This is a genomic window from Pseudomonas sp. R3.Fl, from assembly GCF_023516765.1.
GTDB lineage: Bacteria > Pseudomonadota > Gammaproteobacteria > Pseudomonadales > Pseudomonadaceae > Pseudomonas > Pseudomonas citronellolis.
This window is the reverse complement of record NZ_JAMGSO010000001.1, coordinates 1,751,185-1,862,709: the sequence shown is the minus strand read 5'-3', so window position 1 is coordinate 1,862,709 and position 111,525 is coordinate 1,751,185. Positions and strand designations below refer to the sequence as shown.

Annotated in this window: 101 protein-coding genes, 2 tRNA genes and 1 pseudogene (2 of these 104 cut by a window edge); 63 read left to right on the top strand and 41 right to left on the bottom strand. The window is 67.0% G+C overall.

Annotation, left to right across the window (positions count from 1 at the left end; all coding sequences use genetic code 11):
• The 11 genes from lpxB to M8R19_RS07840 form a co-directional block, all read left to right on the top strand.
• A protein-coding gene (lpxB, locus tag M8R19_RS07890) for a lipid-A-disaccharide synthase (protein ID WP_058490929.1) crosses the window boundary here: on the top strand, positions 1–1,057 show its 3' portion. 86 nt of this gene lie to the left of the window's left edge; the window shows 1,057 of its 1,143 coding nt (coding positions 87–1,143); its start codon lies beyond the left edge, outside the window; the stop codon is at positions 1,055–1,057.
• Positions 1,057–1,668, top strand: a complete 612-nt coding sequence (gene rnhB / locus M8R19_RS07885; RefSeq protein ID WP_074985537.1) for a ribonuclease HII — start codon at positions 1,057–1,059, stop codon at positions 1,666–1,668. The genes lpxB and rnhB overlap by 1 nt, the downstream gene beginning before the upstream one ends.
• A 97-nt stretch (positions 1,669–1,765) precedes the next feature.
• Entirely contained in the window at positions 1,766–5,293 is a 3,528-nt protein-coding gene (gene dnaE / locus M8R19_RS07880) for a DNA polymerase III subunit alpha (protein WP_249917485.1), read from the top strand.
• 116 nt (positions 5,294–5,409) lie between these two features.
• The gene (gene accA, locus M8R19_RS07875; RefSeq protein ID WP_074985531.1) at positions 5,410–6,360 is read left to right on the top strand and encodes an acetyl-CoA carboxylase carboxyl transferase subunit alpha; all 951 of its coding nucleotides are present in this window, start codon (positions 5,410–5,412) and stop codon (positions 6,358–6,360) included.
• Between the two features lie 439 nt (positions 6,361–6,799).
• On the top strand, positions 6,800–8,113 hold the full coding sequence (tilS, locus tag M8R19_RS07870; RefSeq protein WP_249917484.1) for a tRNA lysidine(34) synthetase TilS: 1,314 nt from the start codon (positions 6,800–6,802) through the stop codon (positions 8,111–8,113).
• Between the two features lie 170 nt (positions 8,114–8,283).
• Entirely contained in the window at positions 8,284–9,912 is a 1,629-nt protein-coding gene (pyrG, locus tag M8R19_RS07865; RefSeq protein ID WP_009616672.1) for a CTP synthase, read from the top strand.
• A 2-nt stretch (positions 9,913–9,914) separates the two neighbouring features.
• The gene (gene kdsA, locus M8R19_RS07860; RefSeq protein WP_043317823.1) at positions 9,915–10,760 is read left to right on the top strand and encodes a 3-deoxy-8-phosphooctulonate synthase; all 846 of its coding nucleotides are present in this window, start codon (positions 9,915–9,917) and stop codon (positions 10,758–10,760) included.
• Between the two features lie 46 nt (positions 10,761–10,806).
• Entirely contained in the window at positions 10,807–12,096 is a 1,290-nt protein-coding gene (eno, locus tag M8R19_RS07855) for a phosphopyruvate hydratase (RefSeq protein ID WP_009616677.1), read from the top strand.
• A gap of 75 nt (positions 12,097–12,171) precedes the next feature.
• Positions 12,172–12,450, top strand: coding sequence for a cell division protein FtsB (gene ftsB / locus M8R19_RS07850; protein ID WP_024128518.1), 279 nt, complete (start codon positions 12,172–12,174; stop codon positions 12,448–12,450).
• Positions 12,447–13,160 (top strand): 2-C-methyl-D-erythritol 4-phosphate cytidylyltransferase, encoded by a 714-nt coding sequence (gene ispD, locus M8R19_RS07845; RefSeq protein WP_116423034.1) that lies wholly within the window; start codon positions 12,447–12,449, stop codon positions 13,158–13,160. The genes ftsB and ispD overlap by 4 nt, the downstream gene beginning before the upstream one ends.
• A 4-nt stretch (positions 13,161–13,164) precedes the next feature.
• Positions 13,165–13,737 carry a hypothetical protein gene (locus M8R19_RS07840; RefSeq protein WP_147310714.1) on the top strand — a complete coding sequence of 191 codons (573 nt, stop codon included), beginning with the start codon at positions 13,165–13,167 and terminating at the stop codon, positions 13,735–13,737.
• Between the two features lie 234 nt (positions 13,738–13,971).
• Here the strand turns inward: M8R19_RS07840 and yedF are convergent, their stop codons facing one another.
• From yedF to M8R19_RS07825, 3 genes are all read right to left on the bottom strand, one after another.
• Positions 13,972–14,220 (bottom strand): sulfurtransferase-like selenium metabolism protein YedF, encoded by a 249-nt coding sequence (gene yedF, locus M8R19_RS07835; protein ID WP_009616683.1) that lies wholly within the window; start codon positions 14,218–14,220, stop codon positions 13,972–13,974.
• Complete coding sequence (yedE, locus tag M8R19_RS07830; RefSeq protein WP_249917483.1) at positions 14,186–15,412, bottom strand: selenium metabolism membrane protein YedE/FdhT; 1,227 nt, start codon at positions 15,410–15,412, stop codon at positions 14,186–14,188. Before yedE ends, yedF begins: the two co-directional genes overlap by 35 nt.
• Before the next feature lie 69 nt (positions 15,413–15,481).
• Positions 15,482–16,372 carry a LysR substrate-binding domain-containing protein gene (locus M8R19_RS07825; protein WP_116423036.1) on the bottom strand — a complete coding sequence of 297 codons (891 nt, stop codon included), beginning with the start codon at positions 16,370–16,372 and terminating at the stop codon, positions 15,482–15,484.
• 189 nt (positions 16,373–16,561) lie between these two features.
• Between M8R19_RS07825 and M8R19_RS07820 the strand changes: the two genes are divergently transcribed.
• From M8R19_RS07820 to rpoS, 8 genes are all read left to right on the top strand, one after another.
• The gene (locus M8R19_RS07820) at positions 16,562–17,674 is read left to right on the top strand and encodes an S-(hydroxymethyl)glutathione dehydrogenase/class III alcohol dehydrogenase (RefSeq protein ID WP_116423037.1); all 1,113 of its coding nucleotides are present in this window, start codon (positions 16,562–16,564) and stop codon (positions 17,672–17,674) included.
• A 92-nt stretch (positions 17,675–17,766) separates the two neighbouring features.
• The gene (fghA, locus tag M8R19_RS07815; RefSeq protein ID WP_074985516.1) at positions 17,767–18,603 is read left to right on the top strand and encodes an S-formylglutathione hydrolase; all 837 of its coding nucleotides are present in this window, start codon (positions 17,767–17,769) and stop codon (positions 18,601–18,603) included.
• Between the two features lie 56 nt (positions 18,604–18,659).
• Positions 18,660–19,133, top strand: a complete 474-nt coding sequence (gene ispF / locus M8R19_RS07810) for a 2-C-methyl-D-erythritol 2,4-cyclodiphosphate synthase (RefSeq protein ID WP_064584064.1) — start codon at positions 18,660–18,662, stop codon at positions 19,131–19,133.
• Positions 19,130–20,188 (top strand): tRNA pseudouridine(13) synthase TruD, encoded by a 1,059-nt coding sequence (truD, locus tag M8R19_RS07805; protein ID WP_249917482.1) that lies wholly within the window; start codon positions 19,130–19,132, stop codon positions 20,186–20,188. Before ispF ends, truD begins: the two co-directional genes overlap by 4 nt.
• A complete protein-coding gene (gene surE / locus M8R19_RS07800; RefSeq protein WP_043317806.1) occupies positions 20,176–20,934 on the top strand; it encodes a 5'/3'-nucleotidase SurE in 759 nt (252 codons plus the stop codon). The genes truD and surE overlap by 13 nt, the downstream gene beginning before the upstream one ends.
• 22 nt (positions 20,935–20,956) lie before the next feature.
• Entirely contained in the window at positions 20,957–21,592 is a 636-nt protein-coding gene (locus M8R19_RS07795; RefSeq protein WP_099049128.1) for a protein-L-isoaspartate(D-aspartate) O-methyltransferase, read from the top strand.
• Positions 21,593–21,658: 66 nt separating this feature from the next.
• Complete coding sequence (locus tag M8R19_RS07790) at positions 21,659–22,537, top strand: peptidoglycan DD-metalloendopeptidase family protein (protein WP_074985514.1); 879 nt, start codon at positions 21,659–21,661, stop codon at positions 22,535–22,537.
• Positions 22,538–22,632: 95 nt separating this feature from the next.
• Positions 22,633–23,634 (top strand): RNA polymerase sigma factor RpoS, encoded by a 1,002-nt coding sequence (gene rpoS / locus M8R19_RS07785; RefSeq protein WP_009616703.1) that lies wholly within the window; start codon positions 22,633–22,635, stop codon positions 23,632–23,634.
• 1,330 nt (positions 23,635–24,964) lie between these two features.
• On the opposite strand, the gene fdxA is transcribed toward rpoS, so the two are convergent.
• Positions 24,965–25,288: a ferredoxin FdxA gene (gene fdxA, locus M8R19_RS07780; protein WP_074985513.1), complete on the bottom strand. Its 324-nt coding sequence runs from the start codon at positions 25,286–25,288 to the stop codon at positions 24,965–24,967.
• A gap of 66 nt (positions 25,289–25,354) precedes the next feature.
• Complete coding sequence (gene mutS / locus M8R19_RS07775) at positions 25,355–27,928, bottom strand: DNA mismatch repair protein MutS (protein WP_249917481.1); 2,574 nt, start codon at positions 27,926–27,928, stop codon at positions 25,355–25,357.
• Between the two features lie 82 nt (positions 27,929–28,010).
• On the opposite strand from mutS, the gene M8R19_RS07770 reads away from it, so the two are divergent.
• From M8R19_RS07770 to recX, 3 genes are all read left to right on the top strand, one after another.
• Positions 28,011–28,523, top strand: a complete 513-nt coding sequence (locus M8R19_RS07770) for a CinA family protein (RefSeq protein ID WP_249917480.1) — start codon at positions 28,011–28,013, stop codon at positions 28,521–28,523.
• A gap of 87 nt (positions 28,524–28,610) precedes the next feature.
• Positions 28,611–29,672: a recombinase RecA gene (gene recA, locus M8R19_RS07765; protein ID WP_009616839.1), complete on the top strand. Its 1,062-nt coding sequence runs from the start codon at positions 28,611–28,613 to the stop codon at positions 29,670–29,672.
• A gap of 8 nt (positions 29,673–29,680) precedes the next feature.
• Entirely contained in the window at positions 29,681–30,145 is a 465-nt protein-coding gene (recX, locus tag M8R19_RS07760) for a recombination regulator RecX (protein ID WP_116423042.1), read from the top strand.
• 484 nt (positions 30,146–30,629) lie between these two features.
• Here the strand turns inward: recX and M8R19_RS07755 are convergent, their stop codons facing one another.
• Positions 30,630–31,721, bottom strand: a complete 1,092-nt coding sequence (locus M8R19_RS07755; RefSeq protein WP_249917479.1) for an LOG family protein — start codon at positions 31,719–31,721, stop codon at positions 30,630–30,632.
• 85 nt (positions 31,722–31,806) lie between these two features.
• The gene (locus M8R19_RS07750) at positions 31,807–33,228 is read right to left on the bottom strand and encodes an MBL fold metallo-hydrolase RNA specificity domain-containing protein (protein ID WP_074985510.1); all 1,422 of its coding nucleotides are present in this window, start codon (positions 33,226–33,228) and stop codon (positions 31,807–31,809) included.
• A gap of 128 nt (positions 33,229–33,356) precedes the next feature.
• On the opposite strand from M8R19_RS07750, the gene M8R19_RS07745 reads away from it, so the two are divergent.
• Complete coding sequence (locus tag M8R19_RS07745) at positions 33,357–35,762, top strand: phosphoketolase family protein (RefSeq protein ID WP_249917478.1); 2,406 nt, start codon at positions 33,357–33,359, stop codon at positions 35,760–35,762.
• 14 nt (positions 35,763–35,776) lie between these two features.
• On the opposite strand, the gene M8R19_RS07740 is transcribed toward M8R19_RS07745, so the two are convergent.
• On the bottom strand, positions 35,777–35,998 hold the full coding sequence (locus M8R19_RS07740; protein ID WP_009616847.1) for a DUF3820 family protein: 222 nt from the start codon (positions 35,996–35,998) through the stop codon (positions 35,777–35,779).
• Between the two features lie 10 nt (positions 35,999–36,008).
• Positions 36,009–36,416 (bottom strand): quorum-sensing-regulated virulence factor family protein, encoded by a 408-nt coding sequence (locus tag M8R19_RS07735; protein ID WP_043271144.1) that lies wholly within the window; start codon positions 36,414–36,416, stop codon positions 36,009–36,011.
• Between the two features lie 167 nt (positions 36,417–36,583).
• On the opposite strand from M8R19_RS07735, the gene M8R19_RS07730 reads away from it, so the two are divergent.
• Entirely contained in the window at positions 36,584–37,324 is a 741-nt protein-coding gene (locus M8R19_RS07730) for a tRNA-uridine aminocarboxypropyltransferase (RefSeq protein WP_249917477.1), read from the top strand.
• Positions 37,325–37,327: 3 nt separating this feature from the next.
• Here the strand turns inward: M8R19_RS07730 and M8R19_RS07725 are convergent, their stop codons facing one another.
• Positions 37,328–38,209, bottom strand: a complete 882-nt coding sequence (locus M8R19_RS07725) for a DMT family transporter (protein WP_249917476.1) — start codon at positions 38,207–38,209, stop codon at positions 37,328–37,330.
• Between the two features lie 226 nt (positions 38,210–38,435).
• On the opposite strand from M8R19_RS07725, the gene erdR reads away from it, so the two are divergent.
• The 3 genes from erdR to M8R19_RS07710 all read left to right on the top strand — a co-directional run bounded on the left by erdR (position 38,436) and on the right by M8R19_RS07710 (position 41,044).
• Positions 38,436–39,086, top strand: coding sequence for a response regulator transcription factor ErdR (gene erdR / locus M8R19_RS07720; RefSeq protein ID WP_249917475.1), 651 nt, complete (start codon positions 38,436–38,438; stop codon positions 39,084–39,086).
• An 82-nt stretch (positions 39,087–39,168) separates the two neighbouring features.
• Positions 39,169–39,540, top strand: a complete 372-nt coding sequence (locus tag M8R19_RS07715) for a diacylglycerol kinase (RefSeq protein WP_058070966.1) — start codon at positions 39,169–39,171, stop codon at positions 39,538–39,540.
• 331 nt (positions 39,541–39,871) lie between these two features.
• Positions 39,872–41,044 carry an IS4 family transposase gene (locus M8R19_RS07710; protein WP_249917089.1) on the top strand — a complete coding sequence of 391 codons (1,173 nt, stop codon included), beginning with the start codon at positions 39,872–39,874 and terminating at the stop codon, positions 41,042–41,044.
• 75 nt (positions 41,045–41,119) lie between these two features.
• On the opposite strand, the gene M8R19_RS07705 is transcribed toward M8R19_RS07710, so the two are convergent.
• Positions 41,120–42,046, bottom strand: coding sequence for a LysR family transcriptional regulator (locus tag M8R19_RS07705; RefSeq protein ID WP_009616855.1), 927 nt, complete (start codon positions 42,044–42,046; stop codon positions 41,120–41,122).
• Positions 42,047–42,279: 233 nt separating this feature from the next.
• On the opposite strand from M8R19_RS07705, the gene fpr reads away from it, so the two are divergent.
• The gene (gene fpr / locus M8R19_RS07700) at positions 42,280–43,056 is read left to right on the top strand and encodes a ferredoxin-NADP reductase (RefSeq protein ID WP_009616858.1); all 777 of its coding nucleotides are present in this window, start codon (positions 42,280–42,282) and stop codon (positions 43,054–43,056) included.
• 207 nt (positions 43,057–43,263) lie between these two features.
• Here fpr and tsaA read toward each other — a convergent pair whose 3' ends face one another.
• From tsaA to rimO, 4 genes are all read right to left on the bottom strand, one after another.
• A complete protein-coding gene (gene tsaA / locus M8R19_RS07695) occupies positions 43,264–43,974 on the bottom strand; it encodes a tRNA (N6-threonylcarbamoyladenosine(37)-N6)-methyltransferase TrmO (RefSeq protein WP_249917474.1) in 711 nt (236 codons plus the stop codon).
• A gap of 68 nt (positions 43,975–44,042) precedes the next feature.
• Complete coding sequence (locus tag M8R19_RS07690; RefSeq protein WP_074985497.1) at positions 44,043–44,408, bottom strand: DUF2784 domain-containing protein; 366 nt, start codon at positions 44,406–44,408, stop codon at positions 44,043–44,045.
• A gap of 879 nt (positions 44,409–45,287) precedes the next feature.
• Positions 45,288–45,749 carry a YehS family protein gene (locus M8R19_RS07685; RefSeq protein WP_116423051.1) on the bottom strand — a complete coding sequence of 154 codons (462 nt, stop codon included), beginning with the start codon at positions 45,747–45,749 and terminating at the stop codon, positions 45,288–45,290.
• 53 nt (positions 45,750–45,802) lie between these two features.
• Positions 45,803–47,125, bottom strand: a complete 1,323-nt coding sequence (gene rimO / locus M8R19_RS07680) for a 30S ribosomal protein S12 methylthiotransferase RimO (protein ID WP_064583991.1) — start codon at positions 47,123–47,125, stop codon at positions 45,803–45,805.
• A 250-nt stretch (positions 47,126–47,375) separates the two neighbouring features.
• Here rimO and M8R19_RS07675 point away from each other — a divergent pair, with 250 nt between their 5' ends.
• The gene (locus tag M8R19_RS07675) at positions 47,376–49,280 is read left to right on the top strand and encodes a potassium transporter Kup (RefSeq protein ID WP_249917473.1); all 1,905 of its coding nucleotides are present in this window, start codon (positions 47,376–47,378) and stop codon (positions 49,278–49,280) included.
• Between the two features lie 314 nt (positions 49,281–49,594).
• Here the strand turns inward: M8R19_RS07675 and M8R19_RS07670 are convergent, their stop codons facing one another.
• From M8R19_RS07670 to M8R19_RS07650, 5 genes are all read right to left on the bottom strand, one after another.
• Positions 49,595–50,158: a cytochrome b gene (locus M8R19_RS07670; protein ID WP_058073370.1), complete on the bottom strand. Its 564-nt coding sequence runs from the start codon at positions 50,156–50,158 to the stop codon at positions 49,595–49,597.
• Between the two features lie 119 nt (positions 50,159–50,277).
• On the bottom strand, positions 50,278–51,558 hold the full coding sequence (locus tag M8R19_RS07665; protein WP_249917472.1) for a virulence factor family protein: 1,281 nt from the start codon (positions 51,556–51,558) through the stop codon (positions 50,278–50,280).
• A 1-nt stretch (position 51,559) separates the two neighbouring features.
• Positions 51,560–54,193 carry a bifunctional lysylphosphatidylglycerol flippase/synthetase MprF gene (gene mprF, locus M8R19_RS07660; RefSeq protein ID WP_249917471.1) on the bottom strand — a complete coding sequence of 878 codons (2,634 nt, stop codon included), beginning with the start codon at positions 54,191–54,193 and terminating at the stop codon, positions 51,560–51,562.
• A gap of 165 nt (positions 54,194–54,358) precedes the next feature.
• Positions 54,359–54,435 (bottom strand) — tRNA-Met (locus M8R19_RS07655).
• Between the two features lie 115 nt (positions 54,436–54,550).
• Positions 54,551–54,627 (bottom strand) — tRNA-Met (locus tag M8R19_RS07650).
• Positions 54,628–54,774: 147 nt separating this feature from the next.
• Here M8R19_RS07650 and dinB point away from each other — a divergent pair.
• From dinB to gcvT, 5 genes are all read left to right on the top strand, one after another.
• Complete coding sequence (gene dinB, locus M8R19_RS07645; RefSeq protein ID WP_281688564.1) at positions 54,775–55,902, top strand: DNA polymerase IV; 1,128 nt, start codon at positions 54,775–54,777, stop codon at positions 55,900–55,902.
• 201 nt (positions 55,903–56,103) lie between these two features.
• Positions 56,104–57,630, top strand: coding sequence for a transcriptional regulator GcsR (gcsR, locus tag M8R19_RS07640; protein WP_043317776.1), 1,527 nt, complete (start codon positions 56,104–56,106; stop codon positions 57,628–57,630).
• A 265-nt stretch (positions 57,631–57,895) separates the two neighbouring features.
• Positions 57,896–58,273, top strand: a complete 378-nt coding sequence (gene gcvH, locus M8R19_RS07635) for a glycine cleavage system protein GcvH (RefSeq protein ID WP_043271120.1) — start codon at positions 57,896–57,898, stop codon at positions 58,271–58,273.
• A gap of 14 nt (positions 58,274–58,287) precedes the next feature.
• A complete protein-coding gene (gcvP, locus tag M8R19_RS07630; RefSeq protein WP_249917470.1) occupies positions 58,288–61,149 on the top strand; it encodes an aminomethyl-transferring glycine dehydrogenase in 2,862 nt (953 codons plus the stop codon).
• A 93-nt stretch (positions 61,150–61,242) separates the two neighbouring features.
• Positions 61,243–62,355 carry a glycine cleavage system aminomethyltransferase GcvT gene (gcvT, locus tag M8R19_RS07625; RefSeq protein WP_249917469.1) on the top strand — a complete coding sequence of 371 codons (1,113 nt, stop codon included), beginning with the start codon at positions 61,243–61,245 and terminating at the stop codon, positions 62,353–62,355.
• A gap of 512 nt (positions 62,356–62,867) precedes the next feature.
• Here gcvT and M8R19_RS07620 read toward each other — a convergent pair.
• The 4 genes from M8R19_RS07620 to M8R19_RS07605 form a co-directional block, all read right to left on the bottom strand.
• Positions 62,868–63,269 (bottom strand): META domain-containing protein, encoded by a 402-nt coding sequence (locus M8R19_RS07620; protein WP_074981424.1) that lies wholly within the window; start codon positions 63,267–63,269, stop codon positions 62,868–62,870.
• Complete coding sequence (locus M8R19_RS07615; protein WP_249917468.1) at positions 63,266–63,706, bottom strand: hypothetical protein; 441 nt, start codon at positions 63,704–63,706, stop codon at positions 63,266–63,268. The genes M8R19_RS07620 and M8R19_RS07615 overlap by 4 nt, the downstream gene beginning before the upstream one ends.
• Positions 63,707–63,785: 79 nt before the next feature.
• Positions 63,786–64,775: a 2-hydroxyacid dehydrogenase gene (locus tag M8R19_RS07610; RefSeq protein ID WP_249917467.1), complete on the bottom strand. Its 990-nt coding sequence runs from the start codon at positions 64,773–64,775 to the stop codon at positions 63,786–63,788.
• Positions 64,776–64,783: 8 nt separating this feature from the next.
• On the bottom strand, positions 64,784–67,558 hold the full coding sequence (locus M8R19_RS07605; RefSeq protein WP_249917466.1) for a response regulator: 2,775 nt from the start codon (positions 67,556–67,558) through the stop codon (positions 64,784–64,786).
• A 140-nt stretch (positions 67,559–67,698) separates the two neighbouring features.
• Here M8R19_RS07605 and M8R19_RS07600 point away from each other — a divergent pair, with 140 nt between their 5' ends.
• Together M8R19_RS07600 and M8R19_RS07595 are read left to right on the top strand one after the other, a co-directional pair.
• A complete protein-coding gene (locus M8R19_RS07600; protein ID WP_074981606.1) occupies positions 67,699–68,409 on the top strand; it encodes a response regulator transcription factor in 711 nt (236 codons plus the stop codon).
• The gene (locus M8R19_RS07595; RefSeq protein ID WP_283939447.1) at positions 68,387–69,766 is read left to right on the top strand and encodes a HAMP domain-containing sensor histidine kinase; all 1,380 of its coding nucleotides are present in this window, start codon (positions 68,387–68,389) and stop codon (positions 69,764–69,766) included. Before M8R19_RS07600 ends, M8R19_RS07595 begins: the two co-directional genes overlap by 23 nt.
• A gap of 37 nt (positions 69,767–69,803) precedes the next feature.
• On the opposite strand, the gene M8R19_RS07590 is transcribed toward M8R19_RS07595, so the two are convergent.
• Positions 69,804–72,032 carry a TonB-dependent receptor domain-containing protein gene (locus tag M8R19_RS07590; protein ID WP_249917465.1) on the bottom strand — a complete coding sequence of 743 codons (2,229 nt, stop codon included), beginning with the start codon at positions 72,030–72,032 and terminating at the stop codon, positions 69,804–69,806.
• A gap of 332 nt (positions 72,033–72,364) precedes the next feature.
• Between M8R19_RS07590 and cysM the strand changes: the two genes are divergently transcribed.
• From cysM to mazG, 4 genes are all read left to right on the top strand, one after another.
• A complete protein-coding gene (gene cysM / locus M8R19_RS07585) occupies positions 72,365–73,264 on the top strand; it encodes a cysteine synthase CysM (protein WP_058487256.1) in 900 nt (299 codons plus the stop codon).
• 1 nt (position 73,265) lies between these two features.
• Positions 73,266–74,630 (top strand): 23S rRNA (uracil(1939)-C(5))-methyltransferase RlmD, encoded by a 1,365-nt coding sequence (gene rlmD / locus M8R19_RS07580; protein WP_249917464.1) that lies wholly within the window; start codon positions 73,266–73,268, stop codon positions 74,628–74,630.
• 90 nt (positions 74,631–74,720) lie between these two features.
• Complete coding sequence (gene relA / locus M8R19_RS07575; protein ID WP_249917463.1) at positions 74,721–76,979, top strand: GTP diphosphokinase; 2,259 nt, start codon at positions 74,721–74,723, stop codon at positions 76,977–76,979.
• Positions 76,972–77,805, top strand: coding sequence for a nucleoside triphosphate pyrophosphohydrolase (mazG, locus tag M8R19_RS07570; RefSeq protein WP_249917462.1), 834 nt, complete (start codon positions 76,972–76,974; stop codon positions 77,803–77,805). The genes relA and mazG overlap by 8 nt, the downstream gene beginning before the upstream one ends.
• 752 nt (positions 77,806–78,557) lie before the next feature.
• On the opposite strand, the gene M8R19_RS07565 is transcribed toward mazG, so the two are convergent.
• Positions 78,558–79,700, bottom strand: coding sequence for an IS481 family transposase (locus tag M8R19_RS07565; protein ID WP_116425595.1), 1,143 nt, complete (start codon positions 79,698–79,700; stop codon positions 78,558–78,560).
• 183 nt (positions 79,701–79,883) lie between these two features.
• Positions 79,884–80,816 carry an aspartyl/asparaginyl beta-hydroxylase domain-containing protein gene (locus M8R19_RS07560; protein ID WP_074981443.1) on the bottom strand — a complete coding sequence of 311 codons (933 nt, stop codon included), beginning with the start codon at positions 80,814–80,816 and terminating at the stop codon, positions 79,884–79,886.
• A 163-nt stretch (positions 80,817–80,979) separates the two neighbouring features.
• On the opposite strand from M8R19_RS07560, the gene M8R19_RS07555 reads away from it, so the two are divergent.
• Positions 80,980–81,519: a DUF2058 domain-containing protein gene (locus M8R19_RS07555; RefSeq protein ID WP_074981445.1), complete on the top strand. Its 540-nt coding sequence runs from the start codon at positions 80,980–80,982 to the stop codon at positions 81,517–81,519.
• 57 nt (positions 81,520–81,576) lie between these two features.
• On the opposite strand, the gene M8R19_RS07550 is transcribed toward M8R19_RS07555, so the two are convergent.
• The 3 genes from M8R19_RS07550 to purM are packed head-to-tail and all read right to left on the bottom strand — an operon-like array spanning position 81,577 to position 84,015.
• Complete coding sequence (locus M8R19_RS07550; RefSeq protein WP_074981447.1) at positions 81,577–82,293, bottom strand: DUF3108 domain-containing protein; 717 nt, start codon at positions 82,291–82,293, stop codon at positions 81,577–81,579.
• 10 nt (positions 82,294–82,303) lie between these two features.
• Positions 82,304–82,954, bottom strand: a complete 651-nt coding sequence (gene purN, locus M8R19_RS07545) for a phosphoribosylglycinamide formyltransferase (RefSeq protein WP_249917461.1) — start codon at positions 82,952–82,954, stop codon at positions 82,304–82,306.
• A complete protein-coding gene (gene purM, locus M8R19_RS07540) occupies positions 82,954–84,015 on the bottom strand; it encodes a phosphoribosylformylglycinamidine cyclo-ligase (RefSeq protein WP_074981451.1) in 1,062 nt (353 codons plus the stop codon). The genes purN and purM overlap by 1 nt, the downstream gene beginning before the upstream one ends.
• Before the next feature lie 215 nt (positions 84,016–84,230).
• On the opposite strand from purM, the gene M8R19_RS07535 reads away from it, so the two are divergent.
• Together M8R19_RS07535 and hda are read left to right on the top strand one after the other, a co-directional pair.
• The gene (locus M8R19_RS07535) at positions 84,231–85,271 is read left to right on the top strand and encodes a DUF2066 domain-containing protein (RefSeq protein ID WP_249917460.1); all 1,041 of its coding nucleotides are present in this window, start codon (positions 84,231–84,233) and stop codon (positions 85,269–85,271) included.
• Positions 85,272–85,415: 144 nt separating this feature from the next.
• The gene (gene hda / locus M8R19_RS07530) at positions 85,416–86,123 is read left to right on the top strand and encodes a DnaA regulatory inactivator Hda (RefSeq protein ID WP_009616904.1); all 708 of its coding nucleotides are present in this window, start codon (positions 85,416–85,418) and stop codon (positions 86,121–86,123) included.
• Positions 86,124–86,363: 240 nt separating this feature from the next.
• Here hda and M8R19_RS07525 read toward each other — a convergent pair whose 3' ends face one another.
• The 3 genes from M8R19_RS07525 to arsC are packed head-to-tail and all read right to left on the bottom strand — an operon-like array spanning position 86,364 to position 87,730.
• Positions 86,364–86,783, bottom strand: coding sequence for a DUF2069 domain-containing protein (locus tag M8R19_RS07525; protein WP_043267557.1), 420 nt, complete (start codon positions 86,781–86,783; stop codon positions 86,364–86,366).
• A complete protein-coding gene (gene wrbA / locus M8R19_RS07520) occupies positions 86,784–87,380 on the bottom strand; it encodes an NAD(P)H:quinone oxidoreductase (protein ID WP_249917459.1) in 597 nt (198 codons plus the stop codon).
• Positions 87,377–87,730 carry an arsenate reductase (glutaredoxin) gene (arsC, locus tag M8R19_RS07515; RefSeq protein ID WP_249917458.1) on the bottom strand — a complete coding sequence of 118 codons (354 nt, stop codon included), beginning with the start codon at positions 87,728–87,730 and terminating at the stop codon, positions 87,377–87,379. The genes wrbA and arsC overlap by 4 nt, the downstream gene beginning before the upstream one ends.
• Positions 87,731–87,843: 113 nt before the next feature.
• Here arsC and M8R19_RS07510 point away from each other — a divergent pair, with 113 nt between their 5' ends.
• Together M8R19_RS07510 and M8R19_RS07505 are read left to right on the top strand one after the other, a co-directional pair.
• Positions 87,844–89,073 carry a YihY family inner membrane protein gene (locus tag M8R19_RS07510; protein ID WP_249917457.1) on the top strand — a complete coding sequence of 410 codons (1,230 nt, stop codon included), beginning with the start codon at positions 87,844–87,846 and terminating at the stop codon, positions 89,071–89,073.
• Between the two features lie 158 nt (positions 89,074–89,231).
• Positions 89,232–89,429 (top strand): hypothetical protein, encoded by a 198-nt coding sequence (locus tag M8R19_RS07505; protein ID WP_074981608.1) that lies wholly within the window; start codon positions 89,232–89,234, stop codon positions 89,427–89,429.
• A 3-nt stretch (positions 89,430–89,432) separates the two neighbouring features.
• Here the strand turns inward: M8R19_RS07505 and M8R19_RS07500 are convergent, their stop codons facing one another.
• Positions 89,433–89,831, bottom strand: coding sequence for a hypothetical protein (locus M8R19_RS07500; RefSeq protein WP_116423069.1), 399 nt, complete (start codon positions 89,829–89,831; stop codon positions 89,433–89,435).
• 174 nt (positions 89,832–90,005) lie between these two features.
• Positions 90,006–91,418 carry a PilZ domain-containing protein gene (locus M8R19_RS07495; protein WP_249917456.1) on the bottom strand — a complete coding sequence of 471 codons (1,413 nt, stop codon included), beginning with the start codon at positions 91,416–91,418 and terminating at the stop codon, positions 90,006–90,008.
• 30 nt (positions 91,419–91,448) lie between these two features.
• Between M8R19_RS07495 and M8R19_RS07490 the strand changes: the two genes are divergently transcribed.
• Entirely contained in the window at positions 91,449–91,919 is a 471-nt protein-coding gene (locus tag M8R19_RS07490; RefSeq protein WP_249917455.1) for a TlpA disulfide reductase family protein, read from the top strand.
• On the top strand, positions 91,919–92,194 hold the full coding sequence (locus M8R19_RS07485) for an acylphosphatase (RefSeq protein ID WP_074981463.1): 276 nt from the start codon (positions 91,919–91,921) through the stop codon (positions 92,192–92,194). The genes M8R19_RS07490 and M8R19_RS07485 overlap by 1 nt, the downstream gene beginning before the upstream one ends.
• A 19-nt stretch (positions 92,195–92,213) precedes the next feature.
• Here M8R19_RS07485 and M8R19_RS07480 read toward each other — a convergent pair whose 3' ends face one another.
• From M8R19_RS07480 to M8R19_RS07470, 3 genes are all read right to left on the bottom strand, one after another.
• Positions 92,214–93,167, bottom strand: a complete 954-nt coding sequence (locus M8R19_RS07480) for a hypothetical protein (protein WP_074981465.1) — start codon at positions 93,165–93,167, stop codon at positions 92,214–92,216.
• 8 nt (positions 93,168–93,175) lie between these two features.
• Positions 93,176–94,891: a proline--tRNA ligase gene (locus tag M8R19_RS07475; RefSeq protein WP_249917454.1), complete on the bottom strand. Its 1,716-nt coding sequence runs from the start codon at positions 94,889–94,891 to the stop codon at positions 93,176–93,178.
• Between the two features lie 160 nt (positions 94,892–95,051).
• Positions 95,052–96,374 (bottom strand): OprD family porin, encoded by a 1,323-nt coding sequence (locus M8R19_RS07470; RefSeq protein WP_249917453.1) that lies wholly within the window; start codon positions 96,372–96,374, stop codon positions 95,052–95,054.
• Positions 96,375–97,085: 711 nt separating this feature from the next.
• Between M8R19_RS07470 and M8R19_RS07465 the strand changes: the two genes are divergently transcribed.
• Together M8R19_RS07465 and M8R19_RS07460 are read left to right on the top strand one after the other, a co-directional pair.
• Positions 97,086–97,508 carry an HIT family protein gene (locus M8R19_RS07465; protein ID WP_009616918.1) on the top strand — a complete coding sequence of 141 codons (423 nt, stop codon included), beginning with the start codon at positions 97,086–97,088 and terminating at the stop codon, positions 97,506–97,508.
• Positions 97,509–97,513: 5 nt separating this feature from the next.
• Positions 97,514–97,720 (top strand): SlyX family protein, encoded by a 207-nt coding sequence (locus M8R19_RS07460; protein WP_009616920.1) that lies wholly within the window; start codon positions 97,514–97,516, stop codon positions 97,718–97,720.
• Between the two features lie 845 nt (positions 97,721–98,565).
• On the opposite strand, the gene M8R19_RS07455 is transcribed toward M8R19_RS07460, so the two are convergent.
• The 3 genes and pseudogenes from M8R19_RS07455 to M8R19_RS07450 all read right to left on the bottom strand — a co-directional run bounded on the left by M8R19_RS07455 (position 98,566) and on the right by M8R19_RS07450 (position 99,849).
• Positions 98,566–98,796: a cold-shock protein gene (locus M8R19_RS07455; protein WP_134163507.1), complete on the bottom strand. Its 231-nt coding sequence runs from the start codon at positions 98,794–98,796 to the stop codon at positions 98,566–98,568.
• 60 nt (positions 98,797–98,856) lie between these two features.
• Positions 98,857–99,162, bottom strand: a pseudogene (locus M8R19_RS33150) (cold shock domain-containing protein membrane protein); the annotation flags it as partial.
• A 216-nt stretch (positions 99,163–99,378) separates the two neighbouring features.
• Complete coding sequence (locus tag M8R19_RS07450; protein WP_009616923.1) at positions 99,379–99,849, bottom strand: Dps family protein; 471 nt, start codon at positions 99,847–99,849, stop codon at positions 99,379–99,381.
• Between the two features lie 216 nt (positions 99,850–100,065).
• Here M8R19_RS07450 and M8R19_RS07445 point away from each other — a divergent pair, with 216 nt between their 5' ends.
• The 14 genes from M8R19_RS07445 to queE all read left to right on the top strand — a co-directional run.
• Positions 100,066–100,329: an FmdB family zinc ribbon protein gene (locus tag M8R19_RS07445; RefSeq protein ID WP_009616925.1), complete on the top strand. Its 264-nt coding sequence runs from the start codon at positions 100,066–100,068 to the stop codon at positions 100,327–100,329.
• A gap of 43 nt (positions 100,330–100,372) precedes the next feature.
• Entirely contained in the window at positions 100,373–102,151 is a 1,779-nt protein-coding gene (gene aspS, locus M8R19_RS07440; protein ID WP_249917452.1) for an aspartate--tRNA ligase, read from the top strand.
• Between the two features lie 65 nt (positions 102,152–102,216).
• Positions 102,217–102,963 carry a YebC/PmpR family DNA-binding transcriptional regulator gene (locus tag M8R19_RS07435; protein ID WP_009616929.1) on the top strand — a complete coding sequence of 249 codons (747 nt, stop codon included), beginning with the start codon at positions 102,217–102,219 and terminating at the stop codon, positions 102,961–102,963.
• An 84-nt stretch (positions 102,964–103,047) separates the two neighbouring features.
• Entirely contained in the window at positions 103,048–103,572 is a 525-nt protein-coding gene (gene ruvC / locus M8R19_RS07430; protein WP_249917451.1) for a crossover junction endodeoxyribonuclease RuvC, read from the top strand.
• Between the two features lie 26 nt (positions 103,573–103,598).
• Positions 103,599–104,204, top strand: coding sequence for a Holliday junction branch migration protein RuvA (gene ruvA / locus M8R19_RS07425; RefSeq protein WP_043267535.1), 606 nt, complete (start codon positions 103,599–103,601; stop codon positions 104,202–104,204).
• Positions 104,205–104,214: 10 nt separating this feature from the next.
• On the top strand, positions 104,215–105,279 hold the full coding sequence (gene ruvB / locus M8R19_RS07420; RefSeq protein WP_058072037.1) for a Holliday junction branch migration DNA helicase RuvB: 1,065 nt from the start codon (positions 104,215–104,217) through the stop codon (positions 105,277–105,279).
• A gap of 52 nt (positions 105,280–105,331) precedes the next feature.
• Positions 105,332–105,778 carry a tol-pal system-associated acyl-CoA thioesterase gene (ybgC, locus tag M8R19_RS07415; RefSeq protein WP_074981475.1) on the top strand — a complete coding sequence of 149 codons (447 nt, stop codon included), beginning with the start codon at positions 105,332–105,334 and terminating at the stop codon, positions 105,776–105,778.
• 1 nt (position 105,779) lies between these two features.
• Complete coding sequence (tolQ, locus tag M8R19_RS07410; protein ID WP_009616939.1) at positions 105,780–106,475, top strand: protein TolQ; 696 nt, start codon at positions 105,780–105,782, stop codon at positions 106,473–106,475.
• 18 nt (positions 106,476–106,493) lie between these two features.
• Positions 106,494–106,958, top strand: a complete 465-nt coding sequence (gene tolR, locus M8R19_RS07405) for a protein TolR (RefSeq protein ID WP_074981477.1) — start codon at positions 106,494–106,496, stop codon at positions 106,956–106,958.
• A 1-nt stretch (position 106,959) separates the two neighbouring features.
• Positions 106,960–108,012: a cell envelope integrity protein TolA gene (gene tolA, locus M8R19_RS07400; RefSeq protein ID WP_249917450.1), complete on the top strand. Its 1,053-nt coding sequence runs from the start codon at positions 106,960–106,962 to the stop codon at positions 108,010–108,012.
• A 53-nt stretch (positions 108,013–108,065) separates the two neighbouring features.
• Entirely contained in the window at positions 108,066–109,310 is a 1,245-nt protein-coding gene (gene tolB / locus M8R19_RS07395) for a Tol-Pal system beta propeller repeat protein TolB (protein ID WP_218585322.1), read from the top strand.
• A 52-nt stretch (positions 109,311–109,362) separates the two neighbouring features.
• On the top strand, positions 109,363–109,869 hold the full coding sequence (gene pal, locus M8R19_RS07390; protein ID WP_009616943.1) for a peptidoglycan-associated lipoprotein Pal: 507 nt from the start codon (positions 109,363–109,365) through the stop codon (positions 109,867–109,869).
• A 6-nt stretch (positions 109,870–109,875) separates the two neighbouring features.
• On the top strand, positions 109,876–110,700 hold the full coding sequence (ybgF, locus tag M8R19_RS07385) for a tol-pal system protein YbgF (protein WP_249917449.1): 825 nt from the start codon (positions 109,876–109,878) through the stop codon (positions 110,698–110,700).
• Between the two features lie 699 nt (positions 110,701–111,399).
• Positions 111,400–111,525: the 5' end (the start) of a 7-carboxy-7-deazaguanine synthase QueE gene (queE, locus tag M8R19_RS07380; RefSeq protein WP_024128550.1), read on the top strand. Its footprint extends 522 nt past the window's final position; the window shows 126 of its 648 coding nt (coding positions 1–126); its start codon is at positions 111,400–111,402; its stop codon lies beyond the right edge, outside the window.

Here is a 111,525-nt window from a genome sequence, read left to right as displayed (position 1 = left end):
CCTGCGCGAACGCCACCCCGAGGTCGAGTTCATCGGCGTGGGCGGTGCGCGCATGCAGGCCCAGGGCCTGGTTTCCGAATTCCCCATGGAGCGCCTGGCGGTCATGGGCCTGGTCGAGGTCCTCGGCCGCCTGCGCGAGCTGCTGCGCCGGCGCAAGGACCTGGTCCGCAACCTGATACTCGCGCGCCCCGACGTCTTCATCGGCATCGACGCACCGGACTTCAACCTCGGGCTGGAGCTGCAACTGCGCCGCGCCGGCATTCGCACCGTGCACTACGTCAGCCCCTCGGTCTGGGCCTGGCGGCAGAAGCGCGTGCTGAAGATCAAGCAGGCCTGCGACCTGATGCTGGCGCTGTTCCCCTTCGAGGCGAAGTTCTACGAAGAGCACGGCGTGCCGGTGCGCTTCGTCGGCCATCCGCTGGCCAACACCATCCCCCTGGAAGCCGACCGCGCCGCCGCGCGCGAGCAGCTCGGCCTGCCGGCCGACGCCCAGGTGGTGGCGCTGCTGCCGGGCAGCCGCGGTGGCGAGGTGGGCAAGCTCGGCGCACTGTTCCTGGATACCGCCGAACGCCTGCTGCAGCAGCGCCCGGGCCTGCGCTTCGTGCTGCCCTGCGCCAGCCCCGAGCGGCGCGCACAACTGGAGCAGATGCTGCAGGGCCGCCAACTGCCGCTGCAACTGCTCGACGGACAGTCCCACGAGGCCCTGGCTGCCTGTGACGCGGTGCTGATCGCCTCCGGCACAGCGACCCTCGAAGCGCTGCTGTACAAGCGGCCGATGGTCGTGGCCTACAAGGTCGCGCCGCTGACCTATGCCATCCTCAAGCGCCTGGTGAAGAGCCCCTACATCTCGCTGCCCAACCTGCTCGCCGGGCGCCTGCTGGCCCCCGAGCTGATCCAGGACGCGGCGACCCCCGAGGCCCTGGCGCAACACCTGTTGCCGCTGCTGGACGACGGCAGCGCGCAGACCGAATCCTTCGACGCCATCCACCGCGCCCTGCGCCAGGATGCGTCCGCGCAGGCCGCCGAAGCGGTGCTCGCCCTGGTGGAGAAACGCTGATGCAGATGGGCCTGGATTTCGACCTGGTCGAGGAACTGGTGGCCGGTGTCGACGAAGTGGGCCGCGGCCCGCTCTGCGGCCCGGTAGTCACCGCCGCGGTGATCCTCGACCCGGCGCGGCCGATCATCGGCCTGAACGACTCGAAGAAACTCAGCGAGGCGCGCCGCGAGGTGCTGTTCGACGAAATCCGCGAGAAGGCCCTGGCCTGGTTCATCGCCCGCGCCGAGGTCGAGGAGATCGACCGGCTGAACATCCTCCACGCCACCATGCTGGCCATGCAGCGCGCGGTGGAGGGCCTGAGCGTCACCCCGAAACTGGCGCTGATCGACGGCAACCGCTGCCCGAAACTCAGGGTGCCGGCGGCCCCGGTGGTGCAGGGCGATGCCAAGGTGCCGGCCATCGCCGCCGCTTCCATCCTGGCCAAGGTCTCCCGCGACCGCGAGATGCAGGAAATGGAAGCCCTCTACCCGGGCTACGGCATCGGCGGGCACAAGGGCTACCCGACCCCGGTGCACCTGGAAGCCCTCAAGCGCCTGGGCCCGACGCCCATCCACCGACGCTCCTTCGCCCCGGTGCGCGCGCTGCTGGAAAGCCCGTCCGGCATCCTCTGAGCGCCGCAGGGTGGCAGTGGCGATCTGAAGCCTGTAGCTTTGCGGAGCGGGCCGGTACAATCGGCCGCTTATCGTTTCTGCGTTGCATAGGACCACCATGACCGCCTCCTTCGTCCACCTGCGTCTGCACTCCGAGTACTCCCTGGTCGACGGCCTGGTCAGGGTCAAACCGTTGTGCAAGGCAGTGGCCGGCGCCGGCATGCCGGCGGTGGCGATCACCGACCAGAGCAACATGTGCTCGCTGGTGAAGTTCTACAAGACCGCCATGGGCGCCGGCATCAAGCCGATCTGCGGCGCCGACATCTGGCTGGCCAGCCGCGACGACGACGGCCCGCTCAGCCGCCTGAGCCTGCTGGTGATGAACGCCAAGGGCTACCGCAACCTCACCGAGCTGATCTCCCGCGGCTGGCAGGAAGGCCAGCGCAACGGCGAGATCATCATCGAGCGCGACTGGGTGAAAGAGGCCGCCGAAGGCCTGATCGCGCTGTCCGCGGCCAAGGAAGGGGAGATCGGCCACGCCCTGCTCGACGGCGAGGACGCGCTGGCCGACTCGCTGCTGGCCGAGTGGATGGAAGTCTTCCCCGACCGCTTCTACCTGGAAGTGCAGCGCACCGCGCGGGTCAACGACGAGGAACACCTGCACGCCGCCGTGGCGCTGGCCGAGCGCAGCGGCGCGCCGCTGGTGGCCACCAATGACGTGCGCTTCATCAGGCAGGAAGACTTCGAGGCCCACGAGACCCGCGTGTGCATCGGCGAAGGCCGCGCCCTGGACGACCCGCGCCGCTCGCGCAACTACTCCGACCAGCAGTACCTGAAATCGCCGGCGGAAATGGCCGAGCTGTTCAGCGACCTGCCCGAGGCCCTGGAAAACACCGTCGAGATCGCCAAGCGCTGCAACATCGAAGTGCAGCTGGGCAAGTACTTCCTGCCCAACTTCCCGATTCCCATCGAAGGCATGGACATCAACGACTACCTGCGCCATGTCTCCTACGAGGGGCTGGAGGAGCGCCTGGAGGTGCTGCTGCCCAAGGACACGCCGAACTACGAGGAAAAGCGCCAGGTCTACGTCGACCGCCTGGAGTTCGAGTTGGGCACCATCATCCAGATGGGCTTCCCCGGCTACTTCCTGATCGTGATGGACTTCATCAAGTGGGCCAAGAACAACGGCGTGCCGGTGGGGCCAGGCCGGGGTTCGGGTGCCGGCTCGCTGGTTGCCTACGTGCTGAAGATCACCGACCTCGACCCGCTGGCCTACGACCTGCTGTTCGAGCGCTTCCTCAACCCCGAACGTATCTCCATGCCCGACTTCGACGTGGACTTCTGCATGGAAGGCCGTGACCGGGTGATCGACTACGTGGCCGACGCCTACGGGCGCAACGCGGTGAGCCAGATCATCACCTTCGGCTCCATGGCCGCCAAGGCGGTGGTGCGCGACGTGGCGCGGGTGCAGGGCAAGTCCTACGGCCTGGCCGACAAGCTGTCGAAGATGATCCCCTTCGAAGTCGGCATGACCCTGGACAAGGCCTTCGAGCAGGAGGAAATGCTCCGCGACTTCCTCAAGTCCGACGAGGAAGCCCAGGAAATCTGGGACATGGCCCTGAAGCTGGAAGGCGTCACCCGCGGCACCGGCAAGCACGCCGGCGGCGTGGTGATCGCGCCGACCAAGCTCACCGACTTCTCGCCCATCGCCTGCGACGAAGAGGGCGGCGGCCTGGTGACCCAGTTCGACAAGGACGACGTGGAGGCCGCCGGCCTGGTGAAGTTCGACTTCCTCGGCCTGCGCACCCTGACCATCATCAAGTGGGCGATGGAGATCATCCATCGCAAACAGCAGAAAGCCGGCGACGAGAACCTGGTCGACATCGACCGCATCCCGCTGGACGACAAGAAGACCTACGACCTGCTGCAGAAGGCCGAGACCACCGCGGTGTTCCAGCTGGAATCGCGCGGCATGAAGGAGCTGATCAAGAAGCTCAAGCCGGACTGCCTGGAAGACCTCATCGCCCTGGTGGCGCTGTTCCGCCCCGGCCCGCTGCAGTCGGGCATGGTGGACGACTTCATCAACCGTAAGCACGGCCGCGAGGAAATCTCCTACCCGCACCCGGATTACCAGTACCCGGGCCTGGAGCCGGTGCTCAAGCCCACCTACGGCATCATCCTGTACCAGGAACAGGTGATGCAGATCGCCCAGGTGATGGCCGGCTACACCCTCGGCGGCGCGGACATGCTGCGCCGCGCCATGGGCAAGAAGAAGCCCGAGGAGATGGCCAAGCAGCGCGGCGGCTTCATCGAAGGCTGCGCCAACAACGGCATCGACAAGGACCTGGCGGGTAACATCTTCGACCTGGTGGAAAAGTTCGCCGGCTATGGCTTCAACAAGTCGCACTCGGCCGCCTACGGCCTGGTCTCCTACCAGACCGCCTGGCTGAAGACGCACTGGGCCGCGCCCTTCATGGCCGCGGTACTCACCGCGGATATGCAGAACACCGACAAGGTGGTGACGCTGATCGAAGAATGCCGGCACATGAAGCTGCGCATCGTCGCCCCGGACGTGAACAACTCCGAATTCCGCTTCACCGTCGACGACGACAACCAGATCGTCTACGGCCTGGGCGCGATCAAGGGCGTCGGCGAAGGCCCGGTGGAAGCCATCACCGAATGCCGCGCCGAGGGCGGGCCGTTCAAGGACCTGTTCGACTTCTGCGACCGCATCGACCTCAAGCGCATCAACAAGCGCACCCTCGATGCGCTGATCCGCGCCGGCGCGCTGGACCGCCTGGGCCCGTATTTCCACGAAGAGCCCAAGGCCTACCTGGCCGACATCGACCGCAACCGCGCGGTGCTGCTGGCGTCCATGGAGGAAGCCATCAAGGCCGCCGAGCAGACCTCGCGCAGCCACGACAGCGGCCACATGGACCTGTTCGGCGGGCTGTTCGCCGAGCCCGAGGCCGACGTCTACGCCAACCACCGCAAGGCCAAGGAACTGACCCTCAAGGAACGCCTGAAAGGCGAGAAGGATACCCTTGGCCTGTACCTCACCGGCCACCCGATCGACGAGTACGAAGGCGAGGTGCGCCGCTTTGCCCGCCAGCGCATCGTCGAACTGAAGCCGGCGCGCGACACCCAGACCGTCGCCGGGCTGATCGTCAACCTGCGGGTGATGAAGAACAAGCGCGGCGACAAGATGGGCTTCGTCACCCTCGACGACCGCTCCGGGCGCATCGAGGCCTCGCTGTTCGCCGAGGCCTTCGCCGCCAACCAGGGCCTGCTGCAGACCGACGCCATGGTGGTGATCGAGGGCGAGGTCAGCCAGGACGACTTCTCCGGCGGCCTGCGCCTGCGCGCCAAGCGCGTGATGGGCCTGGAGGAGGCGCGCACCGCGCTGGCCGAGAGCCTGCGGCTGAAGGTCGCGGCGGACGCGCTCAAGGGCGACCGCCTGCGCTGGCTGGCCGAGCTGTGCGGCCGCCATCGCGGCAACTGCCCGGTCACCGTCGACTACAGTTCCAGCGACGCCCGCGCCCTGCTGCAGTTCGGCGAAGACTGGCGCATCGACCCGGCCGATGCGCTGATTCAGGCATTGCGTGACCAGTTCGGACGCGACAACGTCTTCCTCAACTACCGCTAGCGTGGCCGGTGGCCGAACGCCGCCCGCCCGCCAGTCTCGACCCTGGGCGCCCGATACCGTAAGGTAGGGCGCCATACGGACCAGGCCCTGCCGCCATTCAGCACGACGGATAGCCCATGAACCCGAACTTCCTCGATTTCGAACAGCCGATCGCCGACATGCAAGCCAAGATCGAAGAGCTGCGTCTGGTCGGCAACGACAACTCCATCAACATCAGCGATGAAATCGCCCGCCTGGAAGACAAGAGCCGCGCGCTGACCGAGAACATCTTCGGCAACCTGAGCAGCTGGCAGATCGCCCAACTCGCGCGCCACCCGCGCCGGCCCTACACCCTGGACTACATCGAGCACATCTTCAGCGAATTCGAAGAACTGCACGGCGACCGCCACTTCGCCGACGACGCCGCCATCGTCGGCGGCGTCGCCCGCCTGGACGATCAGCCGGTGATGATCATCGGCCACCAGAAGGGCCGCGAAGTGCGCGAGAAGGTGCGCCGCAACTTCGGCATGCCGCGTCCGGAGGGCTACCGCAAGGCCTGCCGCCTGATGGAAATGGCCGAACGCTTCAAGATGCCGATCCTGACCTTCATCGACACCCCCGGCGCCTACCCGGGCATCGACGCCGAAGAGCGCGGCCAGAGCGAGGCCATCGCCTGGAACCTGCGCGTGATGGCGCGCCTGAAGACGCCGATCATCGCCACCGTCATCGGCGAGGGCGGCTCCGGCGGCGCCCTGGCCATCGGCGTCTGCGACAACCTGAACATGCTGCAGTACTCCACCTACGCGGTGATCTCCCCGGAAGGCTGCGCCTCGATCCTCTGGCGCACCGCCGAAAAGGCCCCGGAAGCCGCCGAAGCCATGGGCATCACCGCGGCGCGCCTGAAGGACCTGGGCATCGTCGACACCGTGATCCCCGAACCGCTGGGCAGCGCCCACCGCGACCCGGCCGCTGCAGCGGAAAGCATCCGCAACGCGCTGAAGTCGCAGCTGGGCATGCTCAAGGGCCTGAGCACCCAGGAGCTGCTGGCGCGTCGCTATGAGCGGCTGATGAGCTACGGGATCGCCTGAGGGCGGCGGCAGGCTATAGGCGGCAGGCTGCAGGCAAGAGCGAAAAGCCCAGGCCGGTACTGTGGGAGCGAGGGATGCCTGGTGTTTGTTCGCCAACGGTGCTTACCGACAGCCACTGTGTTTCGGATTGACTCCGCTCCCTCTCCCCAGCCCTCTCCCTGAAGGGAGAGGGAGCTATTCCGTGCTAGCGTCGACAACTGCGTTAGCCGGCAGCTCAGGAGCTGCCGGCTAACGCTGAAACACCAGTGCACTCCGAACGGTTCCCTCTCCCTTCAGGGAGAGGGTTAGGGAGAGGGTGCTCTCAAGCCTGGCACCGAAGCCCTGGAAGAACCTCGTTCGCGAGCAAGCTCGCTCCCACGAAGAGCATGCCGTACGCTCTTCGCCTGTAGCCTGTAGCCTGTAGCCTGTAGCCTGTAGCCTGTAGCCTGTAGCCACCCTCATGCCCCTAGCATCCCGCCTGCTCTCCGCCCTGGCCCCCTGGCGCCAGGCCCCGGCATGGCGGGTAGGCTTCTCCGGCGGGCTGGACTCCACTGTGCTGCTGCACCTGCTGGCGCAACTGGCCAGGACCGAATCCCTGCCGCCTCTGTCCGCCATCCACGTCCACCATGGCCTGCAGGCCGCGGCCGACGCTTGGCCGGCGCACTGCGAGGTGTTCTGCCGCGAGCTGGGTGTCCCTCTGTTGGTCGAACGGGTGACGGTGCCGGCGGGAGCGAGCGTGGAGCAGGCCGCGCGTCGCGCGCGCTACGAGGCTTTTGCGAAACACCTGAAAACGGGCGACTGCCTGCTGGCCGCCCAGCACCGCGACGACCAGGCCGAGACCCTGCTGTTCCGCCTGCTGCGTGGCGCCGGCGTGCGTGGCCTGGCCGGCATTCCCGCAGCCCGACCGCTGGGGCGAGGCATGCTGCTGAGGCCCTTGCTGGACGTCTCCCGCGCTGAACTCGAAGCCTACGCCCGCGAGCATGGCCTGCGCTGGATCGAAGACCCGTCCAACACCGACACCGCTTTCGCCCGCAACTACCTGCGCCAGCGCGTGCTGCCGCTGCTCGCCGAGCGCTGGCCGCGGGCTGTGGATAACATCGCCCGTAGTGCCGCGCACCTGGCCGAGGCCGAGGCGCTGCTGGCCGAACTGGCGCAGCAGGACCTGGCGGCGGCACGGCCCGGCAACGACTTCGACTGGCTGACCGTCCCCTCGCTGGCCCTGGCGCCGCTGCTGGCGCTTGGCGAAAGCCGCCAACGCAACGCCCTGCGCCACTGGCTGGCGCCCTTAACGCCGATGCCGGACAGCGCCCACTGGGCCGGCTGGCAGGCCCTGCGCGATGCCGCCGGGGATGCCGCGCCGGTCTGGCGCCTGGGCGGCGGCGAGCTGCAGCGCAGCGGTGGGCGGCTCTGGTGGCTGTCGGGCGCCTGGCTGCAGGCGCCGGCTTGCGAGCTGCCCTGGGACGACCCGTCACAACCCCTGGCGCTGCCCGGCAATGGCCTTCTGCACCTGGAAGGTGCACCGCCCGTCGGGCCGCTGCGGGTGACCTGCCGGCGTGGCGGCGAGCAACTGAAGCTGGCCCAACGCGGCCGTCGCGACCTCAAGCGGCTGCTCAACGAAAGCGCCGTGCCGGCCTTCGTCCGGCCGCGGCTGCCGCTGCTCTGGCGCGGCGGGCAACTGCTCGGCGTGGCCAACCTGCCGGCGCTGCGCCAGGCCGGCGAGACGGGCTGGCGCCTGTGCTGGACAGCCCCGACGAATGACCCGGGTTTGAGCTGAAAGGGCCTTTCCGGTAGACTACGCTCCCGTCTTGTACCGCTCCCGTCGATTCCCACGGAATCGGCGGGAGTTCGCTATTGAGCGCGGCATGCGCCGCGGTTTGGGCCGCGGCCCATTCATTCGCTTCCCCGGCGGCCCAGCCGCCTAAACGCTGACATTCAGGGCTTTTCATGACGCGCTACATCTTCGTCACGGGTGGTGTTGTTTCTTCATTGGGGAAAGGCATCGCCTCGGCTTCCTTGGCTGCCATTCTGGAAGCGCGTGGCTTGAAGATCACGATGCTCAAGCTGGACCCCTACATCAACGTCGATCCGGGCACCATGAGCCCGTTCCAGCACGGTGAGGTGTTCGTCACCCACGATGGCGCCGAGACCGACCTCGACCTGGGCCATTACGAGCGCTTCGTGCGCACCACCATGACCCAGAACAACAACTTCACCACCGGCCGCGTCTACATGGACGTGCTGCGCAAGGAGCGCCGCGGCGACTACCTGGGCGCCACCGTGCAGGTGATCCCGCACATCACCGACGAGATCAAGCGGCGCATCATCAAGGGCGCCGGCGATGCCGACGTGGCCCTGGTGGAAGTCGGCGGCACCGTCGGCGACATCGAGTCGCAGCCGTTCCTCGAAGCGATCCGCCAACTGCGCGTGGAAATCGGTTCGCGCCGCGCCATGCTGATGCACCTGACCCTGGTCCCGTACATCGCCACCGCCGGCGAGACCAAGACCAAGCCGACCCAGCATTCCGTCAAGGAGCTGCGCTCCATTGGCCTGCAGCCGGACGTGCTGGTCTGCCGCTCCGACCATCCGGTGGACGTCTCCTCGCGCCGCAAGATCGCCCTGTTCACCAACGTCGAAGAGCGCGCGGTCATCTCCCTGGAAGACGTCGACACCATCTACCGCATCCCGTCGGTGCTGCACGCCCAGGGCCTGGACGACATCGTCGTCGAGCGCTTCGGCCTGGAGTGCGGCCCGGCCGACCTGTCCGAGTGGGACCGGGTGGTCGACGCCAAGCTCAACCCCGAGCGTGAAGTCACCATCGCCATGGTCGGCAAGTACATGGAACTGCTCGACGCCTACAAGTCGCTGATCGAGGCCATGACCCACGCCGGCATCCAGAGCCGCACCAAGGTCAACCTGCGCTACATCGACTCCGAGGACATCGAGCAGCAGGGCACCGGCCTGCTCGACGGCGCCGACGCCATCCTGGTCCCGGGCGGCTTCGGCCTGCGCGGCGTGGAAGGCAAGATCACCGCCGTGCAGTACGCCCGCGAGAACAAGGTCCCCTACCTGGGCATCTGCCTGGGCATGCAGGTGGCGGTCATCGAATACGCCCGCAACGTGCTGGGCTGGAAGGATGCCAACTCCACCGAGTTCGACAAGTCCAGCGGCCACCCGGTGGTCGGCCTGATCACCGAATGGCAGGACTCCACCGGCGCCACCGAAGTGCGCACCGAGGCCTCCGACCTGGGCGGCACCATGCGCCTGGGCGCCCAGGAATGCCAGCTCGAAGCCGGCACCCTGGTGCACGACTGCTACGGCAAGGACGTGATCGTCGAGCGCCACCGCCACCGCTACGAAGTGAACAACAACCTGCTGCCGCAACTGCAGGAAGCCGGCCTGAAGATTTCCGGCCGCTCCGGCGACGGCGCGCTGGTGGAAGTGGTCGAGTCCCCGGACCATCCGTGGTTCGTCGCCTGCCAGTTCCACCCGGAGTTCACCTCCACCCCGCGTGATGGCCACCCGCTGTTCAGCGGCTTCGTCAACGCCGCCCTGAAGCAAGCCGGGAAGGCCTGAGCATGAGCCAGAAGATCATCCGCGTCGGCGACATCCAGATCGGCAACGATCTGCCCTTCGTGCTGTTCGGCGGCATGAACGTGCTGGAGTCGCGCGACCTGGCCATGCAGGTCTGCGAGGAATACGTGCGGGTCACCGAGAAGCTCGGCATCCCCTACGTGTTCAAGGCCAGCTTCGACAAGGCCAACCGTTCGTCCATCAACTCGTACCGCGGTCCGGGGATGGAAGAGGGGCTGAAGATCTTCGAAGAGATCAAGAAGACCTTCAAGGTGCCGGTCATCACCGATGTCCACGAGCCCTTCCAGGCCGCCCCGGTGGCCGAGGTCTGCGACATCATCCAGCTGCCGGCGTTCCTCTCCCGGCAGACCGATCTGGTCGTGGCCATGGCCAGGACCGGCGCGGTGATCAACATCAAGAAGGCCCAGTTCCTTGCGCCCCAGGAGATGAAGCACATCCTGACCAAGTGCGAGGAAGCCGGTAACGACCAGCTGATCCTCTGCGAGCGTGGCTCCTCCTTCGGTTACAACAACCTGGTGGTGGACATGCTCGGCTTCGGCATCATGAAGCAGTTCCAGTACCCGGTATTCTTCGACGTGACCCACGCCCTGCAGATGCCGGGCGGCCGCGCCGACTCCGCCGGCGGCCGCCGCGCCCAGGTCACCGACCTGGCCAAGGCCGGCATGAGCCAGGGCCTGGCCGGCCTGTTCCTCGAGGCCCACCCGGACCCCGAGCACGCCAAGTGCGACGGCCCGTGCGCCCTGCGCTTGAACAAGCTCGAGCCTTTCCTGTCCCAGCTCAAGCAGCTGGACGACCTGGTGAAGAGTTTCCCCACCATCGAGACCGCCTAAGTCTCACCAGCCGCCCCGTTTATCTATCTTCGGAGTGTTATCAAGAATGGCAAAGATCGTCGACATCAAGGGCCGTGAGGTCCTGGACTCCCGCGGCAACCCGACCGTTGAAGCGGACGTGATCCTGGACAACGGCATCGTCGGCAGCGCCTGCGCCCCGTCCGGTGCTTCCACCGGTTCCCGCGAGGCACTCGAACTGCGCGATGGCGACAAGAGCCGTTACCTGGGCAAGGGCGTGCTGAAGGCCGTGGCCAACATCAACGGCCCGATCCGCGACCTGCTGCTGGGCAAGGACCCGGTCGAGCAGAGGGCGCTGGACCAGGCGATGATCGAACTCGACGGCACCGACAACAAGGCCAAGCTGGGCGCCAACGCCATCCTGGCCGTGTCCCTGGCCGCCGCCAAGGCCGCCGCGCAGGCCAAGGGCGTGCCGCTGTACGCGCACATCGCCGACCTGAACGGCACCCCGGGCGTGTACTCCATGCCGGTGCCGATGATGAACATCATCAACGGCGGCGAGCATGCCGACAACAACGTCGATATCCAGGAGTTCATGGTCCAGCCGGTAGGCGCCAAGACCTTCGCCGACGCGCTGCGCATGGGCGCCGAGATCTTCCACCACCTCAAGGCCGTGCTGAAGGCCCGTGGCCTGAGCACCTCGGTGGGCGACGAAGGCGGTTTCGCGCCGAACCTGGCTTCCAACGAAGACGCCCTGGCCGCCATCGCCGAAGCCGTGGCCAACGCCGGCTACAAGCTGGGTGACGACGTGACCCTGGCCCTGGACTGCGCTTCCAGCGAATTCTTCAAGGACGGCAAGTACGACCTCGAAGGCGAAGGCAAGGTGTTCGACGCCGCCGGCTTCGCCGATTACCTGGCCGGCCTGGCCGAGCGCTTCCCGATCATCTCCATCGAAGACGGCATGGACGAGTCCGACTGGGCCGGCTGGAAAGTCCTCACCGACAAGATCGGCGGCAAGGTGCAACTGGTCGGCGACGACCTGTTCGTGACCAACACCAAGATCCTCAAGGAAGGCATCGAGAAGGGCATCGGCAACTCCATCCTGATCAAGTTCAACCAGATCGGCTCGCTGACCGAGACCCTCGAAGCCATCCAGATGGCCAAGGCCGCCGGCTACACCGCGGTGATCTCGCACCGCAGCGGTGAAACCGAGGACAGCACCATCGCCGACCTGGCCGTGGGCACCGCCGCCGGCCAGATCAAGACCGGTTCGCTGTGCCGCTCCGACCGCGTGTCCAAGTACAACCAGCTGCTGCGCATCGAAGAGCAGCTGGGCGCCAAGGCGCCGTACCGTGGCCGCGCGGAATTCCGCGGCTGAGGCTAGTCTGGTACGGTGAAGGGGTGGCGCGAGCCACCCCTTCGCACATGGAGTCCACAATTGCGTCTGAGTAAGCTGCGCAGCCCCTACTGGCTGTTCCTCGTCCTGCTCCTGGGCCTCGCCGGCCTGCAGTATCGCCTGTGGGTAGGGGACGGCAGCCTGGCGCAAGTGCGCGAGCTGGAGAAGCAGATCGCCGACCAGCAGGGCGAGAACCAGCGTCTGCTCGAGCGCAACCGCATCCTCGAGGCCGAGGTGGCGGAACTGAAGAAAGGCACCGAGACGGTCGAGGAGCGTGCCCGCCACGAACTCGGCATGGTCAAGGACAAGGAAACCCTCTACCAGCTGGCGCAATGAAATTCCGCGACGTCTCCCTGCCGGCCTTCTGGGCCGTGATCCCCGCCGCGGGCATCGGTTCGCGGATGCGTGCAGACCGCCCCAAGCAATACCTCGACCTCGCCGGCCGCAGCATTCTCGAACACACCCTCGACTGCTTCCTCGGCCACCCCATGCTCAAGGGCCTGGTGGTCTGCCTGGCGCCTGACGATCCCTGGTGGCCGAACCTGCCCTGTGCCGGCGACCCGCGCATCCTGCGTGCCGACGGCGGCCGCGAGCGCGCGGATTCCGTACTCAACGGCCTGCTGCTGCTCAACGAACAGGGCGCCGCCAGCGACGACTGGGTGCTGGTGCACGACGCGGCGCGGCCGAACCTGAGCCGCGGCGACCTCGACCGGCTGCTCGGCGAACTGGACAACGACCCGGTGGGTGGCCTGCTCGGCGTGCCGGCGCGGGACACGCTCAAGCGCGTCGGCGCCGATGGCCGGGTGCTGGAAACCGTCGACCGCAGCGTGGTCTGGCAGGCCTACACGCCGCAGATGTTCCACTTGGGCGCCCTGCACCGAGCCCTGGCCGATGCCCTGGTGGCGGGTGCGGCGATCACCGACGAGGCCTCTGCGATGGAGTGGGCCGGCAACGCGCCGAAGATGGTCGAAGGCCGCGCCGACAACATCAAGGTCACCACCCCGGAAGACCTGCAGCGGCTGCAACGGGCTTTCGGAAAACGCTGAAACCATGAAGCGCCTTGCGAGGTTCCTGCCCAGGCTCGAAGGCGACTTGCACCGCATCCTGCGCTGGGCCGGCGACGGCTGGCGCATGCCCTGGCTGTGCCTGGGCCTGGCGCTGCTGGGTACCTGCACCGCCGCCTACCCGATCACCTCCGTGGTGGTGCCGGCGGTCCTGGTGGCGCCACGGCGCTGGGGCGGCATAGCACTGAGCGCCGCCCTGGGCAGCGCGCTGGGGGCGCTGCTGCTGGTGATCGTCCTGCACCACATGGGCTGGGCCAGCCTGTACGCCCACTTCCCGCAATTGCTGCAGGACCCGAGCTGGGCGCAGGTGATGGACTGGACCCGCCGTTACGGCCTGCTGGCGCTGTTCCTGGTGTCCATCTCGCCGCTGCCGCAGACGCCGGCGTTGGTGGTGCTGTCCAACGTGCCGCTGCACTATCCCGGCGTGCTGCTGGCGATCTTCACCGGCAAACTGCTCAAGTACCTGGTGTTCGCCTGGGTCGGTTCGCGCTTCCCCGGGCACATCCACGATTTCCTGCACCGCCACGGCCGCAATACCGGCCGTGGCGATTCGGCCTAGGCGGGCCTTGTCCGCGATTTCGCGCGCAGGGCGCGCTCCTACAAGGTGGGGTTGTGCGTAGGAGCAATTGTTTATTGGGTTCCCGCGAACGCGGGAACCCAATAAACAATGTAGGAGCGGTGTGGGTGCTTTTCGTAGGAGCGAGCTTGCTCGCGAATGAGCCCCGCAGCGGAGTCCGTTCGCGAGCAAGCTCGCTCCTACGAGAAACCACGCCCGCATGGGGATCGCCAAGGCTCACCCCAACAACGGCACCTCGATGAGAAAGCGGAACAGCGCCCCATGCTGCTCCACCGCCAGGCAGTTATAACCGTGGCGCTTGGTGTCCTCGGGGATGCCGTGCACCGACTGCGAGCAGTCGGTGACCACTTCCAGCAGGTCGCCCGGCTTCAGTGTCTCCAGGGTTTCCAGGGTGGCGATGGCGTTGTACGGGCAGTGCTCGCCACGCAGGTCAAGCGACAGCGTCGGCGTCTTGTTCGCGCTCATTGGCGGTTTTCCTCGAACGGGTGAAGCGGTTGGCGTTCAGTTGTACCAGCAGCATGCACAGCGCAAGGCCGGCGAAGGTCAGCAGCAGGCCGCCGCCGGGGCCGAACATCTGCAGCAGGTTGAGCTTGGGATAGGGCAGGGCCAGGGCGCTGCCCAGCGCGTCCCAGTACACCGCCACCAGGGTGCCGCCGATGACGTTGCCGACGCCGACCACCCAGAAATGCACCTGGCCTTCCATCGAGCGGTACATCCAGCCGGTCTCGCAGCCGCCGGCGAGGACGATGCCGATGCCGAACAGCACGCCGCCGATCACCGCGTTGGCGCCCATCCAGAAGGTCTTCGGCGCCACGCCCAGGTGGATCGCCGCGAAGGTGCCGACGCAGGCCGCGGCCATGCCCAGCAGGATGCCGAAGGCGGCCTTGGTCCGGCCGGTGGTCCAGAGGTCGCGGGCGGCGCTGGTGAAGCAGATCTGCGCGCGCTCGATCAGGCCGCCGAACAGCAGGCCGAACAGGGTGGCCAGGCCCAGTACCAGCGACACCTCGAAGCGCCAGGCGGCGAACAGCGCGGCCACGGCCAGCACCGTCAGGCCCAGGCGCCACTGCACCTTCGCGCGGCGGGCTAGGCTCGCCGCGTCGGGCAGGCTGGCGGCCTTGCCGGTGACCTTCAGCGGCGTGCGCAGGAACGGCAGCAGGCTCAGCTTCACGCCGAACCAGGCGCCGATCACGGTGGAGAGCATGAAGGCCCAGGCGTGCACCGAGAACATCGGGATGCCGGTGAAGAACGCCGCCAGGTTGCAGCCCATGGCCAGGCGCGCGCCGAAGCCGGCGATGATACCGCCCACCAGGCCCTGCAGCAGGCGCCGCCGGCTGGTCGGCCAGCGCAGGCTGACGTTGCCGGCCCAGAGCGCGCAGCACAGCGCGCCGAGGAACATGCCGATGATCATCACCCCATCGATGCGGTCCAGCGGGGTGCCCTGCAGGCCGATGATCTTGAAGTAGCTCCAGTCCTGCACCGGCACGCCGAACCAGGACAGCACGTGGCCGCCCCAGCGGGTGAATTCCCCGGTGACGGCCCAGAAGGTGCCGGTCAGGGCGAAGTAGTAGGCGGAGGCGACACCGAGCGCGACCAGGGTCGGCAAGGGTGACCAGAAGCGCAGCAGGTAGCGCTCGCGGAAGGCGGAGAGGGCGGACATGACGGCATCCTTGGCAGGGTAGCGTGGTAAACCGGTAATTCTAACCGAATCGCCGGAAACCACCCTGCTTCAGGACAGCCCCGGATGCGTCCGCTGCAGGCCTTCCTTGAGGAAATCCACCAGTTGCCGCACCTTCGGCGACAGGTGCCGCTGCTGCGGGTACAGCGCCCAGACTGCGGTGTTTGGTGGCTGGTGTTCTTCCAGCAGGGAAACCAGCCGCCCGCTGCGCAGGTGCTCCAGCACGTAGTAGTCCGGCAACTGGCACAGGCCGAAGCCGCGCAGCGCGGCGTCGAGCACTGCCTGGCCGCTGTTGCAGCGCCAGTTGCCCTGCACGCGGTGTTGCGTCTCGCGGCTGTCTTCCAGGAAGGTCCAGATGTCGCTGCTGCCCACCAGGCAGTTGTGCTGCGCCAGTTCCGCCGGCGAGCGCGGCGCGCCGTGGCGCTCCAGGTAGCCGGGCGTGGCGCACAGGTACATCACTCGCGGCGCCAGGCGCGTGGCCACCAGGCGCGAGTCGCTCAGGCGGCCGAGGCGGATGGCCAGGTCGAAACCTTCGTGGAGCAGGTCGAGCTGGCGGTTGGACAGCTCCATATCCACCCGCAACTGCGGGTAGTCGGCCATGAAGGCGTTCACCAGCGGCACCACGAAGCGCTCGCCGTAGGCCACCGCGCAGGTCATGCGCAGCAGGCCCTTGGGCTCGGCGGAGAGGTCGCTGACCGCGCGCAGCGCCTCGTCGCGGGCGTCCTGCAGGCGCTGGCAGTGCTGCAGGAAGGTCTGCCCGGCTTCGCTCAGCGACACGCGGCGGGTGCTGCGGTAGAGCAGACGGGTCTGCAGGCGTTCCTCCAGGCGGGCGATCTGCCGGCTGACGTGGGAGGAGGACACGCCCAGGCGTTCGGCGGCGGCGGTGAACTGCCCGGTTTCCGCCACCGCGACGAATTCGTCGAGGCCTTCCCAGCGATTCATCTGGATTGTCCCTGTATGGCAATAAAGTTTTGATTATTGCCTGATTATTTCTTTCCAGGCACTTTTCTACACTTCCAAGGCTGTGCCCCGCGTTTTTCGCCGGGCCACCCGGTTTCCGCCGGCATCCATCGCCGGCCGCTTCCGCCCCGAAGGCGGAGGCCCATGCATCAACCCGCCAGGAGTTCCGAGATGATCAAGTCCCGTGCCGCCGTCGCCTTCGCCCCCAACCAGCCGCTGCAGGTGGTCGAGGTGGACGTGGCGCCGCCGAAGAAGGGCGAGGTGCTGGTACGCATCGTCGCCACCGGGGTCTGCCACACCGATGCCTACACTCTGTCCGGCCAGGATTCCGAAGGCGTCTTCCCGTGCATCCTCGGCCACGAGGGTGGCGGCATCGTCGAAGCGGTGGGCGAGGGCGTGACCTCGCTGCAGGTCGGCGACCACGTGATCCCGCTGTACACCGCCGAATGCCGCGAGTGCAAGTTCTGCAAATCCGGCAAGACCAATCTCTGCCAGGCCGTGCGCGCCACCCAGGGCAAGGGCCTGATGCCCGACGGCACCAGCCGCTTCTCCTACAACGGCCAGCCGATCTACCACTACATGGGCTGCTCGACCTTCTCCGAATACACCGTGCTGCCGGAAATCTCCCTGGCCAAGATTCCCAAGGACGCCCCGCTGGAGAAGGTCTGCCTGCTCGGCTGCGGCGTCACCACCGGCATCGGCGCCGTGCTCAACACCGCCAAGGTGGAAGAGGGCGCCACCGTGGCCATCTTCGGCCTGGGCGGCATCGGCCTTGCGGCCATCATCGGCGCCAAGATGGCCAAGGCCTCGCGGATCATCGCCGTCGACATCAACCCGGCCAAGTTCGACATCGCCAAGGAACTGGGCGCCACCGACTTCGTCAACCCGAAGGACCACCAGAAGCCGATCCAGGACGTCATCGTCGAGATGACCGACGGCGGCGTGGACTACTCCTTCGAGTGCGTCGGCAACGTGCAACTGATGCGCGCGGCGCTGGAGTGCTGCCACAAGGGCTGGGGCGAGTCGACCATCATCGGCGTCGCCGGGGCCGGCCAGGAAATCAGCACCCGGCCGTTCCAGCTGGTCACCGGTCGCGTCTGGCGCGGTTCGGCGTTCGGCGGCGTGCGCGGCCGCACCGAGCTGCCCAGCTACGTGGAGAAGGCGCAGAAGGGCGAAATCCCGCTGGACACCTTCATCACCCACACCATGGGCCTGGACAAGATCAACGAGGCCTTCGACCTGATGCACGAAGGCAAGAGCATCCGCTCGGTCATCCATTACTGAAAAGCCGACGAGAGCGCTGGAGGCTGAAGGCTATACGTAGCGCTTTTTCGTCCAGCCTCCAGCGCTTTCCTCGTCTTTACACGGAGCTTTTTATGGAAATCGTCTCCAGCACCAAGAGCTTCGAGGGCTGGCACCAGCGCTACCGCCACCGCTCCCAGGCGCTCGGCTGCGACATGGTGTTCGCCATCTACCTGCCGCCCCAGGCCGAGCCCGAGGCCGGCCTGCCGGTGCTCTACTGGCTGTCGGGGCTGACCTGCACCGACGAGAACTTCATGCAGAAGGCCGGCGCCCAGCGTCTGGCCGCCGAACTGGGCCTGGTGATAGTGGCGCCGGACACCAGCCCGCGCGGCCCGGACGTGCCGGGCGACCCGCAAGGCGCCTGGGACTTCGGCCTGGGCGCCGGCTTCTACCTCAACGCCACCCAGGAACCCTGGGCGCGCAACTACCGTATGCACGACTACGTGGTGCACGAGTTGCCGGCGCTGATCGAGGACAACTTCCCGGTCTCCACCCGCCGCGGCATCGCCGGGCACTCCATGGGCGGCCACGGCGCGCTGGTCTGCGCGCTGCGCAACCCGGGGCGCTACCAGTCGCTGTCGGCCTTCGCGCCCATCGCTCATCCCAGCGACTGCCCCTGGGGGCAGAAGGCCTTCGGCCGCTACCTGGGCGAAGAGCGCAGCGCCTGGGCCGAGTGGGATGCCTGCGAACTGCTGGCCGGCGCGAGCGAGCGCCTACCGATCCTGGTCGACCAGGGCGAGCGCGACGACTTCCTCGCCACCCAGCTCAAGCCCGAGGCCCTGCGCCAGGCGGCGGAAGCGGCGGGGCACCCGCTGGAGCTGCGCCTGCACCCGGGCTACGACCACAGCTACTACTTCATCGCCAGCTTCATCGACGACCACCTGCGCCACCATGCGCGGGCGCTGTCCTGAAGGCGTCGCGGCTTTCCGGTAGAATCGACGCCCTGACTGACTCAGGGCGTTTTTCTATGCGTATCGGCCATGGCTACGACGTACACCGCTTCGGCGAGGGCGACTTCATCACCCTCGGCGGCGTGCGCATCCCCCACAAGTTCGGGCTCATCGCCCACTCCGACGGCGACGTGCTGCTGCACGCGCTGAGCGACGCGCTGCTCGGCGCCTGCGCCCTGGGGGACATCGGCAAGCACTTCCCCGACACCGACCCGCGCTTCAAGGGCGCCGACAGCCGCGCGCTGCTGCGCCACGTGGTGGCCCTGGTGCACGAGAAGGGCTACGTGATCGGCAACGTCGACGCCACCATCATCGCCCAGGCGCCGAAGATGGCGCCGCACATCGAGGCCATGCGCGGCAGCATTGCCGAGGACCTGCAGGTCGACCTCGAACAGGTCAACGTCAAGGCCACCACCACCGAGAAGCTCGGCTTCACCGGGCGCGAGGAAGGCATCGCGGTGCACGCCGTCGCCCTGCTGGTCCGTCCATGACCGAGCTGGAACTGCTGGGCCCGCGCGCCCATGGCGAACCCTGCGGGCAAGCGGTGCTCAAGGCGGTGGCCGAGGACTTCCAGGTCGACGAGGTGCTGGACATCCCGCTGTCCGGCGAAGGCGAACACCTCTGGCTGTGGGTGGAGAAGCGCGGGCTGAACACCGAGGAGGCCGCGCGCCGCCTGGCCCGTGCGGCTGGAGTGTCGCAGCGGCTGATCAGCTATGCCGGGCTCAAGGATCGCCAGGCGCTGACGCGCCAGTGGTTCAGCCTGCACCTGCCGGGCAAGGCCGACCCCGACCTGGCCGCGGCCGAGGACGACAGCCTGCGCATCCTCAAGCGCACCCGCCACCAGCGCAAGCTGCAGCGTGGCGCCCATGCGGCCAACGGCTTCACCCTGCGCCTGACTCAACTGCAAGGCGAGCACCAGGCGCTCGACGAGCGGCTGCGACGTATCGCCGCCGAGGGCGTGCCCAACTATTTCGGCAGCCAGCGCTTCGGCTTCGACGGCGGCAACGTCGTGGACGCCCGCAGCTGTGCCGAGCGCGGCATTCTGCCAGAGCAGCGCAACCTGCGTTCGCGCCTGCTCTCCGCCGGGCGCAGCTACCTGTTCAACCAGGTGCTGGCGCGGCGGGTGACGGACGGTAGCTGGAACCGCGCCCAGGTCGGCGCCCTGCTGGCCTTCACCGACAGCCGCAGTTTCTTCCCGGCGGGCGAGGCGGAATGCGCCGATCCGCGCCTGGCCGAACTCGACCTGCACCCCACCGGGCCGCTCTGGGGCAAGGGCGCCTCGCCGGCCGGCGGCGCCAGCGGCGAGCTGGAAAATGCCGTGGGCGCCGCGGAAGTGGCGCTTTGCCAGTGGCTGGGCAATGCTGACCTGGCGCACGAACGGCGCATCCTGCGCCTCCCCATCCAGGCCCTGGCATGGCATTATCCGGCCCCTGACATTCTGCAACTGGAATTCGTCCTGCCGGCAGGCTGCTTCGCCACCGTCGTCGTGCGCGAGCTGGTCGAGCTGGTACCGGCAGGGCAGACGGAAAACCCATGCGCATACTGATTGCCAACGACGACGGGGTGAACGCGCCCGGTATCGCCGCGCTTTACGACGCGCTGAGCGAACATGCCGAATGCGTGGTGATCGCTCCCGAACAGGACCGCAGCGGCGCCAGCAGCTCGCTGACCCTGGACCGGCCGCTGCACGCGCAGCGCCTGAGCAATGGATTCATCGGCGTCGACGGTACGCCGACCGACTGCGTGCACCTGGGCCTCAACGGCCTGCTGGACACCTTGCCGGACATGGTCGTCTCGGGTATCAACCTGGGCGCCAACCTGGGCGATGACGTGCTCTATTCCGGCACCGTGGCCGCCGCCATCGAGGGCCGCTTCCTGGAGCGGCCGGCGTTCGCCTTCTCGCTGCTCTCGCGCCAGCCGGACAACCTCTACAGCGCCATGCACTTCGCCCGCCTGCTGGTGCAGAACCACGAGCGGCTCGAACTGCCGCCGCGCACCGTGCTCAACGTCAACATCCCGAATCTGCCGCTGGAACGCATCCGCGGCGTCCAGCTGACCCGCCTGGGCCACCGCAAGCGCGCCGCGGCGCCGGTCAAGGTGGTCAACCCGCGCGGGCGCGAAGGCTACTGGATCGCGGCGGCGGGCGATGTCGAGGATGGCGGCGAGGGCACTGACTTCCATGCGGTGATGCAGGGCTATGTCTCGGTCACGCCACTGCAACTGGACCGAACCTTCCGCGAGGCGTTCAATGGACTGCAGGACTGGATCGGAGGGCTGGACCATGGCCGATGAACTGAGTCGCCGCGGCATCGGCATGACCTCCCAGCGCACCCGCGAACGGCTGATCCAGCGCCTGTACGAGGAAGGCCTGTCCAACGCCCGGGTGCTCGAGGTGATCCGCCGCACGCCGCGCCACCTGTTCGTCGACGAGGCGCTGTCGCACCGCGCCTACGAGGACACCGCGCTGCCCATCGGCCACAATCAGACCATCTCGCAACCCTTCATGGTGGCGCGGATGACCGAGCTGCTGCTGGCCGCCGGCCCCCTGGACAAGGTGCTGGAGATCGGCACCGGCTCCGGCTACCAGACCGCGGTGCTGGCGCAACTGGTCGAGCGGGTGTTCTCCGTCGAGCGGATTCAGGCCCTGCAGGACCGCGCCAAGGAGCGTCTTGCGGAGCTAAACCTGAGAAATGTTGTCTTTCGCTGGGGGGATGGCTGGGAAGGCTGGTCGGCGCTGGCACCGTACAACGGTATCATCGTCACCGCGGCAGCCGCCGAGGTCCCGCAGGCGCTGCTCGACCAACTGGCGCCGGGCGGGCGCCTGGTGATCCCGGTGGGCAGCGGCGAAGTGCAGCAACTGATGCTGATCGAGCGCACCGGCGACGGATTCGACCGGCGCGTGCTGGATTCGGTGCGCTTCGTTCCCCTGCTCAACGGCCCCCTGGGCTGAGCGGCGGCGGGAGCGCCGTCGCGCGGCCAGGGGGAGCATAACGGCGAGATGCCGGGCACATATTCGATGGATAAGGGGGAAGGGGTGAGCCCTATCGCGGCCCAGAAGCAATGGATCTGGATTCGGAGCGGCGTGCGCATGCTGCTGGCGGCAGCATTCTGTTCCCTGCTCGCGGCCTGCGCATCCTCCTCCGGGGGCAAGGTCAAGGTGGTCGACCGCAACCAGGCCGACCGCACGCCGACGACCACCAGCGGGCAGTACGTGGTGCGCCGCGGCGACACCCTGTACTCGATCGCCTTCCGCTACGGCTGGGACTGGAAGGCCCTGGCCGCGCACAACAACATCCCGCCGCCCTACACCATCCGCCCGGGGCAGGCCATTCGTTTCGGCGGTGCCGGCTCCAGCACGTCGGCACAGCCCGTCGTCGCCAAAACCACACCGTCCGTCGCGCCGGTGGTGGTCGGCAAGCCCGCCGCCGGTTCTCCGGCACCGACCAAGCCCGCGCCCGCGGCTACCGTCAGCAATTCGACACCCCCCGCCAGCACCGCCCCTTCGCAGGCTTCCGGCAAGGGCGTGGAGGGCTGGATGTGGCCGACCAGTGGCACTTTGATAGGCCGCTTTGCATCAAACGGGAGTTTGAATAAAGGGATTGATATAGCCGGGCAATTGGGCCAGCCTGTCCTGGCTGCGTCGAATGGCACGGTTGTGTACGCCGGTAGTGGTTTGCGGGGCTACGGCGAACTCGTGATCATCAAGCACAGCGATACCTACGTGAGTGCCTACGGCCACAACCGCAGGCTGCTCGTTCGGGAAGGGCAACAGGTCAAAGTCGGGCAGAGCATTGCCGAGATGGGCTCCACGGGCACGGACCGGGTGAAGCTGCACTTCGAGATTCGCCGTCAGGGCAAACCCGTGGACCCCTTGCAATACCTGCCTCCTCGTTGATCGACCGCCGCATCCTGCGTGGGTGAGCGGGCTTGGACGTCCCAAGGATATGGATTCGTCCGGGCTTGTTGTCGAACTCAGCAAGGGATAACGACATGGCACTCAAAAAAGAAGGGCCGGAGTTTGACGTGGATGACGAGCTGCTGTTGCTGGAGCCCGCCATCACATTCGACGAGTCACTTGCCGAAGAGCAGGTCTCACTTCAGGTCACCGGCAAGGCCAGTTCGCTGTCATCGAAGCAGCACAAGCACATCGATTACAGCCGGGCGCTGGATGCCACCCAGCTCTACCTCAACGAAATCGGTTTTTCCCCACTGCTGACTCCCGAGGAGGAGGTCCACTTCGCGCGGCTCGCGCAAAGGGGCGATCCCGCTGGGCGTCGGCGCATGATCGAAAGCAACCTGCGCCTGGTGGTGAAGATCGCCCGGCGCTACGTCAACCGCGGCCTGTCCCTGCTCGACCTGATCGAGGAAGGCAACCTGGGGTTGATCCGGGCGGTGGAGAAGTTCGATCCGGAACGGGGTTTCCGCTTCTCTACCTACGCGACGTGGTGGATTCGCCAGACCATCGAACGGGCCATCATGAACCAGACCCGCACCATCCGCCTGCCGATCCACGTGGTCAAGGAACTCAACGTCTACCTGCGCGCGGCCCGCGAGCTGACGCACAAGCTGGACCACGAGCCGTCCCCCGAGGAAATCGCCAACCTGTTGGAGAAGCCGGTCGACGAGGTCAAGCGCATGCTCGGCCTCAACGAGCGGGTGACTTCGGTGGATGTGTCCCTCGGCCCGGATTCGGACAAGACGCTGCTCGACACCCTGACCGACGATCGTCCCACCGACCCCTGTGAACTGCTGCAGGATGACGATCTGAGTCAGAGCATCGACCAGTGGCTGTCCGAGCTGACCGACAAGCAGCGCGAGGTGGTGATTCGCCGTTTCGGCCTGCGCGGCCACGAAAGCAGCACCCTGGAAGAGGTCGGCCAGGAAATCGGCCTGACCCGCGAGCGGGTGCGGCAGATCCAGGTCGAGGCGCTCAAGCGTCTGCGGGAGATCCTGGAGAAGAACGGCCTGTCGAGTGACGCGCTGTTCCAGTAGGCGCCGCCTGCAGTGAAAAAGCCCGGAGTGCTCCGGGCTTTTTTTCGCCTGCGCCATTTTGTAGGAGCGGGCCCTGCCCGCGATTCGCGCGCAGGGCGCGCTCCTACGGGTGAGGTCTCCCTTTGGAGAGAGTCTTTGGTCCCTTGCACCCAAGCTAACCCCGTCATTCCCGCGAACGCGGGAACCCAGAGACTTGGGGCTCGGTGTAGCGCGCCGCTCCGAGTGCGTTGATATCTCTCGTTTCGCCCCCTCGGGCGAGTCCCTTTTGTCAAACGGTGGAAGGCCACCCCCGCAAAAAGGAACCAAAAAGGCTTGCCCGCATACGGGCCCGACAGAGTCGGGCTACCCTCACGAACTCCCCCGCCACGGAGGCCCGCCCCGAGGGTACATCCCTGTAGCCCGCGGGGCTCTCGCGACATCCATGTCGCATGACCTCCTGAGCGCCGGTTTCGCTCGGCCTTCTGAAGGGGTGTTTCGGTGCGTTCGGCTATTTCTCTGGAAGTCCAAGAGCAAACGCGCTTTTGCTTTTCGTAGGAGCGAGCTTGCTCGCGAACCCTGGCCGTCACTGGGTTCCCGCGTTCGCGGGAATGACGAGGTGGGGTTAGGCGTTTCAGGATGACTCCAAACTCCCCACCCACTCCGAACAGCCCCCTCTCCCGCTTGCGGGAGAGGGCTGGGGAGAGGGCGCTCTTGAACCCAGCACCTACACCGCCGGGAAGCTCCGTTCGCGAGCAAGCTCGCTCCTACGAGAATCCATGCCCACCGGCATGCTAGGACTCCGTCCGCGACTCCACCGGCAAGACCGGCCCCGGACCAGCGATGGGTATCGCAAGCTCAACCCATCCTACGAAAAACACCTTGTCCCGGACTTCACGGGTGCCCCAAACGGGTACGTGTCCCGAACAACTTCATCCGCTCGAGCCAGGCGAGACAGCAGTTTTTGAGTTTGGTTTTGTAAGCCATCGCTTACATGTGCTGTGAGCCTTTGACGATTCGGCTTGCCGGCAAGGGGCCCTTTTCTTCAGTCTTTATAAATAACCAATTGAATTTAAAAGGCTTTATTTTCGACTGCGCTAATCCTGGCCCTACCGGGGTGCGACCCGCAGCCGCTTGCCGCTTTTGTACGGAAAGCTAATATCACTCCTGCGTACAGGGAATGACGCAGGCCGACAAGGATGCCGGTCAGGACGTCGCGGGATGCGACTCATCAGGATGATGGGGTAGGGAAAAAAGGGCGGGCCATCCCGCCCCTTTTTTTGCCCGCGAAAAAGTGCCGTCACAGATGGCACAAGGCCCGCGCGAGGCGGGCCTTGGAGCTTGGAGGAAGCGATCAGCGCTCCAGGTGCTTGAGCTTGTCGGCGACGCCGTCCCACTCTTCCGCGTCCGGCAACGAGTCCTTCTTCTCGGTGATGTTCGGCCAGACCTCGGCCAGATCCTTGTTCAGCTCGATGAACTCCTGCATGTTCTCCGGGACCTCGTCCTCGGAGAAGATCGCCTGTGCCGGGCATTCCGGTTCGCACAGGGCGCAGTCGATGCACTCATCCGGGTGAATCACCAGGAAGTTCGGGCCTTCGTAGAAGCAGTCCACCGGGCAGACTTCCACGCAGTCGGTGTATTTGCACTTGATGCAGTTGTCGGTGACGACGAAGGTCATTTTCTAATTCTCTCCTCAGGCGGGCGGCTAAGCGCGCGCGATTCTAGCAGCTTGTTCCGCTGTCCGTCAGATTCGCGTCTTCCATGCATATAACAAATCGAGCGCCTGGCGCGGTGTCAGGTCATCGGGTTTGATGCGTGCAAGCTCGTCGATCAGCGGGTGCGGCAGGCTGGCGAACAGGTCGCTCTGCATCGGCGCAGCGGGCCGGCCCGCCTCCTGGCGCGGCGCCTCGTGGGGCAGGCTGGTGGTTTCCAGGCGCGCCAGGTGCTCGCGGGCGCGCAGGATCACCGGGCCGGGCACGCCGGCCAGTTGCGCCACCGCCAGACCGTAGCTCTGGCTCGCCGGGCCGGGCAGCACGTGGTGCAGGAAGACGATGCGCTCGTTGTGCTCGGTGGCGTTCAGGTGCACGTTGGCCACCACCGGTTCGCTCTCCGGCAGCACGGTCAGCTCGAAGTAGTGGGTGGCGAACAGGGTGAAGGCGCGCAGGTGCGCCAGGTGCTCGGCGGCGGACCAGGCCAGCGACAGGCCGTCGAAGGTGCTGGTGCCGCGGCCCACTTCGTCCATCAGCACCAGGCTGCGGTCGGTGGCGTTGTGCAGGATGTTGGCGGTTTCGCTCATCTCCACCATGAAGGTGGAACGGCCGCCGGCGAGGTCGTCGGACGAGCCGATACGGGTGAAGATGCGGTCCACCAGCGACAACTCGCAGCGCGCCGCCGGGACGAAACTGCCGATGTGCGCTAGCAGCACGATCAGCGCCGTTTGCCGCATATAGGTAGATTTACCGCCCATATTCGGGCCAGTAATCACCAGCATGCGGGTGTCTTCGTCGAGCTTCAGGTCGTTGGCCACGAAGGGCGTATCCAGCACCTGCTCCACCACCGGGTGGCGGCCCTGCTCGATGAGGATGCCCGACTCCTCGACGAAGCGCGGGCGGTTCAGGTCGAGGTTCAGCGCGCGCTCGGCCAGGTTCGCCAGCACGTCCAGCTCGGCCAGGGCGGCGGCGGTGTCCTGCAGCGGCGCCAACTGGGCGATCAGCAGTTCCACCAGTTCCTCGTAGAGCTGCTTCTCGCGGGCCAGGGCGCGGCTCTGGGCGGACAGCGCCTTGTCCTCGAAGGCCTTCAGCTCCGGGGTGATGAAGCGTTCGGCGCCCTTCAGCGTCTGGCGCCGCTGGTAATCGGCCGGCGCCTGCTCGGCCTGCATGCGCGGCAGCTCGATGTAGTAGCCATGGATGCGGTTGTAGCCGACCTTCAGACCCGACAGCCCGGTGCGTTCCTTCTCGCGGATCTCTAGGTCCATCAGGTACTGGCCGGCGTTCTCGCTGAGCGTCTGCAGTTCGTCCAGCTCGGCGTCGTAGCCGCGCTTGATGACGCCGCCGTCGCGGATCACCGCCGGCGGGTTGTCGATGATCGCGCGCGCCAGCAGGTCGGCCAGTTCCGGGTAGGTGCGGATGCTGGCGGCCAGTTCGCCCAGGTGCGGAGCTTCCAGCTCGGTCATGCCGCGTTGCAGCTCCGGCAGGGCGGCCAGGGCGTCGCGCAGGCGCGCCAGGTCGCGCGGGCGGGCGTTGCGCAGACCGATACGGGCGAGGATGCGCTCGACATCGCCGATTTCCTTCAGCTGTGGCTGAAGGTTCTCGAAACGGTAGCGCTCCAGCAGGCAGGCGATGGATTCCTGGCGGGCTTCCAGCACGGCGCGGTCGCGTAGCGGGCGGTTCAGCCAGCGCGTCAGCAGGCGGCTGCCCATGGCGGTCTGGCAGCGGTCCACCACCGACTGCAGGGTGTTGTCGCGGCCGCCGGAGAGGTTGGTGTCCAGCTCCAGGTTGCGGCGGCTGGCGCCGTCGAGGATGACGGTGTCGTCCAGGCGCTCGTGGCGCAGGCTGCGCAGGTGCGGCAGGGCGGTGCGCTGGGTTTCCTTGGCGTAGGCCAGCAGGCAGCCGGCGGCGCCGATGGCCAGGGTCAGGTCCTGGCAGCCGAAGCCCTTCAGGTCCTGGGTGGCGAACTGTTGGCAGAGGCTCTTGAACGCCGAGTCGCGGTCGAAGTCCCAGGGCGCGCGACGCCGCACGCCACGGCGCTTCTCCGCCGGCAGGCCGGCGGGCCAGTCGTCGGGGATCAGCAGTTCCGCGGGGTTCAGGCGCTCCAGCTCGGCCAGCAGGGTTTCCCAGCCGCGGATTTCCTGGACGCTGAAGCGGCCGCTGGTGATGTCCAGCACCGCCAGGCCGAACAACCGCTCGTCGCCGAGCAAGGCGGCCAGCAGGTTGTCGCGGCGCTCGTCGAGCAGCGCCTCGTCGCTGACCGTGCCGGGGGTGATGATACGCACCACCTGGCGTTCCACCGGGCCCTTGCTGGTGGCCGGGTCGCCGATCTGTTCGCAGATGGCCACCGACTCGCCCAGCTTGACCAGCTTGGCCAGGTAGCCCTCCACGGCGTGGAAGGGGATGCCGGCCATGGGAATCGGCGTGCCGGCGGACTGGCCGCGGGTGGTGAGGGTGATGTCGAGCAGCTTGGCGGCCTTCTTGGCGTCCTCGTAGAACAGCTCGTAGAAGTCGCCCATGCGGTAGAACAGCAGTTGTTCCGGATGCTGTCTCTTCAGCTTCCAGTATTGCTGCATCATTGGAGTATGCGCGGAAAGGTCGCTTTGGCTCATGACTTTGGGCGGTCCGTCTTCTATATGCAAAAGCGCCTAGTGTACGGTATCCGGCCTGGCGGCTTAAGCATCGGAGTACGCAATGAGCATCAGCGACGAAGGCATCACCGACCTGGCCGCGCGCCTGGGCGCGCAGTTGCAGCGCTTGGGCGCGCGGGTCAGCACCGCCGAGTCCTGCACCGGCGGCGGCATCGCCGAGGCGATCACGCGGATCGCCGGCAGCTCGGCCTGGTTCGATGCCGGCTACGTCACCTATTCCAATGCGCAGAAGACCACGCAGCTGGGCGTGCCTGACGAACTTTTCCCACAGGTCGGCGCGGTCAGCCGGGAGGTGGTCGAGGCCATGGCCCGCGGCGCACAGGCGCGCAGTGGCGCGCGTTTCACTGTTGCGGTCAGCGGCATCGCCGGTCCGGACGGTGGTTCGCCAGAGAAGCCTGTAGGAACCGTCTGGTTGTGCTGGGCCGATGGCGAACAATGCTCCGCGCAGCGCTTTCTTTTTTCCGGCGACCGCCTCGCGGTGCGCCGGCAGGCGGTGGCGGCCGCTCTGGACGGGGTGTTGCGACTGGCCGTCGGGGAAAATCCCGTTCGGGGGTAGGCGCGCGCCTTGCCCTGTGAAATAATACTGTCTACTTATACAGTTGTTCGTGGCCCATCCCGGCCGCCTGACTTCGCGAGGACTTCAATGGACGACAACAAGAAGCGCGCCCTGGCCGCGGCCCTGGGACAGATCGAACGCCAATTCGGCAAGGGCGCGGTAATGCGCATGGGCGACCACGAGCGCCAGGCCATCCCGGCCATCTCCACCGGCTCCCTCGGCCTGGACATCGCCCTGGGCATCGGCGGTCTGCCCAAGGGCCGTATCGTCGAGATCTACGGCCCTGAATCCTCGGGCAAGACCACCCTGACCCTCTCGGTCATCGCCGAGGCCCAGCGCCAGGGCGCCACCTGCGCCTTCGTCGACGCCGAGCACGCGCTGGACCCGGACTACGCCGGCAAGCTGGGCGTCAACGTCGACGACCTGCTGGTCTCGCAGCCGGACACCGGCGAGCAGGCCCTGGAAATCACCGACATGCTGGTGCGCTCCAACGCGGTGGACGTGATCATCGTCGACTCCGTGGCGGCGCTGGTGCCCAAGGCCGAGATCGAAGGCGAGATGGGCGATGCCCACGTCGGCCTGCAGGCCCGCCTGATGTCCCAGGCGCTGCGCAAGATCACCGGCAACATCAAGAACGCCAACTGCCTGGTCATCTTCATCAACCAGATCCGCATGAAGATCGGCGTGATGTTCGGCAACCCGGAAACCACCACCGGTGGTAACGCCCTGAAGTTCTACGCCTCCGTGCGCCTGGACATCCGCCGTACCGGCGCGGTGAAGGAAGGCGACGAGGTGGTCGGCAGCGAAACCCGCGTCAAGGTGGTGAAGAACAAGGTCGCCCCGCCGTTCCGCCAGGCCGAGTTCCAGATCCTCTACGGCAAGGGCATCTACCGCACCGGCGAGATCATCGACCTGGGCGTGCAACTGGGCCTGGTGGAGAAATCCGGCGCCTGGTACAGCTACCAGGGCAGCAAGATCGGCCAGGGCAAGGCCAACGCCGCCAAGTACCTGGAAGAGAACGCGGAAATCTGCGCGGTGCTGGACAAGGCCATCCGCGAGCAACTGCTGAACAACCAGCCGGCGCCGACCAAGGCCGAGCTGGCTGCAGCCGAAGCTGCCGAGGCCGCTGAAGCCGACCTCGACTACTGATCCCGCCGATGCCGACCGTGCTCGACACGCCCGTCGCCGTGCGGCGGGCCGCCATGGACCTCCTGGCGCGACGCGAGCACGGTCGCGCCGAACTCGTCCGCAAGCTGCGCCAGCGCGGCGCGCCTGCGGAGCTCATCGAGCCCGTCCTCGACCGCCTGGCCGAGGAAGGGCTGCTCAACGAATCCCGTTACCTGGAAGCCTTCATCGCCAGCAAGGCGCGCAGTGGCTATGGCCCCCTGCGAATTCGCGAGGAGCTGAGCCAGCGCGGCCTGCCCCGCGGCGAGATCGAAAAGGCCCTGGGCGAGGCGGATGTCGACTGGCAGGCGCAAATGCGGGATGTCTGGCGCCGCAAGTTCCCCCGCCTGCCCCAGGACGCCCGCGAGCGTGCCCAGCAGGGGCGTTTCCTCGCCTACCGGGGCTTTTCCATGGAAGCCATCAATCGCCTGTTCAGTGGGCGGGGCGGGGACGACTGAGCCCGGGGCTGGCGCTGGTTGACCGGCCTGTCGGCTGGATCGCGGATGGAGTCCGCTCCTACGCCATTCACATACCACGTTCGCTTGTCCGCGATAGCTGGCGGTATCGGCGTGGTTTGCGGATAAGATCCGTTTGTACAGACGCGGGCACGGCTTCTCGTAGGAGCGAGCTTGCTCGCGAATAAATCCCGCTGCGGAGTCTGTTCGCGAGCAAGCTCGCTCCTACAGAGAACACCTCGGCGTGGTTGGCAAGACAGTTGCCCCTACGCCATTCCGCACACCGTTTTCCCCCGGAATCACGCGCCAGTGCGGTGTCACGTCGGACCAACGGCGTATAACCGCGAACGGTTATACGCCCTACGGTTGGGCGTGGGTGTAGGAACGGACTCCGTCCGCGATAGCCGGAATCACCTACGCCATTCCATGTAGGAGCGCGCCCTGCGCGCGAATCGCGGGCAGGGCCCGCTCCTACAGGTGCAGTGGCCTATGCAGGAACGGGACAAGCCTCGGTCCAGTTCTGCTTGTCGTTGATGAAGTTCACCAGCTCGCGCAGGCGGCCGTGGTCGCGGCCGTTGAAGGCGAAGGCCAGGCGCGTCAGCTGGGTGAATTCCGGCTCGTCCTTTTCCAGTTCGCCGCAGGCCTGCTGGTGGAAGCCGTCGTGCAGGCAGAGGTTGCCGAATTCCTCGTGCAGGCGCTGCATGGCGCTGTCGCTGAGGCGGTGGTTGAGGCGGATGACGAAGTTGTCCTTGAGCCAGCGGCTGGAGTGGAAGTTGCTGTAGAAGTGGGCGATCTCCCCGACCGCGTCCTCCACCGAGCGGGCCAGTTTCATCAGGTGCATGTCGCTGGGCAGGATGTAGCGGTTGTCCAGCAGTTGCTCCTGCATGAACTGCAGCGCCTGCTCCCAGTAATGCCCGCCGGGTTGGTCGAGCAGCACCACCGGCACCAGCGGGCTCTTGCCGGTCTGGATCAGCGTCAGCACTTCCAGCGCCTCGTCCAGGGTGCCGAAGCCGCCGGGGCAGAGCACCAGGGCGTCGGCTTCCTTGACGAAGAACAGCTTGCGCAGGAAGAAGAAGTGGAACGACAGCAGGTTGTTGGTACCGGCCACCGTGTGGTTGGCCTGCTGCTCGAAGGGCAGGGTGATGTTGAAGCCCAGGCTGTTCTCCAGCCCCGCGCCTTCGTGGGCGGCGGCCATGATGCCGCCGCCGGCGCCGGTGACGACCATCAGGTCGTAGCGCGCCAGGGTGCGGCCCAGGTCCCGGGCCAGGGCGTACAGCGGGTGGTTCGGGGGCGTGCGCGCCGAGCCGAATACCGTGACCTTGCGCCGGCGCTTGAACTGCTCGAGGGTGGCGAAGGCGTGCTCCATCTCGCGCAGCGTCTGCAGCATGATCTTGGCATCCCAGCGGTTGCGGTCGGCCTGGGCCATGCGCGCCACGGTGAAGAGCATCTCGCGGTACAGCGGCAGGTTCGGGCTGTCGCCCGGCGCGGCGAGGGCCGCCAGCTCCTCGACCTTCTGCGTCAGGTCGGTGCCGCTGGTCTGGAAGTGCCGGGAGAGGTAGTCCTCGGGTTCATAGGGCATGGGGATACTCCTTGTTCTTCAACCCCTTGTCGTAGGCGTGCGCCAGTCTGACATGCCGCTGATGACAGTCGGCGATGACCCTGTTTCAGATTGCGATGCGGTCCCCCTGTTCGGGAATGTTGGCTTTCCAGTCGAGGCGTTCGAGCAGTGCGGCCTGCAGGGCATCCATCTTTTCCCGCTCGCCATGTATCAGGTATAGCTCGGGTTTGTTCTCGAAGTGGCCAACCCACTGAATCAATTGCGATTGTCCGGCATGGGCGGAGAAGCCGCCGAGGGTGTGGACCTTCGCCCGCACGGCGATGCGCTGGCGCAATACACGCACGCTTTCGGCGCCGTCGACGATGGTGCGGCCCAGGGTGCCCTTGGCCTGGAAGCCGGGGAAGACGATGTGGCACTCCTGGCGCCAGAGGTTGTGCTTGAAGTGGTGGACGATGCGCCCGCCGGTGCACATGCCGCTGCCGGCGATGATGATGGCGCCGCTCTTGATGCGGTTGATCGCCATGGAGTCTTCCGGCGTCTGCGTGGTGCGCAGCAGCGGCAGCCATTCGGACAGTTTCACGGTGCCGGTGCCGCGGATGTATTCGCGGTCGCTATCGGAGAATTCGCCGGAGTGGCGCAGGTAGATGTCGTTGGCCCGCGCGGCCATGGGGCTGTCGAGGAAGACCATCTGCTGCGGCAGGCGGCCTTCCTGGTAGAAGCGCCCGAGGTAGAACAGCAGGTCCTGGGTGCGGCCGACGGCGAAGGCGGGGATCAGCACGTTGCCGCCGTCCTTTTGCGCCTGTTCGAGGATGTCCGCCAGTTCCAGCAGCGTCTCGTTGTTGTCGCGGTGGTCGCGGTCGCCGTAGGTAGATTCCAGCAGCACCACGTCGGCGCGGCTCAGCGGCGTCGGCGTGCGCATCAGCGGCGAGCAGGTGTTGCCCAGGTCGCCGGAGAACACCAGGCGGCGCGTCAGGCCCTGTTCGTGGATCTCGATCTCGACGATGGCCGAGCCGAGGATGTGCCCGGCGTTGTGGAAGGTCACGCGGATGCCGGGCGCCACTTCCACGGTGCTGCCGTAGCTGACGCTGCGGCGCAGCTTCAGGGCCTTCTCGGTGTCTTCCACGGTGTAGATCGGGGTGACCGCCGGCTTGTTCAGGCGGGCGCGCCACTTGCTCTCCCACTCGGCGTCCTTTTCCTGGATGTTGGCCGAATCCATCAGCATCAGTTCCAGCAGTTCGCAGCAGGACTCGGTGGCGTAGATCGGCCCCTTGTAGCCCTCCTTCGCCAGGCGCGGCAGCAGGCCGCTGTGGTCGATGTGGGCGTGGGAGATGACCACCGCGTTCAGGCTCTTCGGGTCGAAGGGGAAGGGCGTGCGGTTGCTGGCCTCGTTGTCGCGGGTGCTCTTGCCGTTGCTGCGGCCCTGGCGCATGCCGCACTCGAGCAGCACGCGCACGCCGTCCCGGGTTTCCAGCAGGTAGCAGGAACCGGTGACTTCCTGGGCCGCGCCGATGAAAGTGAGTAGGGCCATGGGGCCTCCTTAGCAGGATTCGGTATTTCAGACTCGCGTAGCTGGAACGAAATGGCGTTGATACAGGTCAGCGCCGCTCCCATCCGGCGACCTAGACTTCCCCCATAGCCCCAGGGAGAACGTCGAGCATGTCGCAGATACTGCCCAGTCCGGACGAACTGGCCGCGCACGCGGCGGAGCAGCCGGCATTCGCCGAATGGTTGAGCGGATACGGTCCGCTTGAGCATAGCGCGCTGACCCAGGCTGCGGTCTTCCGCGTGGCTCATCAATTGGTCCAAGCCGGCCTGCAGCCGGACCTGCCCAGCGTCTACCGGCTGTTCCGCGCGCTGGACCGGTTGACCTGCGCCGGGCTCTGGCTGGTGGTGCACATGACCTACGCGCGCCGTGTGCACCTGGACGGCACGCCGCTGCAGGCCGAGGACTTCAAGGCCAGCCCCGAGGGCCACACCGGCGGCGCCCTGAACATGGTGCCAGCCTATGCCGGCTACCTGGCGCTCAATGGCCTGACCGGCACCACCCGCGGCTGGCTGATGGGGCAGGGGCACTGCGTGGCGGCCATCGAGGCGCTCAACGTGCTGACCGCCAACCTGCAGCCCGAGCAGGCGCGGCGCTACAGTATCGACGCCGCCGGCCTGGAGCGCCTGGTGCAGGACTTCTACAGCTACGCCCAGGCGCCGGACGGCAGCGTCGCCGCGCCCCTGGGCAGCCACGTCAACCCGCATACCGCCGGCGGCATCGCCGAAGGCGGCTACCTGGGCTTCGCCGAACTGCAGTACGCGCACCTGCCGCTACCCGGCGAGACCCTGGTGGCCTTCCTCTCCGACGGCGCCGCCGAGGAGCAGCGCGGCAGCGACTGGATGCCCCGCTGGTGGCGCGCCGAGGACTGCGGCGTGGCCCTGCCGGTGATGATCGCCAATGGCCGGCGCATCGAGCAGCGCACCCAACTGGGCACCCGCGAGGGTCTGGAGGGCTTCAAGCACCACCTGAGCGGTTGCGGCTTCGACCCGCTGAGTTTCGACGGCCGCGACCCGGCCGCCTTCGTCTGCGCGCTCTGGGAGATGGAGCAGCGCCTGGCCCATCGCGTTCACGAGAAGAACAGCGGCATCCTGCAGTACCCGCTGCCGATTCCCTACGGCATCGCCGAGACGGTCAAGGGCTTCGGCTTCTACGGCGCCGGCAGCAACGCCGCGCACAACCTGCCGCTGCCGGGCAATCCTCACGACGATGCGAACGCCCGTGAGCTGTTCAACCAGCACGCGGCGCGGCTGTGGGTGCCGGAAGCGGAGCTGGACGCCGCCTGCGCACTGTTCACCGCGAGCCGCCAGGGGCGCCTGCTGGAGCGCGACAATCCGCTGGCGGTGCGCCGGCCCATCGAGCCCAGCCTGCCGGAGCTGCACTACCGCAACGACCAGTGCTCGCCGATGCTGGCGCTGGACCGCTTCTTCAGCGAACTGTGCGCGGCGAACCCGGACCTGCGGGCCCGCGTCGGCAACCCCGACGAGCTGGCCAGCAACCGCCTGGGCGGCGTGCTCAAGGCGCTGAAGCACCGCGTCTGCCAGCCGGAGAGCGCGCTGGAGGCCGTCGACGGGCGGGTCATTACCGCACTCAACGAGGAGGCCGTGGTTTCCGCCTGCCTGGCCAACCAGGGCGGGCTCAACCTGGTGGCCAGCTACGAGGCGTTCTGCGTGAAGATGCTCGGCGCGGTGCGCCAGGCGTTGATCTTCGCCCGCCTGCAGAAGGAGGCGGGGCGCCCGGCGGGTTGGCTCGGCTGGCCGCTGGTGGCCACATCGCACACCTGGGAGAACGGCAAGAACCAGCAGTCGCACCAGGACACCACCTTCTGCGAGAGCCTGCTCGGCGAGATGAGCGACATGGTGCGGGTGCTGTTCCCCGCCGACCACAACAGCCTGCTGGCGCTGCTGCCGCAGATTTACCGCAGCCGTGGGCAGCTCGCCTGCGTAGTAGCGCCCAAGCGCGAGCGGCCGAACCTGTTCGACCGGGCCCAGGCGGAACAACTGGCGCGCGATGGCGCCATCGTGGTGGAAGAACATCCCGGCAGCGATCCGCTGCTGCTGATCGCCAACGGCAGCTACCAGCTCGGTGAGATGCGTCGCGCCGTGGAGCGTCTGGCCGAGGCCGGCTACCCGTACCGCCTGGTCTACCTGCAGGAGCCGGGGCGCTTCCGCGCGCCGAGGGACAACTGGGAACTGGCGGCGGTGGCCGACGAGGCGCTGATCGAGCAACTGTTCCCGGACGCCTACGGGCGCCGCGTGCTGCTCACCCACATGCGCCCGGAAGTGGCGCGCGGGCACCTGTGGCCGATCCTGCCGGATGCACTGCGCAGCTCGGTGCTGGGCTACCGCAACCGCGGCGGGACCCTCGACGAGCCCGGCATGCTGTTCGCCAACCGGGCCTGCTGGGGCGATGTGCTGGCAGCCTGCGCGCGCCTGCTGGAAGTACCGCGCAGCGCGCTGCTGACCGCCGAGGAGGTCGCGGCGCTGGCCGGCAAGGGGGACCCGCGGGCCCTGCGCTGAAACGCTGAGGCGTCTTAGCGCTTCAGCGGTTTCACCAGAGAATCAAGGCCCTCGACCTTCAGCTCCAGCACTATCTGCATCAGGCGGCCCAGCTCGCCCTTGGGAAAGCTGTCATTGCGCTGGAACCACAGCAGGTACTCCTCCGGCAGGTCCACCAGCATGCGTCCCTGGTACTTGCCGAAGGGCATCGGCGTGCGGGCGATCTTCAGCAGGTTGAGCTTTTCCGATTCCAGCATGGCTCCGGCTTCACTTCTGCAGCTTGATGCGGCAGCTGCCGGCATCGAAGCGCTCGACGGCCACCGGGGCGTTGCTGTGGTACTCGGTGAAGTCGTAGGTGAGCACCGCGCCCTGGGCCAGCAACTGGCGGTAGCCGGTGTTGCTGCACACGCTGTCGCCCAGCTGGCTGCGCACGCTCTCGGGGTTGGCGCGCATCTTCGCGGCGTGGCTGGCGCGCACGCTGAGGTGGTTGATCAACTGGTTGCCTTCGACGGTGTAGCCCTGGTCGAGGATGTCCTCGTTGATCGCGCGCGGAGTGCCTTCGCTGCTTTCCTTGGCGACTTTCTCCAGTGTCTTGGCCAGTTCGAAGTCCTTGAGCGACGCGGCGTGGGCCGCGGGCAGGACGAGGCAGAGGGCGAGGGCGGTTAGGCGCAGCATGGGCTTCTCCTGAAACGGGTGCGTATTCGACCGCGCGACGCCGGCACGGTTCGCCGACGCCGCAAATCCCCCATTGTCCCTGAAAACCGCCTGGCTGCCGAGCGGCCTTGGCGCGCAGGGGCTCTGTTACAATCGCCGCCCGCCGTGATCGCCCTCCCGAGTCGCCGATGTCGCCCGTCCATCCCGCTACCAAGAACCATGCCGTCGCCCGCCTGCGCGCCGAGCGCCTGGCCCGTTGCGTGAAGCCCTTCGTGGCCCGCGGCTCGCGTTCGCCGCGCTGCGCCGGCTGCCGCCTGCGCCCGGACTACTGCATGTGCGCCTGGCTGCCGCAGGTGCAGGCCAACGCCGGCATGTGCCTGGTGATGTTCGACACCGAGCCGCTGAAGCCGAGCAACACCGGCTGGCTGATCGCCGAGACGGTGCCGGACACCTGGGCCTTCGGCTGGTCGCGGATCGAGGTCGACCCGGCCCTGCTGGCGCTGCTGGACGATACGCAGTGGCAGCCCTACGTGGTGTTCCCGGGGGAGTTCGTCGCCGCCGAGCGGGTGGTGGAGAAGGTCGCGCCGCAGCCCGGCAAGCGCCCGCTGTTCATCCTGCTGGACGCTACCTGGAACGAGGCGCGCAAGATGTTCCGCAAGAGCCCCTACCTGGACCGCTTCCCGGTGCTGAGCATCACCCCGGACGCGCTGTCGCGCTATCGCCTGCGCCGCTCCAAGTTCGACGAGCACCTGTGCACCGCGGAAGTGGCGGCACTGTGCCTGGGCCTGGCTGGCGACCAGCGCGCGGGGGACGCGCTGGATGCCTACCTGGACGTGTTCAGCGAGCGCTACCTGGGCGCCAAGCACCAGCGCGGCCTGGACGAGCAGAGCCCGGCGCACCAGACCCTGCGGCCCTACACCGCGCTCTAGGATTCAGGCCGTCGCGGCCTTCTTCTGCGGCCACAGCTGGGCCACCAGCATGCCGGCTAGCATCAGCGCGCAGCCGAAGTAACCGCGCGCGTGCAGGCTCTCGTCGAGGAAGATCGCCCCGGCGATGGCGGCGAATACCGCTTCCAGCGAGAGGATGATCGCAGCATGGGAGGCGATGGCGTGCTTCTGCGCGATCACCTGCAGGGTGAAGCCGGTGCCGACGCCGAGCAGGCCGCCGTAGAGCAGCGCCGGGCCGGCCTGGACGATGGCGTCCCAGTGGATTTCCTCGAACACCAGCGCCAGCGCCATGCTCACCACCGAGCAGGTGACGAACTGCAGGAAGGCCAGGCGGATGGGGTCGTAGCGGCTGGCGAACAGGCCCACCAGCAACACGTGGCAGCCCCAGACCAGCGCGCCGGTCAGCTGCAGCCAGTCGCCGGAGGCCACTTTGAAGCCCGGGCCGATGCTCAGCATGGCCATGCCGATCACCGCCAGCGCCGCGCCGAGCCAGGTGCCCGTGCCGGTGCGGTGGCCGAGCAGCAGGCCGAGCAGCGGCACGATGATCACGTACAGGCCGGTGATGAAGCCGGAGTTGGTCACGCTGGTGAACAGCAGGCCGACCTGCTGCAGGTTGATGCCGAGGGTCAGCGCGGTGCCGATGGCAAGGCCCGCCAGCAGCAGGCCGCGGTTGAACGGCTGGGCGCCGCGCTTGGCCGACCAGGCCAGCAGCGGCAGCAGCATCAGCGCGCCGAGGGCGAAGCGCAGGCCGGTATAGAGGAAGGGCCCGATGGCGTCCATCCCCAGGCGCTGCGCGACGAAGGACACACCCCAGATCATGGCGGTGACCAGCATCAGGATATCGGCGCGCAGGGCGTGGCTCTTCATGGTGTTCTCGGCAGGCAAAAAAAGAGCGCAACTCTGCCGCAAGCCGGGGACTTTGAAAAGCTGTCCATTCCGTCAGCGGGTGCGCTGGCAGTCGCCCGCATCTGCATTCTCGGCAGGCATCGGCCGATGCATTTGCGTACAATGCGCCAATCAGGTCACGACCTTTCCCAAGCTGGCCCCGCCGTTATCCGCGGCCGGGATCGAGCCTGGCCATCAAGGAACTTACATGGCTTCCTATGAAATCCTGATCGCTGACGATCATCCGCTGTTCCGCAGTGCCCTGCACCAGGCCCTCACCTTGGGCCTGGGCCCCGAAGCGAAACTGGTGGAGGCGGCGAGCATCGCCGAGCTGGAAGCCAGGCTCAACGAGAAGGCCGACTGGGACCTGGTCCTGCTGGACCTGAACATGCCCGGCGCCTACGGCTTCTCCGGCCTGGTGCTGCTGCGTGGGCAGTACCCGCAGATCCCAGTGGTGATGATCTCGGCCCAGGAGGGCGCCGCCGTGGTGCAGCGCTCCCGCGAGTTCGGCGCCAGCGGCTTCATCCCCAAGTCCAGCGAGATGGCCACCCTGCAGCAAGCGGTGCGCACGGTGCTCGACGGTGACGTCTGGTGGCCGCCGCAGGCCGACGCGGTGACCGAGCTGAGCGAGGAAGTGCGCGCCGCCAGCGCCGGCCTGGCGAGCCTGACGCCGCAGCAGTTCCGCGTGCTGACCATGGTCTGCGAGGGCCTGCTGAACAAGCAGATCGCCTTCGAGCTGAACGTCTCCGAGGCCACCGTCAAAGCCCACGTCACGGCGATCTTCCGCAAGCTCAACGTGCGCACCCGCACCCAGGCGGCGCTGTTGCTGCAACAGATGGAAACGGTTCCGGGCGCCTGATCGGCCGCCCGTGACCTTTGTTTCACATTTTCCTACGGCACCTGGTTTAGAGTGCCGCGTCTTTTTTCGCAGAGAGCCCTTCGTGACTTCTTCCCCCTTCAAGGGCCAGACCGGCCTGAAGCGCATCCTCAACGCCGCCGGCTACTCCATGGCCGGTTTCGTCGCTGCCTTCCGTGGCGAGGCGGCCTTTCGCCAACTGGTGCTGATCAACGTCATCCTCGTCCCGCTGGCGTTCTTCTGCGACGTCACTCGCGGCGAGCGCGCGCTGATGATCGCCGTGTGCCTGCTGGCGCTGATCGTCGAACTGCTCAACTCGGCGGTGGAGGCGGTAGTCGACCGCGTCTCCCTGGAGCGCCACCCGCTGTCGAAGAACGCCAAGGACATGGGCAGCGCCGCGCAGTTCGTCGCGCTGAGCATCATCACCGTGACCTGGGCGGTGATCCTGCTCGGCTGAGCCTGCGCCGTTACCTGTAGGAGCGGGCCCTGCCCGCGATTCGCGCGCAGGGCGCGCTCCTACATGGAGTGGTGTGGGTGGGGTAGCGTAGGAGCGGATCTTATCCGCAAATCGTGCCGCAATCTCCGGCTATCGCGGACGAGGTTCTACGCTGTTTTCTGGGTTCCCGCGTTCGCGGGAATGACGGGATGAAAGTCATGTTTTCCAACGTCATTCCCGCGAACGCGCACTACTGTCCGGAATATTTATCGGGGAAAGTCTGGAGGGCTTGCGGGGGCTGAAGGCACGGGTTAAACCGTTGAGCGCCAACTCAACCTCACAGCCCCGCAAGATGTTCAGGATAAGCCGTTTTCACGATGTTCTAAAAGCGCTGCCTCGCGGCGTCTTCGATCGACTGGTCGCCGAACAAAACGCCGACAAGCACAGCAAGCGCTTTGGCAGTTGGGATCACCTGGTGGCCATGGTGTACGCCCACCTGGCAGGCGCGAGCAGCCTGCGTGCGCTTGAAACCAGCTTCAACAGCCACCCCCATCAGCACTATCACCTGGGTACGGGCCCGATCCGACGTTCCACCCTGGCCGACGCCAACGAACGCCGTAATACCGAGGTCTTCGCCCAGGCAGCGCACTACCTGATGGCGGGCGTCTGCCGGCAGTTACGCCGTGACGGGAAAGAGCTGCTGTACCTGCTGGATTCCACCACGATCCCCCTCAAGGGCCCTGGCTTCGACGAATGGACGTTGTCCAATCGAACCCGCTCCCAGGGGCTGAAAGTCCATGTGCTGTATGCCGAGCAGGCGGCTGCGCCGGTGCACTGCAGCTTCAGCGCAGCCAACGTCAACGACGTTGATGAAGGCAGGAGGCTGAACATCGAACCGCAGGCCACCTACGTGTTTGACAAGGGTTATTACGACTTCAACTGGTGGGCGAGCCTGGATGCCCAGAAGGCCCGCTTCGTCACACGATTCAAGTCCAATGTGCAGCTCAAGGTCCTGGCTCAGCGCGAGATCCCCCAGCAAGACCGGGAAACGATCCTGCGAGACGAAGAGGTGAGTTTCTCCAACCGCAACCCAGGTGGCCGGCGGCGTAATCACTACACCCAGCCCCTGCGGCGGATCCTGGTGAACCGCCCAGGCGATGAGCCGCCTCTGAGCCTGGCGACCAACGACCTGAGTAGCCCGGCGGCAGAAATCGCCGAGCGCTACCGGGATCGCTGGCGGATCGAGCTGTTTTTCAAATGGATCAAGCAACACCTGAAGGTCAGGCGTTTCCTGGGCCGTAGCGAGAATGCCGTGCGCATCCAGATTCTCTGTGCGCTGATCAGCTACTTGTTGCTGAGCCTTTACCAACGCAGGACGGGAACGCAGCAGAGCCTGTGGATGCTGATGGTGGAGGTACAGGCGACGCTGTTTCAGCGTCCTGGCCTGGAGGCTGAACGTTACCGACGACGGCAAGAGCGAATACGCGAGATCAACCTGCGTCAGGGGCAACTGTTAATAGCATGAGGCGTGCCGGACAGCAGTGCGCGAACGCGGGAACCCAATAGACAATTGCTCCTACGGTCGTTCGGCAGGCCCGCCTCAGGGAATCATCGGCAGCACGATCTCGTCGCTGCGGCTGATGCCCGCCGTCTCGCTGCGGCACAGGTCGAGGAATTCGCGCATGGTCGCGGTCTGGTACTTCTGCCGGTGCCAGATGAAATAGAACTGCCGGCGCAGGTCCAGCTGCGGGGTATCCACCGGCACCAGGCTGCCGCGGCGGAAGGCGTCGCGCAGGGCCAGGCGCGAGATGCAGCCGATGCCCAGGCCCGACTCCACGGCGCGCTTGATCGCCTCGGTGTGCTCCAGCTCCAGGCGGATGTTCAGCGGCTCGATGTGGTGGCGCATGGCCTGGTCGAAGGTCAGGCGGGTGCCCGAGCCCTGCTCGCGGAGGATCCAGGCCTCGCTGCTGAGCCGGTGCAGGTCCACGGGGCCTGCGTTGGCCAGCGGGTGCTGCGGCGCGCAGAACACCACCAGCTCGTCCTCCATCCACGGTTGCACCTCGATGTCCGGGTGCTGGCAGTCGCCCTCGATCAGGCCCAGGTCCAGCTCGTAGTGGGCGATGCGCTGCACCACGTGGGCGGTGTTGTGCACGTGCAGGCGCACCCGGCAGTCCGGCTGGCGCTGCATGAAGGTGCCGATCAGCAGGGTGGCCAGGTAGTTGCCGATGGTCAGGGTGGCGCCCAGGTCCAGGGAGCCGAAGGCGCTCTTGCCGTTGAGCAGCGTCTCGATCTCGCTGCCGCGGTCCAGCAGCGCCACCGCCTGGGGCAGCAACTGGCGGCCTAGGGCGTTCAAGGTCAGGCGCTTGCCGGCGCGGTCGAACAGCTTGCAGTCGAACTGCCGCTCCAGCTCGCCCAGGGCCGTGCTGGTGGCCGACTGCGACAGCGAGAGTGCCTCGGCGGCGCGCGACACGCTTTCCTGCTGGGCCACGGCGACGAAGACTTCCATCTGGCGCAGGGTGAATTTCATCGGTTCGGCTGGCTCCGTGGCGGGCGAGGGGCGCGACATTCGGTCGCCCCTGGCGGGGCGGCAGGGGGCGTAAGCTGGCGCGCGCCGGCCGCCAGTCGTCCCTTATCTGCGTTTTGGATTAGCAATATCCAGATAATTTATTTTGCGGATATTCTCGCCCCCTATAAAATGTCGCGCAATCGCGCTACGTCCGGGATCTGCTGGGGTGCGCCACGAATCTCTAGGAGTCCTTGATGAGCAACCTGTACACCGAGCGCGTTCTCAGCGTGCACCACTGGAACGACACCCTCTTCAGCTTCAAGACCACCCGTAACCCGGGCCTGCGCTTCAAGACCGGCCAGTTCGTGATGATCGGCCTGGAGGTCAACGGTCGCCCGCTGATGCGCGCCTACTCCATCGCCAGCCCGAACTACGAGGAGCACCTGGAGTTCTTCAGCATCAAGGTCCCGGACGGCCCGCTGACCTCGCGCCTGCAGCACCTGAAGGAAGGCGACGAGCTGATGGTCAGCCGCAAGCCCACCGGCACCCTGGTGCTGGACGACCTCAAGCCTGGCAAGCACCTGTACCTGCTGAGCACCGGCACCGGCATGGCGCCGTTCCTGAGCGTGATCCAGGACCCGGAAGTCTACGAGAAGTTCGACAAGGTCATCCTGGTCCACGGTGTGCGCTGGGTCAGCGAGCTGGCCTACGCCGACTTCATCACCAAGGTCCTGCCGGAGCACGAGTACTTCGGCGACATGGTGAAAGAAAAGCTGATCTACTACCCCCTGGTCACCCGTGAAGAGTTCCGCAACATGGGCCGCCAGACCGACCTGATGCGCAGCGGCAAGCTGTTCGCCGACATCGGCCTGCCGCCGATGAACCCGCAGGACGACCGCGCCATGATCTGCGGCAGCCCGAGCATGCTGGACGAGACCAGCGAAGTGCTGAATGGCTTCGGCCTGCAGATCTCCCCGCGCATGGGCGAGCCGGGCGACTACCTGATCGAGCGCGCCTTCGTCGAGAAGTAAGCGCAGCCCGCTGAAAAAGCCCGCCGCCCGGCGGGCTTTTTGGTTCATGGCGGATACGGGGAAATGCCGTGCGTAGGAGTGCGTAGGGTCCGGCGTGGCCGGTAAATCCAATCGCGGATGAATCCGCTCCTACGACCGTGCTTCCTGGAACCGTAGGAGCGGACTCCGTCCGCGATTCGGCGGATAACGCCGTAGGCGTTATGCGCCCTACGGGGTGAGGCGGCGAAGCGCGGGTTGCACATCCAGTACCCGGATCACCCCCGCCTCGGGGTAATGCCAATGCACGTCCAGGTCCCACAACCGTGCGCCGTAGCGGCGTTCCGGAGTGGGTTGCTGGTAGGCCGGGCGTGGGTCCTGGGCCAGGCACTGTTCGACCAGCTCGACTACCGGTTCGCCCAGGCGCAGGGCCTGCTCCCGGGCCTGGGCCAGGGCGGCGTCGCTCCACTGCACCGGGATCGGCGCCGGCGGCGCCTCGGCGATGCCGTTGCGCGCGTCGGCCACGGCGTCGGCGTAGGGCACGTAGGGCTTGATGTCGAGCACCGGGGTGCCGTCCAGCAGGTCGATGCCGGACAACCACAGGCGCCCGGGCTCGACCTTCTCCAGGCGCACCACCGACTGGCCGATGCCGTTGGGCCGGTGCGTGGCGCGGGTGGCGAACACCCCCAGGGAGCGGTTGCCGCCCAGGCGCGGCGGGCGCACCTTGAGCCGCGGCTTGTCTTCCAGGGCCTGGTGGAAGAGGAACAGCAGCCAGACGTGGCTGACCTGCTCCAGGCCTTCCACCGCCTCGCCGCCGTCGAATGGTGGCAGCAGCTCCAGCACGCCCCGCGCCGCCGGGGCCAGCTGCGGTTGGCGCGGGATGGCGAACTTCTCCTTGAAGCAGGAGCGGATATGGCCGATGGGGGAGACGGAGTAGGACATGGCGGCACGCGCGTGGAGCAGGGGCCGCCATGTTACCCGATCGGCACGGCAAACCCCCGCCGCTTGCGTCATCGCCGGCGCCTGCGCAGCAACAGCCAGCCGTAGCAGGCCAGGGTGAGCGCCGCGACCAGCGTGCCCAGCAGCAGTTGCACGGCGGGTGTCAGGCCGGGCGGGTAGATCAGCGGGATCAGGTAGTGCTCGACGAAGCCGCCAGCGTAGCCCTGTTCGCCGGCGGCGCGGCGCAGGTGGTTTTCCAGTGGCGTCAATGGGCAGACCAGCTGCAGCCACTCCACGGTAACGCCCCAGGCCGCGGCCGGCAGGTGCAGCCAGGCCAGGCGCGGCCAGCGCAGCACCAGTGGGCCGCCGAGGACGACGAAGAGGATGAAGGCCAGGTGCAGCAGCACCACGGCGTCGGCGGCCAGGCGCAGGAGCATGGTGGTGTTTCCGGCGTGGTGGAGTGGTCGAGGGAAGGATAGATGGGTCAATGGAAAGGCCGGCAGGGTGGTGATGCTGTTCATTTGGGTGGTGCTTCGGTTTGGCGGGGGGCTAATCCTGGCTCCGCTCCGTGCCGTCGGGGTATTCGGTGTGGCCGGGGAATCCAATCGCGGACGGAGTCCGCTCCTACGTCCGTGTCTCCCTGGAGCCGTTCTCCTGCTATTCGCGCCCTATGATTTGCGTACTGTGATTCAGGGAGGCTGGTGATTGCGCTTCACGCCGAACGGTTCCCTCTCCCGCTTGCGGGGGAGGGTTAGGGAGGGGGCGGGGTACAGGATTGGCAGAGGTGTGGGGGCGAAGTCCGTAACCCTCTCCCCAGCCCTCTCCCTGAAGGGAGAGGGGGCTGTCCTGAGTGGCTTGCCAGTCCGGCACCATCCTCCACCCCCGTCATTCCCGCGAACGCGGGAACCCAGTGACTGCGGGGTTCGCGAGCAAGCTCGCTCCTACGAAGAGCAAAAGCAGCCCTGCTCTGGCTTTTGCTTTGGGACTTCCAGAGAAATAGCCGAGCGCACCGGAACGCCCCTTCAGAAGGCCGAGCGAAACCGGCGCTCAGGAGGTCATGCGACATGGATGTCGCGAGAGCCCCGCGGGATACAGGGACGTACCCTCGGGGCGGGCCTCCGTGGCGGGGGAGTTCGTGAGGGTAGCCCGGCTTTATCGGGCCCGTATGTTGGGGCAAGCCTTCTTGGTTACTTCTTTGGCGTTTGAAAGAAGTGACTCGCCCGAGGGGGCGAAACAAAAAATCTCCGCAAACTCGGAGCGGCGCGTCACACCCAAACAAGAAGCCACTGGGTTCCCGCGTTCGCGGGAATGACAGGTTAGAGATCGGAGCGCCGGGCCAGGCCCTTGAGGAAATTGCGCAGCAACTGGTCGCCACAGGGACGGTAGTTGCCGTGACCGGGAGCACGGAACAGCGCGTTGAGTTCCCCCTTGGTCATCACCAGCCCGGCCTCGTCGAGAATCGCCAGCAGATCGTGGTCGCGCAGTTCGAAAGCCACCCGCAGCTTCTTCAACACCAGGTTGTTGGTCAACGGCAGCTCCAGCGGCGGCAGCGGCCGGCTGTCGTCGCGGCCGCGGCGGTGGATGATCAGGCCGTCGAGAAAGCGCGCCAGCACCTCGTCCGGACACTCGCGGTAGCCGGGTTCGTCCTCGCGGGCCAGCAGCGCGGCGACTTCTGCCTCGTCCAGCGTCAATCCGGCCAGGCCGGCGATGGCGGCGACCTCGCGGTCGGCGATGTCGAGGCTGTAGCGCAGGCTGCGCAGGATGTCGTTGTTGAGCATCGGTAGTGTCCCGGTTGAAAGAAAAAGCCCCGCAAGGCGGGGCTTTCGGCGACTCAGGCCAGTTCGGCCCAGAGATCGTACTCGTCGGCATCGGTGATGCGCACGCGCACCTTGTCGCCCGGCTTCACGTCGAAGGTGTCGATGTAGACGGCGCCGTCGATCTCCGGAGCGTCGGCCCAGGAACGGCCCACCGCGCCTTCGGCGTCCACCTCGTCGATCAGCACGTCGATTTCCTTGCCCACCTTCAGTTGCAGGCGCGCGGCGGAAATCGCCTGCTGGTGCGCCATGAAGCGCTCCCAGCGTTCCTGCTTGACGTCATCGGGCACCGGCTCCAGGCCCAGGTCGTTGGCCGGGGCGCCTTCCACCGGGGAGTACTGGAAGCAGCCGACGCGGTCGAGCTGGGCTTCGGTCAGCCAGTCGAGCAGGTACTGGAAGTCTTCCTCGGTCTCGCCGGGGAAGCCGACGATGAAGGTCGAGCGGATGGTCAACTCGGGGCAGAGCTCGCGCCATTTCTTGATGCGCGCCAGGGTCTTGTCCTCGAAGGCCGGGCGCTTCATGGACTTGAGCACTTTCGGGCTGGCGTGCTGGAAGGGGATGTCCAGGTAGGGCAGCAGCTTGCCCTGGGCCATCAGCGGGATCACGTCGTCGACGTTGGGGTAGGGGTAGACGTAGTGCAGGCGCACCCACACGCCCATGCTCGACAGCGCTTCGCACAGCTCCAGCATGCGCGTCTTCACCGGCTGGCCGTCCCAGAAGTCCAGCTTGTACTTCAGGTCCACGCCGTAGGCGCTGGTGTCCTGGGAGATCACCAGCAGTTCCTTGACGCCGGCCTTGACCAGGCGCTGGGCCTCGCTGAGCACGTCGCCCACAGGGCGGCTGACCAGCTTGCCGCGCATCGACGGGATGATGCAGAAGCTGCAGCTGTGGTTGCAGCCCTCGGAAATCTTCAGGTAGGCGTAGTGGCGCGGGGTGAGCTTGATGCCCTGCGGCGGCACCAGGTCGATCAGCGGGTTGTGCTCGGCCTTGGGCGGCACCACCTCGTGCACGGCGCTGACCACCTGCTCGTACTGCTGCGGGCCGGTCACGGCCAGCACGCTGGGGTGCACGTCACGGATGCTGTCCTCGGCCACGCCCATGCAGCCGGTGACGATGACCTTGCCGTTCTCGGCGATGGCCTCGCCGATGGCGTCCAGGGATTCGGCCTTGGCGCTGTCGATGAAGCCGCAGGTGTTCACCACAACGACGTCGGCGTCCTCGTAGGTGGGCACGATCTCGTAGCCCTCCATGCGCAGCTGGGTGAGGATGCGTTCGGAGTCGACCGTTGCCTTGGGGCAACCGAGGCTGACGAAACCGACTTTGGGCGTTGCGGTGGACATGGGCGGCTAACCTCTAAGGGCGCGCTGGCGGCGCCTCTGATCAAAAAGTGCGCAATTCTAGCGGCGTCCCGCGCGCTTGACCAGCCTCTGTGAGACAAGCTGCCGCAGCGGCCGGCGAAAGCGCCGCCGGACACAGGGTAAGGGCGGCAAACACCTTCTATAGTCACTCAGATCAGGTTTTCGTGGCTCTTGCATCGCGGGGCCCGTCGGCGCAGGATGCGCCGAATTTTTCCTAGAGGAATTTTGTTACATGTCCAACGCCAGCGCTGGAACCGCGGAGCAGCAGGAAAACCATTCAAGCTCCGCCCTGGGCATGATGGTCGCCGCGGTGGGCGTCTGCTACGGCGATATCGGTACCAGCCCGCTGTACACGCTCAAGGAAGTCTTCGTCGGCGGCTACGGCGTGCAGGTGGGGCACGACGCCATCCTCGGCATCCTCTCGCTGATCTTCTGGTCGCTGGTCTGGGTGGTCTCGATCAAGTACGTGATCTTCGTCCTGCGCGCCGACAACCAGGGCGAGGGCGGGGTGATGGCGCTGACCGCGCTGGCGCGCCGCGCCGCCCACGATTACCCGCGGCTGAGTTCGGTGCTGGTGGTGCTGGGCCTGTTCGGCGCCTCGCTGTTCTATGGCGACAGCATGATCACCCCGGCGATCTCGGTGCTCTCGGCCATCGAGGGCCTGGAGATCGCCTTCGACGGCCTGGAGCACTGGGTGGTGCCGCTGGCGCTGATCGTGCTGGTCGGCCTGTTCCTCATCCAGCGCCATGGCACGGCGCGCATCGGCATCCTGTTCGGCCCGGTGATGGTGATCTGGTTCGTGGTGCTGGGCGCGCTCGGCCTGTACGGCATCTACCAGCACCCGGTGGTGCTGCAGGCGATGAACCCCTACTGGGCGGCGAACTTCTTCATCGTCCACCCGGGCATCGGCGTGGCCATCCTCGGCGCCACCGTGCTGGCGCTGACCGGCGCCGAGGCGTTGTACGCGGACATGGGCCACTTCGGCCGCAAGCCGATTTCCCGCGCCTGGTTCGCCCTGGTGCTGCCGGGCCTGGTGCTGAACTACTTCGGCCAGGGCGCGATGATCCTCTACAACCCGGAGGCCGCGCGCAACCCCTTCTACCTGCTGGCGCCGTCCTGGGCGCTGCTGCCGATGGTGGCGCTGTCCACCGTGGCTACGGTGATCGCCTCCCAGGCGGTGATTTCCGGGGCCTTCTCGCTGACCCGCCAGGCCATCCAGCTGGGCTTCGTGCCGCGCATGTTCGTGCAGCACACCTCCAGCCAGGAGCAGGGGCAGATCTACATCGCCGGGGTGAACTGGGCGCTGATGGTCGGCGTGGTGCTGCTGGTGCTGGGCTTCGAGTCCTCCGCGGCGCTGGCCTCGGCCTACGGCGTGGCGGTGACCGGGACCATGCTGGTGACCACCCTGCTGATGGGCGTGGTGCTCTGGCTGCACTGGAAGTGGCCGCTGTGGCTGGCCATTCCGTTCTTCTGCATGATGCTGCTGGTGGACGTGCTGTTCTTCTCGGCCAACCTGCCGAAGGTGGTGCAGGGCGGCGCCTTCCCGGTGGTGGCCGGTATCGCCCTGTTCATCCTGATGACCACCTGGAAGCGCGGCCGCCAGTTGCTGGTGGAGCGCCTGGACGAAGGCTCGCTGCCGCTGCCGCTGTTCATCGCCAGCATCCGCTCGCAGCCGCCGCACCGCGTGCAGGGCACCGCCGTGTTCCTCACCGCGCGCTCCGATGCCGTTCCCCACGCGCTGTTGCACAACCTGCTGCACAACCAGGTGCTGCACGAGCAGGTGGTGCTGCTCACGGTGGTCAACGAAGACAGCCCGCGGGTCGCCACCGACCGCCGCTTCGAGGTGGATGCCTACGGCGAGGGCTTCTTCCGCGTGCTGCTGCACTTCGGCTTCATGGAGGACCCGGACATCCCGGCGGCGCTGAAGTACTGCCACCTCAACGAGCTGGACTTCAGCCCCATGCGCACCACCTACTTCCTCAGCCGCGAGACGGTCATCCCGTCCCGGCGCATAGGTATGGCGCGCTGGCGCGAGGGGCTGTTCGCCTTCCTGCTGAAGAACGCCAACGGCAACCTGCGCTACTTCAACCTGCCGCTGAACCGGGTGATCGAACTGGGGACGCAGGTGGAGATCTGACCGATCTTGCCGGGAGGACAAAGCGCGCCTTCGGGCGCGCTTTTTCGTTTCTGGGGGGGCTCGCCAATCGACCGTGCATGGGATCGGCCGATCGCGGACGGAGTCCGCTCCTACGGCCGTGCCTCCCGGGAACTCTGTTGCCGGCTGCGCCGAAGTGCTCTTCGTAGGAGCGAGCTTGCTCGCGAATGCCCCCGCAGAGAAGTCTGTTCGCGAGCAAGCTCGCTCCTACGAAAAGCGGAGCCCCATCATGTAGGAGCGGGCCCTGCCCGCGATTCGCGCGCAGGGCGCGCTCCTACAAGGCGACGGGATGACGGTTACTCCGGCCGCGCCTCGCCGGCGCCGGGCAGCATGCGCACCAGGGTGTTGTCGCGGCTGATGAAGTGGTGGAACAGCGCGGCGACGGCGTGCAGGCCGATCAGGAAGTAGCCGATGTTGCCGACGGTCTCGTGCACGGCCTTGACCTGCTTGGCCAGGTCCGGGTTCTCCGCCACCAGAGGCGGCAGTTGCAGGCCCCAGAAGGGGATCGGCTTGCCGGCGGCGCTGAGGATGGTCCAGCCGGCCAGCGGCAGGCCGATCATCATCGCGTAAAGCGCCACGTGCACGGTCTTGGCCAGCAGCATCTGCCAGGCCGGCGGGGCGGGCACGATCGGCGGGGTGGGGTAGATGAAACGGCCGATCAGGCGCAGCCAGACCAGGCAGAACACGCTCAGGCCGAGCATGAAGTGCCACTGGCTTAGCAGGGCGCGGGTGTCGCTGCCCTTGGGGTAGTTGCCCTTGAGTTCGATACAGGCGTAGACGCCGGCGATCAGCACCAGCATCAGCCAGTGCAGGGCGATGGACAGGCTGCCGTAGCGGCGCGGGTAGGGGGGCTGGCTCATGGAAACTCCTTCTCTTCAGGCTGTCCCGCTCGTGGCGGCGGGTCGGGGCAGCTTGCGTCCGCAGCCTGAAGCTGGGCTGAAGACGCAGCCAATGCCTGAAGTGTAAGCCAGCCTTCGGCTCAGGACTCGTTCGGCGGCACCTGGCGCGCGCGGATGGCGTTCACCAGGCGCTTGGCCAGGGCCGGGTAGTTCTCGTCGAAGTGGTGCCCGCCGGGCAGTTCGAGGTTCTCGCCGATGGCCTGGGGCTGGGTGCAGCCGCTCTCGTCCTTCTCGTCGATGCCGTACACGCAGAGCACCTTGGGCCCGGGCATGCGCGCCAGTTCCGGGCCAGTGGCGGCTTCCTGGCCGGCCTTGCCCAGCCAGCCCTGCACTTCGATCTCGAAGCTCCCGCTGCGCGCCAGGGCCAGCAGCAGCACGGCGCTGACCTGTTGCTTGTCGGCCTCGGGCAGGCGGTTGTAGATGGCCGGCAGCACGTCGGCGCCGAAGGAGTAGCCGGCCAGCACGAAGTGGGTGGCGCCCCATTTCTCGCGGTAGTGCTGCATCAGCAGGGCGAGGTCGGCGGCGCTCTGCTCGGGGCTCTTGTGCTCCCAGAAGTAGCGCAGCGCGTCGATGCCCACCACCGGGTAGCCCAGTTCGGCCATCTGTCCGGCGACGTCGCGGTCCAGGTCGCGCCAGCCGCCGTCGCCGGAATAGAACAGGGTGACGGTGGGCGAGGGCTTGGCGGCCGGCACCTCGACCACCGGGAAGTCGTCGCCGCTGCCCTGGATCAGGCGCTTGAGCTGGTCGTCGAGGACCACCGGCAGGCTGTCGTAGTAGTTGGCGATGACGGTCTCGGCGTTCTGCTGGGTGCGGGCGAAGCGCGCGGTCTCGTCGTCCGGGTTGTCGTTCCAGGCCGCGGTCCAGTGGCCGTGGGGGGCGCTCTCGGGCAGCTTGGGCGCGGCGCAGTCGGGCTTGTCGAGGGCGAAGCCGACCGACAGGGCCTTGGCCTTGTCGCTGTTCTGCCCGGCCAGCCAGCGCCAGGCCCAGGCGCCGCCCTGGTGCACGCCGGCGACCAGGGTGGGCTGGGCGTCGAGCAGGTTCAGCGCGGCCTGCACGCGGTGCTGCTGGGCCACGCAATCGTTGTCGGGGAAGAGGAACTGCACTACCCGGGCGCCGTTGTCGTGGGCCAGGGCCAGCAGCTGGGCGTCGTCCAGCTTGTTGTCCTGGGGCACCGCCAACAGCACGGTGGCGGTCGGATGGCGGGCGGGAATGGCCAGGCTCACCGGGCTGCCGTCGGGCAACTTGCCGTGCTCCAGGCGCGCCTGGGACAGCGGGTGGAACCACAGCGCCACGGCTGCGGCAGCAGCGGCGACTATCAGCAGCAGGACGATGGCCAACAGGCGCCAGCGACGTTTCGACATATCAGCGTTTCACCAGTCCGGACAGGCCGCCCGCGATCAGGGCGGCGGTATCGGCCAGCGCCACCAGCGGATCCAGTCCGGCGGGCACGGCCAGGTAGCGGGGTTCCCAGTCGGGCTGGAACTTGTCCTTGAAGCGACGCAGCCCCTGGAAGTTGTAGAACTGTTCGCCGCGGTGGAACACCAGCGCGCCCAGGCGCTGCGTCAGCGGCGCGCCGCGGCGCGGCTGCAGGCCCGAGAGCGGCACCATGCCGAGGCTGAAGCGGGCGTAGCCGTGCTCCTTGTAGTGCAGGATCAGGCCGAGCATGAGGAATTCCATGGTCATCTTCGGCGCGTCTGGCACCACGCGCATCAGGTCCAGGCTGGCCAGCTCGCGGCTGGCGGTCTCCAGCAGGTTGACGAAGGCCACCGCGCGGCCCTGGTGGCGCACCACGGCGACGCGGAAGTAGCGCAGGTACTCGGGGGTGAAGCGGCCCAGGGAGAAGCCCTTCTCGCGGGTGGCCTTGCCGCCCAGCCAGGCGTCGGAGATCGCCCGCAGCTCGTCCAGCGGCGCCTGCCCGGCTTCATGGAATTCCACCGAGAGGCCGTCGCGCTGGCCGCGGTTCCAGGTGTAGCGCAGGTCCTTCATGTCCTTGCCCTTGGCTTCCAGGTCGAAGCGCTGCAGGTCCACGCGCGCTTCCTCGCCGAGCTTGAGGGCGGTCAGGCCGATGTCCATGTAGAACGGCAGGTTCTCTGCGCGCACCTGGTAGAACACCGGGCGCGCGTGGTGCAGGTCGCAAAGGTCGCGGAACTGCCAGATCAGCTCGGCGCGGGCCTGGGTCGGGCCGATCGGGTCGTACAGCGCCACCAGGCTGCGGCCGCGGCGGGCGTACATGAGGAAGGCGTCCTGGCTGGGGTGGAACAGCAGGGCCTTGTCGCCGGACAGCGCCAGGCCGCCGTCGGGCTGCTCGGAGCGGGCGAGGATGGCGGCGGCGTGGTCCAGTTCCTCGGCGCTCGGCTCGTGGATCGCTGGCGGCGAGGTGCGCAGCAGCCAGGTCAGGCCCACCGCGGCCAGCAGCAGGCAGCTGCCCAGCAGGGCGCGCAGGCCGCGCGGGGCGTCGGCGTCGAGGGCGAACTGCCACCACAGCTCGTGGCTGTAGGGCACGTCCTGGTAGGCGAACAGGAACAGCCAGATGGAGCTGGCCAGCACGCAGCCGGCGGCGGCCAGGTACAGCGGCGAGAAGGGCACTGCCATCAGCCGGCTGCGGCGGTAAAAGGAGCGGCGGAAGATCGCCAGGAGCAGGGCGGTGACGCCGAGGATCGACGCTTCCTCCCAGTCCACGCCCTTGAGCAGCGACAGCACCGCGCCGCTGAGCAGCAGCACCAGGGTGATCGCCCAGGCCGCCGACAGGCGCCGGCGCAGGCCCTGGGCCAGCAGCAGGCAGAGCACGCCGATCAGGCTGGCGGCGAAGTGCGAAGCGTCCACCAGGCGGTGCGGGACCAGGAAGTCCAGCTCCTCCAGGCGGGTGTCGATGGACGGGGTGGCGCCGGAGAACAGCAGGACGATGCCGGAAATGAACACCAGCACCGCCAGCACCGGCGCGGCCAGGCCGGAGGCCACGCGCATGGCCTGGCGCGCCAGGAGCATGCGCCGCGCCTCGACCACCAACAGCAGCAGGCAGGCCAGCAGCAGCGGCAGCACCACATAGATGAGGCGGTACATCAGCAGCGCGGCGGCCAGCGGCGCGGCGCCGATCTGCCCGGAGAAGGCGGCCAGCAGGATCGCCTCGAACACCCCGACGCCACCGGGCACGTGGCTGAGCACGCCGGCGGCCAGGGCGATCATGTACACCAGCAGGAAGGCGCCGAACGGTGGCGCCTCGGGCAGCAGCAGGTAGAGCACGGTGGCGGCGGCGGCCACGTCCAGCGCGGTGATCAGCAGTTGCAGCAGCGACAGGCGCAGGCCCGGCAGGCGCACCGAGCGGCGGCCGATGCGGATCAGTTGGCTGTCCGGCGACGGCTGCTCCGGCTCGCGGCGCCGCTCCATGCCGATCACCAGCAGCACGCAGAAGGCCAGGATGGCCACCGCCAGGGTCGCCACCAGCCACTGCGGCAGGTTCAGCGCCAGGGCGGCGTCGGGCAGGTCGCTGAGCGCCGCCATGGCCGCCAGCACCGGCAGCGCGCAGCCCAGGGACAGGCTGGCGAACAGCGTCATGCGCGCCACTTCCATGGCGTTCAGCCCGGCGCGGGCATAAAGGCGGTAGCGCACCGAGCCGCCGGAGAGCATCGACAGGCCCACCGCGTTGCCGATGGCGAAGGCGCTGAAGCCGCCGGTGAGCAGCGTCGGCAGCGGCAGCTTCACCCCGGCGAAGCGGGTGGCCGACCATTCGTAGCCGAGCAGGCAGACGAAGCCGGCCACGGTGGCGGCCAGGGCGCCGAGCAGGGCGTTGCCGGGGATGTCCAGCAGGGCGTCGTGCAGGGAATAGGGATCGATGTCGCGCAGCAGGTGGTAGCAGGCCACCAGCGCCAGGGCGAACAGCAACAGGGTGACGCCGACGCCGATGGCCTGGCGATGGGCGCCGAGCCGCTCGAACAGGCGGGAGCGGGAAGGGGCGCTGGCAGTTTCCGGAGTCTCAGGCGCGGTGGAGTCGACGCGCATCGGGCACCTCAATGGCTGTTGCGCGACAGGTGGGGGCACCCGCGCGAATTCCCAAGTCCATGGGAACAAATGACTGCAATTATGGGGGGCCGCGGCCTGGATCAGGCTCGGTCTTTTTCCGCTGTAACGAAAAAAGCCACTCCGCAGAGTGGCTTTTTTCTATGTTGGTTGCGGGAGCTGGATTTGAACCAACGACCTTCGGGTTATGAGCCCGACGAGCTACCAGACTGCTCCATCCCGCGCCGGCCATTCTACTCGGGATGAACACCCTGTCAATCGATTTCTGCTTTCCGATCAATTATTTAAATTGAGCGCAAACGAAAAAGGCCACTCCCGAAGAGTGGCCTTTTTCTATGTTGGTTGCGGGAGCTGGATTTGAACCAACGACCTTCGGGTTATGAGCCCGACGAGCTACCAGACTGCTCCATCCCGCGGCGGCCATTCTACTCAGGACGGCTACCCTGTCAACCGTTTTTTCAGAAAAACTGGTTTTTCTTCAGATGCTTAGCGAAGCGGGGCCACAGCGGGCGGGCGGCGCAGGCGTTCGCGCCGTTTTGCATTACCATGGAAGCCTTCAGCTAATGCGCAGGAACGGACGGGGCATCTCCTCCGAGTTCCGGCGCTATCCCCTCCGAGCAGGTTCCGCGTTGAGTTCCCGGCAGCGAAAGATCATCCACATCGATTGCGATTGCTTCTACGCCGCCATCGAGATGCGCGACGACCCGAGCCTTGCGGGCAAGCCGCTGGCCGTGGGCGGCTCGCCGGACAAGCGCGGGGTGGTCGCCACCTGCAACTACGAGGCGCGCGTCTACGGCCTGCACTCGGCCATGGCCATGCGCACCGCGGTCAAGCTGTGCCCGGACCTGACCATCGTGCGCCCGCGCATGGACGTCTATAAAGGCGTGTCGCGGGAAATCCACGGGATCTTCCGCGACTACACCGACCTCATCGAACCGCTGTCCCTGGACGAGGCCTACCTCGACGTCAGCGACTGCCAGCAGTTCTCCGGCAGCGCCACGCTGATCGCCCAGGACATCCGCCGGCGAGTCTGGTCGTCGCTGGGCATCACGGTGTCCGCCGGGGTGGCGCCGAACAAGTTCCTGGCCAAGATCGCCAGTGACTGGCGCAAGCCCAACGGCCTGTTCGTGGTCACCCCGGAGCAGGTCGAGGACTTCGTCGCCGAGCTGCCGGTGAAGAAGCTCCACGGCGTGGGCAAGGTCACCGCCGAGAAGCTGGCGCGCCTGGGCGTGCAGGACTGCCGGCAACTGCGCGACTGGTCGCGCCTGGCGCTGGTGCGCGAGTTCGGCGGCTTCGGCGAGCGCCTGTGGAACCTGGCCCGTGGCATCGACGAGCGCCCGGTGCAGGTGGACAGCCGGCGCCAGTCGATCAGCGTGGAGAACACCTTCGACCGCGACCTGCCCGACGTCGACGCCTGCCTGGCCGAGCTGCCCGGCCTGCTCGACGAACTGCAGCGGCGCATGCAGCGCCTGGACGCCAGCTACCGGCCGGGCAAGCCCTTCGTCAAGCTGAAGTTCCACGACTTCACCCAGACCACCCTGGAGCAGGCCAACGCCAGCCGCGACCTGGACAGCTACCGGCAACTGCTGAACCAGGCCTTCCAGCGCGGCGCCCGGCCGGTGCGGCTGATCGGCGTGGGCGTGCGCCTGGTCGACCTGCGTGGCCGCGCTGAACAACTCAGCCTGTTCTGAGAACCTGCCTACGATCTGCTGCGCGTCGGCATAACTGCGTTAAAAACAGGCGAGTGATGCTCATTTAGTGGACTAAACTGCGCTCCCTCCCCTGTTTTTGCCTTGTTCTGCTCTAGCTCGCGAGCTCGTAGACAGGTTCTGAGCGTTGTCGGCGCCGGGTAAAAGTCCGATCATGCGCAGCGCGTAGCCAGGGCCCCGAGCATGCGAATCCACGTCACCTTCACCGACCGCGTCGGCATCACCCAGGAAGTCCTGGCGCTGCTGGGCGCGCGCAACCTGAACCTGGACGCGGTGGAGATGGTGCCGCCGAACGTCTATATAGATGCCCCCGAGCTGCGCCAGGAAGTGCTCCACGAACTGCACGGCGCGTTGCTGCGGGTGCGCGGCGTGCTCTCGGTACAGATCGTCGACATGCTCCCCGGCCAGCGCCGCAGCCTGCACCTGGACGCGCTGCTGGCGGCCATGGGCGACCCGGTGCTGGCGGTGGACGCCCAGGCCCGGGTGCTCCTCGCCAACCCGCGGTTGATCGACCTGTGCGGCCGCCAGCCGGCCGGCGAGTCGCTGTCCACCCTGTTCGACGAGCCGGGCCTGGCCGAGCACCTGGTGGAGAAGGGCTTCCGCCTGCCGATGCACGAGGTCAGCCTGGGCGGTCAGCCGCTGTTGCTGGACGCCACGCCGATCCGCGGCACCGGAGATGCGCTGGACGGCGGCCTGCTGACGCTCTACCCGCCGAGCCGCATCGGCGAGCGCCTGTCGCTGCTGCACCACGACCACGCCGAGGGCCTGCAGGGCCTGATCGGCCGCTCCGCACCGCTGATGCAACTCAAGGCACGGGTGCGCAAGGTCGCCGGGCTTGACGCGCCGCTGCTGATCCAGGGCGAGACCGGCACCGGCAAGGAGCTGGTGGCGCGCGCCTGCCATGCCTTGAGCGCGCGCCGCGAGGAACCCTTCCTGGCGCTGAACTGCGCGGCGCTGCCGGAAAGCCTGGCCGAGAGTGAGCTGTTCGGCTATGCCTCCGGCGCCTTCACCGGCGCCCAGCGCGGCGGCAAGCCGGGCCTGCTGGAGCTGGCCGACCGTGGCACTGTGTTCCTCGACGAAGTGGGCGAGATGTCGCCCTACCTGCAGGCCAAGCTGCTGCGCTTCCTCAGCGACGGCTGTTTCCGCCGCATCGGCGGCGAGCGCGAGGTGCGGGTGAACGTGCGGGTGCTCTGCGCCACCCACCGCAACCTGGCGAAGATGGTCGGCGAGGGCAGCTTCCGCGAAGACCTCTACTACCGCCTCAACGTGCTCAACCTGCAGGTGCCGCCGCTGCGCGAGCGCGGCCAGGACATCCTGCTGCTGGCCGAGCACTTCCTGCGCCTGGCCTGCACGCAGATCCAGCGCCCGCCCTGCCGCCTGGCGCCGGAAACCCACCCGCTGCTGCTGGGCAACCGCTGGGCCGGCAACGTGCGCCAGTTGCAGAACAAGATCTTCCGCGCCGCGGCCATCGGCGAGGGCGAGGTGATCGGCGTCGAGGACCTGGAAGTGGCCGGTACCGAGCTGGACACCCGCCAGGCTGCCGACGAGGAGGTCACCAGCCTGGAGGAGGCCGTGCAGCAGTTCGAGAAGTCGCTGTTGCAGCGCCTCTATGCGGCCTATCCGTCCACTCGTCAGTTGGCGGCGCGGTTGCGTACCTCGCACACCGCCATCGGCCAGCGCCTGCGCAAGTACGGGATCGGCGAGCGCTGAGGGTGGAACGCTTTCACTCCGGTGGAGCGGTTTCGTTCCATCTGGCGGGCGCCGCGCCAGCCGGGGCTCCGATATGCCAAATACCAGGTGACTGGCTGGTTTTTATGGAACGATTTCGTTCCAATGGCTGGATCACGCTTGGCGACGATATTTATCAACTGATTGATTTATAAGTGCTTTATTGGTTTTGGCATCACCCTTGCTCTCGTGCCGGGAAAAATCGCGAGCCACCCGACGGCTCCAGACGAGACCAAGAGGACGACCCATGACCACCCTGCGCTTCACACCCGACCATGAATGGCTGCGCCTCGAAGCTTCCGGCGAAGTGACCGTCGGCGTCACCGACTATGCCCAGGAGGCCCTCGGCGACGTGGTCTACGTCCAGCTGCCGGAGCTCGGCCGCCATGAACAGGGCGCCGAAGTGGCGGTGCTGGAGTCGGTGAAGGCCGCCAGCAACATCGTCATGCCGCTGGCCGGCGAGGTCACCGAGGTCAACCCCGCGCTGATCGACGGCCCGGAGCTGGTCAACCAGGCGCCGCTGGCCGACGGCTGGTTCTTCCGCATCCGCCTGGATGACGCCGCCGCCCTCGACACCCTGATGGACCAGGCCGGCTACGAAGCCTACCTGTCCGCCCGCGCCTGAACCGGGGAGCCCGCATGAGCAAGGTCCAACTGAGCACCAGCAACGAATTCATCGCCCGCCACATCGGCCCGCGCGAGGCCGACACCCAGGCCATGCTCGAGCTGGTCGGCTACGCCAGCCTCGACGCCCTGACCGACAGCGTCATCCCCAACAGCATCAAGGGCACCAGCGTGCTCGACGGCAGCGCGGGGCAGGGCGAGGCCCAGGCCCTGGCCGACCTGCGCGCCATCGCCGCGCAGAACCAACTGCTGCGCAACCACATCGGCCAAGGCTACTACCCCTGCCACACCCCGGCGCCGATCCTGCGCAACCTCCTGGAAAACCCGGCCTGGTATACCGCCTACACGCCCTACCAGCCGGAAATCTCCCAGGGCCGCCTGGAAGCGCTGCTGAACTTCCAGACGCTGATCGGCGATCTCACCGGCATGCAGATCGCCAACGCCTCGCTGCTGGACGAAGCCACCGCCGCCGCCGAGGCCATGACCTTCTGCAAGCGCCTGTCGAAGAACAAGGCCGCCCAGGCCTTCTTCGCCTCCGCGCACTGCCACCCGCAGACCCTCGACGTGCTGCGCACCCGCGCCGAGCCGCTGGGCATCGAAGTGGTGGTCGGTGACGAGGCCGCGCTGCAGGACTTTTCCGCCTACTTCGGCGTGCTGCTGCAATACCCGGCCAGCACCGGCGCGGTCATCGACTACCGCGAGCTGATCGAGCGCGCCCACGCCGCCGGCACCCTGGTGGGCGTAGCCGCCGACCTGCTGGCGCTGACCCTGCTCACCCCGCCGGGCGAATTCGGCGCCGACGTGGTCCTGGGCAGCGCCCAGCGCTTCGGCGTGCCGCTGGGCTTCGGCGGCCCGCACGCGGCCTACTTCGCCACCCGCGACGCGTTTAAACGCGACATGCCGGGCCGCCTGGTCGGCATCTCCATCGACCGCTTCGGCAACCCGGCGCTGCGCCTGGCCATGCAGACCCGCGAGCAGCACATCCGCCGCGAGAAGGCCACCAGCAACATCTGCACCGCCCAGGTGCTGCTGGCCAATATCGCCAGCATGTACGCCGTCTACCACGGCCCGCAGGGCCTGAGCGACATCGCCCGGCGCGTGCACCGGCTGACCGCCATCCTCGCCGCCGGCCTGGCGCAGCTGGGCCACAAGGTCGAGCAGGAATACTTCTTCGACACCCTGAGCGTCGCTACCGCGCGCCCGGCTGCCGAAGTCCACGCCGCCGCCCAGGCCGCCGGCCTCAACCTGCGGGTGATCGACAACGGCCGCGTCGGCGTTTCCCTCGATGAGACCTGCGAGCAGGCCGCCGTCGAAGCCCTGTGGGCGGTGTTCGCCGCCGGCCAGGCGCTGCCGGACTTCGCCGCCCTGGCCGCCAGTGTCGGCGACCAGCTGCCGCAAGCACTGCTGCGCACCTCGGCCTTCCTGCGCCACGAAGTGTTCAACCGCTACCACTCCGAAACCGAGCTGATGCGCTACCTGCGCAAGCTGGCCGACAAGGACCTGGCGCTGGACCGCAGCATGATCCCGCTGGGCTCCTGCACCATGAAGCTGAACGCCGCCAGCGAGATGATCCCGATCACCTGGGCCGAGTTCGGCAACCTGCACCCCTTCGCCCCGGCCGAGCAGGCCGCCGGCTACCGGGCCATGACCGAGGAACTGGAGGCCATGCTCTGCGCCGCCACCGGCTACGACGCCGTGTCGCTGCAGCCCAACGCCGGTTCCCAGGGCGAATACGCCGGCCTGCTGGCCATCCGCGCCTACCACGCCAGCCGTGGCGAAGGGCATCGCGACATCTGCCTGATCCCGTCCTCGGCCCACGGCACCAACCCGGCCACCGCCCAGATGGCCGGCCTGCGCGTGGTGGTCACCGCCTGCGATGCGCGCGGCAACGTCGACCTGGCCGACCTCAAGGCCAAGGCCGAGGAACACCGTGAGCGCCTGGCGGCGATCATGATCACCTACCCGTCGACCCACGGCGTGTTCGAGGAAGCGGTGCGCGACATCTGCGCCATCGTCCACGACAACGGCGGCCAGGTGTACATCGACGGCGCCAACATGAACGCCATGGTCGGCCTGTGCGCGCCGGGCAGGTTCGGCGGCGACGTCTCGCACCTGAACCTGCACAAGACCTTCTGCATCCCCCACGGCGGCGGCGGCCCGGGCGTCGGCCCGATCGGCGTGAAGGCGCACCTGGCGCCCTTCCTGCCCGGCCACGGCGAGCAGCTGGAGCGCAAGCAGGGCGCGGTGAGCGCGGCGCCCTTCGGCAGCGCCAGCATCCTGCCGATCACCTGGATGTACATCCGCATGATGGGCGGCGCCGGTCTCAAGCGCGCGTCCCAGGCGGCCATCCTCGGCGCCAACTACATCGCCCGCCGCCTGGAAGAGCATTACCCGGTGCTCTATACCGGTGAGAACGGCCTGGTGGCCCACGAGTGCATCCTTGACCTGCGCCCGCTCAAGGAAACCAGCGGGATCAACGTCGACGACGTGGCCAAGCGCCTGATCGACTTCGGCTTCCACGCCCCGACCATGTCCTTCCCGGTGGCCGGCACGCTGATGGTGGAGCCCACCGAGAGCGAGTCGAAAGAGGAGCTGGACCGCTTCTGCGACGCCATGATCCGCATCCGCGAGGAAATCCGCGCGGTGGAACGCGGCGAGCTGGACAAGGACGACAACCCGCTGAAGAACGCCCCGCACACCGCGGCGGAGCTGGTCGGCGACTGGTCGCACTCCTACAGCCGCGAGCAGGCGGTGTACCCGCTGGCGAGCCTGGTGGACGGCAAGTACTGGCCGCCGGTGGGCCGTGTGGACAACGTCTACGGCGACCGCAACCTGGCCTGCTCCTGCCCGTCGATCGCCGACTACCAGGACGCGTGAACCCTTAAGTCCCCGCGCCCGTTCCGGCGGGCGCCGTGGCCGCGGTTGGCGCCGGATGCGCCGACGCGGCCTTTTTTTCGCCAAGGAGACACCATGAGCCTCGCCAAGACGCCGCTGTACGACCTGCACCTGGAACTGGGTGCGAAGATGGTTCCCTTCGCCGGCTACGAGATGCCGGTGCAATACCCGCTGGGCGTGCTCAAGGAGCACCTGCACACCCGCGCCCAGGCCGGCCTGTTCGACGTGTCGCACATGGGCCAGCTGCGCCTGCGCGGCGCCGACGCCGCTGCTGCGCTGGAAAGCCTGGTGCCGGTGGACATCCTCGACCTGCCGGTCGGCCAGCAGCGCTACGCGCTGTTCACCAACGCCGAGGGCGGCATCCTCGACGACCTGATGGTGGCCAACGCCGGCGACCACCTGTTCCTGGTGGTCAACGCCGCCTGCAAGGACCAGGACCTGGCGCACCTGCGCCAGCACATCGGCGCGCGCTGCGAGATCGAATCGCTGTTCGACAGCCACGCGCTGCTGGCCCTGCAAGGCCCGGCCGCGGCCGAGGTGCTGGCGCGCTTCGCCCCGGCGGTGAAGGACCTGACCTTCATGCAGGTGGCGAGCGTCGAACTGCTGGGCGTGCAATGCAACGTCAGCCGCTCCGGCTACACCGGCGAGGACGGCTACGAGATTTCCGTGCCCGTGGCCCAGGCCGAAGCCCTGGCCCGCGCGCTGCTGGCCGAGGAAGAAGTGCAACCGATCGGCCTTGGCGCGCGTGATTCGCTGCGCCTGGAGGCCGGCCTGTGCCTGTACGGCCACGACATGGACAGCGCTACCACCCCGGTGGAGGCCAGCCTGGGCTGGGCCATCTCCAAGGTGCGCCGCGCCGATGGCGAGCGTGCCGGCGGCTTCCCCGGCGCCGAGCGCATCTTCGCCCAGCAGCGCGAAGGCGTGGCTGGCAAGCGCGTCGGCCTGCTGCCGCAGGAGCGCGTGCCGGTGCGTGAAGGGGCGGAGATCGTCGATGCGCAAGGCGCGGTGATCGGCAAGGTCAGCAGCGGCGGCTTCGGCCCGAGCCTGGGCGCGCCGGTGGCCATGGGCTACGTGGCCAGCGCCCATGCGGCGCTGGACAGCGAAGTCTTCGCCATGGTGCGCGGCAAGCGCGTGCCGATGAAGGTGGCGCGCACGCCGTTCGTGCCGCAGCGGTATTACCGCGGCTGAAGAGCATCGCGGACGGAGTCCGCTCCTACGAAAAGCGGGGTAGGGCGTATAACCGTTCGCGGTTATACGCCGTGGTTCCGAGCGCCATGGTCATGCGGGTGCTAAATGACGCGTCCGAACGGCGGATAACGCTTCGCGTTATTCGCCCTACGCGTTTGCCGTGAGGTATGGCATTTCCCTGTAGGAGCGGATTCATCCGCGATTGTGCCAGCAAGGGTGGTGCTCGCTCGTGGCTTCGGTGCCTTGGCTTGACTCCGCACCCTCTCCCCAGCCCTCGGCTGCGCGCCCCGCCCTGAAGGGAGAGGGAGCTTGTCCGTGCCGAGAGAGGGTATGGCTCCAGCCGGAAACCAACGGTGCTGCCGGCTGACTCTAGAGAGTATCCAAGCACACCGAACAGTCCCCTCTCCCTTCAGGGAGAGGGTTAGGGAGAGGGTGCTCTCAGGCCTGGAGACGGAGTCCCCGGAAGCCTCGTTCGCGAGCAAGCTCGCTCCTACGAAGAGCCGCTGGGCGCCTCAATCCTCTGGCCACATCCGCAGCGCGCGGCTGTCGGCCGAGAGCAGGCGCAGTTCGCCCTTGTCGGTGATTTCCCAACGCTGCACTTCGCCCAGCGCCTGGAAGAACCGCTGCTCCTGCTCCATCAGCGCCGGCGCGCACATCCGCCGGGTGCTGCCGGGCTGGCCGAAGCTCAGCGTTTCGCCGTCCAGCTGGTAGCTGGCGAACCAGTGGTTGCAGCCGGCGTTGCCGAAGGCGCGGCCCTGGCCGTCGAAGGTCAGGCTGACGTGGCTGCGGCCCACCAGCGGGCGCTTGCCGATCCATTCCACGCGGTAGGCCTGGTCGCTTTCCGGTTCCGTCGGGTGCTGGGCGCATCCGGCCAGCAGCAGGGCGCCGAGCAGGGTCGTCAGCGTCTTGTTCATGGGGTCCCCCGGGCCTGGCAGGCGGGGCAGAGGTGGCGGTCGCCGTCCACCGTCCAGCCCAGTTCGGCGATGCGCGCGGTGGCGGCGGGGGCATGGGCGGGCTTGCCGAGGCTGGCGTCGACGGCGAACTCGAAGTCCAGCATGGTCCCGCAGCCGTCGCACTTGACCTGCCAGTTGAGGATCGACAGTTCCTTGAACACCGGGCCCTTGGCCACCGCGGTCCATTGCCCCGGCGGGTTGATCAGGTGGCGCACCTTGTCCACCGTCAGCGTCATGCTCAGGTCGCGGCTGCCCTTGAGGCTGACCAGCAGGGTGTCGCCGTTCTGGATCGAGCCACCGTTGCCGGTGACCTGGTAGAGGCCCGGCCCGAGCGCGCGGCATTCGTTCAGCGTGTGTTGCGGGTTGAGCAGGTTGTAGCGGAAATCGTGTTGAGCCATGGGTCCTCCGAAAGTCCGCCCATAGTAGGGGAAGTGGCCCGGACTCGCGACCGTGGCGGCGTGGCCACGGCCCCGGGGCTCAGGGTTCGACGAGGTTGACAGGGGCACCTTGGCGCCAGGCGCCGATGTTGTCCAGCGTGGTCCCGGCGATGGCCGCCAGCGCCTCGCGGGTGAGGAAGGCCTGGTGCGCGGTGATGATCACGTTGGGGAAGGTCAGCAGGCGCGCCAGCACGTCGTCCTGCAGCGGCAGGTCGGAGCGGTCGGCGAAGAAGATCTCCGCTTCCTCCTCGTAGACGTCCAGCCCCAGGTAGCCCAGTTGGCCGCTCTTGAGCGCCTCGATCAGCGCCGGGGTGTCCACCAGCGCGCCGCGGCCGGTGTTGATCAGCATGGCGCCGCGCTTCATGCGCTGCAGGCTGTCGGCGTTGACCAGGTGGCGGGTGGCGTCGTTGAGCGGGCAGTGCAGGCTGATGATGTCGGACTCGGCCAGCACCTGGTCGAGGCCGACGAAACGCCCGCCGAGGGTCTCGATGGCCGGGCTGGGGTAGGGATCGTAGGCCAGCACCTGGCAGCCGAAGCCGCGCATGATCTGCGCGAATACCTGGCCGATCTGGCCGCTGCCGACCACGCCGACGGTCTTGCCGTGCAGGTCGAAGCCGGTCAGGCCGTGCAGCGAGAAGTCGCCTTCGCGGGTGCGGTTGTAGGCGCGGTGCAGGTGCCGGCACAGGGCCAGGACCAGCCCCACGGCATGCTCGGCCACCGCGTGCGGCGAGTAGGCCGGCACCCGCACCACGGTCAGGCCCAGGGCGTGGGCGGCGGCCAGGTCGACGTGGTTGTAGCCGGCCGAGCGCAGGGCGATCAGCCGCGTGCCGCCGGCCGCCAGTTGCTCCAGCACCGGCCGCGAGAGGTCGTCGTTGACGAACGGGCAGACCACCTCGAAGCCCATGGCCAGGGCGGCGGTGTCCGGGCGCAGCGGGCTCTGCTGGAAATGCAGTTCGAAGCCGTGCCCGGGGTTGGCGGCGAGGAAGCTCTCGCGGTCGTAGTTCTGGCTGCTGAACAGGATGATGCGCATGGCCGGCCTCAATGGGTGTCGTGGGGCGTGCGCTGCCCGGTGTGGCTTTCGGTGGCGCGGGTCAGTTCGCCGATGGCGTGGTCCAGGTCCTCCAACGCGGCGCCGGCCTGCGGGTCGTTCTGCTTGAGCAGGGTTTCCGTGCGCTGGCAGGCGGCGCGCAGTTGCGGCACGCCGCAGTAGCGGGTGGCGCCGTGCAGGCGGTGCACGCGCTCGATCAGGGTGGCGCGGTCGTTGCGCTCGCGGGCCAGGCGGATGGCCTGGCGGTCGGCGGCCAGGGAGGCGAGCAGCATGGCCAGCATGTCGGCGGCCAGGTCGGCGTTGCCGGCGGCCAGGCGCAGGCCTTCCTCGGGGTCGAGCACGGCCAGGCCGTCGGCGGCGAAGCGCGCGCCCTGGGCCGCCACGCCGCGGCCGGCCAGGGCCAGGCCGGTCCACTTGAGCACCACCTGGGCCAACTGGCGCTCGTCGATGGGCTTGGTCAGGTAGTCGTCCATGCCGCCCTGCAGCAGGGCGCGCTTCTCGTTGGCCAGGGCGTGGGCGGTGAGGGCGACGATGGGCACCGGGCTGACCTCGCGCTGGGCCTCCCAGTGGCGGATCGCCTCGGTGGCCTGGCGGCCGTCCATGCCGGGCATCTGCACGTCCATGAAGACCAGGTCGAAGCGCTCGCGCTGCACCGCTTCCACCGCGGCCAGGCCGTTGTCCACCGCGGTGACTTCCGCGCCCAGGTCGCTGAGCAGCGTCTGCACCAGCAGCAGGTTGGCCGGGTTGTCGTCGACGCACAGCAGGTGCGGCACCTGGCGCTCGGCCCGCGGCGAGGGCTTGTCCTTGCGCGCCGGGCGCAGGTGCAGGAGCTGGTCGAGGGCATGCTGCAACTTGCGCGTGCAGGCCGGCTTGCTCTGCACCTGACCCTCGGGCAGCACGGCGTTGTACTGCGACTGGTCGACGGTGGGGCAGAGCACCAGGGTCTTGCAGCCCTTGAACTCGAAGTCGCGGATGGTCTGGCGCAGCACGTCCGGCTGGCTGTCGGCGAGGTTGACGCCGAGCACCGCCAGCTCGATCGGCGCGCTGCCGGCGTCGGCGGGCTTGTCCAGGGCCGCGCGCAGGGCGTCGAGGTCCTCGAACTCATGCACTTCCAGGCCGCAATCCTCCAGTTGGTGGTGCAGCGCGGCGCGGGTCAGCTCATGGGGTTCGCAGAGCGCCACGTGGTGGCCGCTGGGCGGCGCCGGCAGGTTGTCGTCGCTGTCCTCGCGGGCCTTGGGCAGGCTCAGGCTGATCCAGAATTCCGAGCCCTCGCCGGAGCTGCTGTCGACGCCTATCTCGCCGCCCATCTGCTCGATCAGGCGCTTGGAGATCACCAGCCCCAGGCCGGTGCCGCCGGCCTGCCGCGACAGCGAGTTGTCGGCCTGGCTGAAGGCCTGGAACAGCGCGCGCAGGTCGGCATTGGTCAGGCCGATGCCGGTGTCGCGCACGCTGATGCGCAGCTGCGCGCGCTCGTCGTTCTCGTCCTCGAGCATGGCGCGCACGGCGATGGTGCCTTCGTGGGTGAACTTGATGGCGTTGCTCACCAGGTTGGTCAGCACCTGCTTCAGGCGCAGCGGGTCGCCCACCAGGTTCAGCGGGGTGTCGCGGTAGATCAGGCTGACCAGCTCCAGGCGCTTCTCGTGGGCGGCCGGGGCGAGGATGGTGAGGGTGTCCTGGACCAGCTCGCGGAGGTTGAGCGGGATGTTCTCGAGGATCAGCTTGCCGGCCTCGATCTTGGAGAAGTCGAGGATCTCGCTGATGATCCCCAGCAGACTCTCGGCGGACTTCTGGATGGTGCCCAGGTAGTCCTGCTGGCGCACGGTGAGGTCGCTTTTCTGCAGCAGGTTGGTGAAGCCGATGATGCCGTTGAGCGGGGTGCGGATTTCGTGGCTCATGTTGGCCAGGAACTCGGACTTGATGCGGCTGGCCTCCAGGGCCTCCTTGCGCGCCAGGTCCAGCTCGATGTTCTGGATCTCGATGGTCTCCAGGTTCTGCCGTACGTCCTCGGTGGCCTGGTCGATGTTGTGCTGCATCTCTTCCTGGGCGCTCTGCAGGGCCTCGGCCATTCGGTTGATGCCGCCCGCCAGTTCGTCCAGCTCGTGGCTGCCGAGGGCCGGCAGGCGGGTTTCCAGGCGGCCCTCCTTGAGCTGCGCGACGCCCTGGGCGATCTGCCCCAGGGGCGCGCTGATGGCGCGGCTCATGCGCAGGGAGAGCAGGGCGGTGACCACCAGGCCGGTGACGATCAGCAGCAGGCTGGTGAACAGGCTGCGGTAGCCGCGCAGCAGGGTGCCGTGGTGCGAGAGTTCCAGCTCGACCCAGCCGAGCAGGCGGTTGGCGTCCTCTTCCGGGGTGCTGGACAGGCTGCGGTGGCGGCCCAGCACCGGCAGCAGGAAGTGCGTGGTGTCCAGGCTGCTGACCAGGCTCAGGTGGCTGCCGTCGCCGCTGGGCATGGGGGTGAGGATGCTCGGCCCGGCATGCACCAGGCGCACGCGCTCGGGGTTGAGGAAGGTCACCGCGCGCACGTCGGGCTGGTCCAGGGCCTCGTTGGCGATCCGCTCCAGCAGCGGCAGGTCGCCATGGTCCAGGGCGGAGGCCGACAGCGGGGCGAGCTGTTCGGCGATCAGCTGGCCGCGCTCGATCAGTTGCACGCGCATGTCCGACAGCTGCACCCAGGTGAAGTAGCCGCCCAGCACCAGCGTCAGCAGGCTGGTGGGCAGCAGGGTGAGCAGCAGCACCCGCCCCTTGATGCCGAGATCCTTGAACACGCGCGTCCTCCCAAACGGTTTCGGGGCAGTTTAGCGGGTCGCCGGGCGGGAATCCCGAACATTGACCGCCGGACGGCTGCGCTTGCCCTGGGCAGGTGCCGTCATGAATACTTGTCGTTCGCGAATAAGTCTTGTTTGTCATGACGCCGACCGCCACCAGCCAACCCCGCCTGCTGACCATCGAGGACGACCCCACCCTGGGCGCGCACCTGCACAGTCACCTGAGCCAGCGCGGCTTCGCCGTGACCTGGTGCCGCGACGGCCGCGAGGGGCTCGACCAGGCGCTGAGCGAGGCCTTCGACCTGGTCCTGCTGGACGTCATGCTGCCCGGCTGCAGCGGCCTGGAGGCCCTGCGCCAGCTGCGCCGCGAGCAGCGCGTGCCGGTGATCCTGATGTCCGCCCTGGGCGCCGAGCAGGACCGCATCGCCGGCTTCTCCCAGGGTGCCGACGACTACCTGCCCAAGCCCTTCAGCCTGGCGGAACTGAACGTGCGCATCGACGCCATCCTCCGCCGCGTCGCCCTGGAGCGCGGCAGCCTGCTGCCGGCCGGCCCCGCGGACGCCGGGCTGCGGCTGCGCGAGGAACCCTGCGAGGTGGTCTGGGAAGGCCAGACCGCGGCGCTCACCGCCACCGAGCAGCGCCTGCTGGAAACCTTCCTCGGCAACGTCGACGAGACACTGAGCAAGCCGTTCCTCTACCAGCACGTGCTGAACCGTGGCTACACCGCCCACGACCGTGGCCTGGACATGCACGTCAGCCACCTGCGCCGCAAGCTGCAGTCCATCGGTTATGCGCGCCATCAACTGCGCGCGGTCTGGGGCAAGGGCTATGTTTTCGCTAGCGCCGAGTGAGCGGCGCGTCCGCCAGGTACTGCCCAGCCGCCATTCGCTGTTCTGGCGCCTGGCGGTGCCGGTGGTGCTGCTCTGCCTGGTGCTGATCTGGCTGTCCTGGACCTGGGGCCGCCAGGTCGAGCGCCGCGGCTATTTCCTCGATACCCAGGCCCAGGCCGTGCTCCGCGGTTACGCGGCCGACCTGGAACGGGCCTGGAACGCCGGCGGCGAGGCCGCGGTGGACGACTGGCTGGCACGCATGCGGGCCAGCGAGCAGACCTGGATGGTGGCGCTGGACGGCCGCCTGCAGCCCCTGGGCAGCCAGCCGCTGAGCATCGAGGAGGCCACGCGCCTGACCTTCCAGCGCGGCCTCGACTGGCCGGTGAGCAACCGCAGCCGGAGCCTGCCCTATATCGGCATTCCCTTCCCCGAGCACCCCGCCGACGGCCGCCTGGTGCTGCAGCTGCCGCAACGCTTCAAGCCCGCCGGCTACTCCACGCTGGCGCGGATCTTCACCCATGGGGTGGTGCCCGCCGCGCTGGCGCTGCTGCTGTGCGGGCTGCTCTACCGCCAGTTGATCCACCCGCTGGCGCGCCTGCGCGAGCACGCCAACGCGCTGCGCGCCGACGACCTGGGCTCGGGCGCCGCCCGCGAGGTCAGCGTCCGCCGCGACGAGCTGGGCGAGCTGGGCCGCGCCTTCGACCACATGGCCCAGCGCCTGAGCGGCCACGTGGAGTTCCAGCGCCAGTTGCTGCGCGACCTGTCCCACGAGCTGCGCACGCCGCTCAGCCGCCTGCGCGTCGCCGCCGAGAGCGCTGCGGTCGAGGACCCGCTGCGCCTGCGCCTGGAGCGCGAGGTGGAAGTCATGCAGCGGCTGGTGGCCAACACCCTGGAACTGGCCTGGATGGACACCGAGCGGCCGCGCCTGCCGCTGGAGGACGTCGCCATCCTGCCGTTGTGGGAACTGCTGGTGGAGGACGCCGGCTTCGAGTCCGGCTGGGCGCCTTCGCGCTTCCACTGCGAGGTGCCGGCGGACTGTGTCGTTCGCGGCCATCTCAATGGCCTGGCGCAGGCCCTGGAGAACCTGCTGCGCAATGCCATCCGGCATTCCCCGGAGGGCGGCTGCATCCGCCTGCTCGGTCAGCGCGAAGGTGATTTCTGGCACCTCTGCCTGGCCGACCAGGGGCCGGGGGTGGAAGCCGCCGACCTGGAACGCATCTTCCTGCCCTTCACCCGCCTTTCCGCGGCGCGTTCCGGCGAGGGCTTCGGCCTGGGCCTGAGCATCGCCCGCAGCGCCATCCGCCTGCAGGGCGGCGAGCTCTGGGCCGAGCGCGGCAACCCCGGCCTGCGCATGCACCTGCGCCTGCCGGCCGCTTGACGCCTGACGCCGCGCGGCGCCAGGCGACCGGCGGCGGTCAGAACTCCATCACCGCCGACAGCCACAGCCGGCGCCCTTCCTCGAGGGTGCCGGTGGTTCCCGCGCCGCCCTGGATGTAGTGCGAGGCCCAGCCGGTGGTGCCGTTGGCGGCGGTGTAGGCGTCGCCGCCGAGGAAGTCCTTGTCGAACAGGTTGTACAGGGTGGCGTTCAGCGTCAGGTTGCGCGTGGCCTTGAACGAGCCGCCGAGGTGGAACACCTGGTAGGCGTCGAGGTCGCCCAACTGGTCGGCGATGGCCTGGTTGGTCGCGTTGAGGTTGGCGTAGCGCGCGGTGAAGCGCGCCCGCTCGCCGTGGTACTCGCCCTTCAGCCAGAGCTTCAGGCGCTCGCTGGCCTGCCAGTCCAGGCGCAGGTTGGCCATGTGCCGCGGGGTGTTGGTCAGCGGGGCGCCCTTGTCGTCGCCGCTGAGCTGCTCGCTGTCGGTGTAGGTGTAGTTCAGCGAGGCGCTCAGGGCCGGGGCGAAGGCCCAGCGTCCGGCCAGTTCCACGCCCTGGGTGCGGGCCTTGCCGATGTTCACCTGCTGGGCGAAGTTCTCCTGCAGGAAGCCGCTGCCCATGTCGATGCAGCCGGACTGGTTCGGCGCGTCCGGCCAGTTGCAGTTGGGGATCGGGGTGCCGCTGTCGATCTTGTCCTTGAAGCGGGTGTGGAACAGCGTGAGGTTGGCGTTGAAGTCGGCGAGGTTGTCGTAGTAGACGCCGAACTCGGTGTTGGTGCTGGTTTCCGGGTCCAGGTCGGGGCTGCCGAGGGTGAGCAGCTGGCCCTGGCCGCTGACGCCGTTGATGCCGTCGTGCAACTGGTTCAGCGTCGGCGTCTTGTAGCCCTGGCTGACGCCGCCCTTGAGCGTCCAGCTGTCGGTGGTGTTCCACACCAGGTAGGCGCGCGGGCTGAAGTGCCCGCCGAAGGCCTCGTGGTCCTCGTAGCGGCCGCCGAGGGTCAGCGCCAGGTCCTGGCGCAGGCGCCACTCGTCCTCGGCGAACAGCGCCCAGGAGCTCTGCCGGAAGTCCTCGGCGGCGATGCCGTCCTCGACCTTCGCGTCCCAGTACTGGCCGCCGAGGGTGAACATGTGCGCGTCGCCCAGGGGCATCACCAGCTTGCTGTCCAGCACCAGGTCGGTGGACTTGAGGGTGCGGTCGTCGCCGCCGACGATCGACGGGTAACCGCTGTAGGGCCGCCCGACGGTGCCGGGGATGGTGCGCCCGATGGTTTCGGTGGTGCTGTGCGTCAGGCTGCTGTCCAGGGTGCCGAAGCCCAGGCGGCCGGTGTGGGAGAGGGCGAACTGGTCGCGCTCGAAGCGCAGTTCGTCCTTGTAGCCATTGGCGCGTGTCGGCGCGTCGCGGCTGCAACCGTCGGTGGCGCTGCCGCCGGCCTTGCCGTCGAGGCTGCCCAGCTGGCAGTCGTCGTTGTTGTACACCTGGCGGCCGCGCTCGAAGTCCAGGGAGATGTCGTGCTCGGCGTTGGGGGTGAAGGTCAGGCGGCTGCCGATGTTGTAGTTCTGGCCTTCCACCGGGGAGGCGCCGCGGCGGCTGACGGTGGCGCCGTCGTCGAAGCTCAGGTCCGAGGCGCCGCGGTCGAAGAAGCTGCCGCGCAGGTTCAGGCCGAGCCGCTCGGCCACCAGCGGGCCGCTGGCGTAGAGGCTGGTGCCGCTGCTGTCGCCGTAGTCGCGGTGCTCCTGGACGGTGTGGTCGAGGCTGAGGCTGGCGCCCCATTCGCGGGCCACCTTGCGGGTGATGATGTTGACCACCCCACCCATGGCGTCGGAGCCGTAGAGGGTGGACATGGGGCCGCGGATCACCTCGATGCGTTCGATGGCCGAGAGCGGCGGCATGAAGCTGGTGGAGGTCTCGCCGAAGCCGTTGGGGGTGATGTTGCCGGCGCTGTTCTGCCGGCGGCCGTCGATCAGCACCAGGGTGTAGTCGCTGGGCAGGCCGCGGATGCTGATGTTCAGGCCGCCGGTCTTGCCGGTGCTCTGGCCGATGTCGACGCCTTCGACGTCTTCCAGGGCCTCGGCCAGGTTGCTGTAGCGCTTCTCTTGCAGTTCCTCGCGGGTCAGCACGCTGATGCTGGCTGGCGCCTCGGTGACTTTCTGTTCGTAGCCGGCGGCGGTGACCACGGTGTCGCCCAGGCTCAGGGTGTCGTTGCCCTGGGCCTGGCCGGCCATGGCCAGGGCGATGGCGCCGGCCAGGGAAGTGCGGGAAAGAGGAATGGACATCGGTAGGCTCCTGACTGCTCGTGATGGCGGCGGAGCCTGTGGTTAACGCAAATCATTTTCATCTTAGCGGAAGTTACCGCATATGTCGGCAGGGGCCTCCAATCGCACCGCAGCCCCCGGCCCATGGGCGCTGGAACCCATCGGAGCAGTGTTTGAATTGCGGAGATTTCCTACTCGGATATTCCTGCGTCCGAGTAAGGATTCCTCGGCCGCAGAGCAGGGGCGGGCGCTGCCGCCGATGCCACTCGCTGCGCTTGCCGATATGGCCGGCGACGGTTTACCGGTATCATAGGCCGCTATTCAGATTGGCCTTGCTGACGACGAGCGACTCCATGACCGTGCAGTACCCCACCATCGCCGAGTGCATCGGCAATACTCCGCTGGTGCGCCTGCAGCGCCTGCCCGGGGAAACCTCCAACACCCTGCTGGTGAAACTCGAAGGCAACAACCCGGCCGGCTCCGTGAAGGACCGCCCGGCGCTGTCGATGATCACCCGCGCGGAGCTGCGTGGCGACATCCACCCCGGCGACACCCTGATCGAGGCGACCTCCGGCAACACCGGCATCGCCCTGGCCATGGCCGCGGCGATCAAGGGCTACCGCATGATCCTGATCATGCCGGACAACTCCACCGCCGAACGCAAGGCGGCCATGACCGCCTACGGCGCCGAGTTGATCCTGGTGAGCAAGGAGCAGGGCATGGAAGGCGCCCGCGACCTGGCCGACCAGATGCAGCGCGAAGGCAAGGGCAAGGTGCTGGACCAGTTCGCCAACGGCGACAACCCGGTGGCCCACTACCAGGGCACCGGTCCGGAGATCTGGCGCCAGACCAACGGCGAGATCACCCACTTCGTCAGCTCCATGGGCACCACCGGCACCATCATGGGCGTGTCGCGCTACCTCAAGGAGCAGAACCCGGCGGTGCAGATCGTCGGCCTGCAGCCGATGGAAGGCTCGTCCATCCCCGGCATCCGCCGCTGGCCGCAGGAATACCTGCCGAAGATCTTCGACGCCAGCCGCGTCGACCGCGTGGTGGACATGCACCAGAGCGAGGCCGAAGACGTGATGCGCCGCCTGGCCCGCGAGGAGGGCATCTTCTGCGGGGTGTCCTCCGGTGGCGCGGTGGCGGCCATGCTGCGCCTGTCCCGCGAGCTGGAGAACGCGGTGCTGGTGGCGATCATCTGCGACCGCGGCGACCGCTACCTGTCCTCCGGTATCTACGACCCCAGCTGACATGGCCAAGCAAAGAAGCGGGCTGCGTTTCCAGCCCAGCGGCGGCGCCCGCAACGCTGGCGTGCCGGTGGGCAAGAAGCAGCGCCTGCGCATCGAGCGCCTGGCCCACGACGGCCGCGGCATCGCACACCTGGAAGGGCGCACCTGGTTTGTCGCCGGCGCGCTGCCCGGGGAAGAGGTCGAGGCCCGCGTGCTGGCCGCGCGCAGCCAGGTGGTGGACGCCCGCGGCGAACGCATCCTGGCCGCCGCGCCGGAGCGCCGCGCCGCGCCCTGCACGGTGGCCGGCAAGTGCGGCGGCTGCACCCTGCAGCACCTGCCCCACGCCGAACAATTGGCGCTCAAGCAGCGCACCCTGGCCGAGCAGTTGCAGCGTTTCGGCGACATCGTCCCCGAAGCCTGGGCAGCGCCCCTGGCCGGCCCCGAATTCGGTTACCGCCGCCGGGCCCGCATCGCCGTGCGCTGGGATGCCAAGGCCGAGCGCCTGGAAGTGGGGTTCCGCGCCGCCGCCAGCCAGGCCATCGTCGCCTTCGACGACTGCCTGGTGCTGGTGCCCGAACTGCAGGCGCTGGCCCGTGAGTTGCCGGTTCTGCTGCAGGGCTTCCAGCGGCCGCGGGCCATCGGCCACGTCGAACTGTTCCACGGCACCGCCTGCGCCTTGCTGCTGCGCCACACCGAACCTCTGCCCGCCGCCGACCTCGAACGCCTCCGGGCCTTCTGTTCGGCACGGGATGTGCAGCTGTGGCTGCAGGGCGACGGCGAACCGACGCCGGACGACGGCGAAGGGCGCCTGGGCTACCGCCTGGACGCCTGGGACCTGACCCTGGCCTACCGGCCGGGGGACTTCGTCCAGGTCAACGAGCCGGTCAACGCGGCCATGGTCGCGCAGGCTCTCGACTGGTTGGCCCCCGCACCAGCGGAACGGGTGCTAGACCTGTTCTGTGGGCTGGGCAATTTCGCCCTGCCGCTGGCCCGAAGCGTCGCCTGCGTGGTGGGCGTGGAGGGCGTGCAAAGCATGGTCGCGCGCGCCGCGGCCAACGCCCGGGCCAATGGCCTGGACAACGCCGTGTTCCATCAGGCCGACCTGGCGCAGCCGCTGTCCGCGGCGCGCTGGTTCGCCGGGGACGCGGCCAAGGGATTTTCCGCCGTGCTGCTCGACCCGCCGCGTGACGGCGCGCTCGAGATGGCACGGGGCATGCGCGCCCTGGGCGCCGAGCGGGTACTCTATGTGTCCTGCAATCCGGCGACCCTGGCGCGCGACGCCGGCGAACTGGCCCGTCAGGGCTATCGCCTGAAGCGTGCCGGAATCCTCGACATGTTCCCGCAGACGGCGCATGTGGAGGCGATGGCTCTGTTCGAGGCAGGTTAGGACGACCTGCGCAATCCGACCGGCCCACGCCAGAAAGGCCGGCGCAGTCGAGCGGTGTGCCGCGGCACACCGTGGGGAAGGGTAGACAAGATGGTACAGGTGAGAGCGCACCAGCCGGTCAACACCGACGGCAGCATCAACCTCGAGGCCTGGCTGGACCACGTCCAGACCCTGGTCCCGGTGCTGGATCGCAAGGTCCTGCTGGAGGCCTGCGAGTTCGCCCGCGAGGCCGAGAACAAGGCCGTCAGCCAGGTGGAAGCCGCCTGGGCCGATGGCACTTCGAGCTTCCAGACCGGCCTTGAGATCGCCGAGATCCTCGCCGACCTCAAGCTGGACCAGGAATCGCTGGTGGCCGCGGTGATCTACCGTGGCGTCCGCGAGGGCAAGGTGAAGCTTGAGGAAGTGCAGCAGCGCTTCGGCCCGGTGGTGGCCAAGCTGATCGAGGGCGTGCTGCGCATGGCGGCGATCAGCGCCAGCCTCAATCCGCGGCAGTCCATGGTGCTGGGCACCCAGGCGCAGATCGAGAACCTGCGCAAGATGCTGGTGGCCATGGTCGACGACGTGCGCGTCGCGCTGATCAAGCTGGCCGAGCGCACCTGCGCCATCCGCGCGGTGAAGAACGCCGACGAGGAGAAGCGCCACCGCGTCGCCCGCGAGGTGTTCGACATCTACGCGCCGCTGGCGCACCGCCTGGGCATCGGCCACATCAAGTGGGAGCTGGAGGACCTGTCCTTCCGCTACCTGGAGCCCGACCAGTACAAGCAGATCGCCAAGCTGCTGCACGAGCGCCGGCTGGACCGCGAGCAGTACATCGCCACCGTGATGCAGCAGCTCAAGGACGCCCTGGCCGCCACCGGCATCAAGGCCGACCTGTCCGGCCGCGCCAAGCACATCTACTCGATCTGGCGGAAGATGCAGCGCAAGGGCCTGGACTTCAGCCAGATCTACGATGTGCGCGCGGTGCGCGTGCTGGTCCCGGAGATGCGCGACTGCTACACCGCGCTGGGCATCGTGCACACCCTGTGGCGGCACATTCCCAAGGAATTCGACGACTACATCGCCAACCCCAAGGAGAACGGCTACCGCTCGCTGCACACCGCGGTGATCGGCCCCGAGGGCAAGGTGCTGGAAGTGCAGATCCGCACCCACGCCATGCACGAGGAAGCCGAGCTGGGCGTGTGCGCGCACTGGCGCTACAAGGGCACCGACGTCAAATCCGGCTCCAACCACTACGAGGAGAAGATCTCCTGGCTGCGCCAGGTCCTGGAGTGGCACGAGGAACTGGGCGACATCGGCGGCCTGGCCGAACAGCTGCGCGTGGACATCGAGCCGGACCGCGTGTACGTGTTCACCCCCGACGGCCACGCCATCGACCTGCCCAAGGGCTCCACGCCGCTGGACTTCGCCTACCGCGTGCACACCGAGGTGGGCCACAACTGCCGCGGCGCCAAGATCAACGGGCGCATCGTGCCGCTGAACTACAGCCTGCAGACCGGCGAGCAGGTGGAGATCATCACCGGCAAGCACAGCGGCCCGAGCCGCGACTGGCTGAACCAGAACCTCGGCTACGTCACCACCTCGCGGGCGCGGGCGAAGATCGTTCACTGGTTCAAGCTGCAGGCCCGCGACCAGAACGTCGCCGCCGGCAAGGCCATGCTCGAACGCGAACTGGGGCGCCTGGCGCTGCCGCCGGTGGACTTCGAGAAGCTGGCCGAGAAGGCCAACTACAAGACCGGCGAGGACCTGTTCGCGGCCCTAGGCGCCGGCGACCTGCGCCTGGCCCACGTGGTCAACTACGCCCAGGCGCTGGTGGAGCCGGAGCGCGGCAACGAGCAGCTCGAACTCATCCCGCGCAAGCCCAGCCGCCTCGGCCACGGCAAGCGCGGCGACATCCAGATCCAGGGCGTGGGCAACCTGCTGACGCAGATGGCCGGCTGCTGCCAGCCACTGCCGGGCGACCCGATCGTCGGCTACATCACCCTCGGCCGCGGCGTCACCATCCACCGCCAGGATTGCGCCACCGTGCTGCAACTGGCCGGCCGCGAGCCGGAGCGGATGATCCAGGTGAGCTGGGGCCCGGTGCCGGTGCAGACCTACCCGGTGGACATCGTCATCCGCGCCTACGACCGTTCCGGCCTGCTGCGCGACGTGTCCCAGGTGCTGCTCAACGAGCGCATCAACGTGCTGGCGGTGAACACCCGCTCGGACAAGGACGACAACACCGCGACCATGCGCCTGACCATCGAGATCCCCGGCCTGGATTCCCTGGGCCGCCTGCTGGCGCGCATCTCGCAGTTGCCCAACATCATCGAGGCGCGGCGCGACCGCGCGGGTGGCAAGGATGTATAAGCTCGACGACCTGCTGTACCTCATGGCGCGCCTGCGCGACCCGCAGCACGGCTGCCCCTGGGACCTCAAGCAGGACTACGCGAGCATCGCCCCCTACACCATCGAGGAAGCCTACGAGGTCGCCGACGCCATCGAGCGCGGCGACTTCGAGCACCTGCGCGAGGAGGCCGGCGACCTGTTGTTCCAGGTGGTCTACTACGCCCAACTGGCCCGCGAGGAGCAGCGTTTCGACTTCGACGCGGTGGTCCACGGCATCACCGCCAAGCTGGTCCGCCGCCATCCCCATGTGTTCCCCGACGGCGACCTGTACGGCGAACCCGACGCGGCGAAGCTGGCGGAAGCGGCGGTGAAGCAGCGCTGGGAAGAACTCAAGGCCGAGGAACGCGCGGCCAAGGCCGCCGAGCCGGTGCAACTGTCGCTGCTGGACGACGTGCCGGTGGCGCTGCCGGCCCTCAGCCGCGCGGCCAAGCTGCAGAAGCGCGCAGCCCAGGTCGGCTTCGACTGGCCGGAAGCCCTGCCGGTGGTGGACAAGCTGCGCGAAGAGCTGGACGAAGTGCTGGAAGCCATGGCCGACGGCGATGCCGAAGCCCAGGCGGAAGAGGTCGGCGACCTGCTGTTCGTGGTGGTCAACCTGGCCCGGCACCTGAAGGTCGACCCGGAAACCGCACTGCGTGCGGCCAACGGCAAGTTTGAAAGGCGCTTCCGCTACATCGAGACCACCCTGCGCGACCAGGGCCGCAAGGCCGAGGAGTGCGGCCTGGAAGAGCTGGACGCGCTGTGGGGCGAGGCCAAGCGGGAAGAGAAGAACCCGCTGGGGTGTGGTTAGTTTCGCCGGAGTTACGAAAAAGCCCCGCTGTGCGGGGCTTTTTCATGGGCTGGCTCTTTGTAGGAGCGAGCTTGCTCGCGAATGGGGGGTGTTGGGGACTTTGGGCGTTAGGGGGAAGAGCGCCCTCTCCCCAACCCTCTCCCGCAAGCGGGAGAGGGGGCTGTTCGGAGTGGGCGGTGAGTTCGGAGTCATCCTGCTACTCCGAACCCCACCCCGTCATTCCCGCGAACGCGGGAATCCAGTGACTGGCGGGTTCGCGAGCAAGCTCGCTCCTACGAAGAGCAAAAGCAAAAGCGCGTTTGCTCTTGGGGCTTCCAGAGAAACCTCCGAGCGCACCGAAACGCCCCTTCAGAAGGCCGAGCGAAACCGGCGCTCAGGAGGTCATGCGACATGGATGTCGCGAGAGCCCCGCGGGCTACAGGGACGTACCCTCGGGGCGGGCCTCCGTGGCGGGGGAATTCGTGAGGGTAGCCCGGCTCCATCGGGCCCGTATGTTGGGGCAAGCCTTTTTGGTTCCTTTTGTGGCGTTTGACAAAAGGGACTCGCCCGAGGGGGCGAAACAAGAAACATCAACGCACTCGGAGCGGCGCGCTACACCAAGCCCCCAAGTCTCTGGGTTCCCGCGTTCGCGGGAATGACGGGGGTGGGAGGATGGCACCTGACCGACAAGCCACTCAGGACAGCCCCCTCTCCCTTCAGGGTGTATGGACCGGAGACATGGTAGACACCTGTTCGGAGACAGGGTGAACAGGTTAGGGAAGCCGTTTGCCAGCGATGCATAGCTGCTCGCGCAGGTCGATCCTGGCAATACGGTGCGTGCTCCAGTACACGTTGTACTGTCCCTCTTCGGTAGTCGGCCGTATAGCGACCGACTCACCGATGAATGCCTTGCCTACCTGGTACGGCCGCCCCTGACAGTAAATTTCACCTTTGCCCTGGACCTTGCGCACCAGGTCCAGCTCATCGTACTGCGGAGCGGGTGGATGCTCCTGATATTCAAGCGGGCTCGGTTGATAACGCTGTTGCGGAACCTGCATGTCCAGTGCCTGGTGCGGACGCTGCTGATTGTAAAGCCCGCGCCAACGATCAAACGCTGCCTGGGCGTGGATCAGGTCATCAAAAACTCGTCCTTGCAGCAACTCGACCTTGAGCGTGCGGTGGAAGCGCTCATCCTTGCCTTGGGTTTGCGGGTGGTAAGGGCTGGAGTGGCTGGTCCGGATACCCTGGCGCATCAACCAGACATCCAGGGCCGTGTAATGGGCTTCGGTATCACCCCAGGGGCTGCCATTGTCCATGGTCATACGCCGCGGTAGCCCATAGCGCCTGAAGGTCGCAATGAGGTGTGCCTGCACGGTTTCCCGTCGCTCATCGCTACAACCCTGTAGGCATAGGGCATAGCGGGAGTGGTCATCAAGGATCGTCAGGGCATGGCAACGCCCTTTGGCGAGGGGAAAGTGCCCCTTGAAGTCCATCTGCCACAGATCGTTCGGAGCAACATGTTCGAAGCGTTGCCACGGCTGGCAGCGCTCGCCAGCCTCCGGTTGAATGCAATCATGGCGGAGCAGGATCGCATGCACAGTGCTTACCGCTGGAGCATCCACCCCCTGATTGAGCAAGAGTTGCCGCAACTTGCGTGCGCCCCAGCTCGGATGCTCCTGGCGCAGAGCCACGACGTGCGCTTCGAGATCTTCCGGCGAACGGCCCGGAGAGCGCTTTGGACGTCGTGAGCGATCCTCCAGCCCCTCGCCCGCCTGACCTCGCTTCAGCCATTTGTAACCGGTATTCGGACTGATTCCGAAGCGCCGGCAAAGCTGGCGGAGGTTGGCACCCGGCGTGCTGGCCAAGGCAACGAATTCCTCGCGTACCTGCATTTTGGACACCTCCTGCCAGGGCATCTCACGCTCCTCATGCGTTTCGATGCCTCAGCATGATGTGTTCACCATGTCTCCGAACACCTGTTCACCATGTCTCCGGTCCATACACAGGGAGAGGGCTGGGGAGAGGGCGCTCTTTAACCCTAACACCGCAGCCCCCGGCAAACCCCATTCGCGAGCAAGCTCGCTCCTACGAAAAGCGCATCACCCAAACATCCAGCGAATCAGCAGCACCAGCACCAGCACCGCCAACACCGGCCGACCAATACGATAGGCCTTGGGATAGCGCCGCTTGAACTTCTTCACCTGCCCACCTACTCCGTTGCCGATACGAATCAGCACCGAGTAGGCCTGGTTGATCCCGCCGACGCGCTCGCCCTCGACGTTCTGCGGCGCGGTGGCGCGGCCGAGGAAGGCGCTGACGCGGCGGTTGATGCGCGTCAGCAGCGGCGACTTGAGCGGACGCTCGACGTCGCAGAAGAGGATCAGGCGCGATTCGTCCGTCTCGTTCTTCACCCAGTGCACGAAGGTCTCGTCGAACATCACGTCCTCGCCGTCGCGCCAGGCGTAGGGCTGGCCGTCGACGAAGATGCGGCAACTGTCCGAGTTCGGCGTGGCCAGGCCCAGGTGGTAGCGCAGGGAGCCGGCATAGGGGTCGCGGTGCTTGTTCAGGTGGCTGTTCGGCGGCAGGCGGGTGAACATCGCGCCCTTGACGTTGGGGATGCTGCTGACCAGCTCCACGGTCTTCGGGCACAGGCGCTGCGCGGAGGGCAGGGGACCGTCGTACCAGGTCAGGTAGAAACGCGTCCAGCCCTTCTTGAAGAAGGAGCCGAAACCCGCCTCGTTGTTGTTCAGGGCGTCGCGGATGTAGCCCTCGTCGAACAGCTGCTCGGCTTCCTCGCGGATCATCTGCCAGTTGTCGCGCAGCTTGTCGAGTTCCGGGAAGCGCTCACGGTCCAGGTAGGGCTTGGAGGGTACGCTGGAGTTCAGGTACATCAGCGAGTTGTACGGAGCGAACCAGGCCGAGTGGTTGACCACCTGGCGCAGGAACGGCAGGCGTACCTTGCCGCGCAGGTGCACGTAGAGAATGGCGATGAGGAAGATGGCGAGGATCGCGAGGACGAGGAGCTTGATCATGGGATGGCGAGTCCGCCCTGTTTGGCTGAAAAACGGCCGGCCACTTGCGCAACGCCGACACAGGCCCGAGGATTATACCCTCAGCGCGCGTCGCCGCTGAATTTTCCGCCACGTCAGAATTGTCCTGCGTCATATTCGCAGGCTGTCGGAGAGTCGTTAGCCAATGAGCATGTCATTGCGTGACCAGCTGCTGAAAGCCGGGCTGGTCAACGAAAAGCAGGCCAAGCAGGCCAGCAAGCAGAAGCAGAAACAGCAGCGCCTGGAGCACAAGGGCCAGGCCGAGAAGGACGACAGCCAGCGCCAGGCCGCGTTGCAGGCCCAGGCCGAGAAGCAGGCCCGAGACCAGGAGCTGAACCGCCAGCAGCAGGAGAAATCCGAGAAGAAGGCCCGCGCCGCGCAGATCAAGCAACTGATCGAAGGCACCCGCCTGCCCAGGATGGAGGGCGACGACTACTACAACTTCGTCGACGCCAAGAAGGTCAAGCGCATCGCGGTGAACGCCCTGATCCGCGACAAGCTCAGCCGCGGCAGCCTGGCCATCGTCAGCTACGACGGGCGCTACGAGATAGTCCCGCGCGATGCCGCGCTGCGCATCCAGGAGCGCGACGAGCGCCGCGTGGTGCTGCTCAACGAGCCCAGCGGCGAGCCGGATGATGATGATCCGTACAAGGACTACGTGGTGCCCGACGACCTCATGTGGTGACACTTGCGGAAACGAAAAAGCCGGGCAAATGCCCGGCTTTTTTCATCCTGCCCGAGGTTACGAGCCCTTGACCTGCTTGCCGTCGACGGTGCCGGCCTTGAGCATGATCTGGTACTCCTTGCCGTCGGTCTCCTGCTGGTACAGGCGCACGAGCAGGTAGTCCCAGTCCTTGGCGAACCAGAGGACGGTCTTGCGGTTGCTCTTGGTCGGGTCGCGCACGCGCTCGACCTTGATGGCGTCGATCTGGCCGGCCTGGGTGGCGACCTTCTCCTCGCCGAGCACGCGGAAGTCGTAGGTATCGGTGTCGGTACCCTCGATCACCTGGTAGCTCATGCTTTTCTTGCCGACGGCGACGTCGTGCTGCAGCACCAGCTGGTAGGTGGACTTGTCGAGCTGGCCGCGGTTCAGCGGCAGGTGCACGGCGTCGCCGCGGTCGCTGCCGGTGACCTGTTTCTGCGCCCAGTTGAACTGCAGGTCGGTGGACTTGTTCTTGCCCAGGCCCTCGCGGGCCCAGTGGTAGGTCTGCGGCAGGTAGGTATCGCCTTCGACCTTGAAGGAACTGCTCTCCTTCAGGCTGGCGAGCAGCATGGAGGCCTGGAAGTCGAGTTCCCAGTTGCCGCCGTCGCCTTGCTTGAGGCTGCGGGACGCGGTCCCGCTCAGCGGCATCTGCTTCCAGTCCGCGGTGTAGCTGGCCTCGAACGGCTTGATCTGGAACGAGGCGGCATACGCCGGCAACGTCAGCAGGGCCATCAGGAACAGCAGGACTCTACGCATCGCGAATCTCCTAGGTTCGGAACGGGTAGCCGGTGGCCGGCAACGCCTGGCCATCCAGCATGGCGCCTCGCTCGCCCAGGCGCAAACGGCCTTCGGCGAACCAGCGCATGGCCAGCGGGTAGATCAGGTGCTCCTGCGCGTGCACCCGCGCAGCGAGCGTCTCCGGCGTGTCTTGCGACTCTACCGGGATTGCCGCCTGTACGACCAGAGGGCCGCCATCGAGTTCCTCGGTGACGAAATGCACCGAGCAGCCGTGCTCGGCGTCACCGGCCTCCAGCGCCCGCTGGTGGGTGTGCAGGCCCTTGTACTTGGGCAACAGCGAGGGGTGGATGTTCAGCAGGCGGCCGTGGTAGTGGCGCACGAAGGCCGGGCTGAGGATGCGCATGAAGCCGGCCAGGACCACCAGGTCCGCGGCGTGGGCGTCGATGCGGCGGATCAGCTCGGCGTCGAAGGCTTCGCGGTCGGCGAAGCCCTTGTGGTCCAGGACCTCGGTGGCGATGCCCGCGGCGGCGGCGCGCTGCAGGCCGTAGGCGTCCGCTCGGTTGGAAATCACCGCGCGGATGGTTGCCGGCGTGGCGCCGTCGGCCAGGCTGTCGATCAGTGCTTGCAGATTGCTGCCGGAGCCGGAAATCAGCACCACGACATTGCAAGGATGGGACATCAGTGGCCTTTCAGGTTGTTCAGCACCACGCGTTCGGCGTCTGCAGCGCAGGCGTCGATGCGGCCGATGACCCAGGGCTGCTCGCCGGAAGCGCGCAGGGAGGCGAGGGTGGCCTCGACCTGGTCCTGGGCGACGCAGATGACCATGCCCACGCCGCAGTTCAGCACGCGGTGCATCTCATGCTCGTCGACGTTGCCCTTCTCCTGCAGCCAGTCGAATACCGCCGGGCGCTGCCAGCTGGCCACATCGATGACCGCCTGGGCGTTGTCCGGCAGCACGCGCGGAATGTTGTCCAGCAGGCCGCCGCCGGTGATGTGGGCCATGGCCTTGACCGCGCCGGTCTGCTTGATCAGTTGCAGCAGCGGCTTGACGTAGATGCGCGTCGGCGCCATCAGCAGGTCGGCCAGGGGCTTGCCGTCGAGCTGGGTGGCCTCGATGTCGGCGCCGGAGACTTCGATGATCTTGCGGATCAGCGAATAGCCGTTGGAGTGCGGGCCGGAGGAGGGCAGGGCAATCAGCGCGTCGCCGGCGACCACCTTCGAGCCGTCGATGATCTCGGCCTTTTCCACCACGCCGACGCAGAAGCCGGCCAGGTCGTAGTCCTCGCCCTCGTACATGCCGGGCATCTCGGCGGTTTCACCGCCGACCAGCGAGCAGCCGGCCAGTTCGCAACCGGCGCCGATGCCGGTCACCACGGTGGCGGCGACGTCGACGTTGAGCTTGCCGGTGGCGTAGTAGTCGAGGAAGAACAGCGGCTCGGCGCCGCAGACCACCAGGTCGTTGACGCACATGGCGACCAGGTCCTGGCCGATGCTGTCGTGCTTGTTCAGGTTCAGCGCCAGGCGCAGCTTGGTGCCGACGCCGTCGGTGCCGGAAACCAGCACCGGCTGCTTGTAGCCGGCCGGGATCTCGCAGAGCGCGCCGAAGCCGCCCAGGCCGCCCATGACTTCAGGACGCGCGGTGCGCTTGGCGACGCCTTTGATGCGTTCGACGAGGGCTTCGCCGGCGTCGATGTCCACACCGGCGTCCTTGTAGCTCAACGAGGGTTGCTTGCTGCTCATGTATCCAGGCCTGTAGAAAGGAGTGATTCGTCTGCCGGCCGCGGCGCGAAGGATTCGCGGCGACCTCGCGGGAGGCGCGGGATTTTATCAGGCTTGCCCGGCAGCGGCCATCTCGCGCTGTTGCCGCTGACCGGAGGGCTGTTTAAGGTATAGGCCTTCCGGAAGGGCTTGCCAGGTGCCGTTCCCTTCCTTATTCCGTTCGTCGAGAGCCTGTCATGCGATTTACCGCCCGCCTGTTGATCCTCTGCCTGTCGTTGCTCAGCCTGCCGTCCTTCGCCGCCGCGCTGGGCAACCTCTACCAGGTGCATGAGCCGGTGGCCTCGCAGCAGCCGGACGAGCGCAGCGCCGGCCTGTCCCGCGCGCTGCAGACCCTGGTGCTGCGCCTGACCGGCGACCCCCGCGCCGCCCAGAGCGGCGCGCTGGCCGGCTACTTCAAGGACCCGCAGCAACTGATCAGCCAGTACGGCTACGAGAACGGCCCGCCGCTGGCCCTGGTGGTGGACTTCGACCCCACCTCGGTGAACAACGCCCTGCGCCAGGCCGGCCTGCCGGTCTGGGGCGCCAACCGCCCGAGCCTGCTGGCCTGGTGGCTGAACGAAAGCGCCGCCGGCAGCAGCCTGGTGGGCGACAGCCAGGAAGGCGCCGCGCCGCTCAATCGCGCCGCCCAGCGCCGCGGCCTGCCGCTGCTGCTGCCGATGGCCGACCTCTCCGAGCAGGGCGTGGGCACCGCGCAGAACATCACCGCCGCGCAGCCCGACGCGCTGCGCGCCGCCTCCGAGCGCTATTCCGCCGACGGCCTGCTGGCGGTCGACGCCAAGGAAGACGGCGGCAAGTGGCAGGCGCAATGGCGCCTGTGGCTGGGCGACTCCCGCGAGCAGGGCCAGGCCCAGGGCGACAGCCCGGACGCCCTGGCCGATGCCGTGATGCTGGCGGTCAGCCAGCGCCTGGCGCCGCGTTTCGTCGGCGCGCCGGGCGCGGCTAGCGCCCTGACCCTGCAGGTGCAGGGCGCCAACCTCGAACGTTATGCCCAGTTGCAGAAACTGCTCGACCCGATGGGCGCGAAGCTGCTGCTGGCCCAGGGCGACAACCTGCAATACCGCCTCAACGCCAGCCCCGACCAGCTGCGCGCCCAACTGGGTCTGGCGCACCTGCAGGAGGCCCCGGCCGAGCCGGCCCAGCCGGCGCTGGACGCCAACGGCCAGCCGCTGCCGGCGCAGCCCGCGGTGCCGAGCAACGTCATGCGCTTCCGCTGGTAATGACGCCGTGGGTGGGCCTGGCGCCGGATTCGCAGTATGCTGCGCCTCCGGCGCCTTTTCGGATGCGCCAAAATGATGATTTGGTTACACTTTTGATCCGTACGGCTTCACTGTAAGCGTTTTCGAAGAAAAGCCCCGCCCGGCATGAAACAACCTATGCAGCTCCCCCTGGGCATCCGTCTGCGCGACGATGCCACCTTCGCCAACTTCTACCCCGGCACCAATGCCGCGGCGCTGGGGTATGTCGAGCGGCTGTGCGACTGCGACGCCGGCTGGGCGGAGAGCCTCATCTACCTGTGGGGCGTCGAGGGCGTGGGGCGCAGCCACCTGCTGCAGGCGGCCTGCCTGCGCTTCGAGCAGTACGGCGAGACTTCGGTGTACCTACCGATGGCCGAGCTGGTGCAATACGGCCCGGCGATCTTCGACGACCTCGAACAGCTGGAGCTGGTCTGCCTCGACGACATCGAGGCCCTGGCCGGCCTGCCGGAGTGGGAAGAGGCGCTGTTCCACCTGTTCAACCGCCTGCGCGACGCCGGCCGGCGCCTGCTGCTGGCGGCCTCGATGCCGCCGCGCGAGCTGCCGGTCAAGCTGCCTGACCTGAAGTCGCGGCTGACCCTCTCGCTGATCTTCCAGCTGCACCCGCTGACCGACGAGGAAAAGCTCCGCGCCCTGCAACTGCGCGCTTCGCGCCGCGGCCTGCACCTCACCGACGAAGTCGGGCGCTTCATCCTCACCCGCGGCGCGCGCAGCATGGAATTCCTCTTCGACCTGCTGGACGAGCTGGACAAGGCCTCGCTGCAGGCCCAGCGCAAGCTGACCATCCCCTTCCTCAAGGAAACCCTGGGTTGGTAGGCCCCTTTGGGGGAGCTGCAAGCCGCAAGCCATAAGCTGCAAGTTATCCGGAGCCGTACGCTCTTCGCCCTACGACGTTGCGCCGAGGTGCTTTTCGTAGGAGCGAGCTTGCTCGCGAATGGGCCCCGCAGCGGAATCTGTTCGCGAGCAAGCTCGCTCCTACGATGGGTCCGCCTCCGAACCCACCTGTAGGAGCGGGCCCTGCCCGCGAATCGCGCGCAGGGCGCGCTCCTACAGGGTCTAATCCTCCCCCGCCAGCTTGCGCTCGTACTGGAAGCGCCAGCGGGTGTACAGCAGCGCCGCGCAGAACAGGCTCACGCTGAGCAGCACCTCGGCCCAGCCGTAGATGCGCTGGCCCGGCTCGAAGGTGTTGAGCACGCCGGTGATGAAGTACAGGTTGACCACGTAGCAGGCCCAGGCGTGGCCGCGGGCGCTGCCGATCAGCATGCCCGGGGCGATGATCAGCAGCGGCAGCAGCTTGAGCGCGGTCCACACCTTCGGCACCCAGTCCGGCGCGCCGCGGGCGTCGGTGAACAGCAGGCCCCAGGTGAGGATCAGCAGGACCAGGCCCAGCAGGCTGCCCAGGCTCACCGCGCGGCTCGCGGCCAGGCGCGGGCGCAGGTGCTCGAGGGAGGGCAGGGGTTTCTTCTTGCGGGCCATTCAGCGCTCCAGTTTGCCGGCGACCTCGGCCAGGCGCTTGCCCAGCGCGCGGCACAGGGTGATCTCGTGTTCGTCCAGGGCGCGCTTGCCGTCGGCGCCGGCGAAGTGGCTGGCGCCATAGGGCGTGCCGCCGCCGCGGGTCTCCAGCAGGGCCGGTTCGCTGTAGGGAATGCCGGTGACCAGCATGCCGTGGTGCAGCAGCGGCAGCAGCATGGACAGCTGGGTGGTCTCCTGGCCGCCGTGCAGGCTGGCGGTGGAGGTGAACACTGCCGCCGGCTTGCCGACCAGGGCGCCGGTCAGCCACAGGCTGCTGGTGCCGTCGAGGAAGTACTTCAGCGGCGCAGCCATGTTGCCGAAGCGCGTCGGGCTGCCCATGGCCAGGCCGGCGCAGTCCTTGAGGTCGTCGAGGGTGGCATAGAGCGCGCCTTCCTCGGGCATGTCCGGGGCCACCGACTCGCACTCGGTGGACACCGCCGGCACCGTGCGCAGGCGCGCCTCCAGGCCGCCCTGCTCGATGCCGCGGGCGATCTGCCGGGCCATCTCGGCGGTGGCGCCGTGGCGGCTGTAGTAGAGCACCAGGATGTAGGGCGCGCTCAAGGCAGGATCTCCAGCACCTTCTCCGGCGGCCGGCCGATCACCGCCTTGTCGCCGGCCACCAGGATGGGCCGTTCGATCAGCTTCGGATGGGCGGCCATGGCCTCGATCAGCTGGGCGTCGCTGAGCTGCGGGTCGTCCAGGCCCAGGGCCTTGTATTCCTCTTCGCCGGTGCGCAGCAGCTGGCGCGCGCCTATGCCCAGCTTGCCGAGCAGCGCCCGCAGTTCGGCGGCGCTGGGCGGCGTTTCCAGGTAGCGCACGATGGTCGGGGCCAGGCCGCGCGCCTCGAGCAGTTCGAGGGCACCACGGGACTTGGAGCAGCGCGGGTTGTGGAAAAGTGTCAGTTGGCTCATATCCATGGGCTCGCTGGGCCGTTAAAGTGGCGGCTATTCTAACCGCCTCCCGAGGGTTGGCTGAACCTTCGGCGTTCGGCCGGGCCGGCGGCCCCGTGACTTAAGGACACAGCATGCACCCGCGCCTACGGAGCCTGATCGAGTTCTGGCGTTATCTGCTCCAGCGTTTCCGCGCCGACCGCGTCAGCAGCCACGCCGCCGCGCTGACCTACACTACGCTGTTCGCCGTGGTGCCGATGATGACCGTGACCTTCGCCATCGTCTCGGCCATTCCCGCCTTCGAAGGCATGGGCGAGCGCATCCAGCTGTTCATCTTCCACAACTTCGTGCCGTCCACCGGCGAGGCGGTGGAAACCTACCTGCGCGCCTTCATCGTCCAGGCGCGCCACCTGACCTGGCTGGGGGTGGCCTTCCTGGCGGTCACCGCGTTCAGCATGCTGGTGACCATCGAGCGGGTGTTCAACGAGATCTGGCGGGTGCGCAAGCCGCGCCGCGGGGTGACGCGCTTCCTGCTGTACTGGGCGATCCTCAGCCTGGGGCCGCTGCTGCTGGGCGCCGGCTTCGCGGTTTCTACCTATGTCACTTCGCTGTCGTTGCTGTCCGGGCCCCATGCCCTGCCCGGCGCCGGCATGCTGCTGAAGTTCATGCCGTTGCTGTTCAGCGTGGCGGCCTTCACCCTCATCTACGCTGCGGTGCCCAACGCCCGCGTGCCGCCGCTGCACGCCCTGGCCGGCGGCGCCCTGACGGCTTTCCTGTTCGAGGCGGCCAAGTCGCTGTTCGGCCTCTACGTTGGCCTGTTCCCCGGCTACAAGTTGATCTACGGCGCCTTCGCCACGGTGCCGCTGTTCCTGCTGTGGATCTACCTGTCCTGGCTGATCGTGCTGTTCGGCGCCGAGCTGGTCTGCAATCTGTCCTCGACGCGCCTGTGGCGGCGCAGGGCGTTGCCGCGGCTGCTGGTGCTGCTGGGTGTGCTGCGGGTGTTCTACGAGCGCCAGCGCCAGGGCGAGGCGACACGCCTGGCGCACCTGCACCGGGCCGGCTGGATGCTGCCGGAGGACGAATGGGAGGAGATGCTGGCCTTCCTCGAGCGCGAGCAGATGGTCTGCCGCTCGGGCGGCAGCGACGATACCTGGGTGCTCTGCCGCGACCTGGGCAGCTACAGCCTGCATCGCCTGCTCAACCGCTGCCCCTGGCCGCTGCCTTGCCTGGAGACGCTGCCGGACAATCTGGCGGAGGACTGGTACCCGGCACTGCGCGAGGCCCTGCAGCGCTATCAGGCGGAGCGCGAGGTGCTGTTCGGCGGCAGTCTTGCAGAATGGTTGAGTCCGTCACATTCCAGGTGACGTAAAAGGTCAGTTTAGGGCGAAACGGAATGTCGGCGGTGGCAGTGCGGGGAGAGAAATGCGTGGAATCGCGGGCCTCGAAAGTTTGGCACGCTTCTGGCTATAGCCGGTTCAGGACAGTGGTGTTCCCCCGAAGTTCCGAGAAGGCCCGCATCTTCATGAACAAAGACCTGAACAAAGTTGTACACCTGCACCAGCGCGACCCGCAGAGCGCCCTGGAGCGGCTGAATAGAATCACCGGTCTGCAGTTCAGCAGCTGGCCGGAGTCTCTGCTGCCCAGCGTCCATGCCGCGCTCGACGAGCAGGCTGCCAGCACCGCCGAGCCCGTCGGCGAACCCGCCCGCCAGCTGGGTTGAGTGCTACGACAGCTGGCCGGCGTTGATCCGCTGGTCGCTGGCGATCTGTTCCACCGCCTGGACGAAGAGTTCTTCCACCGTCAGGCGCGAGAGTCCCACCGCCGAACGCAGTCTGATCTGCAGATTGTCGATCCTGTAGCGATACGGCAGCCGCGCGATGCCGGACAGCAGTATGCGTCCGCTGGCATTGAGGGTGCCGTGGTCGATCACCACCTCATGCTGCCGCTCGCCGTCGCCGTAGCTGGCCAGCAGCGTCACCGGCAACTGGGCCATGCCCGGCACCTGCAGCCAGGCGGCGACGTTGTAGTCGCAAGCCCGCCCACCGTTGCTGGTACCGAGGGGCCTGGCATTGGCCACTATATGTTCGGGCACCCGGCTGACGATCTGATCCGTGGGCTGCATATGTCGCTTCCGTGAATGGGTTCGGCCGGCGTACTTGGCGCCCGCGTGTTCTGACAGGATGTAGGGCCTGGCGGAAGGAAAACTTCCGCAAGCCCCGGCATTATAGGGAGCAACAGGCCCACAAAACGTGCGTGTTAGCGATCCTGGCTGTGACCTGTTTCCCAAATGACATCATCAGCCCAGCCGCAGCGGATGCCGGCTGACCAGGGGCGTGGTCAGGTTGGCCGCGGGCAGCGGGAGGATGGTCTGGTTGTCGAAGCTGGCCAGCTGCAGCCAGAGGTTCTCGCCCTCGACGAATTGCCCCTGGGGCAGCCAGATGCCGTGGTACCAGCCGTTGCCCGGTTCCGGAGTGCTCTGCAGGACCGCCGGGTGACGCTGTGCGTCAGGTGTGCGGCGCAGCCATGCCGGCCGCGGCAGGCCCTTGAGGAAGCGCAGGCCCAGGTGCAGGCCGTCGCCGTTGAGATGGCGCCAGCGCACCATCGCCAGGATCGGCGAGCCCGGCTTGTCGAGGATCAGCAGCAGTTGCCCGACCGGCAGGCGCTGTGCCTGGCTGCCCTGGCAGACGATGCGCGCCCCGCCGGGGCTGGCGTCGGCCATCTGCGCCTCGCAACTGCCGGCGGCGCTGGCCAGCAGGTGGGCCTGGATGGCCGTCAGGCCGATCACCAACTGGCAGCTCGCATGTTTCTCGGCGCGCGTATGGCGGCGCGGTTGGTGGCCCAGCCAGTGCGGGCGGACACGTTCCAGCAGCAGGCTCTCGGCCGCCGGGCGCAGCGGCGCCGGGTCGTGCAGGGCGATCAGCAGCGCGCCCAGTTCCAGGCGGCGCAACTGCTCGGGCGGTGCCTCGGGCTTCTGGTCGAAGCCCAGGCACGGGCGGTCGTCGCCGAGGTCGACCAGGTAGCCTTCCTGCTCCTCTTCCTCGTCGTCCCAGTCCTGCAGCCGGGCCAGGCCGGCCAGCGGCGCGAGGGCGCTGAACAGGTGCGGAGCCTCGCCTTCGGTGAGGTGGAAGGGGTTGCTCAGCGCCAGCAGCAGGGATTGCTGGTACAGGCCCCGCAGAGTGTCGGCCGGGGTGGGTTCGAAGGCGGCGGCGATGGGTTCGTCCAGGCACTGCTGGTATTCGCCTATCCAGTACAGCAGGTGGCTGTCGCGCCACAGCGAGCCCGGCGGCTGCTGGTACTGCTGGTAATGGCGCAGCAGGGCCTGGGCGAGGAAGTGCTCGGCCATGTACAGACACCACGCCAGGTGCGGGCGCGAGGGCTTGTGGCCGTTGAGTATCTGCAGCAGCAGGCGCTTGAAGCCGGCGGCCAGTTCGCCGCACAGGTGCACGAAGAGGGCCGGCGGCGTCTTCTCGGCGCGGATCAGCCGGGTGTAATGGCGATATTCTTCGGCGAGGCTTTGCAGCGCGCGCTGCCTTTCCAGTAAGGTCAGTGCGCAACGGTTGAGCCTGAAGAGGACGCCCAGGCAGTGCTGCAGGCCTTCGTGCAGGGGCAGCCGCCGGGCCTGCAGCAGTCCTGCCGACAGGTTGCTCGCCGCGTCGCCGTTGTCTTCGAGAATGTCCGGCACTTCCAGGCGCAGGGCAGAGAGCATCATGACCACCCCGCATACACGAGGACTGAAGGCATGGGAGTACGGCTCCGTTTTGTCAGTGGACTGTTGGCCGGCCTGATCCTGGCCGGCTGCTCGGCGGATTACGGCGTCGATCAGTATGGAAAGAAGGTACCCACAGCAAGCCTAGATGGCCAGTGGCTAGTCATCAATTACTGGGCCGACTGGTGCGTGCCATGCCGCAAGGAAGTGCCCGAGCTCAACCGCCTGGCGCAGGACAGCCGGGACAAGGGCGTGCGGGTGCTGGGGGTCAACTACGATGGCCTGCGTGACGCCGAGCTGAGCAAGGCCGCGCAAGACCTGGGGATCCGCTACACGGTGCTGGCCGACGACCCGGCGCCGCGCTTCAAGCTGCCGCGCAGCGAGGCGTTGCCGGTGACCTACATCGTCGACGCCAAGGGCCAGGTGCGCGAGCGCATGCTGGGCGAACAGACGGCCAGCGGCGTACAGGCACGCCTGCTGGCCCTGCAGGAGGAGAAGCGCTGATGGCGAGAATCTGCATGCACGGCTTCGTCAGTGGACGCGTGCAGGGCGTCTACTACCGCCAGGGCACCCAGGAGCAGGCCGACCGGCTGGGCATCGACGGCTGGGTGCGCAACCTGCCCGATGGGCGGGTCGAGGTGCTGATGGAAGGGGAGGAGAGCGCCGTCCACGCGCTGCGCGAGTGGTTGCACCAGGGCCCGGAGAAGGCCCGGGTGACGGACGTGGCGTTGCAGGACATGCCGGCCCAGGGCATCACCGGCTTCATCGTGCGGCGTTGAGCCCGGCAGCGGCCCGGGCTCAGTTGCTGGCGCCGGGGTCCGCGGCCAGGCGGCCGGCGTCGCTCAGCAGGCGCTGGAGGAATTCCTTCTGCAGCTCCGGATCGTTGCGCGTCAGCTCGATCAGGCTCTGTTCCAGCTCGCTGGCTTCCTCTTCCAGGCCGAGGTCGGACAGGCGCTTGACGCGGTGCACCCAGTGCTGCACGTCTTCGCCTTCAAGGTCGTCGTAGATCAGCGCATGGGCTTCGTGCAGCTTGCCCCGCAGCGTCGGGCTGACCAGCAGGCTGGCCTCGGCGTGGGCGCTGTCCTGGGCATCGCGCACGCTCAGCTGCAGGCGGCCGGCGCGGTACACGGCGTCGTCGCTGAAGGGGCTGTCCAGCAGGTTCAGGCGCAGGATGCCGTGACGGTCGGTCAGCAGTTCCTGGGTCTCCTTGCCGACGCTCACCTGCACCGGGCGCTCGGCCCAGGGCAGGCTGGAATACTCGGTGTGCCTGTTGCGCCGCTGTTCGTCGATGTTGGCCAGGTTCTGCTCGGCGCGGCCGTTGGATTGCACGTTCATGAACGGGTTCATGCCGTCGATGCCGTAGCTGATCCAGCCGCGGGTGACGCTTTCCGGCAGGTTGCCCAAGGCGAACACGTTGACCACGTTGGCGCCGATGCCGGCGACGAAGGTCAGCGCGCCCAGCGGCACTTCGTAGAACTCGCGCCAGCCCTGGTAGGGCGTGTAGCGGTCGTAGCGGCGGGTGACCTCGAAGGTGGTGACTTCGAAGGTCTTCTGCTCCTGCACGCGGACGCGGCGCTGCGGCAGTTGCAGGACGCCGGGCTCGCCGACGTCTATCTGCAGGCTGTGGTCGAGCAGCTTGCGCTCGACGCGCTCCTCGTGTTCGCTGCGCTGCGACATCTGGTTGGCGCAGCCGCTCAAGGCAAGGCTGCCGCACAGGACGGCAACCTTGAGGCGGGTGGTACTTCGGGACATCACGCTGCTCAGTTGCCGATCTTCGCCTTGAGGAAGCCCATTACATCGGCCACGGCGACGTTCTGCGACTCGCTGTCGCGACGGCCCTTGTATTCCAGGGTGCCTTCGCCCAGGCCGCGGTCGCTGACCACGATGCGGTGCGGGATGCCGATCAGCTCCATGTCGGCGAACTTCACGCCGGGGCTGGTCTTCTTGTCGCGGTCGTCCAGCAGCACTTCGTAGCCGGCGGCGGTCAGCTCGGCGTAGAGCTTGTCGGTGGCCTCGCGCACGCTTTCGGTCTCGTACTTCAGCGGCACGATGGCGACCTGGAAGGGCGCCAGGGCGGCCGGCCAGAGGATGCCGCGCTCGTCGTTGTTCTGCTCGATGGCGGCGGCGACCACGCGGGAGACGCCGATGCCGTAGCAGCCCATGATCAGGGTGACCGGCTTGCCTTGCTCGCTGAGCACGGAAAGGCCCATCGCCTCGCTGTACTTGGTGCCGAGCTGGAAGATGTGGCCGACCTCGATGCCGCGGCGGATCACCAGGGTGCCCTTGCCGTCGGGGCTGGGGTCGCCGGCGACGACGTTGCGCAGGTCGGCGACTTCCGGCAGCGGCAGGTCGCGTTCCCAGTTCACGCCGAAGTAGTGCTTGTCGTCGAGGTTGGCGCCGATGGCGAAGTCGCTCATCAGGGCCACCGAGCGGTCGACGATGCAGGGCAGCGGCAGGTTCAGCGGGCCGAGGGAGCCGGGGGCGGCGCCGATGGCGGCCTTGATCTCGGCTTCGCTGGCCATCTGCAGGGGGCTGGCGACCAGGGGCTGGTTGGCGGCCTTGATCTCGTTCAGCTCGTGGTCGCCGCGAACCACCAGGGCGACCAGCTTGCCTTCCTCGGCGCCGCGGACCACCAGGGTCTTGATGGTCTTCTCGATGGGCAGGTCGAACTTCTCCACCAGGTCGGCGATGGTCTTGGTGTCCGGGGTGTCGACCAGGCGCAGTTCCTCGGTGGCGGCGCCGCGCGCGGTTTCACGCGGTACGGCCTCGGCCTTCTCGATGTTGGCGGCGTAGTCGGAGCTGTCGCTGAAGACGATGTCGTCCTCGCCGGAGTTGGCCAGCACGTGGAATTCGTGGGAGCCGCTGCCGCCGATGGAGCCGTTGTCGGCCTGCACGGGGCGGAAATCCAGGCCCAGGCGGGTGAAGACCTTGCAGTAGGCCGCGTACATGCCGTCGTAGGTCTGCTGCAGCGATTCCTGGTTCAGGTGGAAGGAGTAGGCGTCCTTCATGATGAACTCGCGGCCGCGCATCAGGCCGAAGCGCGGACGGATCTCGTCACGGAACTTGGTCTGGATCTGGTAGAAGTTGATCGGCAGTTGCTTGTAGCTGGACAGCTCGTTGCGCGCCAGATCGGTGATGACCTCTTCATGGGTCGGGCCGACGCAGAACTCGCGGTCGTGGCGGTCCTTCAGGCGCAGCAGCTCGGGGCCATACTGCTGCCAGCGGCCGGACTCCTGCCACAGCTCGGCGGGCTGCACGGCCGGCATCAGCACTTCCAGGGCGCCGGCGGCGTTCATTTCCTCGCGGACGATGGTCTCGGCCTTGCGCAGCACCCGCAGGCCCATCGGCAGCCAGGTGTAGAGACCCGAGGCCAGCTTGCGGATCATGCCGGCGCGCAGCAGCAACTGGTGGCTGATCACCACGGCATCGGCAGGGGTTTCTTTCAGGGTGGACAGCAGGTACTGACTGGTACGCATGGTTGGCCGTTATTCGATTGCGAGACAGAGGTAGGCGGGCATTGTACGGTGCGTGCCTGGCGCCGTATAGGGCGCGGCCGGGGGAGCTGGATGCCGCGGAACGCGGAAAAGGAAAAGCCCGGCGCGGGGCCGGGCTTTCCTTGACCTGCGGTCGCTCTGGTTACAGAACGGACAGCGGGTAGTCGACGATCAGGCGGAACTCGTTGTTGTCGCCTTCGGCCTGGTCGCTGTTGGCACGGTGCCAGGCTTGACGGATGCGGAAGGACAGGTCCTTCGCCGGGCCGCTCTGGACGACGTACTTGGCTTCCAGGTCGGTTTCGTGGTGCTTGCCGTCTTCGCCGTAGCCGTAGGCCGCATAGGCGCTGGTCGGATCGATCTTGGTGCCGTCGATGTCCTTACCGTTGATGTAGCGGGTCATGAAGGTCAGGCCAGGAACGCCGTACTCGGCCATGTTCAGGTCGTAGCGAGCCTGCCAGGATTTTTCGCCCGGGCCGTTGAAGTCGGAGTACTGAACGGAGTTGGCGAGGAAGATCGAGTCCGCCGCTTCGTTGTTGTCGCCGATACCGATGTAGTCGAACGGAGTGTTGCCGTTCACCTTCTGGAAGGCCAGGGTGAAGGTGTGGGCGCTCAGGGTGTAGGCGGCGGCCAGGGAGAAGGTGTTGTTGCTGATGTCACCAGCCTTCGCGCTGCCTTCATCCTTGGTGTTGTAGTAGTTGAAGTCGAAGCCCAGGGACTGGGAATCGGCGATCGGCAGGGTGTAGTTCAGGTTGACGTAGTACTGCTTCCAGATGTCTTCCAGCTTGGCGCCGTACAGCGATGCGCTGAAGTTGTCGTTGAAGGCGTACTTGCCACCGACGAAGTCGGCGGAGCTGGCGTCGATGCCGGCATAGGTGGCCCAGATGTCACCATCGCGGTTGGTGGTGGTCTGGCCGGTACCAGAGTAGTAGTGACCTGCCTCGACGTCCAGACCTGCGATCTCGCTGCTCATCAGGCTGAAGCCGGTAGCGGTCTGCGGCAGCAGGCGGGTGCCGCCAACGGCGAATACCGGCGCGGTGGGCTGCATGTCGCCGAATTTCAGCTCGGTCTTGGAAACACGGACTTTGACGGCTGCGCCGGCCTTGCCGTAGTCGTCGGCCTTGTCGCCGTCATCGTGGACCGGCAGGTTGCCGGTGCCGCCATAACCGCTGCCGCCATCGAGTTTCAGGCCCAGGTAGCCGAAGGCATCGACGCCGAAACCGACGGTGCCTTGGGTGAAGCCGGAACTGAAGTTACCCAGGAAGCCCTGGGTCCAGTCGCGCTGGTCGGTGTTACCGTTCTTATTGTCACGGTTGAAGTAGTAGTTGCGAACCAGGAAGTTCAGGCTGCTGTCTTCGACAAAGCCTTTGGATTCCGCTTGGTCGCTGACGAAGGCTTCGGCCATGGCCAGTTGCGAGGTGGCTGCAGAAATCGCCAGGGCAATGGCGCTCCACTTCATCACTTTCATCGTGATTGCTCCTTTGGTTTTGAAATTATTTGCCATCACTATGTGCCGCGGTGACGGCTCGTTCTTCTTGTCGGCGCTAACTTATAGCACGCGTGTTGTCTTGGCGATAGTTGCCGGAAACTTCAAACGGTTTCTTTATGGCACTGTCGCAAACATGTATGACAAGTGTCGCTTCCAAGTAGGTCTCATCTTGAGAATCTGCTTTTGCGACGACTTGACAGTCGCTTGTTTGTTTTATTTCCCCTTGGTGATGTCGCGTATCTTCTGGTTGTTTTTTGCTCAGTTGCGATCCGCGCTTTTGTTGTTCTTCCTGGTGGCGAGCATCTAGCAACATCCGTGCTCAAAACCCGATTCGCTCCCTCGAAGATTTCGCCATCGCTCCGGATGCTGCACGGTGTATGCCGTTGGCGCGCAGATTTCAAGATGTTGCGGGAATATTTGCGGCCCGTCCTAGTCCCGTGGCGGGCGCCCGGGGTTGCAGGTTCGCTCGAGAAGCCGGGGTTTTCCTGTCAGGTTCCTTTCCGTAGGCAGCAGATACCCCTGCTTCCCTGTTGTCGGAAAGTGCCCCGATTTGGCGCAGTGCACGAATAGGGTGCCGCGCCGCCGCGGGACGGCTGCCGTTCCCCGCCTGCCTCTAGTATCCTCCGCGTCCAGCGCTCCCCCGAGGGGGCTAAGCTTCTATTTCAAGACTGGTCGAACAGGAGAAGTCAGATGTTCGTCTTGGATTCCCGCCTGCAGCAGGACACCATCGCGCTGGGTGACTTTCCCCTGAGCCGCCTGCTGCTGATGAACGATGCGCAATATCCCTGGCTCATCCTCGTGCCGCGCCGCGACGATGTCAGCGAGATCTTCCAACTGGCGCCGGACGAGCAGCAGGAGCTGTGGCGCGAGGCGACCCATCTGGCGGAAGTGCTCAAGGACACTTTCAAGGCCGACAAGATGAACGTCGCCAACCTGGGCAACGTGGTCAGCCAGTTGCACATGCACGTCATCGTGCGCCGCCGCGACGACGCGGCCTGGCCGGGCCCCGTCTGGGGCCGGCATCCGGCGCGCCCCTACACGCCCGAGGAGTTGCTGGCGGTGCGTGGCAAGCTGCGCATGGCCCTGGGCGACGCCTTTCGTTTCGAGGAGTGAATGCCATGAGCCTGGAGGAACGGGTAACCGATCTGGAGAGCCGGCTGGCGTTCCAGGATGACGCTCTGCAGACGCTGAGCGACGTGGTCTATGAGCAGGAGCGGCTGATCGAGCGTCTGCGCCTGCAGATGCAGGTGCTACTGAAGCGCCTGGAGGATCTGCAGGGACAGGTCGGTATTGCTGAGGATGATGTGCCGCCGCCGCATTATTGAGTTGTGGTGGGGGGATGCTGTTTATGGGGGGCTAGTGCCTGCCGGTGGTGTTGGTGTTGGGGTCAAGAGCGCCCTCTCCCCAACCCTCTCCCGCAAGCGGGAGAGGGGCTGTCCTGAGTGGCTTGCCAGTCCGGCACCATCCTCACACCCCCGTCATTCCCGCGAACGCGGGAGCCCAGTTGCCCTGACTTGGGTGTTTCTGCGCCGCACCGAGTCTGCCTGACCTTCTTGTTTCGCCCCCTGGGCGAGTCCCTTTTGTCAAACGGTGGAAGGCCACCCCCGCAAAAAGGAACCAAAAAGGCTTGCCCCGCATACGGGCCCGACAGAGTCGGGCTACCCTCGCGAATTCCCCCGCCACGGAGGCCCGCCCCGAGGGTACGTCCCTGTAGCCCACGGGGCTCTCGCGACATCCATGTCGCATGACCTCCTGAGCGCGGGTTTCGCTCGGCCTTCTGAAGGGGCGTTCCGGTGCGCGCGGATGTTTCTCTGGAAATCCAAAAGCCAGAGCAAGAGCGGACGCGCTTTTGCTTTTCGTAGGAGCGAGCTTGCTCGCGAACCCTGGCCGTCTCTGGGTTCCCGCGTTCGCGGGAATGACGGGGGTGGAGGATGGTGCCGGACTGGCAAGCCACTCAGGACAGCCCCCTCTCCCGCTTGCGGGAGAGGGTTGGGGAGAGGGCGCTCTTGACCTCAACACCCACACCACCGATAACCACCGTTCGCGAGCAAGCTCGCTCCTACAGGGAAAGCATGTCCCGCGGGAATGAAAAATGCCGTTTCCCCCTGGAGGGAAACGGCATCTGTCTCAAGCAACCGGCATTGCGCCGATCGGCGCTTCGGCTCGTTCCTCAGCGGCGGCCGGGCAGGGCGGCGATCACATCCTCCGCTTGCAGGCCCTTGTCGCGTTGCACCACGGAGAACTCCACGCGCTGGCCCTCGATGAGGATACGGTGCCCTTCGCCACGGATGGCGCGGAAGTGCACGAAGATGTCCTCGCCGGTGTCGCGGGAGATGAAGCCGAAGCCCTTGGAAGTGTTGAACCACTTCACGGTGCCGGTCTCGCGGTTCTCGTCGCTGATCGGGGCTTCGGGGGCTGCGCCGGCGCTGGGGCGCTTCTGTAGGCTGCTGGCGAGTTGCAGGACCACGGCGACGGCCAGGATCAGCAGGGGCAGGACGATGGCCGGCTGGTCGCCGATGGACGGCAGCGGCGCCAGCAGGATGAGAATCTGCAGGACCACGGCCAGGGCGATCAGCGCCGATACCAGGCTCTGCAGCTGTTGCACCCGCTGGCTGGCGGGGGTGAGCAGCAGGGCGGTCAGGCCGAGCAGGGCCAGGTAGACGGCGTCGGGGTTCTGCAGGTAGGGAATGGCATCGGTGCGCAGCGAGGGTGCGAAGGACAACACGAGGGCGGCAACGCCCGTTAGCAGGTGGACGATTTTCAGCATGGTTATGGATTCACCTTGAGCGATAAGCGTAAAGAGAAGCAGCCGGTCGTGCGGTCTGGTTCGCAGCGATGAAAATGACCTGAAAGAGGCCGGCGGCCTATGCGCGAGGCGCACGGGCGGTATTTAACAGCAAACCGATAGCCTTCTCAAATCAACCGCTTAGCGCCTGGGGCTAGCAGAGGGGCCCGGCATGATGCCGGGCCCGGCGGGGAGGTGTCAGTGAGCGAGCAGGCTGCGCAGCATCCACGCGGTCTTCTCGTGGACCTGCATGCGTTGCGTCAGCAGGTCGGCGGTGGGCTCGTCGGCTGCCTTGTCGGCCAACGGGAAGATGCTGCGCGCGGTGCGCACCACGGCTTCCTGGCCCTGGACCAGCAGGCGGATCATTTCCTGGGCGTCCGGCACGTCCTGCTCTTCCTTTATAGAGGAGAGGCGGGCGTAGGCGGCGTAGGTGCCCGGCGCCGGGAAACCGAGGGCGCGGATGCGCTCGGCGATGCTGTCCACCGCCAGGGCCAGCTCGGTGTACTGCCCCTCGAACATCAGGTGCAGGGTATTGAACATCGGACCGGTGACGTTCCAGTGGAAGTTGTGGGTCTTCAGGTAGAGGGTGTAGGTATCGGCCAGCAGGCGCGAGAGCCCCTCGGCGATGGCGGCGCGGTCCTGTTCGGCGATGCCGATGTCGATTTCCATGGCGTCTTCCTCTTGATGAAAATTCCCGGTCAGGCTAGCACGGGCTTTGACGGGAGCCTTTTGGTTTGAATCAAAGCTTCCGATAGCGGATTTCTATCGACTGCCCGCCGCGGGGGCCGCTGGAGGGCGGCTGCAAGTCATGGTTTTTTCAGGCTATAATCCGCGCCTTTGCCGCGGGATGCGGGCCCGCGGCCATGTAGCAGCCAAGGTGTCCCGATGCCGATTTACGAATACCAATGCCGTTCCTGCGGCCATCAGCTGGAAGCCATGCGGAAGCTCAGCGATGCGCCGCTGGTCGATTGCCCGGCCTGCCAGGCCCCGGAATTGAAGAAGATGGTCTCCGCCCCCGGCTTCCGCCTGAGCGGCGGCGGCTGGTACGAAACCGACTTCAAGACCGGCGCGAAGAAGAACCTGGCGTCCGCCGAGCCCGCCTGCCCCGCCACGGGCTGCGGCTCGGGCGCCTGTGCCGCCGGCGAATGAGCGGTTCCCTCGAATCCAAGACTTGCGAGAAGCGAAACACACCATGATGCGCAGCCACTATTGCGGCCAATTGAACGAGAGCCTGGACGGCCAGGAAGTCACGCTTTGCGGTTGGGTGCACCGCCGCCGCGACCACGGCGGGGTGATCTTCCTCGACATCCGTGACCGCGAAGGCCTGGCCCAGGTGGTGTTCGACCCGGATCGCGCCGAGACCTTCGCCAAGGCCGACCGCGTGCGCAGCGAGTACGTGGTCAAGGTCACCGGCAAGGTGCGCATGCGTCCGGAAGGCGCACGCAACTCGAACATGGCCTCCGGCGCCATCGAGGTGCTGGGCTACGAACTGGATGTGCTGAACCAGGCTGAGACTCCGCCGTTCCCGCTGGACGAATATTCCGATGTGGGCGAGGAAACCCGCCTGCGCTACCGCTTCATCGACCTGCGCCGCCCGGAAATGGCCGCCAAGCTGAAGCTGCGCGCGCGCATCACCAGCAGCATCCGCCGCTACCTGGACGACAACGGCTTCCTCGACGTCGAGACGCCGATCCTCGGCCGCCCGACCCCCGAGGGCGCACGCGACTACCTGGTGCCCAGCCGCACCTACCCGGGCCACTTCTTCGCCCTGCCGCAGTCGCCGCAGCTGTTCAAGCAACTGCTGATGGTCGCCGGCTTCGACCGCTACTACCAGATCGCCAAGTGCTTCCGCGACGAGGACCTGCGCGCCGACCGCCAGCCGGAATTCACCCAGATCGACATCGAGACCAGCTTCCTCGACGAGAGCGACATCATCGCCATCACCGAGAAGATGGTGCGCCAGCTGTTCAAGGAAGTGCTGGACGTGGAGTTCGACGAATTCCCGCACATGCCCTTCGAAGAGGCCATGCGCCGCTATGGCTCGGACAAGCCGGACCTGCGCATCCCGCTGGAACTGGTGGACGTCGCCGACCAGCTCAAGGAAGTCGAGTTCAAGGTCTTCTCCGGCCCGGCCAACGATCCGAAAGGCCGTGTCGCTGCCCTGCGCGTTCCGGGCGCCGCGTCCATGCCGCGTAGCCAGATCGACGACTACACCAAGTTCGTCGGCATCTACGGCGCCAAGGGCCTGGCCTACATCAAGGTCAACGAGCGCGCCAAGGGCGTCGAGGGCCTGCAGTCGCCGATCGTCAAGTTCATCCCCGAGGCCAACCTCAACGTGATCCTCGATCGCGTCGGCGCCGTGGATGGCGACATCGTGTTCTTCGGCGCCGACAAGGCGAAAGTCGTCTGTGACGCCCTGGGCGCGCTGCGCATCAAGGTCGGCCATGACCTCAAGCTGCTCACCAAGGAGTGGGCGCCGATGTGGGTCGTGGACTTCCCGATGTTCGAAGAGAACGAGGACGGCAGCCTGACTTCGCTGCACCACCCGTTCACCTCGCCCAAGTGCAGCCCGCAAGAGCTGGAGGCCAACCCGGCCGCCGCGCTGTCCCGCGCCTACGACATGGTGCTCAACGGCACCGAGCTGGGCGGTGGTTCCATCCGTATCCACGACAAGTCCATGCAGCAGGCGGTGTTCCGCGTGCTGGGCATCGATGATGCGGAGCAGGAAGAGAAGTTCGGCTTCCTCCTCGACGCCCTCAAGTACGGTGCCCCACCGCACGGCGGCCTGGCCTTCGGCCTGGACCGCCTGGTGATGCTGATGACCGGCGCCGCGTCGATCCGCGAAGTGATCGCCTTCCCGAAAACCCAGAGCGCCGGCGACGTCATGACCCAGGCTCCGGGCACCGTGGACGGCAAGGCCCTGCGCGAGCTGCACATCCGCCTGCGCGAGCAGCAGAAGGCCGCCGAGTAATTCCAGATGAACCGCGGCGGCGCACAGCCTGCGCCGCCGCCGCAACAAGCTAGACGGAGTGAGTTATGGCTGGTCATTCCAAATGGGCCAACATCAAGCACCGCAAGGAGCGTCAGGACGCCAAGCGCGGGAAGATCTTCACCAAGCTGATCCGCGAACTGACGGTCGCCGCCAAGCAGGGCGGCGGCAACCCGGCTGACAACCCGCGTCTGCGCCTGGCCGTGGACAAGGCGCTGACTGCCAACATGACCCGCGACACCATCGATCGCGCCATCGCCCGTGGCGCCGGTTCGAACGACGCGGACAACATGGAAGAACTGACCTACGAAGGTTACGCGCCCAGCGGCGTGGCGATCATCGTCGAGGCCATGACCGACAACCGCAACCGCACCGCGGCGGAAGTGCGTCACGCCTTCAGCAAGTGCGGCGGCAACCTCGGCACCGATGGCTCGGTGGCCTACATGTTCGACCGCAAGGGGCAGATCAGCTTCGCCCCCGGCGTCGACGAGGATGCCCTGATGGAAGCGGCCCTGGAGGCCGGCGCCGACGACGTGGTGACCAATGACGACGGTTCCATCGACGTCTTCACCAGCTTCGCCGACTTCATCGCGGTGAACGAGGCGCTGACCGCCGCCGGCTTCAAGGGCGAGGAGGCGGAGATCTCGATGATCCCCTCGACCACCGCGACCCTGGACCTGGAGACCGCGCAGAAGGTGCTCAAGCTGATCGACATGCTCGAGGACCTGGACGACGTGCAGAACGTCTACTCCAACGCAGACATCCCCGAAGAGGTGATGGCGCAGCTTGGCTGACGCCATCCCCGACATGGGCCTCGCGCCGGAAGCCGGAGCCGTCGGATTCGACCGCTCCGGCTTCCGGCTTTTGGTTTCCGGCATATGACCCTGATCCTAGGCATCGACCCCGGCTCGCGTATCACCGGCTTCGGCGTGGTGAAGGATACCGGTCGTGGCTGCGAATACATCGCTTCCGGTTGCATCCGTACCGGCAGCGGCCCCCTGCACGAACGCCTGCAGATCGTCTTCCGCGGCGTGCGCGAGGTCATCCAGACCTACCACCCGACCATGATGGGCATCGAGCAGGTGTTCATGGCGCGCAACGCCGACTCCGCGCTCAAGCTCGGCCAGGCCCGCGGCGCGGCCATAGTCGCGGCGGCGGAGGAGGGGCTGGAGATCGCCGAATACACCGCCAGCCAGGTCAAGCAGGCCATCGCCGGCACCGGCGGGGCCGACAAGCTGCAGGTCCAGATGATGGTCATGCACCTGCTGAAACTGACGCAGAAACCGCAGATCGACGCCTCCGACGCCCTGGCCATCGCCCTGTGCCACGCCCACACCCGGCAGAGCCTGGTGCCCCATGGCCTGTCCACCGCGCGCCGCCGCGGCGGGCGCCTGCGCCTTTGACCGACAACCTGCAAGGACCCTGAGCCGTGATTGGACGCCTGCGTGGCACCCTGGCGGAAAAGCAGCCGCCGCACCTGATCCTCGACGTCAACGGCATCGGCTACGAGCTGGAAGTGCCGATGACCACCCTTTATCGCCTGCCCGCCCTCGGCGAGCCGGTGACCCTGCACACGCACCTGGTGGTGCGCGAAGATGCCCACCTGCTCTACGGCTTCGCCGAGAAGCGCGAGCGCGAGCTGTTCCGCGAGCTGATCCGCCTCAACGGCGTCGGCCCCAAGCTGGCCCTGGCCCTGATGTCGGGCCTGGAAGTGGATGAGCTGGTGCGTTGCGTGCAGGCGCAGGATACTTCCACCCTGGTGAAGATCCCCGGGGTCGGCAAGAAGACCGCCGAGCGCCTGCTGGTGGAGCTCAAGGACCGCTTCAAGGCCTGGGAGAACATGCCGACCATCGCCCCTCTGGTGACGGAACCGAAACTGGCCGCAACAGTCTCAAGCGCCGAGGCCGATGCCGTCAGCGCGCTGATCGCGCTAGGCTTCAAACCCCAGGAGGCGAGCCGCGCCGTGGCCGCCGTGGAGGAAAAAGATTTGTCCAGCGAAGAACTCATCCGCCGCTCGCTCAAGGGCATGGTCTAGGTAGCCGCGCATGATCGAGACCGATCGCCTGATCTCGGCCGCCACCGCCGGCCCTCGCGAGCGCGAGGAGCAGCTGGACCGTGCCATCCGTCCGCTGAGCCTGTCCGACTACATCGGCCAGCCCAGCGTGCGCGAGCAGATGGAGCTGTTCATCAGCGCCGCCCGCGGCCGCAAGGAGGCCCTGGACCACACGCTGATCTTCGGCCCGCCGGGCCTGGGCAAGACCACCCTGGCGAACATCATCGCCCAGGAGATGGGCGTGGCCATCAAGAGCACCTCCGGCCCGGTGCTGGAGCGCCCGGGTGATCTCGCCGCGCTGCTGACGAATCTCGAGCCGGGCGACGTGCTTTTCGTCGACGAGATCCACCGCCTCTCGCCCATCGTCGAAGAGGTGCTGTACCCGGCGATGGAAGACTTCCAGCTCGACATCATGATCGGCGAAGGGCCGGCGGCGCGCTCCATCAAGCTCGACCTGCCGCCCTTCACCCTGGTCGGCGCCACCACCCGCGCCGGCATGCTGACCAACCCGCTGCGCGACCGCTTCGGCATCGTCCAGCGCCTGGAGTTCTACAGCGTCGACGACCTGGCGACCATCGTCGCCCGTTCGGCCGGCATCCTCGGCCTGGACATGGACCCGGCCGGGGCCTTCGAGATCGCCCGCCGCGCCCGTGGCACGCCGCGCATCGCCAACCGCCTGCTGCGCCGCGTGCGCGATTTCGCCGAGGTGCGCGCCCGCGGGGCGATCAGCAGCGAGGTGGCGGACAAGGCGCTGAACCTGCTGGACGTCGACGAACGTGGCTTCGACCACCAGGACCGGCGTCTACTGCTGACCATGATCGACAAGTTCGACGGCGGGCCGGTGGGGCTGGACAATATCGCCGCGGCCATCGGCGAAGAAAAACATACGATCGAAGACGTGCTGGAGCCCTATTTGATCCAGCAAGGCTATATCATGCGCACGCCGCGGGGACGGGTCGTCACCCGGCATGCGTACCTGCATTTCGGCCTGAAACTGCCGAAGCGGATGGGTGAGGGGGCGATGCCGGATCTTTTCTCCCCTGAAGATGGTAATTAATTGCATTTGTGGCTGATTGCCGATTGGCAAAGCCCCAACTTGGTTCTAGAGTATGCGCGCGCAACACGGGGGTCAGCCGTTCGAGCATCGATTCCGGGTCTATTACGAGGACACCGATGCAGGCGGCATCGTCTACTACGTCAACTACCTCAAGTTCATGGAGCGGGCTCGCACCGAGCGGCTGCGGGCTCTGGGCTTCGCCCAATCCCAGCTGGCAGGTGAGAACCTGCTTTTCGTCGTTCATTCGGCCGAAGCGCGCTACCACGCGCCGGCCCGCCTGGACGACGAACTGGTCGTCAGCGCCGAGGTCGAGGAGTTGAACCGCGCGAGCCTGCGTTTCCGTCAACAGGTTCGTCGAGCGTCGGATTCGGCCTTGCTATGCGAGGGCCGCTTCCTGGTGGCGTGCGTACGGGCCGACAACCTCAGGCCCCGCGCCATCCCCGAAGTGTTGCGTGCGGCATTTGCCGGCACTCCGGACACCCTTTCAGCAGGAGAATAACGTGGAACCGAACGTCGTCGACCATACCTCCATGTGGAGCCTGATCAGCAACGCCAGTATCGTGGTGCAGCTGGTCATGCTCACCCTGGTGGCCGCCTCGGTCACTTCTTGGATCATGATCTTCCAGCGCAGCAATATGATGCGCTCGGCCAAGAAAGCCCTGGATGGCTTCGAAGAACGCTTCTGGTCGGGCATCGACCTGTCCAAGCTGTACCGCCAGGCCGGCAGCAACCCCGACCCGGACTCGGGCGTGGAGCAGATCTTCCGTGCCGGCTTCAAGGAATTCTCGCGCCTGCGCCAGCAGCCCGGCGTCGACCCGGACGCGGTGATGGAAGGCGTGGCCCGTTCCATGCGCGTGGCCATCTCCCGTGAGGAAGAGAAGCTGGAAACCAGCCTGCCGTTCCTCGCCACCGTCGGTTCCACCAGCCCGTACATCGGCCTGTTCGGCACCGTCTGGGGCATCATGAACTCCTTCCGCGGCCTGGCCGCCGTGCAGCAGGCCACCCTGGCCACCGTCGCCCCCGGCATCGCCGAGGCCCTGGTCGCCACCGCCATCGGCCTGTTCGCAGCGATCCCCGCAGTCATCGCCTATAACCGCTTCGCCGCGCGTTCGGAAATGCTGATCGGCCGCTACTACACCTTCGCCGACGAGTTCCAGGCCATCCTGCACCGCAAAGTCCACGCCAGCGACGATTGACCAGAGAGGTAAGCCGACATGGCAAGGGTCCGTCATAAACGCAAGCCGGTCGCGGAAATGAACGTGGTGCCATACATCGACGTGATGCTGGTACTGCTGGTCATTTTCATGGTGACCGCACCGATGCTGAACCAGGGGGTCAAGGTCGATTTGCCCAAGGTTTCCAGCGAAGTGCTCCCGCAGGACAACGATTCGCGGGTGCTGACCATATCGATCAAGGCCGACAAGACCTACTACTGGAACATGGGTTCGGAAGTCGATCCCGACCAGGGCAAGGGCAGTCAGACCGCGATCAATCTCGACCAGCTGGTGAGCGCAGCCACCGGCATCATGGCCGAGAACAGCCGTCAGGGTAAGAAAGTGCAGGTCTTCGTGCGTGGCGACAAGGCTGTCGACTACGGCTCCGTCATGGCTGTCATGGGCGGATTGCAGAAGGCCGGTGTGGGTAACGTCGGGCTGATCACCGAGGCGCCCGGAACCTGATATGCACCAACTCGAACGCTCTCCATCGGAAAGCTACTTCTGGCCGGTCGTACTGGCGGTAGCGCTGCACGTCCTGATTTTCGCGATGCTCTTCGTCAGCTGGGCCATGACGCCCGAGCTGCCGCCTGCGCGTCCGATCGTCCAGGCCACGCTCTACCAGCTCAAGTCCAAGAGCCAGGCCACGCAGCAGACCAACCAGAAGATCGCCGGGGAGGCGAAGAAGACCTCTGCCAAGCAGTACGAACAGGAACAGCTGGAGCAAAAGAAGGTCGAGCAGCAAGCCATAGCCGAAGCGAAAGCTGCGGAACAAAAGAAAGCCGATGAGGCTCGAAAGGCTTCGGAGGCCGAGAAAGCTGCAGATGCAGCCAAGGCCGCCGAGGCGAAGAAGGCCGCAGACGCCGCCAAGAAGGCGGCCGAGGCCAAGGCTGCGGCGCAGAAGCAGCAGGCCGACATCGCCAAGAAGAAGGCCGAGGAAGAGGCCAAGAAGCAAGCCGAGGAAGAAGCCAAGAAACAAGCCGCGGAGGAGGCCAAGAAGAAGGCTGCCGAAGAGGCCAGGAAGAAAGCCGAGGAGCAGGCCAAGAAACTCGCCGCCGCGGAGGACGCCAAGAAGAAGGCGGCCGCCGACGCCGCGAAGAAGAAGGCCGCTGCCCAGGCTGCGGCGAAGAAGGCTCAGGAAGACAAGAAGGCCCAGGCCCTGGCCGAACTGCTGTCCGACGACACGCAGCGGCAGCAGGCCCTGGCCGACGAACAGGGCAACGAGGTGGCAGGCAACTTCGACGACCTGATCCGCTCGCGGGTATCCGAGGGCTGGTCGCGTCCGCCATCGGCCCGTAACGGCATGAGTGTTACCGTGCAGATCAACATGCTGCCCGATGGCACCATCACCAATGCGACCGTCGTCCGCTCCAGCGGCGACAAGGCGTTCGACAGTTCCGCGGTGAATGCCGTGAGGAACGTCGGTCGCATTACTGAAATGCAGGGCCTGAGTCCCAAGGACTTCAATCCCTACCGTTCCTTCAAGATGACCTTCACGCCTGAGGACCTCACGCTGTGATCAAGATTTTCAGAGGATTGCTCGTCGCCCTGCTCTGCGTGGCAGGCGTGGCGATGGCAGATGAGAAGAACATTCTGGTGACCAGCGGCGCCGATCGCGCCGTGCCGATCGCCGTGGTGCCCTTCGGCTGGCAGGGCGGCAACGTCCTGCCCGACGACATGGCCAACATCATCGGCAACGACCTGCGCAACTCCGGCTACTTCGAGCCGATCCCGCGGCAGAACATGATCAGCCTGCCGGCCCAGGCCAGCGAGGTGATCTACCGCGACTGGCAGGCCCTGGGCGCGCAATACGTGCTGATCGGCAACATCACCCCGGCCGGCGGCCGCCTGCAGGTGCAGTACGGCCTGTTCAACGTCGCCACCCAGCAGCAGATCGTCACCGGCAGCGTCGGCGGCAGCGTCGAGCAGCTGCGCGACATGTCGCACTTCATCGCCGACCAGTCGTTCGAGAAGCTCACCGGCATCAAGGGCGCCTTCTCCACCAAGCTGCTCTACGTGACCGCCGAGCGCTTCTCCGCCGACAACACCCGCTTCACCCTGCAGCGCGCCGACTATGACGGCGCCCGCCCGGTGACCCTGCTGCAGTCGCGCGAGCCGATCCTCTCGCCGCGCTTCTCGCCCGACGGCCGGCGCATCGCCTACGTGTCCTTCGAGCAGAAGCGCCCGCGCATCTTCATGCAGTACGTGGATACCGGCCGCCGCGAGCAGCTGACCAACTTCGAAGGCCTCAACGGCGCCCCGGCGTTCTCCCCGGACGGCAACCGCCTGGCCCTGGTGCTGTCGCGCGACGGCAACCCGGAGATCTACCTGATGGACCTGGGCTCGCGCCAGCTGCGCCGCCTGACCAACAACGCGGCCATCGACACCGAGCCCTTCTGGGGCAAGGACGGCTCGACGCTGTACTTCACCTCGGACCGTGGCGGCAAGCCGCAGATCTACAAGATGAACGTCAACAGCGGCGCCACCGACCGCGTGACCTTCACCGGCAACTACAACGCCAACCCGAAACTCTCGGCCGACGAGAAGACCCTGGTGATGGTCCACCGCCAGGAAGGTTTCACCAACTTCCAGATCGCCGCCCAGGACCTGCAACGCGGCAATCTGCGGGTGCTTTCGAACACCACGCTCAACGATTCGCCCACTGTTGCGCCAAATGGCACGATGCTAATATACGCCACCCGCCAGCAGGACCGGGGCGTGTTGATGCTCGCCAGCATCAACGGACGTGTTCGGTTACCGCTACCCACCGCTCAGGGCGACGTGCGCGAGCCATCCTGGTCCCCTTACCTGAACTGACGGTTGCCAACTGTTCCAAACTTATACACTGGGGTTCATTAGGAGTTACATGATGGAAATGCTGAAATTCGGCAAATTTGCCGTTATCGCCCTCGCCATGGCTGTAGCCGTAGGTTGCTCGTCCAAGAAAGGCGATGCTACTGGTGAAGGCGCCAATGGCGGCGTTGACCCGAACGCTGGCTACGGCGCCAACAGCGGTGCCGTTGACGGCAGCCTGAGCGACGAAGCCGCTCTGCGTGCGATCACCACCTTCTACTTCGAGTACGACAGCTCCGACCTGAAGCCGGAAGCCATGCGCGCTCTGGACGTACACGCCAAGGACCTGAAAGGCAGCGGCCAGCACGTCGTCCTGGAAGGCCACACCGACGAACGCGGCACCCGCGAGTACAACATGGCTCTGGGTGAGCGTCGCGCCAAGGCCGTTCAGCGCTACCTGGTGCTGCAGGGCGTGTCCCCGGCTCAGCTGGAACTGGTTTCCTACGGTAAAGAGCGTCCGGTTGCCACCGGCCACGACGAACAGTCCTGGGCTCAGAACCGTCGCGTTGAGCTGAAGAAGTAAGACCCTATGCGCCTGCGACTCCTGACCTTGATGGTCTGCGGCCTGCCGCTGATGGCGGCGGCCGCGGTTCCGGTGGTGGATGGTAACGATGGCGGCTACGCCAGCGCGCCGCCCGCGGGGTACGGCACCGCAGGTGCTGATGGTGCTTATGCCGGTGGCGGGGCGGCTGCGGCCGCTCCCGTCTCCGGGCAAGCCCAGCTGTTCCTGCAACTGCAGCAGATGCAGGACGAGATCGCCCGCCTGCGCGGCACCCTCGAAGAACAGCAGAACCAGATCCAGCAGCTGAAGCAGGAAAGCCTCGAGCGTTATCAGGACCTCGACCGCCGCCTTTCCTCCGCTCCGGCAGCCCAGAACCCCTCCACCGACGGCAGCGCCGCCGGTGCGGGCGCAGCGGCCGGCGCCGCTGCCGCCCAGCAGCAACAGGCCCAGCCCGCGAGCAGCGAGCCGGGCGATCCGGCGAAAGAGAAGCTCTACTACGACGCGGCTTTCGACCTGATCAAGGCCAAGGACTTCGACAAGGCCAGCCAGGCCTTCGGCGCCTTCCTGCGCAAATACCCCAGCAGCCAGTACGCCGGCAACGCGCAGTACTGGCTGGGCGAGGTGAACCTGGCCAAGGGCGACCTGCAGGGCGCCGGCCAGGCCTTCGCCAAGGTCAGCCAGGCCTATCCGAGCAGCCCCAAGGTGCCGGACTCGCTGTACAAGCTGGCCGACGTGGAGCGCCGTCTGGGCAACAGCGACAAGGCCCGTGGCATTCTCCAGCAGGTGGTCGCCCAGTACCCGGGCAGCTCCGCCGCCCAGTTGGCCCAGCGGGACCTGAAGAGCCTCAAGTAAGCCTCGTGTTCATCTGAAAACGCCGTTTCTTCCAGCAGGGGGAAACGGCGTTTTTCATTCCTGCCGGGCATGCTCCTCCTGTAGGAGCGAGCTTGCTCGCGAACCTTTATCCCGCGCTCTGATCCTCACCCGTAGGTTTCTGCGTAGGGCGCATAGCGCCTACGGCGTTATCCGCCGGATCGCGGACGGAGTCCGCTCCTACGGTTCCAGGGAAGCACGGGCGTAGGGGCGGACTTTGTCCGCGATTGGATTCACCGGCCACGCCAGACGCCCCGGTGGCACGAGTCCCGTAGGATGGGTTGAGCAAAGCGATACCCATCACCATGGCCCGATGGGTATCGCAAGCTCAACCCATCCTACGAAAAGCTCCTCGACGCAGACAGTTGCTCCTACGGTTCAGGGAAGCACGGACGTAGGAGCGGACTTTGTCCGCGATTGGATTCACCGGCCACGCCGGACGCCCCGGTGGCACGAACAGCCTAGCCCCTACGAAAAGCGTGCCCGCCCGTTACACCCGAACGAACGACTCTGCGCGCCGAACACCTGGTTTTCCGTTAGAATCGCCGCCACCCGGAGCCGCGGAGCGGTTTCAGCTCGGCTGATGTCTGCCCGCCCGGGAATTCCCGAACGCCTGGCGTTCGTTCGATTACACCGCAACGGAGGCGGATGGCCTGTGTAGCCGTCACGCCCGTGGCTGATATGCAACAGACCCTGCGAATCACCGAGATCTTCTACTCGTTGCAGGGGGAAGCGCGCACCGTCGGATTGCCGACCGTGTTCGTGCGCCTGACCGGCTGCCCCCTGCGTTGCCAGTACTGCGACTCC

Excerpts from the sequence above, each read along its gene's own strand:
- M8R19_RS07735 (WP_043271144.1), bottom strand. The coding sequence starts at position 36,416 with ATGCTGCGCCTAACCGCCCTCGCCCTCTGCCTCGTCCTGCCCGCGGCC.
- tolA (WP_249917450.1), top strand. The coding sequence starts at position 106,960 with ATGCACCAACTCGAACGCTCTCCATCGGAAAGCTACTTCTGGCCGGTC.
- M8R19_RS07445 (WP_009616925.1), top strand. The coding sequence starts at position 100,066 with ATGCCGATTTACGAATACCAATGCCGTTCCTGCGGCCATCAGCTGGAA.
- fghA (WP_074985516.1), top strand. The coding sequence starts at position 17,767 with ATGGAAATCGTCTCCAGCACCAAGAGCTTCGAGGGCTGGCACCAGCGC.
- M8R19_RS07740 (WP_009616847.1), bottom strand. The coding sequence starts at position 35,998 with ATGCTGGAATCGGAAAAGCTCAACCTGCTGAAGATCGCCCGCACGCCG.
- M8R19_RS07690 (WP_074985497.1), bottom strand. The coding sequence starts at position 44,408 with ATGCTCCTGCGCCTGGCCGCCGACGCCGTGGTGCTGCTGCACCTGGCC.
- M8R19_RS07465 (WP_009616918.1), top strand. The coding sequence starts at position 97,086 with ATGTTCGTCTTGGATTCCCGCCTGCAGCAGGACACCATCGCGCTGGGT.
- arsC (WP_249917458.1), bottom strand. The coding sequence starts at position 87,730 with ATGAGCCAACTGACACTTTTCCACAACCCGCGCTGCTCCAAGTCCCGT.
- M8R19_RS07550 (WP_074981447.1), bottom strand. The coding sequence starts at position 82,293 with ATGCGTAGAGTCCTGCTGTTCCTGATGGCCCTGCTGACGTTGCCGGCG.
- M8R19_RS07525 (WP_043267557.1), bottom strand. The coding sequence starts at position 86,783 with ATGGCCCGCAAGAAGAAACCCCTGCCCTCCCTCGAGCACCTGCGCCCG.
- yedF (WP_009616683.1), bottom strand. The coding sequence starts at position 14,220 with ATGAGCGCGAACAAGACGCCGACGCTGTCGCTTGACCTGCGTGGCGAG.
- rnhB (WP_074985537.1), top strand. The coding sequence starts at position 1,057 with ATGCAGATGGGCCTGGATTTCGACCTGGTCGAGGAACTGGTGGCCGGT.
- purN (WP_249917461.1), bottom strand. The coding sequence starts at position 82,954 with ATGTCCCATCCTTGCAATGTCGTGGTGCTGATTTCCGGCTCCGGCAGC.
- eno (WP_009616677.1), top strand. The coding sequence starts at position 10,807 with ATGGCAAAGATCGTCGACATCAAGGGCCGTGAGGTCCTGGACTCCCGC.
- M8R19_RS07600 (WP_074981606.1), top strand. The coding sequence starts at position 67,699 with ATGACGCCGACCGCCACCAGCCAACCCCGCCTGCTGACCATCGAGGAC.
- hda (WP_009616904.1), top strand. The coding sequence starts at position 85,416 with ATGAAACAACCTATGCAGCTCCCCCTGGGCATCCGTCTGCGCGACGAT.
- purM (WP_074981451.1), bottom strand. The coding sequence starts at position 84,015 with ATGAGCAGCAAGCAACCCTCGTTGAGCTACAAGGACGCCGGTGTGGAC.
- M8R19_RS07755 (WP_249917479.1), bottom strand. The coding sequence starts at position 31,721 with ATGCCCTATGAACCCGAGGACTACCTCTCCCGGCACTTCCAGACCAGC.
- M8R19_RS07790 (WP_074985514.1), top strand. The coding sequence starts at position 21,659 with ATGGATAAGGGGGAAGGGGTGAGCCCTATCGCGGCCCAGAAGCAATGG.
- M8R19_RS07595 (WP_283939447.1), top strand. The coding sequence starts at position 68,387 with ATGTTTTCGCTAGCGCCGAGTGAGCGGCGCGTCCGCCAGGTACTGCCC.
- M8R19_RS07665 (WP_249917472.1), bottom strand. The coding sequence starts at position 51,558 with ATGTCGAAACGTCGCTGGCGCCTGTTGGCCATCGTCCTGCTGCTGATA.
- fpr (WP_009616858.1), top strand. The coding sequence starts at position 42,280 with ATGAGCAACCTGTACACCGAGCGCGTTCTCAGCGTGCACCACTGGAAC.
- M8R19_RS07750 (WP_074985510.1), bottom strand. The coding sequence starts at position 33,228 with ATGGCCCTACTCACTTTCATCGGCGCGGCCCAGGAAGTCACCGGTTCC.
- M8R19_RS07795 (WP_099049128.1), top strand. The coding sequence starts at position 20,957 with ATGACCTCCCAGCGCACCCGCGAACGGCTGATCCAGCGCCTGTACGAG.
- M8R19_RS07615 (WP_249917468.1), bottom strand. The coding sequence starts at position 63,706 with ATGGCTCAACACGATTTCCGCTACAACCTGCTCAACCCGCAACACACG.
- M8R19_RS07565 (WP_116425595.1), bottom strand. The coding sequence starts at position 79,700 with ATGCCCTGGCAGGAGGTGTCCAAAATGCAGGTACGCGAGGAATTCGTT.
- M8R19_RS07450 (WP_009616923.1), bottom strand. The coding sequence starts at position 99,849 with ATGGAAATCGACATCGGCATCGCCGAACAGGACCGCGCCGCCATCGCC.
- pal (WP_009616943.1), top strand. The coding sequence starts at position 109,363 with ATGGAAATGCTGAAATTCGGCAAATTTGCCGTTATCGCCCTCGCCATG.
- tilS (WP_249917484.1), top strand. The coding sequence starts at position 6,800 with ATGCCCCTAGCATCCCGCCTGCTCTCCGCCCTGGCCCCCTGGCGCCAG.
- M8R19_RS07475 (WP_249917454.1), bottom strand. The coding sequence starts at position 94,891 with ATGCGTACCAGTCAGTACCTGCTGTCCACCCTGAAAGAAACCCCTGCC.
- mprF (WP_249917471.1), bottom strand. The coding sequence starts at position 54,193 with ATGCGCGTCGACTCCACCGCGCCTGAGACTCCGGAAACTGCCAGCGCC.
- M8R19_RS07725 (WP_249917476.1), bottom strand. The coding sequence starts at position 38,209 with ATGAAGAGCCACGCCCTGCGCGCCGATATCCTGATGCTGGTCACCGCC.
- kdsA (WP_043317823.1), top strand. The coding sequence starts at position 9,915 with ATGAGCCAGAAGATCATCCGCGTCGGCGACATCCAGATCGGCAACGAT.
- mazG (WP_249917462.1), top strand. The coding sequence starts at position 76,972 with ATGTATAAGCTCGACGACCTGCTGTACCTCATGGCGCGCCTGCGCGAC.
- M8R19_RS07685 (WP_116423051.1), bottom strand. The coding sequence starts at position 45,749 with ATGCTCAACAACGACATCCTGCGCAGCCTGCGCTACAGCCTCGACATC.
- gcvP (WP_249917470.1), top strand. The coding sequence starts at position 58,288 with ATGAGCAAGGTCCAACTGAGCACCAGCAACGAATTCATCGCCCGCCAC.
- dnaE (WP_249917485.1), top strand. The coding sequence starts at position 1,766 with ATGACCGCCTCCTTCGTCCACCTGCGTCTGCACTCCGAGTACTCCCTG.
- M8R19_RS07435 (WP_009616929.1), top strand. The coding sequence starts at position 102,217 with ATGGCTGGTCATTCCAAATGGGCCAACATCAAGCACCGCAAGGAGCGT.
- M8R19_RS07745 (WP_249917478.1), top strand. The coding sequence starts at position 33,357 with ATGTCGCAGATACTGCCCAGTCCGGACGAACTGGCCGCGCACGCGGCG.
- ybgC (WP_074981475.1), top strand. The coding sequence starts at position 105,332 with ATGCGCGCGCAACACGGGGGTCAGCCGTTCGAGCATCGATTCCGGGTC.
- tolB (WP_218585322.1), top strand. The coding sequence starts at position 108,066 with ATGGCAGATGAGAAGAACATTCTGGTGACCAGCGGCGCCGATCGCGCC.
- rlmD (WP_249917464.1), top strand. The coding sequence starts at position 73,266 with ATGGCCAAGCAAAGAAGCGGGCTGCGTTTCCAGCCCAGCGGCGGCGCC.
- relA (WP_249917463.1), top strand. The coding sequence starts at position 74,721 with ATGGTACAGGTGAGAGCGCACCAGCCGGTCAACACCGACGGCAGCATC.
- gcvH (WP_043271120.1), top strand. The coding sequence starts at position 57,896 with ATGACCACCCTGCGCTTCACACCCGACCATGAATGGCTGCGCCTCGAA.
- gcvT (WP_249917469.1), top strand. The coding sequence starts at position 61,243 with ATGAGCCTCGCCAAGACGCCGCTGTACGACCTGCACCTGGAACTGGGT.
- dinB (WP_281688564.1), top strand. The coding sequence starts at position 54,775 with ATGCGCAGGAACGGACGGGGCATCTCCTCCGAGTTCCGGCGCTATCCC.
- M8R19_RS07610 (WP_249917467.1), bottom strand. The coding sequence starts at position 64,775 with ATGCGCATCATCCTGTTCAGCAGCCAGAACTACGACCGCGAGAGCTTC.
- M8R19_RS07480 (WP_074981465.1), bottom strand. The coding sequence starts at position 93,167 with ATGTCCCGAAGTACCACCCGCCTCAAGGTTGCCGTCCTGTGCGGCAGC.
- yedE (WP_249917483.1), bottom strand. The coding sequence starts at position 15,412 with ATGTCCGCCCTCTCCGCCTTCCGCGAGCGCTACCTGCTGCGCTTCTGG.
- M8R19_RS07705 (WP_009616855.1), bottom strand. The coding sequence starts at position 42,046 with ATGAAATTCACCCTGCGCCAGATGGAAGTCTTCGTCGCCGTGGCCCAG.
- M8R19_RS07495 (WP_249917456.1), bottom strand. The coding sequence starts at position 91,418 with ATGATGCTCTCTGCCCTGCGCCTGGAAGTGCCGGACATTCTCGAAGAC.
- M8R19_RS07500 (WP_116423069.1), bottom strand. The coding sequence starts at position 89,831 with ATGCAGCCCACGGATCAGATCGTCAGCCGGGTGCCCGAACATATAGTG.
- M8R19_RS07670 (WP_058073370.1), bottom strand. The coding sequence starts at position 50,158 with ATGAGCCAGCCCCCCTACCCGCGCCGCTACGGCAGCCTGTCCATCGCC.
- cysM (WP_058487256.1), top strand. The coding sequence starts at position 72,365 with ATGACCGTGCAGTACCCCACCATCGCCGAGTGCATCGGCAATACTCCG.
- M8R19_RS07505 (WP_074981608.1), top strand. The coding sequence starts at position 89,232 with ATGAACAAAGACCTGAACAAAGTTGTACACCTGCACCAGCGCGACCCG.
- M8R19_RS07535 (WP_249917460.1), top strand. The coding sequence starts at position 84,231 with ATGCGATTTACCGCCCGCCTGTTGATCCTCTGCCTGTCGTTGCTCAGC.
- aspS (WP_249917452.1), top strand. The coding sequence starts at position 100,373 with ATGATGCGCAGCCACTATTGCGGCCAATTGAACGAGAGCCTGGACGGC.
- M8R19_RS07825 (WP_116423036.1), bottom strand. The coding sequence starts at position 16,372 with ATGAATCGCTGGGAAGGCCTCGACGAATTCGTCGCGGTGGCGGAAACC.
- pyrG (WP_009616672.1), top strand. The coding sequence starts at position 8,284 with ATGACGCGCTACATCTTCGTCACGGGTGGTGTTGTTTCTTCATTGGGG.
- M8R19_RS07770 (WP_249917480.1), top strand. The coding sequence starts at position 28,011 with ATGAGCATCAGCGACGAAGGCATCACCGACCTGGCCGCGCGCCTGGGC.
- rpoS (WP_009616703.1), top strand. The coding sequence starts at position 22,633 with ATGGCACTCAAAAAAGAAGGGCCGGAGTTTGACGTGGATGACGAGCTG.
- recA (WP_009616839.1), top strand. The coding sequence starts at position 28,611 with ATGGACGACAACAAGAAGCGCGCCCTGGCCGCGGCCCTGGGACAGATC.
- M8R19_RS07490 (WP_249917455.1), top strand. The coding sequence starts at position 91,449 with ATGGGAGTACGGCTCCGTTTTGTCAGTGGACTGTTGGCCGGCCTGATC.
- M8R19_RS07840 (WP_147310714.1), top strand. The coding sequence starts at position 13,165 with ATGAAGCGCCTTGCGAGGTTCCTGCCCAGGCTCGAAGGCGACTTGCAC.
- gcsR (WP_043317776.1), top strand. The coding sequence starts at position 56,104 with ATGCGAATCCACGTCACCTTCACCGACCGCGTCGGCATCACCCAGGAA.
- M8R19_RS07710 (WP_249917089.1), top strand. The coding sequence starts at position 39,872 with ATGTTCAGGATAAGCCGTTTTCACGATGTTCTAAAAGCGCTGCCTCGC.
- ybgF (WP_249917449.1), top strand. The coding sequence starts at position 109,876 with ATGCGCCTGCGACTCCTGACCTTGATGGTCTGCGGCCTGCCGCTGATG.
- ispD (WP_116423034.1), top strand. The coding sequence starts at position 12,447 with ATGAAATTCCGCGACGTCTCCCTGCCGGCCTTCTGGGCCGTGATCCCC.
- M8R19_RS07470 (WP_249917453.1), bottom strand. The coding sequence starts at position 96,374 with ATGAAAGTGATGAAGTGGAGCGCCATTGCCCTGGCGATTTCTGCAGCC.
- ispF (WP_064584064.1), top strand. The coding sequence starts at position 18,660 with ATGCGTATCGGCCATGGCTACGACGTACACCGCTTCGGCGAGGGCGAC.
- M8R19_RS07590 (WP_249917465.1), bottom strand. The coding sequence starts at position 72,032 with ATGTCCATTCCTCTTTCCCGCACTTCCCTGGCCGGCGCCATCGCCCTG.
- M8R19_RS07460 (WP_009616920.1), top strand. The coding sequence starts at position 97,514 with ATGAGCCTGGAGGAACGGGTAACCGATCTGGAGAGCCGGCTGGCGTTC.
- M8R19_RS07820 (WP_116423037.1), top strand. The coding sequence starts at position 16,562 with ATGATCAAGTCCCGTGCCGCCGTCGCCTTCGCCCCCAACCAGCCGCTG.
- M8R19_RS07560 (WP_074981443.1), bottom strand. The coding sequence starts at position 80,816 with ATGATCAAGCTCCTCGTCCTCGCGATCCTCGCCATCTTCCTCATCGCC.
- ruvB (WP_058072037.1), top strand. The coding sequence starts at position 104,215 with ATGATCGAGACCGATCGCCTGATCTCGGCCGCCACCGCCGGCCCTCGC.
- ruvC (WP_249917451.1), top strand. The coding sequence starts at position 103,048 with ATGACCCTGATCCTAGGCATCGACCCCGGCTCGCGTATCACCGGCTTC.
- tsaA (WP_249917474.1), bottom strand. The coding sequence starts at position 43,974 with ATGTCCTACTCCGTCTCCCCCATCGGCCATATCCGCTCCTGCTTCAAG.
- accA (WP_074985531.1), top strand. The coding sequence starts at position 5,410 with ATGAACCCGAACTTCCTCGATTTCGAACAGCCGATCGCCGACATGCAA.
- recX (WP_116423042.1), top strand. The coding sequence starts at position 29,681 with ATGCCGACCGTGCTCGACACGCCCGTCGCCGTGCGGCGGGCCGCCATG.
- truD (WP_249917482.1), top strand. The coding sequence starts at position 19,130 with ATGACCGAGCTGGAACTGCTGGGCCCGCGCGCCCATGGCGAACCCTGC.
- fdxA (WP_074985513.1), bottom strand. The coding sequence starts at position 25,288 with ATGACCTTCGTCGTCACCGACAACTGCATCAAGTGCAAATACACCGAC.
- M8R19_RS07510 (WP_249917457.1), top strand. The coding sequence starts at position 87,844 with ATGCACCCGCGCCTACGGAGCCTGATCGAGTTCTGGCGTTATCTGCTC.
- M8R19_RS07620 (WP_074981424.1), bottom strand. The coding sequence starts at position 63,269 with ATGAACAAGACGCTGACGACCCTGCTCGGCGCCCTGCTGCTGGCCGGA.
- M8R19_RS07555 (WP_074981445.1), top strand. The coding sequence starts at position 80,980 with ATGAGCATGTCATTGCGTGACCAGCTGCTGAAAGCCGGGCTGGTCAAC.
- M8R19_RS07485 (WP_074981463.1), top strand. The coding sequence starts at position 91,919 with ATGGCGAGAATCTGCATGCACGGCTTCGTCAGTGGACGCGTGCAGGGC.
- tolR (WP_074981477.1), top strand. The coding sequence starts at position 106,494 with ATGGCAAGGGTCCGTCATAAACGCAAGCCGGTCGCGGAAATGAACGTG.
- rimO (WP_064583991.1), bottom strand. The coding sequence starts at position 47,125 with ATGTCCACCGCAACGCCCAAAGTCGGTTTCGTCAGCCTCGGTTGCCCC.
- M8R19_RS07730 (WP_249917477.1), top strand. The coding sequence starts at position 36,584 with ATGTCGCCCGTCCATCCCGCTACCAAGAACCATGCCGTCGCCCGCCTG.
- mutS (WP_249917481.1), bottom strand. The coding sequence starts at position 27,928 with ATGAGCCAAAGCGACCTTTCCGCGCATACTCCAATGATGCAGCAATAC.
- surE (WP_043317806.1), top strand. The coding sequence starts at position 20,176 with ATGCGCATACTGATTGCCAACGACGACGGGGTGAACGCGCCCGGTATC.
- erdR (WP_249917475.1), top strand. The coding sequence starts at position 38,436 with ATGGCTTCCTATGAAATCCTGATCGCTGACGATCATCCGCTGTTCCGC.
- M8R19_RS07675 (WP_249917473.1), top strand. The coding sequence starts at position 47,376 with ATGTCCAACGCCAGCGCTGGAACCGCGGAGCAGCAGGAAAACCATTCA.